A 115343-nucleotide genomic window follows, 5' to 3' on the forward strand; every position below is an offset into this window, starting at 1 on the left:
CCACGCCGATCTCACGGTCGGCCTCTTCGCTCCCGGTTTCGTTACCGTCCGTGGCGGCGGCGCCATGGTGTCCAACACGGCCACCATCGGCGCGAACGCGGATACCCAGGGGGACGTGCTGGTGACGGGGGCGGATTCGGGGTGGCGCGTGACCGGGCTCGCCACGATTGGCGGGGAAGGCACGGGCGCGCTGAACATTGAGGAACTTGGCCTGGTTACCGCCGACGCCCTGGTGGTCGGCACGGGCGACGGCGAGTCCGGCGGCATCATCGTTCGCGGGGCGGCCGCCATACTCGAGCGCTCCACCCTCGAAGTCGAAACGGGGGACCTGGTGTTGGGCGACGGCGGCACGGGAACGCTCGCGCTTCTCGAAGGCGGGACCCTGCGCGCCGCGGGCGACTTCATTGTGGGCGCCAGTGGCCTGCTGGCTTCCTTCCTCGTGGACGGCGCACAGAACGATGTGACTTCGGGCATGGCAATCGCCGGTCACCTGCGCCTGGGTACGGGCGCGGCAGTCTCACAGGGCGTCTTCGAGAATGGCGGCGCCGGCGCCGCGGGCACGGCCACGATCGGCGACGGTGGGCAGGGTCAACTATTCATCAGCAATCTGGGCCGATTCGTGGTCATGGCCAACGAGGAAGAGACGCATTTCGGCGATCTGGTGATTGGGGACGGCAGCCAGGGCAGCGTCACGGTCGAATCGGACGGCGAATTGGAGGCGGGCAGCATTACCGTAAGCCAGGGCGGCGGCGGCGTGGGTTCGCTCACCGTGCGCAACGCCACCGTCGCCTCCACCCGGATCGGGATTACCATCGGCCAGGGCGGCGACTCGGCCATCATGACCGTCGAAGGCGCGGGCAGCGTTCAGAGCGCCACCGGCTTCTTCATCGGCGCGAGCGGCGGCGCGGCCAGCGTGACGTTGGCGGGCGACGCTTCCGACGCTCCCGCGCAGATTAACGTTACCGGACTTCTGGGAATCGGCCTGGCGGCAACCGAATCCTCCCTGACCCTGACCCGCAACGCGGCGGTCACCGCGGGCGAGATTATCGTGGGCGGCAACGCGCCGGGCCTCCTGGCCATCCTGGAGAACTCCGTGGTGACGTCTCCCACGACGACCGTGCGGGCGGAAGGCTTGCTTATCGGCGATGTGAACACGCCGGAGAAGCAGGCCGGTGGCGCGGATGCGCCCAATCTCGAGGGCGACCTCATCGTGGAGGAAGGGGGCCGTGTTCGCGTCAGCGCGGGTGCGACACCCGCCCTTCGCGTCAGCGGCAACGCCACACTCAACGGCACACTCGAAGTTGAGTTCTCGGACGAAGCCGGCCTCGCGGCGGGCAACACGCTCAGTCTGCTCCGCGTGGACGGCGAAACAACAGGCGAATTCACCGAAGTGACGTTCCCCACCCGCAGCGCGGATTTTGACGGCGACCTCTCACTGGTGGACGGCGAACTGGTGCTCGCGGTCAATAACCCCGGCACGCCGCTCGGCGGTGAGGGCGAAGGTGAGGGCGAAGGTGAGGGCGAAGGTGAAGGTGAGGGCGAAGGCGAGGGCGAAGGCGAAGGCGAAGGCGAGCCGCAGCCGTTCAATTGCAGCCTCTCGAAATCCGCGTTGGCCGAGGGCCTGCACCGCGTCTTCGGCGATTTGTTCCTGCTTGGCGCCGCGCTGGCCGGACTCGCCTGCTTCCGGTTCCGGAACGGGGAGGGGATGTAAGCTGAGATAGCCCCGCGCTCTCGGTGAGCCGGGGCAACCGTTACCCGAGTCGCATGCGCCTCGGCGTCAGTGGCCCTGACGCCGGTTGACGGCCCGGAAGAGGAGCCCGCCCGCGAGCACGGTGGCCAGGGCGAGCAGGGATTCCACGGGCCTGCCGCGGAAGGCCCAGATCATGGTCCACAGGGAGACCGCGATGAAGAGCAGGGGCGTGTAGGGGTAGGCCCACACGCGGAACGGCCTGGGCATGTGCGGGGCCTTGATCCGCAGGGCGATCACGCAGGAGACCGCGATGGCCGAGAAGAGCGTGAGCGTAAAGCCGGCGTAGACGAGGATCTGGTCGACGCGGCCGGAGAGGATCACGATGGTGACGATCGCGCCTTGCAGGAGGAGGGCGGTCCAGGGGGAGCCGTTGGGCGAGGTGTGGGCGAGCCCGTGCAGGGGGCGCATGTCCTGGCCGAAGGCGAAGAGCACGCGGGAGCCCGCGACGGTCATGGCGGACGCGGAGGCGAGGATCGACACGCCAAGTATCAGGGTGACGGCGGTCACCCCGGCGGGGCCGAAGAGCTGCTCCGCCGCGAGCGTCCCCACGTTGAGTTGTCCGCTGAGTCCGTCCACCCCGGCGCCATAGAAATAGACGGCGTTCAGGCCCAGGTAGAGGGCGGTCACGATGGCGGTGCCGGCGAGGAGCGATTTCGGCAGGGTCGATTGCGGGTCTTTCATCTCGCTGGCGACGTAGGCCGAGCCGTTCCAGCCGAGGTAGCAGAAGGTAACGAAGATGAGCGAGGTCGCCATGGCGGAGGCGAGGTCCGCGGGCGACTTTTCGCGGTAACCGGCGGCCACCTCGACGATGTTCGCGGCCCGCCCGTCTCCCCAGAGCGCGGCGGCGGCGATGATGGCCACGATGCCGAGGACCTTGAACACGGTCACGGCGTCGCTGAAGCGCATGCCCGACCGGGCGCCCCGGCAGTGCACCGCCACGAGGAACCACACGACGGCGATGGCGCAGAGGTCGACCAGTTCGACGCCGAGCAGGGATGGATTGTCGCGGAGCGGCGCCACGAGGTAGCCCATATAGGCTACGAGGCTCTTGGCGGCGGCGGCGATGGGCGCGGAGAAGCCGGCGGTCAGCGCGACGAAGGCGCTCACGAAAGCGAGGGCCTGCCCGTAGGACTCGCGGATGTAGACGTACTCCGCACCGGCGCGGGGCAGCATGGCGCCGAGCTCGGCGAAGCACAGGGCGCCGCAAAACGCCAGCACGCCCCCGATGACCCAGAGCGCGTAAATCAGGCCGGGATGGCCGAGGTCGGCGGCCTGGTAGCCCGTTGTGGTGAAGATGCCCGCGCCAATCATGTTGGCGACGACCAGCCCCGTGGCCGACTTCAGGGTGATGAAGCGGGTCAGTCCCGTGTCCGCCGGCGCCGGCATGGGCTATTCTTCCGCCGGCTTGGCCTCGGCGGGGCGCTTGACGAACTCGATCACGTACTGCTCCTTCATGCCGGTCGGTGTCTTTCGCACGAAATCGAAACCGGCCTCCTGCAACTCGTCGATGACGCCGCCCATGCCGTTGCGCACGTGATCGAGGGTCCAGTCGGTGCTGAGCCCCTTGATGCGGACGAAGTCCACGATGATTACCCGGCCGTCCGGCCGCAGCGCGTCATGCAGGGATTTCAACGTGTCGACGGGGTACTCGAAATGGTGGTAGGTGTCGCAGATAAAGGCGAGGTCGATGGAATTCTCGGGGAGGCGCGCCGAGCGTTCGTCGCAGACGACGCCCTCGATATTGGTCCGCCCGCTCTCCCGGCTGATCGTGTTGATATGGTCCACGAAGTTCTTCGCGATGTCCACGGCGTACACGCGCCCCTCGGGGCCGACGGCATCGGCAATCATCAGGGAGAAGAAGCCTGTGCCCGCGCCGATATCGCCCACGTCCATGCCGGGTTCCAACGCCAGGGCTTCGAGGATCTCGTGGCGGTGCGCGTAGACTTCGCGGCTTTCGCCTTCAAAACGCACGATGTATTCTTCGACATCCGGGTTCTCAAAGTTCTTGTTGATGCCCGGGGCGACGCTGGTCTCCTGGGCCAGGGCCGGGGCCAGGCCGACCAAGGCGAGGGCGAGGAAGATTCGCTTCATGCAAGTTTGCTCCTGGGGTTGGCGGCCCGGCGGGCCGCAGCTTCCTGAATTGCGCTACGGGCGCATCGTATGCTTTCCGAGGACCGGCTATCAATGCGGTGGCGGTGCGAATTGGTAACTCTTTAGCGGAATGAAGCACCCACCGCCTTTGGGGCGAATCTCGCTCAAGACGGGCGTGAACAGCAGGATCGCGGACATTCCTGTCCGCGGCGGGACGAGCCACCAGACCAAAAGCACCCTCCCCCCTTCACTCTTCGCTCATCTCCCTTCTCCACCCGGAACTCGTTCCCACGGTCCACCGTGGGAATGCATACCGTTCCGCTCAGCGGAACAATCCCCACACAAGAATCCGTAAACCCATTCCGCAAAAAGCAGGCTGAAAGTCCGCCGCAGGTGGAATAGGCATCCTTGCCTGACCCAATACGCGCTCCGTACGCGCAGCCAGCCTGAACTCCAACCACATCACCCAACGCCACAACAGAGGCGCAAACCAATGGGAGCGCGGGCAGCTTCGCCGCCGGGGACAGCCGGGACGGCTATCCTACATTTGCGCCTTGCGGCGCTGAACACAGGCGGGACGCCTGTGCCACTTTCTTTTCCCGGTTGTTTTGGCGGGGCGATCTGCTTCCGTCTGGTCTTGCGCTCCCTCCGCCGCAGACAAGAATGTCCGCGATCCCTTGCCGTGCTTCCTCGTATATCAACGGTCCGTTTGTGCTGTTTCCACACGTTTCTGCTTCAGGCGGCTAAAATCTTCCGCTACTTGCAAATTTCGGGGCGCCGTGCTACCATTGCGGTAACAAGGAGTGTATGGTGCTTCGCTTTTTCCACATAGGGTTTGCCCTGGCGCTGTCGCTGACGGCGCTGGCGGTGCGCCCGTGCCTGTGCTGCGAAATGCGGGCCGAGGCGGAACAGGCGGAGCCCACGGCGTGCCACGCGTGTCCGGAGGAGACCCCGGCGCGCGCACCGGAAAAGGGCCACGATTGCGACAGCGGAAGCGGTTGTTGCTCGCTCTCCGCCCGCCATGACGCGGTTTCTCCGCCGAATCATGCCCTTACCCACACGCTGACCCTCGAAAAGGTTCCGGCAATTGCCGCAATCGCCGATGCGCCTGTGCACAGCGCTTCCTTCCCCGTGGGCCTCACCCCCTCCCCCGCATCCCGAACGACTCTTCACCTGAACTGCGTCTATCGCTGCTGATCCGATCGCGTTCCCCGTTTCCCTTCCGAAGGGGCGCCCTGTATGCGCCCAGATCCTGGAACCGAGAGGCTCAACGCGATGCGCGACTTCCTCAAGTCCATCTTAACACGGACATCCTACCTTCTTGTTCTGACGTCCATTCTGGGCGCATTCGCCGCGGGATTCTACCTGCGCGGCGGGTCGGGCGGCGCGGAACACGCCCCCGATGCGGCGTATTCCGGTCCGGATGCGGCTGAACCGGCGGCCAGCGCTCCCACCACCTGGACGTGCTCCATGCACCCGCAGATCCGCCAGCCCAATCCCGGCAAGTGCCCCATCTGCGCGATGGATCTAATCCCCGCTGGGGATGATGACGGCGGGAACAGCGCGCCGCGCGTGCAGCGATTCAGCGCGGCGGCGGCGGCGATCATGCGCGTGGCGACTGTGCCGGCGTACCGCGCAACCCCGGAAGGCCAGCGGGTGCTGCTCGGGCGCGTTGAGGCCGACGAAACACGTCTGGCGACCATTGCGGCGTGGGTTCCCGGGCGCATCGAAAAGATGCACGTGGCTTTCACCGGCGAGGTGGTGAGCGCGGGCGAGGCGGTGGTGACGTTGTACAGCCCGGAACTGCTTTCGGCGCTGGCGGAGCTGCGCCTCGCGGAAGAAGCGCTATCCCGCGCGGAGGCCGGCGGACCGCTCCGGGGCGCCATGGAGGACAACGCCTCCGCGGCTCGGGCGAAGCTGCGCCGGCTGGGGCTCTCGGACGGGCAGATTGCCCCATTGATCCGGGAGGGCCGGGGCGACCGGATCGTTATCACCGCGCCCGCGGCCGGCACCGTGGTGGAGCGTCTGGGTCAGGAGGGCATGTACGTCGAAATGGGCGAGGCGATCTACCGGCTGGCGGACCTGTCCCGCGTGTGGGTGAACCTGGAGGCCTACGAGAGCGATCTCCCGTCGCTGGCCCTCGGATCCGAGGTCGAATTCACGGCGGAGGCGCTTCCCGGCGAGCGCTTCACCGGGACGGTGGAGTTTATTGACCCGGTTATCGATCCGCAACGCCGGATCGCGCGTGTGCGGCTATCGCTATCGAACCCGAATGGGTTGTTGCGTCCGGGGATGTTCGTGCGGGCGCAGGTGGGTGTCGGCCCGTCGTCCGCGGGGGAACAGGATGCGCCGGACGATGGGATGCTCATGATCCCGGCGACCGCGCCGCTGATTACCGGCAAGCGCGCGCTGGTGTACGTGATGGTGGAGGCGGGCGAGCGGCCGGCCTTCGAGAGCCGGGAGGTGGTGCTCGGTTCGCGCGCGGGAGACGCCTATCCGGTGTTGAGCGGCCTGAAGGAAGGCGAGCTCGTGGTGACGCATGGCAACTTCCAGATCGACAGCGCGGTGCAGATCCTGGCCAAGCCGAGCATGATGAATCCGGAAATCCTCGTGGAGCAGTGGGCCGGCCGGACGGTGGCCGCGCCCGAAGTGTTGAAACAGCAGCTTGAGAAGGCCGTTCTCGCCCATGCCGCGCTCGCGGACGCCGCCGCGCACCCCGAGATGCCCGGGCACGAGGGCGCGCTGGCCGCGTTTCTCGACGCGCTTTCGGGGGTATCCCACGACGACATGCCGGCGGACGCCCACGGATTCTGGAATGAAATGACCATGAAAATGGCCAACGACGCGACGGCGGCGCTGGAGTTGCCGGACGCGGACGCGCGGGCGGAGGCCCTCGACCTGCTGGCGGAACGCGTGGCAATGATCCAATCGGTGTTTGGACTGGCGGATGGACGCGCGGGCGGCCCGGCGCGCTCCGAAGCGCCGGCGCTGGCCCCCGTGTTCGAGGCGTACCTGTCGCTCCAGCAATCCCTGGCTGCCGACGACGGCGCGGAAGGCGCGGCGCGGGCGAACGCCCTCCTTGAGGCGGCGCGGGCGGCTTCGGGCGACGGGCTTCCGGACGCGTGGGAGGGCCACCGGGAAACGCTCGTCGACGCCATCGGCGCGATCGGGTCCGACGCCACCCTGGAATCGATCCGGGAAGCCTTTGCCGGAATCTCCAACGCCATGATCGCGATTGCGCACGACGTGGGGCTCCCGCCCGCGGATTCGCTGTATATCGCGCATTGCCCCATGGCCGAATCGGACGAGGGCGCGGACTGGATCCAGCGCGAGAAGGATATTCTCAATCCCTACTACGGATCGGACATGTTGACCTGCGGTTATGTGACCGAAACGCTGGTTGATCCGGCGGCTGGCGGGGAGCACGACCATGAGTGACCCCACGCGCCCCGATACGCCCGCGCCGCGCGAGGCCGAGCCGGAACGCCGGAACCTGGTGGATCACGTCGCCTGGTTCTGCATCAACAACCGGTTCGTGGTCGCCGTGGTCACGGTGTTCATCTTTTTCTGGGGGCTGGCCGTCGTGCCCTTTGACTGGCCGCTCGACTGGCTCCCGCGCAACCCGGTTCCGGTGGACGCCATTCCGGATATCGGGGAGAACCAGCAGATCGTATTCACGGAGTGGCCCGGCCGATCCCCGCAGGACGTGGAGGATCAGGTCAGCTATCCGCTGACCGTGGCGCTGCTGGGCGTGCCGGGCGTGAAAACGGTGCGCAGCTTCTCCATGTTTGGTTTCTCCAGCATCTACATCATTTTTGACGAAGGCATCGAGTTTTACTGGTCGCGCAGCCGCATACTGGAGAAGCTGAACAGCCTGGCGTCCGGCACGCTGCCGGAGGGGGTGCAACCCGCGCTGGGTCCGGACGCCACCGGGCTGGGCCAGATCTTCTGGTACACGCTGGAGGGCCGGGATCCCGAGGGAAACCCGGCGGGCGGCTGGAACCAGCAGGAGCTGCGGTCCGTTCAGGACTGGATCGTGCGCTACGCGCTGCTTGCGGCGGAGGGCGTGAGCGAGGCGGCGTCCATCGGGGGCTACGTCCAGGAGTACCAGATCGACGTGGACCCCGACGCGATGCGCGCGCACGGGGTCATGCTGGAAGACATCTTCATGGCGGTGCAGCGCTCCAATATCGATGTGGGCGCGCGCGAGCTCGAAGTCAACCAGGTGGAATACCTGATCCGGGGCCGGGGCTTCCTGGAATCCGTGTCGGATATCGAGGAGACGGTGGTCAGGCAGACCGGAAACGTGCCGCTGCGGGTGCGGGACGTGGCGCATGTCAGCACGGGGCCCGCGATGCGGCGCGGCGCGCTCGACAAGGATGGCGCGGAGGCCGTGGGGGGCGTGGTGGTGGCGCGGTACGGGGCCAACCCGCTTCAGGTCATCAAGAACGTGAAGGCGAAAATCGACGAAATCGCCGGGGGGCTGCCCGAGAAGCCGCTGATCGATTTCTCGACGGCGCCGCGGGAGACGGTGGCGGCCTTCGCGGCGTCGGAGGGCTTTGCGGGGTTCGACGGCGCGCTGGTGAACGACGAGGCGTGGCTCGATTGGATGCGCGCTACGGGCCGCGGCGCCTGGCCGGCGTGGCTGACGCTGAGCAAGGTGACGGTTGTCCCCTTCTACGATCGCACGGGCCTGATCTACGAGACGCTGGGCACGCTCAACAGCGCGCTGGTGCTGCAAATCCTGGTGACGATCATCGTGGTGATCGTGATGGTCAGGCATTTGCGCAGTTCGTTGCTCATTGCGTCCGTCCTGCCCCTGGCCGTGTTGCTCACCTTCATGGCGATGAAGCAGTTCGGGGTGGATGCGAATATTGTCGCGCTGTCCGGGATCGCGATTGCCATCGGGACGATGGTGGACATGGGCGTCATCCTCTGCGAGAACATGCTCAAGCACCTGGAGGGCGCGAAACCCGGCGAGAACCGCCTCCACATCATCTACCGCGCCACCAGCGAGGTGGGCAGCGCGGTGGTGACCGCGGTATCCACCACGGTGGTGAGCTTTCTGCCGGTCTTCACGATGATCGGCGCGGAGGGCAAACTGTTTCAGCCGCTGGCGTTCACCAAGACCTTCGCGCTCGCGGCGTCGGTACTGGTCGCGTTGACGATCATTCCCACGCTGGGCTACGTGATCATCGGCAAGCGGATTGGCGTCCGGTCGCTGCGCTTGGCTGCCGATGTGCTGATCGTGATCGCCGGCGCGATTACCTGGATGGCCGGCGTGCCCTGGGCGGGGCCGGTCGCCGTGGCGCTGGGGCTACTCCTGCTTGCGGGCGAGTTCGCGCCGCCGCTGGCGTACCGCGCCGGTTCGTGGTGCGTGAACCTGCTGGCCGCCTTCGCGGTCGGCTGGTTGCTCACCGCCGCGTGGATGCCGTTGGGCGCGGACCACACGCTGCTGGAGAACGGCCTGTTCGTGCTTGGCGCCGTGGGCGGCCTGCTGGTCACCGTGCTGATCTTCCAGCGGATCTATGTTCCGCTGCTGCGCTTCTTCCTGGCCCACAAAATTACCTATCTCGTCCTGCCCGCGACGATCATTCTGCTTGGGCTCAGCGCGTGGCTGGGCGCGGGGCGCACGCTCGCCTTCCTGCCGGAGTCCTGGAAGCAGGGGCCGGTCTACGAGAAGGTCTACCACGCGTTTCCCGGGCTTGGGAAGGAGTTCATGCCGAGCCTGGATGAGGGTTCCTTCCTCTACATGCCGACCACCATGCCGCACGCGGGCATTTCGGCGGCGCTGGACATGATTTCGTACCAGGACCAGGCGATCGCCGCCATCCCGGAAGTGGAGAACGTGGTGGGGAAGATCGGGCGCGTGGAAAGCGCGCTGGACCCCGCGCCGATCGGCATGGTGGAGACGGTGATTAACTACAAGCCGGAGTACGCGCTCGACAGGAACGGATCCCGCGTACGCTACCGTTACGACGCCGAGACGGAGGCCTTCGAGCGGGATGAGCACGGGGCCCTTATCGAGGATCCGCGCGGCCGTCCGTACCGGCAGTGGCGCGCCCACATTAAGTCGCCCGACGACATCTGGAAGGAGATCGTGGACGCCGCGCAGTATCCCGGCGCCACGAGCGCGCCCATGCTCCAGCCGATCGCGGCGCGGCTGGTGATGTTGCAGAGCGGCATGCGCGCGCCCATGGGCGTGAAAGTGAAGGGGCCCGACCTGGAGACGATCGAGCGGGTCGGCCTGGAGATCGAGGCGCTGCTCAAGGAGGTTCCGGGCGTCGCGCCGGCCACGGTCATCGCGGATCGCATCGTGGGCAAGCCCTACCTGGAAATCGATGTGGACCGCGAGGCCACCGCGCGCTACGGGTTGGATGTGCGCGGCGTGCAGGACATGATCGAGATGGCCATTGGCGGCGAGCGGCTGACGACGACGGTGGAAGGCCGCGAGCGCTATCCGGTGCGCGTGCGCTACCAGCGCGAACTGCGCGATTCCATCGAGGCCATCGACGTGCTGCCGGTATCGCTGCCAAATGGCGAGCATATTCCGCTGTCGCAGGTCGCCAGCATCCGCTACGTGCGCGGGCCGGAAACCATCAAGAGCGAGGATACCTTCCTGCTGGGCTATGTGTTGCTCGACAAGGAGCCGGGATACGCCGAGGTGGATGTGGTCGAGAACGCGCAGGCGTTGCTGCGCGAGCGCCTGGCGTCCGGCGCGTGGCGGTTGCCGCCGGGCGTGAGCTATACCTTCGCGGGGTCCTACGAAAACCAGCTCCGCGCCCAGAAGACGCTGTCCTTCGTGCTGCCGCTGTCCCTGTTTGTGATCTTTCTGATCCTGTATCTCCAGTTTCGCGACACCGTGGTGACGGGACTCATATTCAGCGGGATCGCGGTCTGCTGGGCGGGCGGATTCATCCTGATGTGGCTCTACGGCCAGCCGTGGTTCCTCGATTTCGAGGTGGCCGGGGTGCACATGCGCACGCTGTTTCAGATCAATCCCGTCAACCTCAGCGTGGCGGTTTGGGTCGGCTTCCTGGCGCTGTTTGGCATCGCCACGGACGACGGCGTCATGATCGCCACCTACGTCAAGCAGCACCTGGCGGAGGCCGCCCCGAAAAGCGTTGCGGAAATCCGCGAAGCGGTTGTGCGGGCCGGCGAGCGCCGCATCCGGGCGTGCCTGATGACCACCGCGACCACCGTGCTGGCGCTGCTTCCCGTGCTGACGTCAACCGGCCGTGGCTCGGACATCATGGTGCCCATGGCCATTCCCTCCTTCGGCGGAATGGCGCTGGAACTATTCACCCTCTTCCTCGTGCCCGTGTTGTATTGCTGGGTCGAGGAAGCGCGGTTTCACGGGCGGCGCGCGGCGGCGCGCCTGGCCGGGAAAGGAGACGAGCCATGAACTTCGCCGTCTTAATGTTGGCGGCCATCGCGGGGTTGTCCGCGACGGCGGCCCCGGAAATGGCGGCGCCCGAAGCGGCCCCGCCCCTCGACCGCGCGCACCGCGCCGACAACACCGAACTCGCCGGCTATATCGAGGAGGCGGTGGCGCGGAACCCGGAATTGCAGGCGCTGCACGCGCGCTGGCTTGCGGCGCTGCAACGCGTCCCGCAGGCGCGCAGCCTGGACGATCCCATGTTCCGCTTCAGCTACTTTGTGAAGAGCCCGGGCAAGGACTTTCAGCTGGTTCTCGGACAGACCTTTCCCTGGTTTGGCACGCTGCGCGCCCGGGCGGATGAAGCGGCGCACGAGGCGGAGGCGGCCTTTGCGCGCATGCTGGTTGCGCGCAACCGGATTGTGCTGGACACGAAGCTCGCCTACTACGAGCTCGCGGCGCTGGACGCGACCGAGTCCATCCTGGAGGCGGAGAGCGCGTTGCGCGGCGAACTGGAGAAACTGGCGCGCGAACGCTACGCGCTGGGCATGGAGATGCAGGACGACGTCCTCCGCCTGGAGAACGAGCGCGAGAGCCAGTACGATCAGTTACTTTCGCTACGGGAGCGGCGCCCATCGGTGGCCGCGGCGCTCAACGAGGCGGCGGGCCGTGATCTGCTGGCCGAGGTGGCGCCGCCATCCGAAATCGAGGCGCCGCCCGCGCCGCCGGAAGCGCCGGATATCGCCGCGCTGATCCAGCGGATGCACCCGGAACTGCGCGAACTCGAAGCCCTGGCCGACGCCGCGGCGGCCGGTGTAGTCGTGGCGCGGAAAATGGGATATCCCGAGATCGCGCTGGAGACCATGTACGAGTTCGGCAGGAACCCGGGCAGCGCGGGCATGGATCCGCTCGCCCCGGGCCGGATCGGGACCTACCGCCGCCTGGCGGAGACCGCGCTGGGCCGGACGCCCTTTAATCCGGCCGACACCGCGATGGATCTCTATGATCTCGGCTATCGCGAATCGATGAAGGCCGAGGACGAGTGGTCGATCACCCTGGGCCTGAGCCTGCCCATCTGGCGCAAGAAGGTGCGCGCCGGCGTGGCGGAGGCGGAGCAGGAGGTGCGCGCCATTGAGTTCGAACAGGCGGCAGTACGGCGGCGGCTGGAGCGCGAAGTGCACGGCGCGCTCTTCCGTATGCGCGACGCGGAGCGGCAGTACCGGCTAGTGCGGGAGCGCCTGCACCCCACGGCCGCGCGGACCACGGCCATCGTGCGCGAGCGCTACGCCTCGGGAGACCTGGACACCGTGCTCGCCGAAGTGCTGATGGCCACCGGCGACGAGTTTGCTATAGACAGGATGGGCGTCGAATTGCTGCGCGCGTGGCGATCCGCGTCGGCGGAAGTCGAGTTCCTGCTCGGCGGTCCCTGGGAGTAGACGGCGGATGCGCGGAAGAAGCAAGACGGTGGCTGCAACCAACAGTAGTGAACCGCGAATGGACGCGAATGAACGCGAATAGTAATTGTGGTAACACTTTAGCCGTTTGAAGTAGGGCGTTCGCCGATTCGAGATTCCTTACCTACACTGGATGTATTCGTCATTCCCGCGAAGGCGGGAATCCAGAGGGTTTGCGAGGTTAACGTTGCATGGTCTCTGGATCCCCACTTTCGTGGGGATGACGGTTTAACTGGTGCGGACGCCTCAAGAGCTACACGTTAGTGCGGAGGTCCTACAGCGTCATTCCCGCGAAAGCGGGAATCCAGTGGAGTTCGGAGGTTTGTGCGATCGCGTTGCTGGATCCCCGCGTTCGCGGGGATGACGGATCTGGTCGTTCCTTCCATAGTGTAGAGTGAGTTAAGTATATCGACAGGCCATCATACACGAATGACGAATACATCCCGTGTAAATGGGGCGTCTCGTATCGGCGAACGCCCTACTTCAGACGGCTAAAGAATTACCGCGAATAGAACAGACGCCCGCAAAGATTCGCGGCGGTACAGCCACGTCGTGGCGGTATATTGCAGCGTTGCGTGGTCGCGCGCGCTTTCCTCCCCGCGGGGTGGGTTCCCCGGAATAGCCGCCCCGGGGGCCGTGCGGGATTCCGCCCAGACGCAATGAGGTCCGATCCCCCAGGGCAATCGCATTTAGACTCGCTTTCGGTATATGGGCGTAAACTTGAGTCGATTTGGAACCTTGAATCAACGATCGTGAGCGTTTTGGAGCGCCGGCATCTGTGCCGGCAAGGTCCGGGATTCGCCGCAGGCGAAATGCCAGCGCTCCAATATGCGCCCTTTTTAACATTGAAGGTGGTTCATGTGGCGCTCGGCTCGAGTTGGAAGATTAAATGCAATTGCCCTGTCCGATCCCCGTCTGGCGGCGTTTTGGCGGCTTGTGGTATGATTGCGGGCTGGCGCGCGGCGTATGGGCCCCGCCCCTCCTTTTCCACACACGAACCAGAAACGCTACAGGAACGCACCCATGGCCAAGGGCATCACCCCGCGCGCGGAAGACTACGCGCAGTGGTATATCGACGTTGTACGCAAGGCGGAGATGGCGGATCATTCCCCCGTGAAGGGGTGCATGGTCATCAAGCCGACGGGCTACGGGATCTGGGAGAAGATCCAGCAGCGGCTGGACCGGATGTTCAAGGAGACGGGCCACGTCAACGCGTATTTCCCGATGCTGATCCCGGAGAGCTTCCTGAAGAAGGAGGCGGAGCACGTGGAGGGCTTCGCGCCGGAGTGCGCCGTGGTGACGCATGGCGGCGGGAAGAAGCTGGAAGAGCCGCTGGTCATCCGGCCGACTTCGGAGACGATTATCTGGGACTCCTACCGGACGTGGATCAACTCCTACCGGGATCTTCCCATCCTTATCAACCAGTGGGCCAATGTGTGCCGCTGGGAAATGCGGACGCGGCTGTTCCTCCGGACGACGGAGTTCCTCTGGCAGGAAGGGCACACGGCGCACGCCACCCACGAGGAGGCCGAGGAAGAGACCTACAAGATGGTGCAAATCTACCGGGAGTTTGCCGAGGAATACCTGGCGATGCCGGTGCTGGTGGGGAAGAAGACGGAGAAGGAGAAGTTCGCCGGGGCGCTGCACACCTACTGCATCGAGGGCCTCATGCAGGACGGGAAGGCGCTTCAGGCGGGCACATCGCACCACTTGGGACAGAATTTCGCGAAGGCCTTCGACGTGAAGTTCCAGGACAAGGACAAGGAACTGAAGTATGTGTACGCCACGAGCTGGGGCGTGAGCACGCGGCTGATCGGGGCGATGATCATGACGCACAGCGACGACAATGGCCTGGTCATTCCGCCGCGGCTGGCTCCGCTGCCGGTGGTCATTGTGCCGATCTACCGGACCGACGAGGAGCAGGCGCTGGTGCTGGAGCAGGCGCGGGCCATGACGGAGGGCTGGGACCCGCTGTTTTACCGGATCGATGATCGCGATCACTACAAGCCGGGCTTCAAGTTTGCGGAGTGGGAGCTCAAGGGCGTACCGCTCCGCATCGAAATCGGCCCGCGCGACGTGGCCAGCGGCAACGTGGTGGCGGCGCGGCGCGACACCGGCGAGAAGGTGACGCTGCCGATGGCGGGCCTGCGCGAGAAGCTGGAGGGGCTGCTGGAGGATATCCAGGCGAGCCTGTTTACTCGGGCGCGGGAACGGACCGCCGCAAACACCCATACCGTGGACAGTTACGACGAGTACCAGGCGCGGATCAAGGAGGGCGGTTTCTTCCGGGTATTCCTCGATCACGAGAATCCGGAGGTGGAGAACCGCCTGCAGGAGGACACGAAGTCCACCATTCGCTGCATCCCCTTCGACGCGGAGCGGGAAGAGGGCGAGTGCATGATTACGGGCAAGCCCTGCCACTACCGGGTGGTGGCCGCTCAATCGTATTGACATGGGGCGCGCTTTATTGGTACACTGACAGACCGTGCGGAAACCACGGTTAGCCGAAACACAACCCATCGCCGGCCCTCCCCGGGCTCGCGCGAAATCCAATTGCGAGGGGAGGTTGAAAATTCGTGACGAAAGTTCGCGTTAAGTCCGACGAACCATTCGAAAAGGCGTTGCGCCGCTTCAAGAAGAAGTGCAACAAAGAGGGCCTGATGCAGCGCATCAAGGAAATCAAGCACTTCGAGAAGCCGAGTGAACGCCGCCGCCGCCGCCTCGCCAAGGCCATGGCCCGCGCCGTAATGGAACAGAAATAAATCCCCTGACGTTATTCTGGATGACGTATGTGACAGGGCTGGATCGCCAGCCCTGTTTTTTTGTGTCCCCCGGTCCGGGCCGAAACAGGGCCCTGGACGCCTGCTTTCGCGCGCGCATTTCTTGCCCCTTCGCGCCGATTTGACAGACGAATTTCTTTTTTGCTAGTCTGTATTGCTACATTCCACCAAGGGATAGATCTGTCTTTCGCCTCTGGATCGCGCGGGGTTGGCCTCGGCCCCGACCGGCTCTAACGCGTTGACAGTATAAACCTTACAGAAAAGGAGTTTCTGCATGGCCGTAGCTCCCCGCACCGAGCGACCCTCGCTGGGCACCATCCCAGACGTCTACGAGCTTCCCGATCTGATTGAAATCCAGACCAAGTCCTATTCGGATTTTCTTCAGTGGGACGTTCCGCCGGACGAACGCCTTTCCCAGGGCCTGCAGGAAGTTTTCCTGGATGTCTTTCCGATCGAGGCGCCCAATAAACTGACGCGCCTCGAATTCGTGCACTATTCTTTTGCGCCTCCGAAGTATACCATAGCGGAGTGCCAGGAGCGGGGGATGACCTACGCGGCGTCCCTCAAGGCGCTGCTGCGCCTGGTGCGCTATGAAGAGGTGGGGTCCGGCGCGAACCGGGAGCTGCGCGAGAAGCTGATGCTGGAGCAGGAGGTGTTTCTGGGCGAACTGCCCATTATGACGCCGACGGGCACGTTCATCATCAATGGCGCCGAGCGCGTGATTGTGAGCCAGCTCCACAAGTCGCCCGGCGTGTCCTTCGAGCGGAAGATCCACCAGAACGGCAAGCCGCTGCTTTCCGCGCGCATCATCCCCTACCGCGGGGCGTGGCTGGAGTTCGAATACGACATCAGCGACTACCTGTGGCTGACGATTGACCGGCGTTCGAAGCTGCCGGCCACGACCTTCCTGAAGGCCTTCGGCTATATCGAGGCCCAGGAGATTCTGCAGCTGTTCTACCGCTTCGAGACGATGACCTTCGGACGGACCAAGGTGAAGCTGGGTTCGGAATCGCTGGAGCCCGAAGAAGCGGTGGGCCTGTGGGTCGCCGCGGACGTGATCGACCCGGAGACGGGCGAGATTATGGCCGACGCGGCGACCGAGCTGACCCTGACCACGATCGAGCGCGTGATGGCGTCGCAAGTCCAGGAGATCCAGGTCCTGAACAAGGACGACGTGGCGCGCGACGCGACCATCGTGCATACGCTTTCCCAGGACAAGACGCAGACGCAGGAAGACGCGCTCCGCGACGTGTACGCGCGCATCCGCCCGGGCGATCCGGCCACGGACGCGACCTGCCGCACCTTCTTTCAGCGGCTGTTTTTCGATCCCAGCCGCTACGACTTCGCGCCGGTTGGCCGCTACAAGATCAACCGGAAGCTGGGCCTCCAGATCGAGCAGGACATCAAGATCCTGACCAAGGAAGACGTCGTCGCGACGCTGCAGTATCTGGTGAAGCTGCGCTCGGGCGAGGGCGTGCTCGACGACATCGACCACCTCGGCAACCGCCGCGTGCGCGCCGTGGGCGAGCTGCTGTCGAACCAGGTCCGCATCGGTCTGGTTCGCATGGAGCGGACCGTGCGCGAGCGGATGAACTTCCAGGAGGAAGATCAGCTCTCGCCGCAGACGCTGGTGAACCCCAAGCCGGTCAGCGCCGTCATCAAGGATTTCTTCGGCCGCAGCCAGCTTTCGCACTTCATGGACCAGATCAACCCGCTTGCCGAGTTGACGCACAAGCGCCGCCTGAGCGCCCTGGGGCCGGGCGGCCTGAGCCGCGAGCGCGCGGGCTTCGAGGTGCGCGACGTGCACCCGACGCACTACGGCCGCATTTGCCCGATCGAAACGCCCGAAGGCCCGAACATCGGCCTGATGGCGTCGCTTTCGACGTACTCGCGCATCAACCAGTACGGTTTCCTGGAGACGCCCTACCGAAAGGTGGACAGCGGCAAGGTCCTCGAGGACGTGGAGATGCTCTCCGCCTACGACGAGGACAACTACGTTATCGCGCAGGCGAACGCGCCGCTGGACAAGCGCAGCAAGTTCGTCAACCGCCAGGTGCTCTGCCGTCACCGGGGCGACTTCCCCCAGGCCGCGCCCGAGGGCGTGGACTACATGGACATTTCCACGAAGCAGCTCGTGAGCGTGGCGGCGGCCCTGATCCCGTTCCTGGAGCACGACGACGCGAACCGCGCGCTGATGGGTTCGAACATGCAGCGCCAGGCCGTGCCCCTGCTCAAGACCGATTCCCCGCTGGTGGGCACGGGCCTGGAGCACGTGACCGCGCGCAACTCGGGCACCGTGGTGCGCGCCGAGCGCGACGGCACGGTGGAGTACGCGGACAGCGAAGTGATCCGCATCCGCAGCAAGAAGTCGAAGAACGACAACCCCTTCCGCTCGGAAGAGGACGTGTATGTGCTGAAGAAGTACGTGCGCTCCAACCAGAACACGTGCATCACGCAGCGCCCGATCGTCTATAAGGGCGACAAGGTGCATGCGGGCGACATCATCGCGGACGGTCCGGCGACGGACAACGGCGAGCTCGCGCTTGGCCGCAACGTGCTGGTGGCGTTCCTGCCGTGGGAGGGCTACAACTTCGAGGACGCCATCATCCTGAGCGAGGAACTGGTGAAGGAAGACGTGTTCACGTCGATCCACATCCAGGTGTACGAGCTTGAGGCGCGTGACACGAAGCTGGGCCCCGAGGAAATCACGCGGGACATTCCGAACGTCAGCGAGGAGGCCCTGAAGAACCTCGACGAGAGCGGCATTGTCTGCATCGGATCGAAGGTGGGCCCGGGCGACATTCTGGTGGGCAAGGTCACGCCGAAGGGCGAGACCGAACTCGCGCCGGAAGAAAAGCTGCTCCGCGCCATCTTCGGCGAGAAGGCCGAGGATGTGCGGGACGCCTCCCTCACGATGCCGCCGGGATCCAGCGGCGTTGTGGTGGATGTAAAGGTCTGCAGCCGCAAGGACAAGGCGGCGGACGCGCAGTCGAAAAAGACGCTGCTGGCCGACGTGGCCAAGGTGAAGCGGCAGTACGACGAGCGGATCCAGGAAATCCGGACCACCTTCGTGGAGATGGTGCGCGATGACCTGGTGGGCCTGAAGATCCTCGAGGACGTGTACGACCACAAGACCGAGGAGCTGGTGCTGGAGAAGGGCAAGCGCATCCGCGTGGCGCACCTGGACAAGGGCGACTACAGCGTGCTGGCGCGCCTGCGCATTGAAGACAAAAAGACCCAGCAGCAGCTTACGCGGCTGGTGAACATGGCGGCGATGGAGGAGGCCAAGCTCATCGCCTTCCGCGACAGCCAGATCGAGCGGATGCGCAAGGGCGACGAACTGCCCCCGGGCGTCATCAAGCTGGTGAAGGTGTTCGTCGCGAAGAAGCGCCGCATGTCGGTGGGCGACAAGATGGCCGGCCGCCACGGGAACAAGGGCGTGATTGCCAAGATCGTTCCGGTGGAGGACATGCCCTTCCTGCCGGACGGCACGCCGATCCAGATCCTGCTGAACCCGCTGGGCGTGCCCTCGCGCATGAACGTGGGGCAGCTGCTGGAAACGCACCTGGGCTGGGCCGCGAAGGCGCTCGGCCTCAAGGTCGCCACCCCCGTGTTCAACGGGGCCTCGGAGGAGAAAATCCGCGAGATGCTCCGCGAGGCGGGCCTGCCGGAAACCGGCAAGATCCGGCTGCGCGACGGGCGCTCGGGCCTCGAGCTGCACCAGGACACCTGCGTGGGCCAGATTTACATGTTGAAGCTGAACCACCTGGTGGACGACAAGATCCACGCGCGCGCCATCGGGCCGTACTCGCTGGTGACGCAGCAGCCGCTGGGCGGCAAGGCGCAGTTCGGCGGCCAGCGTTTCGGTGAAATGGAAGTGTGGGCGCTCCAGGCCTATGGCGCCGCCTACACGCTTCAGGAACTGCTGACCTTCAAGTCCGACGACATCCAGGGCCGCACGAAGGCGTACGAGGCCATCGTGAAGGGCGAGCGCGAAGTGGATCCGGGGACGCCGGAGTCCTTCAACGTGCTTGTGCGCGAGATCCAGAGCCTGTGCCTTGATGTGATCAAGCTGGTGAAGGTGGACGGCACGGCGGAAATCGAAGAAGAAGACGAAGAAACGCTGGAGGACTAAGTCTTGGCCAAGTATATACCTACGACTGGTGAGCGGTTTGACGCGCTGTCAATTCGGATGGCCTCCCCCGAGGAAATCCTGAAGTGGTCCCGCGGCGAGGTCAAGAAGCCCGAAACGATCAACTACCGCACCTTCAAACCCGAGAAGGACGGCCTGTTCTGCGAGCGCATCTTCGGCCCGGTAAAGGACTGGGAGTGCGGTTGCGGGAAGTACAAGAAAGTGAAGCACCGCGGCATCACGTGCGACCGCTGCGGCGTGGAGATTACGGAGTCGAAGGTGCGCCGCGAGCGCATGGGCTGCATCAAGCTGGCCGTGCCCGTCACGCACATCTGGTTCTTCAAGACGACCCCGAGCTGCATCGGCAACCTGTTGGACCTCTCCATCCGCGCGCTCGAGCGCGTGATCTATTTTGAGAACTACATCGTCATCGATCCCGGCGACACCGGCCTCTCGAAGATGCAGACACTCAACGAGGACCAGTACCAGGACGCCCGCACCGAATACGGCGATCGATTCGTGGCGAAGATGGGCGCCGAAGGCGTACAGCAGCTGCTCGAAGAGATCGACATCGACGTGCTGAGCGAAGAGCTGCACGCGCAGTTCGCCAGCACCACGTCGGCCCAGGGCCGCGCCAAGGCGATCAAGCGCCTCAAGGTGGTGGAAGCCCTGCGCAAGTCCGGTAACAACCCGGCGTGGATGGTGCTGGACGTGATCCCCGTGATCCCGCCGGACCTGCGCCCGCTCGTGCCGCTGGAAGGCGGCCGCTACGCCACCAGCGACCTGAACGACCTGTACCGCCGCGTGATCAACCGCAACAACCGCCTGAAGCGCCTCATCGACCTGCGCGCGCCGGAAGTGATCCTGCGCAACGAAAAGCGCATGCTCCAGGAGGCGGTGGACGCGCTGTTCGACAACGGGCGCCACGGGCGCACCGTCCTCGGCGCGGGCAACCGCCCGCTCAAGTCCCTGAGCGACATGCTCAAGGGCAAGCAGGGCCGCTTCCGGCAGAACCTGCTGGGCAAGCGCGTGGACTATTCGGGCCGCTCGGTGATCGTGGTGGGCCCGGAGCTCAAGCTGCACCAGTGCGGCCTGCCGAAGTACATGGTGCTGGAGCTCTTCGAGCCCTTCATCATCCACCAGCTCAAGGAGCGGGGCATCTCCTCGACGATCAAGGCGGCGAAGCGCGCGATCGCCCAGGGACGCACCGAGGTGTGGGATATCCTCGAAGACGTGATCCGGGATCACCCCGTGCTGCTTAACCGCGCCCCCACGCTCCACCGCCTCGGCATTCAGGCGTTCCAGCCCGTGCTGATCGAAGGCAAGGCCATCCGCATTCACCCGCTGGTCTGCCGCGCGTTCAACGCGGACTTCGACGGCGACCAGATGGCCGTGCACGTGCCGCTCATGCCGGCCGCGCAGCTGGAAGCCCACCTCCTGATGATGTCCTCCTCCAACATCTTCTCGCCGTCCGACGGTTCGCCGATCGTGACGCCGTCGCAGGACATCGTCCTCGGCATCGCGTGGATGACGCGCATCCGCCCGGGCGCGAAGGGCGAGTGGAAGGATTCGTGGACGAAGGATGGCGTCATCGTGAAGCCCGGCAAGGTGTTCACGGATCCGGCCTCCGTCATCATGGCCTATGAAATGGGCGAGGCGGACATCCACGCCGCCATTAAAGTGCACACGCCCGAGGGCATCGTCGATACCTCCGTGGGCCGCGTTCTGCTGAGTGAGGGCCTGCCCGAAGAAATCACGATCCAGGATGTGAACCGCGAACACGACCAGGCCAGCATCGGCGAGGTCATCGCGAAGTGCTACAACCGGCACGGCCACAAGAAGACCTTCGAGCTGCTCGACGACCTCAAACGCACCGGGTTCAAATACGCCACGATTTCGGGCGTGTCCGTGGCCATCGGCGACATGGTCATCCCGGTGGAGAAGAAGGAGCTGATCGAGCAGGCGCAGGCCGAGGTCGAGCGTATCGACGACATGTACCAGAACGGTCTCATCACCGAGGGCGAGCGGTACAACAAGATCATCGACCAGTGGACGACGACCACCGAGCAGATCGCGTCGGTCATGTTGAAGCAGATCGAAGAGAACGAGCAGGGCTTCAGCGGCATCCACCTGATGTACCGCTCCAAGGCGCGCGGCAGCAAGTCGCAGATCCGCCAGCTGTCCGCCATGCGCGGCCTGATGGCGAAGCCGTCGGGCGACATCATCGAATCGCCGATCACGTCGAACTTCCGCGAAGGCCTCACCGTGGTGGAGTACTTCATCTCCTCGCACGGCGCCCGCAAGGGTCTGGCCGACACGGCGCTGAAAACCGCCGACGCCGGTTACCTGACCCGCCGTCTCGTGGACGTCGCGCAGGACGTCAACATCGAAGAGATGGACTGCGGCACCCTGAGCGGCGTGTGGATGGAGCCCCTCATGGACGGCTCCGATGTTATCGCATCGCTCGACGAACGCATTGTGGGCCGCTTCCCGCTCGACGACGTCCGCATTCCGGGCCAGAGCGAGCCGCTGGTGAGCGCCGACGAGGAGATCACGCAGGAGAGGGCCGAGGCCATTATGGCGGCGGGCCTTCCGGGCATCATGATCCGCTCGGTGCTTACGTGCCAGTCCAAGCGCGGCGTGTGCGCGATGTGCTACGGGCGCAACCTGGCGACGGGCAAGGTGGTGGAGCTCGGCGAAGCGGTGGGCATCATCGCGGCCCAGTCGATCGGCGAGCCGGGCACGCAGCTTACGATGCGCACGTTCCACATCGGCGGCGCGGCGAGCCGGCAGGTCGAGAGCAACGAGATCAAGATGCTCGACAACGGCACGGTGGAGTTCAACAACGTCCGCACGGCGAAAAACCGCCAGGGCGAAGAGGTGGTGGTAAACCGCGGCGGCGAAATCCGCATCATCAGCGGAGAGAAGAAAGAGCTGCACCGGTACGCGGTGCCCGCGGGCTGCGCGCTCTACGCGACCGACGGGCAGAAGCTGCGCAAGGGCCAGATCCTGTACAAGTGGGACCCCTACAACATCTCCATCATGGCCGAGCAGTCCGGTACGGTACGGCTCGAGGGCATGGTGGAAGGCGTGACGATGCGCGTGGACATCAACCCGGACACGGGCCTCGAAGAGCGCGTCATCACCGAGCACAAGCAGGACCTGCACCCCCAGATCACAATTCACGGCGCGGACGGCGAAGTGCTCTCGTTCGCGACGATCCCGGCGGAAACACACGTGGTGGTCGCCGACGGCGCCAAGGTGCTCGCGGGCGACCTGCTCGCGAAGACGCCGCGCCAGTTCAGCAAGACCAAGGACATCACCGGCGGCCTGCCGCGCGTGGCGGAGCTTTTTGAAGCGCGCCAGCCGAAGGACCCGGCCATCATCAGCCACATCGACGGCCTGGTGGAATTGGGCGGCGCCTCAAAGGGCATGCGCAAGGTCAAGGTGATCCCGCCGGTCGGCAAGGAGCGCGAGTACACGATCCCGCCGGGCAAGCACCTGAACGTGCAAACGGGCGACCGCGTGTACGCGGGCCAGCGCCTGACGGACGGCCCGATCATCCCGCAGGACATCCTGGCGGTTCAGGGCGAGGACGCGCTGCGCCGCTACCTGCTGGACGAGGTGCAGCAGGTGTACCGCCTGCAGGGCGTGCGCACCAACGACAAGCACATCGAAGTGATCATCCGCCAGATGCTGCGCAAGGTGCGCATCAAGGACGACCCGGGCGACACGAACTTCCTGGCGCACCAGGAAGTGGACAAGATCCGCTTCGCGGAAGTGAACGAGCAGACGCAGAAGCGCGACGGGCGCCCGGCGGAAGCCGAGCCGGTGCTGCAGGGTATTACCAAGGCGGCGCTGAGCACGGAAAGCTTTATCGCGGCGGCGTCGTTCCAGCAGACCACGCGCGTGCTGACGGAAGCCGCGCTCAGCGGGAAGCGCGACGACCTGTCCGGCCTCAAGGAGAACGTGATCATCGGTCACCTGATCCCGGCCGGTACGGGCAGCCCGCACTACCAGGACACGCACCCGCAGCTGAAGGACAAGGCGCTGGGCGATTTCTCCGACGAACTGGAAATCGGCGGCGTGGCGCCGGAAGACGGTGATTCCGACGAGGAAGAAGCGATCCTCTAAGGCGTTTCGCGCGCGGGTTACAATGAATGGCGCCAGGGCGGCCCGGGTTTCGGGCCGCCCCGCCGGCGCCGCGCGGACCATCCGACGGTTTGAGCGCTTTCCCGGGGTGTGTTATGCTCTTCCCCACGCGAAAGCAGGTCTTAACACAGGTGTAGATCCATGCCTCCAGCTAAACGAATGGTGCTTCTGCTCGCCGCGGCCGCTTGCATTGCCGCCGGCGCCGCGGCCGAACTGATCGACGCGGTTGTGGCCACCGTCGACCGGGAAGTCATCCTCCATAGCGATGTGCTCGTGGAGGTTGGACCGGCCGTTGAAGGGCTCCCGCCCGACAGCGACGAGTTCCGTTCCCTCTATGACGCGGCCCTCGAGCAGGCCATCGAGCAGAAGATCCTCTACCGCGAGGGTGTGCTCAACAACATCAGCATTACCGACGAGCAGGTAAACGCCCAGATCAAGCGTTACCGCGACCAATACCCCAGTGAAAAGGACTTCATGGACGCGCTCGCGAACGCGGGCGAGACCATGAGCGATTTCCGCGAGCGCATCCGCAAGCAGACCGTCGCGCTGTCGATGGGAATGAGCAAGCGCTTCGCGCTGGAGCGTGAAATCGTGGTGTCCGAGGCGGAACTCGCGCAGTACTACCAGGACAATGTCCGCGAGTTCAACAAGCCGGAGCGGGTGAAGCTTTACCGCATATTCCTTCCCGCGCCCCGCGAGGGCGAAGCGCGGGCCCGGGCCATCGCGCGCGCGGAGGCCTTGCGCGAGGAACTGGGCCTCGGCGCGGATTTCAGCGAGCTCGCCCGCACGCACTCCGAGGGGCCCGGCGCGGAGCAGGGCGGTTTCGTGGGCTGGATCGAGCGCGGAGAACTCATACCGGAGCTCGAGAACGTGGCGTTCGCCCTGAGCCCCGGGGATGTCAGCCCCATTATCGAGACCGAGTTCGGCGTCATGCTGTTGAAGTCCGAGGAGAAGGTGGAGGCGGGCCTGGCCTCCTTCGACGAAGTCCGCACCGAGATTGAGCCGGAATTGCGCCGCGCCCAGGCGGCCGACCGGTACGCCAAGTGGATGTCGGAACTCCGGAAGCGGAGCCGTGTGCGGAAGTTTGAGTGACGCCTTCCCGGAGGCGCGCGGCCAGTTCGAAGGCCACGCCATCCGGGACCGCGCGGCGCGGCAGCGGCGGATGCTCCCGTGGCGCGCCCACCGCATGGCTTTCTGGATACTCTATGACTACGCGGGCGGCCTGATCGCCCTGAATATCGTGACCCTGGCGGCGGTCCTGCTGCCGGTTTGGCTGGCCGCGCGGGCCCTGCCCGGCGCGCCGGCCCTCCCCGCCGCGCTGGCGGTTGCGCTGGCGGCGCTTGCCGCGGCGGGCCACGCCAGCCTGGCGGTGTCACTGGTTGCCGGAGAGCCGTTTTCCGCGCGCCTGGTCTGGCGCGGGGCGCGCCGCCTGGCGGCCGGCGCGTTGGTGATGGCGGCGCTCTTTGGCGCCGCGATGGCCACCGCCGCCATCGGGATCTGGTTTTACACGTACGAACTGGCCCCGCGGCATCCGGTCGCCGGCCTCCTCGCGGCGGGCGTCTGCTGGGGCGCGGGCGCGCTGGTGGCCATGGTGGCCGTGTACGCGCCGCCCGCCCTCGTGCATGAAAAAGGCGCGCCGCTCCGGGCGGTGCGCGGCAGTTTTCGGCTGGTGGCCCGGCATCCGGTCCTGTCGGCGGCCGGGCTCCTGACGGGGCTGGCCAATGCCGCGCTGATGCTGACGCCGCCGGGACTGCTGCTCTTTTCGGGGCTGCCGGCGCTGGTGTCCGGCTGCTGCGCGTATGAACTCGCCGCCCGCGCGGACGCGCTGGACGCGGCAATCGCGTCGGGCGCGGAGATCCCGCCCGGCGCGCTGGACGAAGACGATCTGTACTTGAACCGTGGAATCTGTGACTTGCTGTTTCCCTGGAAGGTGTGAGCCGGCGCTCGGCCGCCCTCCGTGGAAGCCCAGGTATTAACGAATAGAAAGATCCAATCATGACACGCATCACAGGCATTCAGGCACGCGAAATTCTGGACTCCCGGGGCAACCCGACGGTGGAAGTGGATGTGTACCTCACCTCCGGCCACCGCGGCCGCGCGGCCGTACCCTCCGGCGCCTCCACGGGCGAGCACGAGGCCGTGGAGCTTCGCGACGGCGAAAAGGCGCGCTATCTGGGTAAGGGCGTTTCGAAGGCGGTGGAAAACGTCAACAACGTGATCGCCGAGGAGCTGATGGGCCTGGACGCCCTGAACCAGCGCGAAATCGACCAGACCATGATCGCGCTGGACGGCACGAAGAACAAGAGCAAGCTCGGTGCGAACGCGATTCTCGGCGTTTCGCTCGCCACGGCGAAGGCGGCGGCGGAGGCCCTGGAAATCCCGCTCTACCGGTATATCGGCGGCGCCAACGCGCACACGCTTCCCCTGCCCATGATGAATATCCTGAACGGCGGATCGCACGCGGACAACAACGTCGACATCCAGGAATTCATGGTCATGCCGGCCGGCGCGACCAGCTTCAAGGAGTCGCTCCGGATGGGCACGGAAGTCTTCCACGCCCTCAAGAAAGTGTTGAAGGACAAGGGGTTGAACACGTCGGTCGGCGACGAGGGCGGCTTTGCGCCGAACCTGGGTTCCAATGTGGAGGCGGTTGAAGTCATTCTGGAGGCCATCAAGGCGGCGGGCTACAAGGCCGGCACGGACATCTGGCTGGCGATCGACGCGGCCGCCAGCGAGTTTCACAAGAACGGGACCTACACGCTGGGCGCCGAGGCGAAACCGGAAAAAAGCGCCGACGGCATGATAGAATTCTGGAGTGAGATGACGGCCAAGTACCCGATCATCTCGATCGAGGACGGCCTCGACGAAAACGACTGGGACGGCTGGAAAAAGCTCTCGGACAAGCTCGGCAAGAAGACCCAGCTCGTGGGCGATGACCTCTTCGTGACCAACACCGAGTACCTCGGCCGCGGGATCAAAGAGGGCGTCGGAAATGCTATACTGGTTAAAGTCAACCAGATCGGATCGCTGACCGAGACCCTGGAAGCGTGCCAGATGGCGCATCGGGCCGGCTACACGACGGTCATTTCGCACCGGAGTGGCGAGACGGAAGACGCGACGATCGCGGATATCGCGGTGGCGCTGAACGCCGGCCAGATCAAGACCGGTTCCGCGTCGCGCAGCGACCGCATCGCGAAGTACAATCAATTGTTGCGCATCGAAGAGGAACTCGGCGGCCAGGCGGCCTTTCTCGGGATGGATGCGTTCTACAACCTCCGCTAAACGGCGCCTCGGGCGCCCGGGAGCGTATGAAAAAAACGGATTACACGTGGTATTGGCTGGCGCTGGCGCTCGTATGTGCGCTGGCGCTGGCCTATATTGACCGCCACGATCTCAAGGGCCGCTACGAGGACTACCGCGAAACCATGCAGGTCGTCTCGGAGCAGGAGGCCCAGGTGGAGGCCCTCAAGGCCCAGTTGGAAGAGGCCCAACACCGGCTGAACGATATGGACACCGATCCGGTGGAACAGGAGGCCACTATCCGGCGCGTCCGGCGCCTCGTCCGGGAAGGCGAAATCGTCTACCGGGTCGAAGCGCTCAAGTGATCCCGCGCCGTTCCCGGGCGATGAGAGGACAATCCTGAACTGAGCCACGAGATTCAATTAGAAAGCCAGGAAGAGGCCATCAAGCTGCTGGGCCAGAATGGCGAGTTGCGCAAGCACCTGCAGGATGCCCGGCAGGTGCGCATCGTCGACCGCGGCGCCAACGTGGCCGTCATCGGAGACGACGAGAACGCGAGCTTCATCGCCGAGCTTCTCGGCGAGATGCTTGAACTCGTGCGGCAGGGCCACACCCCGACGCTGCACGACATCCGGCCCGTGCTGGCCGCCGCCGGCGACGCAACCGCCCGCCCGCGCCTGCGCAAGCCGGTCCCGGGCGCGACGCCGGCCCTGATCCGGCCCGACTTGCGGGTCCGCCCGCGAACCGAGGGCCAGCAGGAATACCTGGACACCATCGGCCGTTGCGAGATGACCTTCGCCATTGGCCCCGCCGGCACGGGGAAGACCTACCTCGCCATGGCGGTGGCCGTGTCGTCGCTGCTGAACAAGCAGGTTCGCCGCCTGATCCTGACGCGGCCCGCCGTCGAGGCGGGCGAAAACCTCGGCTTCTTGCCGGGAGATTTGGAAGAGAAGGTGAATCCCTATCTGCGCCCGCTGTACGACGCGCTGTATTCCATGGTGGATATGACGCGGGTACGGCGGCTCATAGAGGAACAACGGATTGAGGTGGCGCCGCTGGCGTTCATGCGCGGGCGCACCCTCGATCAGGCCTTTGTCCTCCTGGATGAGGCCCAGAACACCACCACCGAACAAATGAAGATGTTTCTGACCCGCCTGGGGCAGGGCTCCCGGGCGATAATCACCGGCGACGTCACCCAGTGCGACCTGCCGCGGGGCGCCCGATCGGGCCTGGCGGAGGCCGCGCGCATCCTCAAACACGTGCCGGAAATCGGCATGGTTCACCTGACGCGCCGGGACGTCGTGCGCAACCCGCTCGTCGAGCGTATTATCAACGCCTACGAGATGGAGCGGGCCGCGCACGAAGGGGATCCAAGCGCCTGATGGCTGGCCCGTCACCCACGAAAAAGAAGGTGAAGAAGAAGCGCCTTTCGAAGAAGCGGGGCAAGGCGCCGATCTCCGCCCGCGCGCGCTGGATCAACCGATTCATCGTCGCGGCGGCCTTTGTCGCGATGGTGGCGTCGATGACCAAGTTCTCCCACCGCGACCCGATCATCGAGGTGCTCGAAAGCGAGATCGACACGCAGCTTTCGAGCCGGGAAATCCGCGCCGCCTTCGATTTTGAGACCATCGACCTGGAGCCAACCCAGCGCGCCCAGGACGAGGCGATGGCGAAGGTTCCCGAATACTACCGGATCAACGAGCCCCGCGTCTCCAGCCAGGTCGAAGCGCTCCGCACACAGATCGCCTGGATGAAGGAGCAGCGCCCGAATGTCCGCCGGGCCATTGCCCAGGCCCTCGAGGCGGCGCCCCCGGGATCGGGCGCCGAGGATCTCGTTACCAAGGCCGTGCACCAGCACGCGCGCGAATTGATCGGGCGCGCCGAAGTCAAGTTGCCCTTCGGCGATCATGTGCTCGCACTCTGGCTGATGCCGGACAAGGACTCGATGCCCTCCCTTCCCGAATCCGCGCCACCGGCGCCGGAATCCCCCGAAGAGGCCGCCGAGGACACCTCCCCGCCCGATCCATTCCGGCCCGAGACCCTGACGTTCAGAACCAGCGATCAAATGGCGCGCCTCGCGGAGGAAGGCCTCGGCACGGTCCTGCGGCTGGGCATCCGGCTGCCGAACCTGCTCCCGCGGGATCAGAACAAGCAAGTGGCCGTTTTGCGCGACACCCCCGGGGCCGATGGCCAGATCAGCACGGACACCCCCTACGCCGAGATCATGGACCCCGCCGCGGCGACGGAATACCTGGAGGCGCATCTCTCGCAGCTCGCGAAAAACCTGGCCGGCGAGGACGATTGGGAGGTCCTTCCCGACGCGGCGGCGCCCGTGGCCGCGGCGTACATCACCGACACGCTGCGCTTCGATTCCGTATACACCGACGGCGCGCGCGAACGGGCGCGCAAATCGGTTGAGCCGGTGATGAAAAAGATCCTCGCCTCGGAAAAGATCCAGGACGGCGGCAGCCGCTGGACGGCGCAGACGCGGTCCGACGCGCGGGTCTACCTCGATCTCCTGCGGGGAGACACGCACCCGCTGGCGCAATTCACCAGCACGCTCTTCGCCCACGCGATCCTGGTGGCGCTGGCCCTGGCCTGCCTCTACCGCTCCATCCAGCTTTTTCGCGGGGACGCCGGCGCGAGCGAGCAGACCCTCTTCCGGCTCGCGCTGCTGCTCATCGCGGGCCTGCTGGTCCTGAGCCGCGTTGCGTTCTACTTCGAGCCCACCGGTTTCATGGTTCCCGTGGCCGCGTGCGGAATCCTTTACGCGATCCTGGCCAATGCCGGTTTGGCCTCCCTGGTCGGCCTCATCGCCGCCGCCTTGGTGTCCGCGCAATACGGCTACGACTGGCGCGTGCTCGTCGTCGGCGCCGCCATGACGCTGGCCGGCGCCTTCAGCATCTTCCGGGTGCGCCGCCGCAGCGACATGGCCTCCGCCTCCATCGCCGCGACACTGGCGGGCGGGCTCGCGATTCTGGCGGCCATACTGGCCATGGACAAGATCCTGGACGAAGCCACGCTCCGCCGCCTGTTCCTGATCGGGTTGAATGGCGGCATCTGCCTGCTCGCCGTGCCCGCCGTACTGTCGCCGCTGGAGCGCCTCTTCGGCATTACGACGGACATCACGCTGCTCGAATACTCCGACTTCAACAACGAGCTGCTGGGCCGCCTCGCCGTCGAGGCGCCGGGCACGAGCGCCCACAGCCGCATGCTCGGCGATCTGGCCGAGGCCGCGGCCGACGCGATCGGGGCGAACGGGCTCATGGCGCGGGTCTGCGCGCTCTACCACGACATCGGTAAGATGCGGCGCTCGGAGTACTTCTCCGAGAACCAGAACGGGTACAACATCCACGACGATCTTTCGCCCCGAATGAGCGCGCGGGCGATCGCGGCCCACGTGATCCAGGGGGCGGAACTGGCGCGCGAGTACCACCTCCCCAAGCCGATCATCAACGGGATCCTGGAGCACCACGGCACCTGCCTGATCGGCTATTTCTACCAGCAGGCGGTCAGCCAGCAGAAACACGGGGACGTGTCGGAGGACGACTTCCGCTACCCGGGCCCCAAGCCGCAACGGCCGGAGACCGCCATCCTCATGATCTGCGACGCCGTCGAGTCGGGCGTGCGCTCCATCAAGAACCCGAACGAAGAGCGGGTCCGCGATTTCGTGGACAAAATCATCGCGGCGCGCTCGGCGGACCGCCAGTTCGACGACTGCAACCTGACCCTGAAGCAACTGGACATCATCGCGGAGGTCGTGTCGCAAAGGATCCTGTCGAACCTCCACACGCGGGTGGCGTATCCGCCGGCGCGGGAAGAGGAGCGCAAAATGGACAATGTGATCCCCATGTCGGGTAAGATGGAATGACCGCGCGGGTGGCGGTGCGGAACGAGTCGTCGCGCAAGGGCCTCTTCCGGCGGGACGTGCTCGAACGGCTGGCCGGGCGGATCTGCGCGGGCGAAGGCCTCGAGGGCGATGCGGTCGAAGTCAGCGTTCTGTTTTGCGACGACGCGGGCATTCAGGCCCTGAACAAGGCCTACCGGAAAAAGAACGCGCCCACCGACGTGCTCTCATTCGAGCAGGAGCCGGGCCTGATACCGGGCGTGCGGGTTTTGGGCGATATCGTGATATCCCTGGAGACGGTGGAGCGCCGCGGAGACGGCGACCGCGCCGCGATGCGCGCGGATGTGCGCCTGCTCTTTTGCCACGGGATGCTGCATTTGTTGGGTTACGATCATGCGACGGCCGCGGAACGGCGCCGCATGGTGGAGAATCAGGCCGGCTATTTGGGCCTGAACGAGGAAACCGCGTGGCGCACGGATCCGTGACCGGGAAACCGGGCGGAACTTTTCGTGGCCGCGAGGTGGAGCGCCGAAGCGCAGTGGACGAGTGCAGTAGGAGCGCGGGCTCCTGGAAAAAAAGTTTCCTGGTGGCGGCCCTCTGGGTGTCGGTGGCCCTGTTTCTGGCGGGGGCGAACGAAGGCGCGCATACACCGGACCCGCCCGCCGCGGCCCAGGCGGCGGATGCCGCCCCCGGCGCATCGGCCCCCGCCGCCCCGCCGCTGACCGGTCCCGTGCTGGCGGCCATTCTCGGGCTCCTGTCGCTCTCCGCGTTCTTCTCCGCCTGCGAAGTGGCGTACTTCTCGCTCGGGCCCCTGCGGGTTCGCGCCATGGGCAACAGCGAGGCCTTCCTGGACCACCAGGTGGCGCGCCTGATGCGGCAGCCCGGCGAACTGCTCACTTCCATTCTCATGGGCAACTCCATCGTAAACGTGCTGCTGAGCGTCGTGCTCGCCTTTCCCGTGGAGACCCTCTTCGAGCGCTACCTGCCCGAACCGTTCGCCTACCTCGGCGCGGTTTTCTTCTGCGCGGCGCTGCTGGTGTTTATTGGCGAGATCATCCCCAAGCTGCTTGTGGTGCGGAACAACGAGAACTTCGCCCGCGTAGCCGCACTGCCCTTGATGCTCGCAAACGCGCTGCTCCAGCCCCTCCGGCATGCGGTTATCTTCTTCATTGGCTACCTTTTCCGGGTCACGCGCTTCAGCCAGGTTCGCCCCGCCCCCTTCATGACCGATGACGAGTTCGTTTCGCTGCTGAGCGAGGGCGAGGCCACCGGCGCCATCGAAAAAGACGAGCGCGAAATGATCCAGGGCATCCTGAAGGTAAACGACGTGATGGTCCGGGACATCCTCGTGCCGCGGCCCGACATGATCGCGATTAGCGAGGAAGCGACCGCTGAGGAAGCGCTGTCGCTCACCTGCGAGCACGCCTATTCCCGGATACCCGTGTACCGGGAGAACCTCGACCAGATTGCGGGTGTCCTCTACGCCAAGGACCTGCTCGCTTTCGCGGATCAGAACGCACTGGAAGCGCCGATCAAACCCCTGATCCGCAAGGTGAACTACGTTCCGGAAACAATGACCGTGCTGGAGTTCATGAAATCCGTGCAGCGCCTCCGCACGCACCTCGCCATCGTGGTCGACGAGTTCGGCGGCACCGAGGGCCTGATCACCCTGCACGACGCCCTGCGGGAAATCGTGGGCGACATTGAAGCGGAAGACCGCGAGGACGTGTATTTCGTCAAGGAACTGGACAAACATACCTACGAAGTCGACGGCAGCTTTCCCTTGGACGAACTGGAGACGATTACCGGATTTCCCGTGGAAGACGAGGAGCACACGACCGTTGCCGGCTTCCTCATGGAGCAGAGCGACAAGGTGCTGGAGGTGGGCGACCGGATCGATCACGAGGGCGTGCTCTACACCGTGGAGGCCATGGACGGCAAGCGCGTGTCGCGCCTGCTCGTGCAGACGCCGGAGCCCGCGCCCGAGCTGACGAATGGGGAGGCGCGCGAATGACCACCGCCCTGACACTATTCGCGGCCGGCATCCTGCTGAATGCCTTCTTCGCGGGCTACGAGACCGGCTTCGTCGCAATCAACCGGATCCGTATCCGGCACCTGGCGGAGGAGGAGAAGAACCGAAACGCCCAGGTCCTGCTGCGCTACATCAACGACCCCGCCCGAATGATTACGGTCGTGCTCGTCGGAACGAACCTGGCCCTGGTCATGGGCACGATAGCGCTTACGCGAGAGCTCGGCCCGCTATGGAGCACCATAGTCGCCACGCCGCTCTTCCTGATTTTCGGCGAAGTGGCCCCGAAAAGTATCTTCCGGATCCATCCCACCCGGCTTTCGCTCCGCCTCCTGCCGGCCATCCAGGCCTTTGACGTCTTGCTCGCCCCCATCGTCGCCCCCGTGTCCTGGCTCTGCCGCCGGCTCGTGGCCATGGTGGAGGGAGAGCGCCGGAACGACGAGCCCATCATGAGCAGCGTGGAGGACATGCGCGTGCTCGTGGACGAGAGCGCGGACCAGGGCGCGATCGAGGAGGAGGAGAAGGAAATGATCCACTCCGTGATGGACCTGCAAACGCGGCAGGCGAACGAGGTCATGGCGCCGCGGATCAATATCGTGGCCGTGCCGGAGACCGCGACGCGATCGGAATTGATTGCGAAGTTCGTGGACAGCGGCTATACGCGCCTCCCGGTTTACCGGGAATCGATCGACCATATCACCGGCGTCGTGAACGCGTTCGACGTGCTCCGCTCGCGCGACTACCGCGGCGACTCGATCGAGGGGTTTGTGCGGGAGATTCTGCACGTCCCGGACACCATGAAGCTGGACGACCTGCTGGAGAAAATGCGCGGGAGCAGGCAGCCGATCGCCGTCGTCACCGACGAATACGGCGGCACGGACGGCATCATCACGCAGGAGGACGTGCTGGAGGAAATCTTCGGCGAGTTCCACGACGAGTACGACAAGGCCGAGACGCGGATCCGCGAAGTCGGCCCCGGGGCGTACGTGGTGGACGCCCAAATGGAGCTGGCCGAGGCCGCGGAGAGAATGGGCGTGGAAATCGAAGACGCCGAAGTCGAAACCGTGGGCGGCTGGGTAATGCACGTCGCCGGGCGCATCCCCGGGATTGGTGAGGCCGTCGAGTGCCCGCCATTCAAGATTACCGTGCTGGAGGGGACGCCCAACCGCGTCTCGCGGCTCCGTATCGACGTGCGCCGGGATACGTAGCGCGCCCCCGAGGGGCTCCGGGCGCGCGCAATTGGCCGGCGGACCAGCCCCCGTGTATACTCCGGGCTTCAGCCCGAACTGGAACGAGCGAATGCGCCTGCAATGAAGATCGAGCCCGAATACAACAACCTGTCCAGCTTCATGCGCGTCTACTTCAAGCAGTTGCAGCGCTACATCATGACCGGCGTGATGGTCTGGGTGCCCCTGTTCATCACGATGTGGATCTCGTGGTGGTTCATCTCAAAAATCGGCGGACTCATCAAGTTCGCGATGGATTACGTCGAGGAAAATGTGAAGCGCGCCGGGGCGCGCGTGCCCGCCCTGAACTTCCTGGAGCACTTCCGCTTCGACTCGCCCATCGCCTCCCTCGGGACCGGCTTCCTGCTCTGCATCCTGCTGTTCCTCTGCACGGGCTTCCTCACGCGCTACATCGTCGGGCGGAAGATAATCGCGACCGGCGAAATGGTGGTGGGCAAGATTCCCTTCATCAGCCGCGTCTACCTGGCGGTCCAGCAAATTCGAGATGTGTTCGTGAACCGCGAGGGCGCGGTCTTCCAACAGGTCGTCCTGCTGGAGTATCCCCGGAAGGGTATCGTCGTCGTCGGTTTCGTCACATCCGCGGATCAGGGAATCGTGCAGGAAACCATGGAACGTAAGCTGCACGCCGTGTTCGTGCCGACCACGCCCAACCCCACCTCCGGCTTTCTGCTGTACCTGTCGCCCGATGAGTTGTACCCGCTGGACATGAGCGTCGAGGACGCGATGAAGCTGATCGTCTCGGGCGGCGCCTACATTCCCGGGAAGCATCCGCTTCCCGAATTGGAAAAAAAACCGGCCAGGGGTTGAGCCGCGCCGCGCCCTCTCAGGGCGTTCCCGCCGCCATCGCGCCATGATCGGGGACGCCCGGGCGTTCGTACCAGCGCGCGAAGAATTGCGCCGCGGGCCCGGGGTACATCCCGCGCTTCACATCCATCCACGTGCGCTGGTCGCCGACCGCGTAGTAGACCCACGTCTTCCCCTCGAACTCGATGAGCGCGGGATCCGACGCGTTGATGCCCTCGTCGAGCCCGCGCGGGGACAGCACCGGGTTCGCGGCGCTCAACTCCCAATGCTTCAGGTCCTTCGAGCGGGTGATGTAGGTCTCGAAGTAGTGCCTGGGCTTGCGGTTCTCCAGGTAGAGCACATAGTAATAACCGTCCGCGTAATGGATCTCGGGACACGCGGTGTAGCGGTTCGTTCCGAATGTCGCATCGGGGCGCTTCTCCCACGTTTGCAGGTCCTGTGACACGGCGAATTTCGTGGTGAAGGCCGGGTAGTCCGGCGTATTGGATTCGTAGGCCAGCACGTAGCCGTCCGGCCCCTTACAGAGGCTGCTGTTGAACAGGTGCTCGTTTTCCTGCGCGATGATCACCCGCTTCTCCCACGTTTCGAGATCCTTCGACGAGAACAGCGTCACGTCGTTCCAGTTCGCGTCCTCGTAGCGCGAGGCGACGGCGTAGAACGTGTCGCCGTCGACGAAGGGGCTGGCGAGGCCGTAGCCCTCGGCGAAACGAGCGACGGGGGTATTGGTCCGCGCGTCGCGCAGTTCGAGCCAGTAATCCTCCCGCGTACCGCCGCTCCCCGGGCGCACGGCGGCCATATGCATCAGCTTGCCCCGCCAGACGAAGGGCGACATCTCGCACATGTCCTTCTGCACGAGCGCGACGTCCTGAAGGCCGTGATCCGGCGCGGGGATTTCCGGCGGCGCGATGCGGGCGAAGAGATCGGCGGGCCACTGCTGGAGGCGGTAGAAGCCCTCGGGCGCCTCCTGCTGGAACTGCACATAGGCCTGGACGTTGCCGGTCGTGGTGTATTGGATATCCCCCTCGGTTTCCTTGTTCACGCGCACGCCGAAAACCTTGTAGCCCATGACCACGCTATCTTCAAGATCCACGTGCAGCAGTTTGCCCTGCTCCACGCTCTGTATCGCCCCGTCGATCGGCGTGCCGTGCGGTTGCGAAAAGTTCAACGCGACCAGCGTGCAGTTCTTGAGCTGGATGCGCATACTCGTGTCGAAGCCGAAGTTGCCCGCCTTCACCGCGCACTGCGGGCTGGCCATGGTGCAGTCTTCAAAAATAATGTCCGGGCGGTCTGGCATGGTCTCGTTCTCGACGCGCACGTACGCCGCGGCGGTGTCACCCCACCAGTCGAGCGCCCAGAGCTGCGTGCGGCGGAACGTGATCGGCTCGCCATCGCGCGAGAGGCAGCTCGCCACGCCGCCACCGAACGCGCGGCCGATCCCCACGGAATCCTCGACGATAATGCTGAACGGCTCCACCCGGTTCGTGTTGTCCCAGAAGAGCCCGCCGTCCCCGCCCGTGGCGTAGAGGTGGCGCAGTTTCCACCGGTCCCAGATCACCGCCGAAAAGGTCGGGTCCTTGTGCTCTTCCGACCAGCCCTCCTGGTTCGATCGGATGTTGCCGTGCCAGTCGTAGCTCTTGAAGCCCTTGTTCGGGTCGCCCGCGTCCAGGATCACCCAGCCGGCGCGCCCGCCTCCATGCGACCCGTCAAAATCCCCGATGATCTCGTTGTAGGCGCCTTCCGCGCCGCGGTGCGCCGGCGAAAGCATGGATTCCATATACGTATCGGGCCGCACGATGATCCGGTGGCCGCCCCGGTCGTCCGGGATGGCGTCCAGCGCCGCCTGGACAGTCGTGAACGCCGTTGCCCACGTCGTGCCCCCCGCGTCGTTGCCGAGCTTGGAAACATAGAACGTTTCGGCGGGCGCGGGGGCCGCAATCAGCGGAGCGGCGAACAGCAGGGCGACGAAAAACGGGGCGCGTGGCAACATGGAAGGCTCCTGTCGGTGTTGTTTTCCCGACGCCATGATAGCGCATTCGGCGCCCTGATTGTAGAACGCGGAAATAGGCGCGGCGCTCCGGCAGCGTGTACAATAAGGGGCAGCGTGTCCCGACGATTCAAAACCCCGGTACGAACCGTGTCCATCTCTACCATCGATAGCCGCCTGGCGGAACAGGTCCGCCTGAGCGAGATTTACTTCAGCGTCCAGGGCGAGAGCACCTGGGCCGGGCTGCCGTGCGTTTTCGTGCGCCTGGCGCGGTGCAATCTGCGCTGCCGCTGGTGCGACACGGCGTTCAGCTTCTACGGCGGTGAGAAGCGGCCAATCGCGGAGGTGCTTGCGGCGGTGGCGTCCTATGGTGCGCCGCTGGTGGAGATCACAGGCGGTGAACCGCTCGCGCAGAAGACCTGCGTCCCGCTGGCGGAGCTGCTGGTGGAGGCGGGGTATACGGTGCTTGTGGAGACGAGCGGATCCCTGCCCATCAACACCCTGCCGGATGCGGCGATCCGCATTATGGACCTGAAATGCCCCGACAGCGACATGAGCGCGCACAACGACTGGTCCAATATTGAGTACCTGAGGGCGGATCGCGACGAAGTGAAGTTCGTTATCGCGAGCCGTCGGGATTACGAATGGAGCCGGGATGCCGTCAGGCGGTATAATCTCGAAAAGCGTTGCAGGGCCGTGCTGTTCTCGCCGGTCTTCGGGGACATCGAACCAAAAGACATCGTGGCGTGGATGCTGGAAGACGGCCTGAACGCGGTGCGGTTCCAGTTGCAGATGCACAAGTTCATCTGGCCGCCCGACGCCCGGGGCGTCTGATTCCGAATCCAGCCCGTTGAGGAACCCCTGTGGAAGCCCATCTGACGAAAATCGCGTATGTAGAGGCGGCGCACCGCAACCCCCGCGGCGGGGAAAAGCAGCAGCGGCTTCACGGCCACAGCTACAAGGTGGAGATCCTGGCGCGCGGCGGGCTCAACCCCGAAATCGGGTGGATCGTGGACTACGCGGAGCTGAAAAACCTGTTTCGCCCGCTCTATGACACGCTCGATCACGCGTGCCTGAACGACGTGCCGGGCCTGGAGAACGACACGACGGTTTCCGCGCTGGAACGGTGGATTGACGAGCGGATCGATCCGAAGCCGCCCTGGTACGCCGGGGTGCGTGTGTCGATCGACGGCGATCTGGCCTTTGCGCCGGTGCGCCTGCCCGCCAATCCCTTCGAGAAACTGCCCGAGCGGATCCAGTTCAGCTTCGAGGCCGCCCAGGCGCTGCCCCAGCTGCCCGCCGCGCACCCCTGCCACTGTGTCCACGGGCACAGCTACCGTTTCGAGGTCGGCGCGGCGGACCTGGACGCGCTCGAACCGCACCTGCGCGCCATGTACGACCTCCTGGATCACACGTACCTCAACGAAATTCCCGGGCTCGAATGCGCCACCTGCGAGCGCATCTGCGGCTGGGTCTGGCGGCGGCTGGAGGAGGCGGGCCAGCGCCCGGCGGCGGTGGTCGTTCAGGAGACCTACACGGCGCGCTGCGTCTACTTTGGCGAATAAGCGCGATACGGAGTTCATACCATGGCGCAACCCACGCCCGCGAAAGAACAGTTCAAGGCGGAAGACAAGATGCTCCCCTTCAAGGGGCCGGAGGCGATCGAATCGCACCTGCTGGAGTGTTTTCCGTATGAATACGCGGATAAGCCCTACGGCCAGGCGATGGAGATCGAGACGGCCACGGACGAGTTCACGTCGGTGTGCCCGTTTTCCGGGCTGCCGGATTTCGCGGTGGTGAACATCACGTACGTGCCCGACCGGCTCTGCCTGGAACTGCGCGCCTTGAAATACTACCTGCTCTCCTACCGCGACGTGGGCATCTGGTACGAACACCTGGTGAACCGCATGCTCGAGGATCTCGTGCGGGCGTGCCAGCCGCGTTCGATGCGCATCGAGATCGCCTGCAACCCGCGCGGCGGCCTTTCCAGCACCGTCACGGCCGCCTACGACAAGGCCGGCATGGGCGAGATCTAGGAACGGGCTGTCAGCCGTAGGGCAGCGGGTCCGTCGCGCCGCAATCGCGGAACGCGTTCAACCGCTCCACGCAGGTGGGGCAGGTCCCGCAGGCGCTTCCGCCGCCGCGGTAGCAGCTCCACGTTTCGCTGAAATCGACCCCGAGCCGCCGCCCGAGTTCGACGATTTCCCGCTTGGACTTTTCCACGAACGGCGCGTGGATCCGCACCGGCTTCTTCCGGTTGAGCGCGAGCACGTCATTAATCCGGCGTAGAAAGTCGCGCGTGCAATCCCAGTACCCGTATTCGTCCTGGGCCTGCGCGCCGTAGTATACGTCGGCCATGCCGTGCGCCTCGGCGAAGGCGGCGGCCATGGAGAGAAGCATCATGTTGCGATTGGGCACGTAGGTCGGCGGCTGGGAACGATCATCCTCGGACAGATCCGCCAGGTCCGGTACGGCCGCGCCCCCTTCGATGAGCGCGGAACCGGCCTGGATCAGCGCGCCCATGAAGGTGATATCCATGACGCGGTGTCCCGCGGCGCCCGCCAGGCGCGCCTGCACGGCCGCGCAGGCGAGCTCGCGGCTGTGGCGCTGGCCATAGTTGAAGCTGAGCGCGTGCGCCGCCGGGCACTCCAGATTGCGGACGACATGGTGCAGCAGAACCGAGGAATCAAGGCCGCCGCTCAGCAGCACGACGACCGGCCGTGTTTGCAACATGGAAATCCTCTCGTGCGCGCCGCCGGCCCGCCGGCATCGATTTGAGGGTGCGGCGTTATCAGGCTGCGGCCCGTTTGGGGTATACTCGTGCGAAATGTGGCCCGGCGGGACGTGGACCGGCCCGCGCCGGATGAATTCCGCCCGCACGTGGCCGCCCGGCAAGCATAGCAGAGACACGGGCCCAAACCCCATCCGGGTCTCCCCGGCCCCGCAACCAACCAGTGGAGCGATCTTAATGAACGCACGAACTCCCGGATACTTCTTTGCCGCGGCCGCCTTGGCCGGGCTGTTTCTTCACGTGCTGGCGCCCCCGGCGCACGCGGACGCGAGCAAGCCCTGGGCGTTGCGGAACCTCTACAAGATCCCGATCGAGCGCGGCGTGCTGGTATACGCGGAAGACAACGCCGAGTGGCGCGTGCTGATGGACGATGGCCAGGTCCTGGCCGACCGCATCGGTTTCTCGGTCGAGTTGGCCGATGGCGCGGCCTTCAAGGGCATCGAGCTGGAGGATGGCGTTTCCGGACGCGAGCGCTTTTCCAGCCCGCTCGGCGACGGCATCGTCTATTCGGTGACTTTCCCCCCGCGCGACGGCCTGCGCGTGGTGCATGAACTCCGCACCTTCAATGCCCGCCCCTTTGTCTTTGTCGAAATCAAGGTCGAGAATGTGGGCATGGCCGACAAGCAAATCGCCGCGATCCGCCCCGTTATCGCCCAGACTTCCGTCATGCAGGCCCTGAGCCCGCAGGCGAGCGTGCGGCATCGCCGCATGCTGTCGGTGGCCGGCCATCCGGTCGCCGCCCCCCGGCAGGACGCGACCATGGCCGTGATCCACGATCCCGCCAAGCCCATTTCCTTCGGCGTGGGGCTGATTCCCCGCGGCGCGGCGCGGGGCGTCGTACAGTTTCAGGAAAGCGGCGGCGAATGGCATGGCGACATCAGCTGCCACTTCGAGCCCTACAAGACGATCAAGCCGGGCGAATCCGTTAGCTCCGATCCCCTCTGGATATCCCATGGCGTCGCCGAGCCACGGCGCGTCGATCTGAACTACTCGTGGGTCTACAGCACCATGGTGAGCGCCCCGGACCGCAAGTTCGCCGCGCGCGGATGGTACACCCTCGAGGACAGCGCCGGCCTGGACGCCTATGTGGGCGCGGCCGGGGACTGGAAGGCCGCCGGCGTGGACCACGTCTTGCTCGGCCGCGGATGGGAAGGCCGACCGGGCTCCTTGGAGGGCGCCGCCGGCCGCTTCCCGAAGAGCATGAAACAGGCCGTGGGCGCGCTGTCCCAGGCCGGACTGACCCCGGGCGTCACCATCGACCCGCTCGCCATAAGCAAGGGCGACGCGGCCTGGAGCGCGACGTCATCGGACGGGCTGGTGTGGCTCAACCCCCAGAAACTGGAAGGGCTGCAGGCGCTTGCCCAGAAAGTGCAGGATGTCAAGGCCTGGGGCGTCGGCTTCGTCGTGGTCGACTTCACGGCGGCGCCGGATGAGGTGCTCGGCGCCTTCGGGCTGACGCGCGCGGAGGCGCAGAACCTCGCCTTTACCGCATTGCGCGAAGCGGCGTCGCCCGTACCGGTGTTCCCGTCGTCGATCTCCACGGTGAGCGACGAACTGGATCAATGGCTGGACGCCAGCAGCGCGGTGGCGTGCATGGCCGTCTACGGGATGGATCCGGGCCCGCTCAATTACACGGTGAACGGAAATTCGCGCATCACGCCGGACCTCCTGGCGGCCGCCCAGTTCTGGCCGGGCCCCATCGAATTTCGCGGCGTGCCCGCGCGCAAGCTGCAGGGCGACCTCCTTGGCCTGGTGCGGCAGGAGGTGGTGGCCGGCCAGCCCGTCGACGCCGAGAAGGACGCGCCCCGCACCTGGCTGGTCCAGAAACACGACGCGGCGGGCGCCCTGCTCGAAGAGCGGACCGTTGCGGTCGGCGGCGGCGCGGAAGCCTCGCCGGCGGCGCGCGCGGAAGCGGAAGGCACGGGCGAAAGCGCCTCCTGATCGGACGCCCCCCGCGGGAGGCGGCCCCACTTGAAAGGCAGCGCTTGTATTACTCCAGGCTTGGAAAGCATACGGTGAACGCGGTCCGGCTTGCGGAAGTGCTCCAGGTATTCGTGAAGCACGGATTCGCGGACCTGCTCCAGCGGGCCGGTTTTCACCGCAGCCTGCCGGCCAAGCTGCTGCGCGGACTGAAGCTCATGGAAGCGCAGGCGGGGCCGCCGCATACCTTCGGCCACCGCCTGCGATCGGCCCTGGTCGAGCTCGGCCCGACCTTCGTGAAGCTCGGCCAGGTGCTGAGCACGCGCCCCGACCTGATCCGGCACGACCTCGCAACCGAGTTGAGCAAACTCCAGGACCGTGTCGACGCGCTGCCCTTCGCAACCATGGAAGCGGTCATGCGCGAGGCGCTCGGCGGCGGGGCCACCGACCTTTTCGCCGGTTTTGATCGCGAGCCCATCGCGTCCGCCTCGCTCAGCCAGGTCTACCGGGCCACGCTGAAGTCGGGCCACCCCGTGGCGGTGAAGATCCAGCGGCCCGGCGTGGCGAAGGTCATCGAGTCGGACCTCAGCCTCCTGCAGCAGGTGGCGGAGTGGAGCGCGGCGCACGTCAGCGATATCAACTGGCTCGACCCGCCGGGGATCGTGGATGAATTCGCGCGATCGATCCGGCGCGAGCTCGACCTGAGCATCGAGGCGCAGATTATCGAGCAATTCCTGAAGAATTTCGAGCACGATCCCGCGGTCATCGTCCCTGGCGTATATCACGAATACACCGCGCGCACCATCCTTACGATGGACTGGATCGACGGCGTGCGCGTGGATTGCCTCGAAGCCTACCCGGAGCGCAACTGCGACCCCGCCGCCATCGCCATAAACGGCTGCGACGCCCTGTGCCGCATGGTCTTCGAGCACCAGCTCTTTCACGCCGACCCGCACCCGGGCAACATTTTCGTCACGCGCGACAACCGGCTGGCCTTCCTCGACCTGGGCATGGCCGGCCACCTGGAAAGCGCGGATGTCGCGGCGATCGGCGATGTGTTCCTGGCCATCTTCTCGCAGGACAGCCGCGCCTGCGTGGATTCGATCCTGGTGCTCACCGATGGCGGGGACCCGGCCGATGTGGAGGTGCTGGAGCGGGAGCTGACGGAGTTCATCGCCTTTGAGGCCCGCGCGATTCTGGCCAGGGGCCAGGTGGCCAAGGGCCTGGAGCGCGCCACGCAGATCCTCCAGCGCGCGAACATGGAGCTGGCGCCCCGGTTCTCGCTGCTTATCAAAGCCCTGGCCACGATCGAGATGGTGGGCCGCACGCTCGACCCGAAGCTCGATATGGTGCCGATCATGCGCCCCTACGTGGACCGCCTCATCAAGAAGCGTTTCGCGCCCCGCCAGGTGCTGCGGGACCTCCAGCACAACGCGCGCGTGCTGCTGCGGCTGGGACACCAGATCCCGCAGGATGTCGCCTATCTCCTCCAGCAGGTGCGCAATGGAAAGCTCAAGTTCTCCATTCACCACGAGCACCTGGAGGACCTGGCCGCGACCATCGACCGCGCCAGCAGCCGCAACACCGTGGGTTTGATTGTCGCCGCCCTGATCGTGGGCTCCAGCCTGCTGATTACCGTCGAGACCTCCATCAGCCGGCTCGGCGTCGCGGGCTTTGTTTTCGCCGGCCTCCTTGGCAGCGTGCTGGTCATTTCGATTCTCTGGACCCGGAAATTCTAGGCCGGGAGAGCGCGGCGAGGAGATGACCATGACGCAACCCGGCAACGAGACCGCGACGTACCGATCCCGCGCCAAAATCAACCTGTACCTCGACGTGCTGGACCGGCGCCCGGACGGGTTTACGAATATCGAGACCATTTTCCAGTCGATCGACCTCTGGGACGAACTGCGTTTTTCTCCCGCGCCGGACAGAACGCGGTTTACCTGTAATTTGACCGCGCTGGCGGATCCGGGGGGCAACCTGGCCGTCCGCGCGGCGGAGCTGCTCCGGCGGCACACGGGCGAGGGCCGCGGAATCGCGATTCATCTGGAAAAGCGCATACCCGTCGCGGCCGGCCTGGCGGGCGGGTCCGGCAACGCCGCCGCGACCCTGATCGCGCTGAACGAAAGCTGGGAGCTCGGCCTCGCGCCGGAGACGCTCGCGGATCTTGCGGCGGAACTCGGATCGGACGTGCCCTTCTGCCTGGCCGGCGGCACCGTCGCCGCGACGGGCCGGGGCGAGGTGCTGGAAACGCTTCCGCCGCTGCCCCCGCAATGGCTGGTGCTGGCGCACCCGCCGTTGGCGATCACCGCGGGCCACGCCTACGGCCACCCGCGCCTCACGCGCAATCTGACCCCGCCCGAGAACGGCAAGACGCCGCAATTCCGCGCCGCGCTTGATGCGCTGGGCCGGGGCGATGTGGCGGGCCTCGTGTTTAACCGCATGGAGAGCGGCGTATTTCACGATCATCCGGAGCTGGCGTCCCTCAAGGACGCGCTGCTGGAAGCCGGCTGCGCGGCGAGCGCCATGAGCGGGAGCGGCCCGACGGTATTCGGGCTTTGCGACAGCGAGGCGGCGGCCCGGCGGGCGGCGGCGCGTATCACGGCCTGCGCCACCTCCGTGGTGGCGACCGCCGGTTGCGGCGTGGAGCGCGTGGCGTGACCGCGCGCCCGAATTAACCCTGTAAGGACGACAAGACCATGAGCACAACACGTTGCCGCGGGTGCGGGACGCCGCTGGAGAATCCAGACGCCCCCTGCCCCACCTGCGGGTTCAGAAAGATTCCCGATTTCCGCAAGAAGGTGCTGCAATTCGCCGCGCTGTTTGCTATATTGGGCCTCATTTGGCTCCTCTTTCTCACCAAGAGCCTCTGGCTCGGGTGATCGGCCCCACCCCACACCGGTTGCGCCCGTATTGACATGGACGATGCATTGAGCGAAAACCTCCAGGATCTCGACGCCGCGATCCACGAACTGGAACGCGCGGTCGCGGGACAGCCCGCCCTGAGCGCGGCCCTGTTCGACGATACGCGCGAATGGCGAAAGCTCCTAACCTTCAAGCTGCTCCCGCAGCTCGCCGGGAAGGATGTGCTCGTGGCGGCGGTCGCCGGGGGCACGAACACCGGCAAGTCGACGGTATTCAACCTGCTCGTGGGCGCGCCCATGAGCCCCGTGCGCGCCACGGCCGCCGCCACCTGCCGCCCCCTGCTCGCCGGGAGCCCGCTCCGCTTCGAACAGGGGCTCACGGGCAACCTCGTGCCGGGCCTGCGGGCGCGCCTCCTCGCGCACGACGACGACCCCGTCGACCGAAGCGCCCCGCCCGACGTGCTCTTCATGAAGGCCTGTGAAAGCCTGCCCGATTTCCTCGTGCTGCTCGACGTGCCCGACGTGGACTCCATCGACTTCATCAACTGGGACGTGGCCGAGAATATTCAAGCCGTGTGCGACGTGCTCATCGCCGTGCTCACCGGCGAGAAGTACCAGGATGACAAGGTCATCGCCTACTTCCGGCAGGCCGCCGGGTCCGGGCGCATAATACTGCCGCTGATGAATAAGGCCGACCCCGCCGAGGACTACCGGGTGGCGCGGGCGCAACTGGCCGATTTCTGCGAGGCGGTCGGCATCGAGTCCTCCGCGCGTTTTGCCGTGCCCCACGATTTCGGCCTGATGGACGCCTGCGATCAGCCCATTCTCCCGCTGGGCGGCGCGGAGCCCCTGCGCAATCACCTGGAACAGCTCGACGTGGTGCAGACCAAGGCGCAGGTCTACCGCGACTCCCTCACGCACTTCTGCCTCCAGACGGAGGATTTCCTGGCGCGGATGGACGGCGCGCTCAAGCGATTCGACGCGATCGAGGCCCTCTTCGCGCACCGGGCCGAGGCCATCGCCGCGACCTATGATCCCGAGCCCGACGCCAAAGTGGGCAGGTTGCTCCACGAGTACATCAAGGCGCGCCGCGGAACCTTCAGCCGGACCATGGGCAACGTGGGATCGGCGATGTACAATCAGATCGCGCCCGTGAGCCGCGCCGTGGGCAGAATGATACAGCGGCGGCTTTCGCTCTCCAGCGTGCCCGCGCCCCCGACCGCCTCGGAGGTGCGCGCGCACCATGTCCGCGAGCTGGATAATCGCGTCCGCGACTTCATCCGCGAGTGCACGGAGATGGCGCGGAGCCTCGAATCGCCCGCCCGAGAGATGCTCGAAGGCGCCTTCGAACGGCTTGAAGTCGCCGAAGTCGTGAACGCGGTCGAGAAGACGACGCTGGTGGACGACAACATCTCCGAGGCCTTCCGCAAACACGCCGAGAAGACGCTGGAGGCCTGGTGGGAAGACCACGCCGTGCGCCGCCGCGTCCTCGTGGAGCTGGACGCGCTGCTCATGTTCGCGCCGACCGCCGTGGCCGTGCCCCTCGCCCTCTACACCGGCGGCGTGGGTGTGCCCGAGGTCATCGCGGCGGCGGGTCCGGTCGCCGGGGACTTCTTCTCCCGCGTCATGGAGCACCAGTTCGCGGACAAGTGGTTTGATTTCATCGCGCCGTGGCACGCCGAGCAGCAGGCCCGCTTCCGCGACGCCCTGGCCGCGCATGTGCTCGACGCCGCACTCGCCCCCCTGGCCGAGGGCCGCGACGCCCTCCGCGGCGACGCCGCCCAGACCATCCGGAGGATTCACGAACAGTGTCTGAAAGTATCCTGAGCGTTCTGAACCACCTGGAGACCCTGGCGGCCTACGAGGGCCCGTGGAAGGGCCTGCGCAACGAGACCGCACTCCTCCAGGAGCGGGTGGCCGAGCTGCGCGCGCGCGAATCCCGCCTGGACGACGTCCTCGTGGTGGCGCTCGTGGGCGGCTCGGGTGTGGGCAAGTCCACGCTGTTGAACGCCATCGCCGGCGACCAGATCGCGCTCACCTCCGCCATGCGCCCCTGCACCACGCGCCCGACCGTCTACCACCCGCCGGGCACAGAGCTCCCCTTTGAAGAGTGGGACAGCGTGCCCCGGTCGGCGCTGGAAAACCTGGTGCTGATCGACACGCCGGACTCCGACAGCATCGTGCACGCGCACCGCGAGATCACCCTGGAAGTGCTCAGGCAGTGTGACCTGATTCTGCTGTGCGCGAGCATGGAAAAATACCTCGACGAGGCCACCTGGTCGCTCCTGCGACCCCTGCGCGGGCTGCGCGCCATGGTCTGTGTCGAGACGAAGGCCAGCGATCGCGCCTCGGCCCGGGATCACTGGATGGCGCGGCTGGAGGAGCAGGGATTCCAGATTTCGGAGTACTTCCGCGTCAACGCCCTGCGCACGCTCGACCGCAAGCTCTCCGGCGCGCCCGAAAGCACCGAGGAGTTCGACTTTCCCGCGTTGGACCAGTTTCTTGCGCGCGAGCTGAGCCGGGAGCGCATCGCGCGAATCAAGCGCTCGAACGTGGCGGGGCTCCTGCGCAAGGCCGCCCAGCGGCTCGACGAAATCGCCGCGCGCGTCCGCCCGGAGCTCGAACGGCTCGAGAAGGAAGTCGCCGAGGCCGACAAATCCCTCGCGCGCGCAAGCCTGGCCCTCGCCAGCGGCCACCTCTTTGCGGAGTCCCACCTGTGGGCCTACGCCGTGGGCCGCGAAACCAGCATCCGGTCCAAGGGCGTGATCGGCATGCTCTACCGCCTCGTGGAGGCGGCCCGCAGCCTGCCCGTGCGCCTGCCGGGCGTTCTCTCCTGGTATGGCCTGAAGGACGCCGGCGGACGCCGCGCCGCGGAGCTGCTCACCAGCCAGGAACTCGTCCGCCACGGGGACCGGCTCGTGCCCGATCGCGTGCTGGATCATTACCACACCGAACAAAGCGAGCTCGCGCTGGCCTTCGTGCGCGCGGGATTCGCCGCGCCCGACGCCTCGGGTGGACAGGCCGAGTTTCAGCAGGAACTGGAGCGGCGCCTCGCCGGGGTGATCCAGGGGCCCGCCCGCGAGCGCGTCCAGAGCGGCGCGCGCGTCCTCAGCCGCTGGCTTACGGCGATCATGCTCGACGCGCCGCCGCTGGCCTTCCTCGGCTACACCGGCTACCTCGTCGTGTCGAAGTACCTGTCCGCCGAGCTGCTCGGGGCCGGGTTCCTGATCCATTCCGCCACGGTCTTCGCGATTATCGCCGGTGTGGAGCTGGTGGGCTTGTCCTTCGCCGTGCGGTTCTACGCGTGGCTCGCCCGCCAGGGAAGCCTCATGGACCTGCGCGCCGCCCTCCTCGCGCCGCAGCTCGCCTTCCGCGCGGAAAAGCAAACCATTCAGGAGACCCGGGCGCTGCTGGAGCGGATCGATCGCGTGAAGGCGCTCGTGCTCGACTGATCGCCGTGCGCTTCGGCGGGCGCCTTCCGTTGCGCGCCTACTGCATCACCGCGATGATGATGATGCTGCCGAAAATCGTCAGCAGGATCGCCGCCGTGATCGCCACCACCATCACATTGCCCTTCGACATCGCCGGCGCGCTCCCGCCGATGTGGCTGGACGAGGGCCGCGAACGCGCGTGGTCGGGCTCCGGACCCACCCGGTGCCGGGCCTCTGCCGGCGGGGCCTGCGTCAGCGTCTTCAGCGCCTCGTGCAGCTCCGCCTTCAGCGCGACCGCCTCCGGGTGCTCGAAGTGCGTGGTGATCTCGTCGAGCACGTCGAGCGCCTCGTTCGTCTCGCCGATTTCCACCAGGCACCGCGCGCGCGGATACATCACGTTGGGGGAATTGGGGAAGGCCTGATCCAGCTCGTCCAGCAGGGCGAGCGACTCATCAAAACGGCCCTGCTGAAACAGCATGTCCGCCTGGCCAAATTTGTTCTGTGCAATGTGCCGTTGCATAAAGGACACCTAATCGTAGACCTGTATAGATCATACGTGAGGATCGGTGGATAAGCAACTCGAACAGGCCCTGCGTGCGCGCCCGGAATGCGTAATTCGCCACAACAAATAAACCCGTGAAAGCCGCCAAATAGGGAAAAGGCGCGGGCCGCGGGCCCCGGACGCCCTGCCGTCCGGAGCAGGCCATCATTTTCCCGCCGTGCCGCGCGATCCCGCATGGGCGCTCCAGCGGCCATGCGAGTTCGTGCGAATACCCGCGATAGTCGCCACCCGTGTTCGCCGGGTTGTGCTCCCGCGCCGCATCGAGGCCCGTCGCGATCGTCAAGCCCGCGAAAGGGGCTGCTGGTTTAGTGTCTGTGAGGCACGCAGAACCTGCGATGGTGTGTTATTGACCCGGGGCGTCATTCCCGCGCACGCGGGAATCCACGCCTTCACGCCACCGCCACCACCTGCTGGATTCCCACTTTCGTGGGAATGACGGGCTACTCGCCACCGCCGCCACGTTCGTCATCCCCGCCGTTTTCGTCATCCTCGCGAACGCGGGGATCCATGCCTTCACCGCGCCGCCGCCACCACCTGCTGGATTCCCACTTTCGTGGGAATGACGGGCTCCTCGCCGCCGCCGGCACGTTCGTCATCCTCGCGAACGCGGGGATCCACGTCCTCACCGCGCGACCACCACCACCACCACCTGGATTCCCACTTTCGTGGGAATGACGGGCTACTCGCCACCGCCACCACGTTCGTCATCCTCGCGAACGCGGGGATCCAGTCCACTGCGTCACCACAATTCCTCCGCCAGGTCGCGCCACTCGGGATTCTGTTTCTCAATCAGCTCAATCTTCCAGGCCCTGTTCCACTTCTTGATCTGCTTCTCCCGAATAATGGCGGATCGCATGTCCGATAAGAACTCACAGTACACCAGCCTGTGAACGCCATACCGCCTCGTGAAACCGGGCCGAACATCCTCTTTGTGTTCCCGAACACGTTGCGCCAAATTGCTTGTCACGCCTGTGTAAAGGGTGCCATTCCGTTTACTGGCCATAATGTAAACCGCCGGACGCTTATCCTGCATGCCACACTCCTGGATTCCCACTTTCGCGGGAATGACGGGCGACTCGCCCACCACGTTCGTCATCTCCGCCACGTTCGTCATCCCCGTGAAAACGGGGATCCACGCCTTCACCGCGCCACCTCCACCGCTACCTGCTGGATTCCCACTTTCGTGGGAATGACGGGCGACTCGCCACCGCCACTTTCGTCATCCTCGCGAACGGGGCTGTCGGTTTAACTGGTGCGAACGCCTCAAAACCTGCAAGTTTGTGCTGCTGTCCTGAGCGTCATTCCCGCGAACGCGGGAATCCAGTGGAATTCCGAGGTTTGTGGGATCGTGTTCCTGGATCCCCCCGTTCGCGGGGATGACGGATCTGCTCAATCCTTCCATAGTGTAGAGTGAATTGAGTAAACCGACAACCCCGAACGCGGGGATCCACGACTTCACCGCGCCACCACCACCGCCACCTGCTGGATTCCCACTTTCGTGGGAATGACGGGCGACTCGCTACCACCGCGCCACCACCACCGCCACCTGCTGGATTCCCACTTTCGTGGGAATGACGGTACTGGGTGAAAAACCAAACATCCCTCGGGCCTCGCCCCAGACCCCATCAACTTCTATCCCTTGCGAGCCAATGCCACCACTACAAGTTCCCGCGCCTGAGCTATCGCTATTTTAAGCGGTAAAGCAGTAAAGCAACCAGATAATCACTACCTGGCGAGGCAAAACCCGATGATGCTGTAATCTGTAAGTGATCGACAGCGTGCAACTACCGCGGTTCAAGGAACGGCACGCGCCCCGGCCCCCATCGATATCCGTAGGCAGACCATATCTTCCATCGTGCTTGGGCATGTTGATTCGCCCCGGAACCTGTCGAAGGATGGAGGTAAGCTCATATCTATGTACTACACACGTACTATGCTCGGACTTTCCAGCCATCCAGATCTCCCGGCAGTTTAAGCTCCCATTTGAGATAGTACTCAGCAGCGGCAACTGCCGAATCAAACACACGCGAACATCGGTGTGCCACCAATGTCGGGTCAATTGGGTTCGTATGGGCAGAAAAGGATCTAAACCTACCTTGGGCCTCCCGGTGAATTAAGACCCCCTCCATTGGATTCTCTCCGCTTTCTTCTTGTGGAGCGGCAGGAAACCGTTCAACGCTTTCAAGAACTCTAGCCAGGTGCTCCAAAACTTCTGAATAGAGAAGCCCTTCATTTATGGAAAGTCCATGTCTTAATCTTTCTTCCATATCGATATGCTCTCCCCTTAGTAGACGTGTCATTATGTGTGCTCTCAATTCTTGTGTCTCCCTTAGGGCATATAGAACGAATCAATTATTACAGAATTTGGAATCTCGCGTTATACTGTACTTTCATGCCGTATTCATTGGTCCGGAGGGTGCTCCTCTTAGAATAGTCTCCCACGTTGAGCAAGTCCAAGCGTTCTTCTCTAATGAGGGTCCGCAAGCAAAGCGACACCCCGTCGCCGATGTTCACATCGTCCACAAGGCAGGCGTTCGACGCTTCCAGGACGAAGCGGTCCGTGCCCTGAACGGGCGCATTGTCCGCGCGCAAGACCGCCGCCAGCGCCTGCCCCAACGGCCCGCGCCGGATCACGACCTGGCCCCGGAAGACGGGGGCTTGGATGACGTGCGGCGTGCCGTCCGCCGTGGCGACGGGGGCGGGTCTTACGTCCCTCAAACGTATTGATGGTCTCCGTCAATTGGTGTACGATCAAGAAGTCGGATACCGCGCCGGTCCGCGCGTGGACTGGCCTACGGGGGAACCGTTTGACGGAAGGGAGTGCGCCCATGTCCCGATTCTTGTTCACCGTTTCCTTGATGTGTCTCATTCTCGCGTTCGCCTGTGGCGAGGCGTGGGCGCACAAGCCGGTCGTCATTGATGGCGGTCCGACCGACGCCCAAACGGCGCATGACGTGCCCGACCCCGGGGTGTCCTACGTGGGGTATCATGAGGCGACGCCCGGGGCGCCGGCGCTCTGGTTCACCTTCGAGGCCCGTCAGGGGACCCCGCTGTACCTGCAGCCGGGCGTGCCCAAGATCGACCGTTTCGGGGCGCTCCGGCCCGCGATGGCGTTGCTTGGGCCGGGTCTTCCGGCGGTGGAGGTTCCCTTCGCCGTGCCCGAGGGCTATGGCGGGCAGGTTTTCTTCACGGATGACCAGGCGCCTGTTGTGTTCGAGGAGGAATTCACGGGCACAACGTCGTGGCAGTTTCCCGCGGTGGAGCTGGCCGCGCCCGTCACCGGTCGCTATTACCTGGTGGGTTATCTGCCCGGCGGCGAATCGGGCAAGTTCTGGATGGCTATCGGGGAAGAGGAAGCCTTCGGGCTCGCGGACCTGTTCACCTTGCCCCAGACGCTCGTTCAGGTGCGCCTCTTCCACGAGATCTTCCCCTTTGGCGGGATTCTCGGGTGGGCGCTGGTCTTCATGCTGCTGGCGGTATCCGGTTTCATCTTCTGGTTTCTTTAGCGGGCGAATTCGTCCGTGCCTTGCAGTGCATCCGCCTTGTCTTTTCACGGGACGCCGTTCTGGCGGCCCGGGCCCGGAGTTGTGAGCGTGCGTATGGGTATTCGAGCCATCAAGAACGTGGGCGCCTTTGTGCTGGCCCAGGCGCTGTGTTTTGGCGCGGCGGGCATTGGGAGCGCCTTCACCGCCTCCTCCGTCGGGACGTGGTATCGGGAAATTGCGAAGCCCGACTGGACCCCGCCCTCCTGGGTGTTTGGCCCGGTATGGACGGTGTTGTACGCGCTGATGGGGGTTGCGGCGTTTCTGGTCTGGCGGACGGGCCGCTGGTCCGAGACGCGCGGGGCGTTGCTCACCTTTCTGGCGCAGCTGGCGCTCAACACGGCTTGGTCCATTATCTTCTTTGGCGCCCGGAATCCGGGCTTTGCGTTCCTGGAGATCCTGCTGCTCTGGATCGCCATCGTGGCGACGATGGTCCTCTTCTGGCGGCGCTCGAAGATCGCGTCTCTACTGTTGGCGCCCTATCTCGCGTGGAGCTCTTTCGCCGCGTTCCTGAATTTCACCATCTGGCAAATGAACTGAGGGTATCGTTGAGGAAAACAGGCCTGGATGGACCGGGTGCATGCGTATGCGGCTGTGCCGCCGCCGGGCAGACCCGGAATACGCCTCCACGTTCCGGGACGAATTTCTTTACACGACCCGCTTGTACTGTCGGCGCCCGCTTGCGATAATCCGCGGAGCCGTCCAATGCGGCGTCTGGCTGCACTTGCGGAAAGTACTGTTCCCGACTATGGCCCAAACCTCAGCGAAGGTCCCTGCCTGATGATGCGTCCCTCCACCACTCGAATCGTACTGGCGACGCTTGTGGCCCTCGCTGTAAGCGGGCCGCTTCACGGCGAAACGGCTTTGGAGGCGCCAGCGGAGCAGGTATGTGTGATATCGGATGAACGGATCCTCGAATCCAGCGGCCTGGCGCTTTCCCGGCGGGAACCCGACGCGGTCTGGATCCATAACGATTCCGGCGATACGGCAAGGCTTTTTCTTGTCGGTATGGAGGGGAACACCCGCGGTGTTTTCCATCTGGCGGATGTCCCCATGCCGTTGGATTGGGAGGACATGTGCAGCTTCACCCTCGAAGGCGAGCCCTGGCTGCTGGTCGGCGACGTGGGGGACAACGCGAGCCACCGGCGTTTGGGCGCGCCGGAAAGCGGGCCCGAACGCGCCTGTCGCCTGCTGCTGCTCCATGAGCCCGCGCTAAAAGTCGGAAGCGAGCAGGACGCCGTCCCCGTGCACGCCACCATTCTTTTCGAGTATGAAGATGGCCCGCGCAATTGTGAGAGCGTGGCGGTGGACACGGAACGCCGAGAGATTCTCCTGGTTTCGAAGTCGAAATCCACGCCCCTCGATTGCGGCGTGTACACGATTCCCTTGACCCTGGAAGCGGGAACGACATCGGCCGTTGCACGGCGGATCGGCGAACTGGATACACCCTACGCGACCGCCATGGATATCGCGCCCGACAACCATCGTCTCGTGCTCATATCCGCGCGGGGGGCGCTGGTGGTGGACCGAGACCCGGACCAGGAATGGGGGGAGGCGCTGAAAGGGGCGTCAACGTTGCTGACATTGCCCAGGCGAGAGAACGGCGAGACGGTCTGTTTCGGGCGAAACCGGGATGAACTGCTCCTGAACAGCGAGCGCATCGGGCAGCCCCTCTGGCGCGTCACAATTCCCGCCCCGCCAGGCGCCCGAGCAGGCGATGAATAAATGGTGGGCGATAGAGGATTCGAACCTCTGACCCCCTGTGTGTAAGACAGGTGCTCTAACCAGCTGAGCTAATCGCCCGGGGGAGAAGCGCGGGGCTTCTGGTGCGGGGCGCGTAGTATAGCACCCGCTTGCGCGTGTATCAAACGAAACGCGGCCCGCGGGGCAATCGCACTTAAACCCGCTCTCGGCATATCGGCGTGAACTTGAGTCGATCCGGAGCCTCGAATCAACAAAAGTGAGCGTGTTGGAGCGCCGGCATCTCCGCCGGCAAGGTCAGGGATTCGCCGCAGGCAAAATACCAGCGCTCCTTCACGCGCCCGCGGGCGTTTGTCGGTTGTTCAGGTGATGAGGTTCATGGGCTCGAAGCTGTCCTTGAGCACGGCTTTGGGGTCGGCGTGGAGCCAGGATTCGAGGACGGTGGCGTAGACGCGGCGGAAGTCGGTGTTGAACTTGAGGTCGCCGCGGTCGAGGTCGGCGAGGTCGGGGGTCTGGCCGTGGAGGCCGCCGCGGACGTTCCTGCCGAGGAGGAACATGGGGGCCGCGGTGCCGTGGTCGGTGCCGCCGCTGCCGTTTTCGTTGACGCGGCGCCCGAACTCGGAGAAGACCATGGTGGTGACGCGGTCGGCGGTCCCGTCGCGCTCGAGTTGCTGCTGGAACCGGGCGAGGGCATTGGCGACGTCGCCGAGGAGCTGTTCGTGCCGCCCGCCCTGGCCGGCGTGGGTGTCGAAGCCGCTGGTGGACACGTAGTAGATGCGGGTGGCGAGGCCGCCGCGGATGAGCCCGGCGACGGTGTCGAGCTGGTTGACGCGGGCGGCGCGGCCGCGGCCTCCGTCCATCTGGACCTTGCCGCGTTTTGCGGCGGCGCGCACTTCGCCCGAGCTTTGGACGGCGGCGGTGGTGGTGTGCCGGAGGAAATCGAGCGTCGGGTTGCCGGTGGCCCCGGTGTTGAGCGCTTCAAAGGCCGCCGTGGAGTCCGCGCCCTGGCCGGCGTTCCAGCCAAACTTTCCGGGGTCGGTCGTGGAGACGCCGTAGCCCAGGGCGCTGCCGAAGGCCTGGGGGCGCTCGGCGTCGAGCGCGAGGCCCACCTGGGGTTGGGCGGAGCCGCTGCAGTTGTTGTCGAAGTAGCGCCCGATCCACCCGTCGCCCAGGTATTCGTCCGAGTCGCTCGCGGTGTGCCAGATTTCCATGGACCGGAAGTGCGAGCGATCGGGGTTGGGATAACCGACGCCCTGGATGACGGCGAGCTGGCCCTGGTCGTACAGGGGCATGATCGGCTTGAGCGCGTCGTTGAGCCCGAGCTGATCGTTCAGTTTCAGCAGGCGCCCGGGCCGGAGGCCGAGGTTCGGGCGCGCATTGTAGTAGAGGTCGTTCTCGAAGGGCACAACGGTGTTGAGGCCGTCGTTGCCGCCGCCGAGCTGCACCACCACGAGGACGCGGCCGTCGTTGAAGCCCTGGATGGCCTGGGCCGTGTCGGCGTAGACGTCGGTCAGGAACTTGGGCGCGAGGCCGAGGCCCGAAAAAACGGCCAGGCCCTTCATAAAATCGCGGCGTGTCAGAGGCATGTGTCTATTCTCCCCGGTCGCTGGGACCGCGTATTGGCGTCAGCAGAGCTGGTATTCGGCCAGGCTCGTCATGAGGTGAAGCAATTCGTTGCGCTTTTGATCGGGCAGGTTTTCCGGCGTCACGGGCATCCCGGCGTCGGGAACGCCGAGGGCCTGGAGCAACGTCTGACGCTGATCGTGCGCGAGCGGCGCGCCGATGAGGCGTTCGGCCAGTTGCGCAATGCACTCGCCCGCCGTGGTGAAGGTCATGCCCTCGAACATATCGCTCAGCGGGTCGTACTCGGCGGGCGCCTCCAGGCCCAGCTCCTTGAGCAGGGCGCGGCGTTGGGCGGGATTGCCCGTGCGCAGGATCTTGAGTTTGAACTGGCGTTCTTCCCGCGGGAGGCCCTTGAGTTTCTCGCGGATCTGCTCGCGGAGCGCCGCGCGCGGGTCCTCGGCGGCTTTTTTCTCGGCGGGCGTCATGGTCATCGCCGGCGGCGCCAGTTCGGGGTCGGCCCCGGCGGGCGCCATCATCATCGCGTCGCCGCCGCCCGCCATCCTCTGGTTGTGGCCGCGCGTGGCGGCGGAAGCCAGATCGGCGGGCAGGTTGTAGCGGATCAGCAGGGTATTCGCGTTGATCCAGGCACGGTTGCCGTCCCACCCTTTCACATTCGGCGGGTGGAGCAGGTCCTGCCCGAGGCGCGCGGTGGCCTGCACCATGGCCACCGGGGGCACGGTGTCGAGGGCGAGGTCGTGCGTGAGCTTGACCACGAACTGGGCCGGGCTCTTAATCTGAGAACCCACCACTTCGGGCGCGTGGAAGGCCTCCGACAGGAAGATTTGCCGCAGCACGGGCTTCAATTCAAAGCTGGATTCACGAAACGTGCTGGCAAGCGCCGCGACCACGTCGGGATCCGGATTCTCGCTGGCAAAGAATTTCCAGAGCTTGCCGCAGATGAAGGGGGCGAGGGCTTCCTGCTCGAACAGGATATCGATCATGTCGGCGCCGTCGAAATTGCCCGTCCGCCCGAAGACCGTCTTGGCGCCCGAATCGTGGGCCTGGCGCCGGAACTGGAACGAACGCCCGTCGCTGCTCCAGCCGGTGAAGGCGCGCGCCGCTTCCTTGATATCCTCCTCCGTGTATTGCCCCTGGCCCAGCGTGAAGAGCTCCATCAGCTCGCGCGCCCAGTTCTCATTCGGCTTCTGCTTCGTGCTTCGGTCGTTGTCGAGATACCGCAGCATGCAGGGCGACTGCCCCACGTGGGTGACCAGCGTCCTGAAATTGCCCGTGGCGTTCCGGCGGAAGACCTCCAGCAGTTCGTAGTTGTGCTGGGAAGCGCGCACCTTCTGGGCCGAGGTGGCGAAGTGCCCGTGCCAGAAGAGGGCCATCTTCTCCTCAAGCGGGCGCGGGCTGACGCGCATGCGCTGGATCCACCAGGCCTGGAGCCTCCGAAGGGCCTCCCGTTCCTTCCGCTGCTCCTCCTGCTGGAGGGCGCGCCGCTCTTCCTCGCCCAGGCCCCGGCGTTTCGCCCGGCGCTCCTGCTGGGTGAGCGCGGGAATAAGAAAATCCGGCTCGGGGTACGCGAAGGGCACGTTCTCGTAGCCCAGGAGGTGGTCTACGGCGGCTTCGGGCGCCATTTCCGACAGGCGTACCGCCAGCGAATGGGGCACACCGAAACCCGCGCGGTTCAGCAGGTGCCGGGCGCTTGCCAGGGACCACGATTCGGGGCCGATGGGGTGCAGACTGGCCATGGGTAACTCCTCCAGCGGCTCCGCGCCGCGGGCGTTTCACTGCGTTACGGTGATTGAAACACCAGAATCGCGCGGCGGTTCCCAATGCCGGCCATCAGCCCGACCGGCATTCAGGCCTGGAGGTCCAGGCGGCGCGTTTGCGGGCCGGGAGGCGCCTCCGGGGCCGGCGCCTCGGTCGGCGCGGGAGCGGAACCGGGCGTGGCTGCCGCATCATTCGGGCGGTCCGGCGCGTCATTGCTAAGGCCCGCCACGAATTCCCGGGCCGAAGGGTTGGGCTCGGGGCGCACAAACTCCGGTTGGCGCGGTTCCGCGTCCGGGGGGCGTTCGGCGCGCGGATCGATGGCGTCCGGCCGCTGCGCCTGGTTGAGGCGGGCGCGTTCGCGGAGTTCCTGCACGGTGGGCACCAGTTCGCTGGCGGCTTCCAGGTTGCGGTCGAGCGTCCGGAGCGCCGCGCCGGAAGGGGAGAGGGTGTTTTCGCCGAAACCGACCCGCACCGGGGGGGCTTCGGGTTCCTCAATGAGCCGGGGGGCATTCTCGCCGCCGCGATCGCCGGGTGTGGCGGGGCGATCCGGCCGGTACCCGCCAGCCGGTGGCAGCGCCGCTATCGCGCTGGCTATGCCGCCGATGTCCAGGCTCATGCTGCTGCGAATCTCCCAAGTCGGGCCGCCACGGGAGTTTAGGCCCGGAGGCAACCATACACCTTAATTCTCACACAGTCCGGTCGGGGTGTCAAGGCATTTGCCGCCGAATTGGCTCGGAAAATAGTTGACACGTGCGGGTTGGAACCGTACTATGAATGTCGAACCTAAAACTTCGTGGGGAATTGCCAACCGGGTTACTTGATCGAGAAGGAGTCGACCATGCTTTCGAACTATTTCCGCGCCGCCGCGCTGCTGGCCACCGGCCTGGCCGTCGCCGGCTGCACCACCATGGGAAACAAGACCGTCGCCACGGCCCCCGTGACCGTCCCCGGGGAGGGGGAACGCGTATCGCTGCACGAGGTGATGGTTGTGGTGGATGCGTCGGGCTCGATGTTTCCGGGCACGTCCTTCGCCTACGCCAAGGCGCTGACCCAGTCCATGGTGCGCGCCTTCCCCGATGGAACGTACCGGGCCGGCCTGCTTTCCTTTGGCGGCGAATGGACCTTTGAATGGCTGGACTACGGCGCGCGGCCGCTGGACCGCCCCGCGCTGGAGGGGGCCTCGGATGATCTGAAATTCATCGCGGGCTCGACGCCGCTCAACGAAGCGATCGCCTACGCCGGCGACAAATACTTCTCGCGAACGGCCAACCGCGCGCTCATTGTCGTGTCCGACGGCAAGACCGCGCCACAGCCCCTGCTGGACACGGCGGTCGAAATGGCGTACGGCGGAAACCTCTGCATCCACACGGTGCAGGTGGGGAATGACGCGGACGGCGGCAAGCTGTTGCTGGATCTGGCAAGCATCACGCCCTGCGGCTCCTACCGGCATGGCGATTCCATCGCATCCGTGGGCGGCATGGACCAGTTCATCCGCGACGTGTTTTTCCAGGATCTCGCGATCATCGAGGTGGTGACGCCGGAAGGCGTGCGGGGCGTGCTGGGCATCGTCTACTTCGATACGGACAAATCGAACGTCAAGCCCATATACAACGACCTGCTGGATCGCGTCGCCGGCCAGGTGAAGTCCACGCCGGGCATCCTCCTGAGCGTCCAGGGGCACACGGATTCCACGGGCGCCGCCGCCTACAACATGGGCCTTTCACAGCGCCGCGCGGATGCCGTGCGCGCCGCGCTGCTTTCCCGCGGGGTAAGCCAGGACCGCGTGTCCACGAAGGCGTACGGGGAGGAGATGCCCGCCGCGCCCAACACCACGCGGGACGGACGCCAGCAGAACCGCCGCGCCGAAATCGCCGTGATCGAGTAATCGCGGCGCAATGATCACATAGCTTGCGCGCCCCCAACGGGCCAAACCCGCTGGGGGCGCGCCCTTTTTCACCGGCGCCCCCATTGGGTGGGCATCGCATGGCCGAAACGGTATAATGCCGGAATGCCCGGGGCGGGGCGGGCCGGACGACCGGCGGCACGCACGACATGGGACCCGGGCAGCGAGGAAACGGCGCCAGTATCCGATGAGTAGCGAGGAAACCTATACCGCCCTGGTCGTGGATGACAGCCCCGATGTGTGCCGCCTGCTGAAGCGCGCACTGAAAGGCGAAGGCGTCGAGTGCGACACCGTGCCCGACGGCGTGGCCGCGATGGAGCGCCTGGAGGCCTCCCGGTACGACATCGTCATTTCGGACCTGCGCATGCCGCGTATGCACGGGCACAAGCTCATGATGGAACTCAAGGGCGCCGGGCGGGACATCCCCTTTGTGGTCATCACCGGCGTGACCGACGCTCGGGTGATCAAGGATCTATACAACCGGGGCGCGATCGACGTCATCACCAAACCCTTCAATTTCGTGCTCCTCGCGGTGCGCATCCGGCACCTGCTCCGCAAGCGCGGCGAGCTTTCGGAATCCACCGGCGCGCCGGGGGACATGCGCCAGCAGCTCTCCGAACAGCTCACCGGGACCGCGAACCTGCTCCAGGAAAAACTGGCGGAGGTCACCCGCAGTTTCGAAACCACCATTTCCGATCTGAACAAGCAGCGGGACATCCTCGAAAGCGGCTATCTCGGGTCCGTGCGCATCCTCGCCAACCTTATCGAGCAGGTGGGCCACTCCGGCCGTAGCCACGCCACGCGCGTCGAAAGCGCGGCCAACGGAATCGCGCAGCTTGCCGATTACCCGCCGCACGCCCTGTTGAACTTGAAGATCGGGGCGCTGCTCCACGAAATCGGGGCCTTCGGCATGCCGGACGCCATCCGGCACAAGCCCCCGTGGTCGCTGGACGCCGAAGAGCGGAAGTTCTACGACCGCTACCCTGATATCGGCGCCGTGTTCCTTTCCGAGCTGAAGGACGGCAAGCCCGTAGTCGAACTGGTCGAAAACCACGCCGAAAACTTCGACGGCACGGGCATCCCGGCGCGAAAGAAAGGGGAGCAGATCCCCCTCGGCGCGCGGATCCTCCGGGTTGCCGATGGGTGCGACACCTTTCTAATGCACAACCCGGACGGTGACCGGGTCCAGGCGCTCCACAACCACCTCCTCCAGGAGCGCGGGCGCATGTACGATCCCGCGCTGGTCCCCCTGGCCGTGGAATACTTCGACGAGCGGCTCCGATCCGAGTCCACGGCTTTTCCGGTGTCCGTCGCGGAATTGCGGGAAGGGCTCGTCACCGCCGAAAACGTGTACGACGACGAGGGGCGCTTCCTGGCCCGGGAAGGCGTCGAGCTCTCGGGGACCTTGATCCAGCGCATCAAGAGCCTGATCCGCCATTCCGAAATCCGGGTGCGCGAGCAGGAGTGACGGCGACCGTGCAGGGCAATCGCATTTAAACGCGATCTTGGTATATGGACGTAAACTTGAGTCGATTTGGAACCTTGAATCAACGATAGTGAGCGTTTTGGAGCGCCGGCATCTGTGCCGGCAAGGTCAGGGATTCGCCGCAGGCGAAATGCCAGCGCTCAAACACGCGCCCTTTTTTACATTAAAGATGGTTCATGGGGCGCTCGGCTCAAGTTGGAAGTTTAAACGCGATTACCCTGGGCGACCGGTTTTTCCCTTGAAGCCTGGCCAAAACCTGCTACAATAAAGACAAGCGCACGATACGCCCCGCGGCGCCGCTGGCGCGGCCCGGGGAACAAGGCGCCGTGTGCGGGGGGCGGGCGCGGCCAAACGCCGCCCGCAGGGGTTGGCGGGCGCGCCCGCGTTCGGGTTGTTTCGAAAGGAGGAGGCGTGTACCTCGTTTCGAAAACCAGCCTCGACCAATTCCTGGCCTGGGCGTGCGGAAGCTACCGCGTCTTCGTTCCGGTGAACCGTAACGGTGCCCTCCACTTCACGCGCTACGAACCCGGAGCGCCCATTGCCGCCGACCTGGGCGTCTGCCGGGCCAGCGAATCCGCCCGGGACTTCTTCTTTCCCCCGCGGAAGCGCGTCGCCCTCGGCCTCGGGGGCGATGATGCGGAATCCTCCGAGAAACCCGTATGCCTGGTCGGCGTGAAGGCCTGCGACGTGCACGGGCTCGCCGTGCTGGACGCGGCCTTTCTCGGCCAAGCCCCCCACGAGCCCCTGTACGCGCGGGAGCGGGCGCGCGGCCTGATCATCGCCTCGGACTGCACCGCGCCGCGGGAAACCTGCTTCTGCACGGCGATCGGCGAGCATCCCCACGCGTGGGTGGATTTCGATCTGAACCTGACGCCCGTGCCGCGCGGGTATGTCGCGGTGTCGGCCTCGGAAAAGGGGGACCGCCTGATCGCCGAACATCCGGAATGGTTCGCGCTCGCCGCCGACGAGGATATCGTCGCGCGGGAGACGCTGCGAAGCCGGATCGAGCGCCAGGTGCGCGCGCAGTGCGCCGCCGCCGGCGTGCCGGACCGTGCGGCGCTTGACGGCGTAATGGACGGCGCGTACGACAGCGGGTTCTGGCGCGATCTGGCGTCGGCCTGTGTCGAATGCGGCGCGTGCAATACCGTCTGCCCCACGTGCCATTGTTTTTTGCTGCACGACACCCTCGATGCCGGAGAAAACGCGCGCTTCCGGACCTGGGACGCATGCCTCCTGAAGGATTTCGCACGCTGCGCGGGCGGGGGAAATCCCCGGGCGAAGCTCTGGATGCGCCTGCGCAACCGCTTTGACAAGAAATTTTCCTACTTTCCTGAAACGGCGGGGATCATCGCCTGCACCGGGTGCGGGCGCTGTGTCACCGCCTGTCCCGCCCGGATTGATATTCGGTCCGTGCTGCGGAAGATGGTGGATCATGGCCGTCGCGATCAATCCATACCGGCCGTTATCGGCCCGGGTGCTTGAGGTCCGCGCCGAAACTCCGTCGATCAAGACCTTCCGGCTGGAGCCGGCGGAGCCGCTCGTCTTTGCGCCGGGACAATTCATCGAGGTGACGGTTCCCGGCGTGGGGGAGGCCCCCTTCACGCCCTCGTCCAGCGCGTCGGACAGGAAGACGCTGGAAGTCACGATCATGCGCGTCGGGCGGGTGACGGAGCGGATTCACGCGCTCCAGCCCGGGGATAGGGTGGGTGTGCGCGGCCCGCTGGGGAACGGGTACCCGCTGGAGGATTTCGACGGGCGCGAGGTGGTGGTGGTCGGCGGCGGGTGCGGTTTCGCGCCGCTCCGGAGCCTGATGTACGCGTTCTTCGAACGATCCGATCGGCTGGCGCGCCTCATTTTCCGGGGCGGCTGCCGGAATGATCGCGAACTGCTCTTTCGCGAGGAACTTGAATCGTGGACCGCGCGTGCGGATGTGGATGTGAAGCTCACCGTTGACGAGGCCAGCCCCGACTGGCCGGGCCATGTAGGCGTGGTGACCACGATACTGGAGGACCTGCCCGTGGACGCGGCTGAGGCGCGTGCGGTGGTCTGTGGGCCGCCGCTCATGATGCGATTTGCCGTGAAGAAACTGGCCGCCCTGGGTTTTCAGGACCGCCACATCTATCTCTCGCTGGAGGAGAATATGTCCTGCGGGATCGGGCTTTGCGGCAACTGCCGGATCGGCCCCTGGTACATCTGCCGCGACGGCCCGGTCTTCACGTGTGACCAGATAAGGAAAATACCGGGGATGGCCATTTGACCCCCCGCCGGGCGACGACCCATGAACCTGTTTGCGGAACAACAGCAGCCGGTAGCCATCGCCACGCGGCGGCTCTATATCGATCTCGACATCTGCGCGGAGGCGGGCTGCCCCGTCTGCACGGCGCAGTGCAGCTATTTCTACCACCCGGAAAACAACGGGGTGCGGAGCATTGCGGAGATGGCGGCGTACCAGGTGGTGTGCCGCCGCTGCGAATCGCCCCACTGCGTCGCGGCCTGCCCCACCGGCGCGCTGGAGCAGCAGCCGGGGCGCGGTCGCTTGCTCGTGCGCCACGCCATGCGCTGCATCAGCTGCCACTCCTGCGCGCACGCCTGCCCCTACGGCACGATATACCCGGAGTGCGTGCCGATTCTGCACCACATTTGCGATGGTTGCCTCGATCGTCGGGCGGAGGGCAGCGAGCCGCGTTGCGTGGAAACCTGCCCGCACTGGGCGCTGCGCCTGGCGCCGCCGGAACTGGAAGAGGACGAGCACACGGTATTTGTCGGGCCGTATCTTGCGGTCCACGTAACCCACTGGAAACGGGATTGAACATGGCCAGCACGCTTTTCATAGCGATCTTCGGCTTTTTCTTAGCGCGCTGATTGGCCTGGCGGCCAGCGGTCTGGACCGCGTCGTGACGGCGCGGGTGCAGTACCGCACCGGGCCGCCCCTGGCGCAGCCGTTCCGCGACCTGGTCAAGCTGCGCCACAAGGAGACGTTGATTCCCGACGGGGCCGCGCCCGCTGTATTCCTCGGCGCGCCGCTGGTCGGGCTTGCCGGGGTGACCGTGGCGGGGTCCATCCTCTGGAGCGCGATCTTTCTTCCCGGGGACGGCGACCTCGGCGACCTCATTGTCGTTCTCTACCTGCTCACACTGCCGTCCCTCGCCATCATGCTGGGCGGTTTTGCCTCGGCCAATCCGCTGGCGAGCCTGGGCGGCGCGCGCGAGATGAAGCTGCTGCTCGCCTGCGAACTGCCCTTCCTGATCGCGCTGCTGGTTCCGGTTATTCACGCCGGGTACGAAATCCGCCTGGGCGCGATCCTTTCGGCGCAGGCGGAAGGCGGGGCCGTGGCCGTGCATCTCTCCGGTGCGCTGGCGCTCGTGGTGGGCGTCCTGTGGATGCAGGCAAAGCTGGGGCTGGTTCCCTTCGACCTCGCCGAAGCCGAAACGGAGATCGGCGGCGGCGCACTGATCGACTATGGCGGCCCGCCGCTGGCCGTCTACCGCCTGAGCCACGCCATGCTGCTGGCCGTGGCGCCGCTGTTCCTGATGGCGCTGTTTCTCGGGGGCGCGCCGCCGACCCTGGTGGGGTTTGCCGGGGGCTTGGTGAAATTCGCGGCGATCATCGCGCTGTCCACGGTGATCCGGAATACGAACCCGCGACTCCGCATCGACCAGGCCCTGCGCCTGTTCTGGGGGCCCATAACCGCGCTGGCGGTCGCCGCTGTGCTGCTGGCGCTGGGAGGCTGGTGATATGTCGGCCGCGGCATTGAAAGCCGTCTGCAACGCGCCGTGGGTGTTCCACTGCTCGACGGGAAGCTGCAACAACTGCGACATCGAAGTGCTCGACTGCCTGTGTCCGCGTTTCGACGTGGAGCGCTTCGGGATGCTGCTGGCCGGCAGCGTCAAACAGGCCGACGTGCTCCTGGTCACGGGATCCTGCAACCGGAAATCCGCCGCGCGCCTCAAGCGCCTCTACGAGCAGATTCCCAAGCCCTGTCTCGTCGTCGCCATCGGGGAGTGCGCGATGTCGCGCGGGATTTTCATCGAGAGCTACAACTGCCCGGTTCCGCTCGACCACATCATCCCGGTGGACCTCTACATACCGGGCTGCCCCCCGAAGCCGGAGGCCGTCCTCGCGGGCATCGTGCGGCTGGTGGGCCGCGTTACGGCGAAAGGAGACCGCGCCCCGTGAACCGCGAATCGATACTCAACACGCTGCGCGCCCGCGCGGGGGAGGATTGGGTGGCGCTGGAGGACAAGGCGCCCGCGCGGGCCTATGCCGAGATCCGGGCCGCGGCGCTGCCCCGGCTTGCCCGCTGGCTGGTTTCGGAGGCCGGCGCGCGCTTCAACATTGCCTCGGGGGTCGACGGCCGTGACGCGCTGGAGGTCCTCTACCACTTTACCGTGGAGGACATCGACCTCGTGCTGACCCTGCGCGTGCGCGTCCCGAAATCGGATCCCGTGCTGCCCTCCCTGGCGGAGGCGATGCCCGCCGCGAACTGGATCGAGCGCGAGATCAGCGAAATGCTCGGCATCACGTTCACCGGGCATCCCGGCATGAAACGGCTGTTGCTTCCCGATGACTGGCCGGCGGATTCCTACCCGCTGCGCCAGGATTACGCGGAGTGGGACGCGGGGGCGATCCGGAATCGAGGTGTGTAATGGCGACGCAGGTCATACCGATAGGGCCCTATCATCCGCTCCAGGAGGAGCCGGAATTCTTCCGGCTTACGATCGAGGGCGAACGCGTGGTCGCCGCCGACCTCGAGCTCGGCTATAACCACCGGGGCATTGAGAAGCTGTCGGAGCGGAAGACTTTCGATCAGTCCACCTTCGTGGTCGAACGGATCTGCGGCATCTGCTCCACGAGCCACCCCTACGCGTACACGCTCGCGGTTGAGGATATCGAGGGGATTCAGGCGCCGCCGCGCGCGCAGTACATCCGCACCATTATCGCCGAGGGCGAGCGCATTCACTCGCACCTGCTCTGGCTCGGGCTGGCGGGCCATTTTCTGGGCTACAACACCGTGTTCATGTGGGGCTGGAAGCTGCGGGAAGAAATCCTCGACGTCATGGAGATCCTCTCCGGCAACCGGAACAACTACGCGATGTTCAAGCCGGGCGGCGTGCGCCGGGATATCCGTCCGCAGGACATCCCGGTCGTTTTGACGAAGATCGAGGGCATAGTTCCCACGCTCCAGATGCTGTTGGACGCGGTGCGGGACGATCCGGTGATTCACGCGCGGACCGCCGGCGTGGGCATGCTCTCGAAGGCGGGCGCGCTCGCCTGGGGCGCGCTCGGGCCGACCGCGCGGGCCTCGGGGGTGCGCCGCGACGTCCGGAAGGATTCCCCCTACGGCGCCTACGGGGATATGGAGTGGGACCTGATCGCGGCCGAGAACGGCGATGTGTACGACAAGCTCGTCATCCGGCTCCGCGAGATGTTGGAGTCCGTGAAAATACTCCGCTACTGCCTCAAATCGCTCCCGGACGGCCCCATCGACCTGAACGTGAAGCACATTCCGCCGGGCGAGGGCATCGGCCATGTCGAGGCGCCGCGCGGCGAGTGTTTCCATTACGTGCGGAGCGACGGGACCAACCTCCCCGTGCGCCACAAGGTGCGCGCGCCGACCTACATGAACCTGCCCACCTTCCAGGAGACGGTGGTGGGATCGATGATCTCCGACGCGGCCATCATTCTGGCGGCCATCGACCCGTGTTACTGCTGCACCGAGCGCATGGGGGTGTACGACCCCGGCGGGAAACGCCGCTACACCGGCGCGGAGCTCGTGCGCCTGTGCCAGGAAAAAACCGAACGGTTGAGGAAAGGATGACCGCACCATGCCCGATACCGGCGCCCATATCGTCATCGACCGGCTTTCCGGGCTGGCCGCCGGCGGGCTCGGCGTATTCTTCGTCCTGATCGCCGTGTACGCCGCTGGCTACCTGCGCGGGCGGGGCGGCCGGGTCCGGTTCTACGCCGCGCTGTCGGCCACGGCGCTGCTGTCCGTGGGCGCGGTGCTGGCCAACCATCTTATAGTGCTGGCGGTGTGCTGGGGCGCGACCGGCCTCTTCATGTACCTGCTGATCGGCATGCCCCGAACCGAGGGCGCGGCCGCCGCCGCAAAAAAAACCTTCATCATCCTCGGCGCGACAGACGCATTCATGCTTTTGGGCCTGGCGTTCCTCTGGAGGCTGGACAGCCCGCTGTACCTGGACCAGGTACACCTGGCGCTCGACACGCCCGAAGCGATCTGGGCGTACCTCCTCCTGGCCGCGGCCGCGCTGGCCAAGGCGGGCGCCATGCCCTTCCATTCCTGGGTCGCGGACACCGCCGAGCACGCGCCCGTCCCGGTGACGGCCTTTCTCCCCGCCTCCGCCGACAAGCTGCTGGGCATCTACCTGCTGTTGCGCCTGAACACCGGCCCCTTCGTGCTGCCGCCGTGGGCGCACGCTGTTCTGCTGGCGATCGGAAGCGTCACCATCGTTGGCGCGGTGCTGATGGCGCTGGTGCAGCACGATCTTAAACGCCTGCTCGGCTATCACGCTGTGAGCCAGGTGGGCTACATGGTGGTTGGAATTGGCGCGGGTAACCCGATCGGGATCGCGGGCGGGCTCTTTCACATGCTCAACAACGCCCTCTACAAGACCGCCCTGTTTCTGTGCGCCGGCAACGTGGAACGGCAGGCGGGCACGACCGACCTCAACCGGCTCGGCGGGCTCGCGCGGACCATGCCCTGGACATTCGCCATCTTCTGCACGGCGAGCCTGGCGATTGCGGGCATTCCCCCGCTCAATGGGTTCACTTCGAAGTGGATGATCTACCAGGGTCTGCTCGAACGGGGACGGGACGGCGATCCGTGGTGGGCGGTATGGATTATTTGCGCGCTGTTCGGCAGCGTGCTCACCCTGGCGAGCTTTGTGAAGCTCGCGCACGCCGTGTTCCTCGGGCAGCCCAGCGCGGATCCGCCAAGGCAAGTGGCCGGCGAGGCCAGCCCGATCATGTGGGCGCCCGCGGCCCTGCTGGCGTTGGTGTGCGTTGTGTTTGGACTTTTCGCCTGGGCCGTACCGCTCCACCTCCTGGTCTATCCCGCCGTGCCGGACGTTCCGGTGTTCGCCGGGCTGTGGCAGCCGCTGCGGGTATCCCTGGCGCTCCTGTTGGCCCTCGGCGGCGGCGCCCTATTCTACGCGGCGGCTGTTCGTGGCCATGTGCGGATCGTGGAGCCTTTTGTGGGGGGCGAGCGGCTCGCATCCCATCCCGAAATGCGCCTCTCCGGGACCGATTTCTACGACACCATCGAAAACCTGCCCGTTCTGCGCGGTGTGTACCGCGCCGCGCGCAACGGGCATCTGGACGTTTACGAATGGGGCAAACGCCTCGCGCTCGGGCTGAACCGCGCGCTCGCGGGATTGCACAACGGGCTGCTGCCCCGCTATCTCGCGTGGATGATCGCGGCGGCATTGCTGCTGCTCTGCGTGCTCTGGAGGTAACCCAACATGGCCGCCATCTACCTGCTGCTGATCCTGGCCATCGCCGGCGCGGTCATTGCGCTGGAAGCGCGGGAAATCCTTTCGTCGGTCATCGCTGTGGGGGCGTCCGGCCTGGCGCTGTCGCTGGCCTTTCTCCTGCTTCAGGCGCCGGACGTGGCCATCACCCAGTACGTCGTCGAGATTGTGAGCGTGGTCATCCTCATTCGCGCGGCGGGCGTTGCGGGCGGTGGCGAGAGGGACGCCAACGCGCGCGGCGGGCGGGCCAACGCCGTTGTCGCGGGTCTGTTTATCGCGGTCCTGTTTGCGGTGGTGTGGCGCGCCCCGCCGGAGCTGCCGCCCTTTGGCGCGCCCGCTATGGTCGTGTCGCAGGCCTATGTGGACCGGGGGCTGGCCGAAACGGGCGCCGCCAACGTGGTTTCCTCGGTCATCCTGGATTACCGCGCCTATGACACGTTGGGCGAGGCCACCGTACTGGTGACCGCCGCGCTCGGCGTAATCGCCGTCGCCCGGAAGCGGGGGCGCCGCGGGGAACCTTCGGAGGAGGCGCCATGAACGGCCCGGAACACGGCATGTCCCTGATTGTGAAGACGGTCGCGCGCCTCACGACCGGCCTGATCCTGATCTACGGCCTGCACATCATCGCGCACGGGCACCTCACCCCCGGCGGCGGTTTCGCGGGCGGCGTAATCCTCGCCCTGGCGGCGATCCAGCTGCTGCTGGCCTATGGCGCGGGCGCGTTTCGGTTGCGGCGATCGCTGCGCCTTGCGGAAATCGCGGAGGGGCTGGGCGCGCTGCTGTTCGTGGGCATTGCGCTGGCCGGTATCGCGGCCGGCGCCTTCTTCCTGAACTTCCCGGGGCCGGGAACGCCCTTCCGGCTGGCCAGCGCGGGCACGATACCGCTGTCGAATCTGGCAATCGGAATCAAGGTGGGCGCGGGCCTGACGGCGATCGTGCTGGCGCTGGTCCTGTTCCAGCCGGATCCGGAGGACACGCCATGACACCGTATCTGCTGTGTCTCGTCCTGTTCGCCATCGGCCTCTACGGGGTGCTGTGCAAGCGCAACCTGATCAAGATGATCCTCGGCGTCATCATCATGGAGTACGCGGTTAACCTGTTCTTCGTTCTTGCGGCGTATCGCACCGGCGGCCAACCGCCGATCCAGATTGAGGGCGTGGCCGCGCTCCCCATGAGCGACCCCTTGCCCCACGCGCTCGTGCTGACGTCGATTGTGATCGGACTCGCCACAACGGCGCTTCTGGTCACCATGGCCGTCCGCCTGCGCGAACAGTACGGCGGGTCCGACGCCGCCGATATACAGGAATTAAAAGGATGATCGCGGATCACATCGCCCCGCTCTTTGTCGCCATTCCGCTTGCGGGCGCCTTTCTCGTGGCCGTCGCGGGGCCGGGCTCGCGCCGCCTGCCCGAATGGGCCGCCGGCGTCTGCACCCTCTCCGCGCTGCTGCTCGTGGCGCCCGCCTGGCTCCAGGTGCGCGCGGGCGGGACGGTGGTCTACGCCGCGGGCGGCTGGGCGCCGCCCCTCGGCATCAGTTTCGTGCTCGACGGGCTCTCGGTGTTTGTGCTCTTGACCATCAACCTGGTGGCGTTCGTGGTGGCGCTTTACGCGCCGGCCTATATCGCCCGCTTCACCGGCCGCTGGATCTTCCAGGCGCTCTTCCTCCTGATGGTCGCCGGGATGAACGGCGTGGCGGCCACCGGCGACCTCTTCAACCTCTTCGTGTTTCTCGAAATCGCCTCCGTGGCCAGCTATGCGCTCGTCGCCTTCGGCACGGAACGCCAGGAACTGGAGGCCGCCTTCAAATATGCGATCATGGGATCGGTCGCTTCGCTGTTCATCCTGCTGGGCATCGCGCTGATCTACAGCCGGGCCGCCACGCTCAACATGGCGGACCTGGCCCGGACTCTTGAGGGGCGGCGGGAAGACCACACGTCCGCGCTGGTCGCCGTGCTGTTCCTCACCGGGTTCGGCCTGAAGGCCGCCCTGGCCCCGTTCCACGCCTGGCTCCCCGACGCGCACCCCTCGGCGCCCGCGCCCATTTCCGCCATGCTCTCTGGCGTCCTCATCAAGGCGCTGGGCATCTACGCGAATGCCCGGATATTCTTCAACGTGCTCGGCAACCTGGACGCCACCCTGCCGGTTTTGCGTGCACTCGGCGCGATCTCGATGGTCGCCGGCGTGTTGCTTGCGGTCGGGCAGTGGGACTTCAAGCGCCTGCTCGCCTACCACTCAATCAGCCAGGTCGGCTACATCGTGCTGGGCATCGGCCTGGGCACCCCGCTCGGCCTGCTCGGCGGCCTCTTCCACCTGCTGAACCACGCGCTGTTCAAGTCGCTGCTCTTCCTTGACGCCGGTGCGGTCGCCTATGCAACCGGCACGCGCGACCTGCGGCGCCTGGGCGGGCTGTCCCAGCGCATGCCGTTCACCAGCGCGACGACCCTGACCGCCTCACTCTCCATTTCCGGGATTCCACCCTTCAACGGCTTCTGGAGCAAGCTCATCATCATTGTGGCCGCGGTAGAGGCGGGATACTACAGCTACGCGGTCTGGGCCGTGATCGCGAGCATACTGACGCTCGCGTCGTTCATGAAAGTCATGAAATACGGCTTCCTCGGGCCGTTGAATCCCGAACTGGCCGAAGTCCGCGAGGTTCCCTGGACCATGCGGGCGCCCATGGTGCTACTGGCGGCGCTCTGCGCGCTCGGCGGCCTCCTGTTGCTCGATGGGCCGCGCGAAATGTTGCTCGAACCCGCGGTCTCCGCGCTGGCCCAGGGGCTCGCCTACGCGGACACGGCCCTGATGGAGGGAAAATGATGGCTACCCGGCTACTACTCTTTCTCGCCGCGTTTGCGACCTGGTGCCTCCTGAATTGGCCGCCCGACCCGGCGCACCTCGTGGTCGGCGTTGCGGTGGCGGCGGTCGCGGCCGGCGCCGCGGGCCACTTCTTCCTGACGCGCCCGCACCTGCTGCGGCATCCCCGCCGCTATCTTTACTTCTTTGCGGGCTACCTTCCCGTGCTGGCGTGGGAATGCCTGCGGGCGAATTTTGACGTGGCCCGCCGCGTGCTGCACCCGGCCCTGCCCATTCATCCGGGGATCGTCACCGTGCGCACGCGCCTGCGGAGCGACGCGGGACTGACCTTTCTCGCCAACTCGATCACCCTGACCCCCGGCACGATGACGGTCGACATCGACCGGGAGGCGGGGCTGCTGTATATCCACTGGCTGGATGTGACAACCCGCGATCCCGCCGAGGCGACCGAGCGCATTGCGCGGCGTTTTGAGCGGATACTGGAAGAAATCTTCGAATAGGAGAGGCTATCGTGAAGACCTTGCGCTGGACCCTGGGCTTGATTGTCCTGGCGGCTGTGCTCGGCGCGCTGCTGCTGGCGCCGCCCACGCTGCCCCTGGTGCTGGACGATGGCGTGGCCGCTCACGCGTCGCGCGCCATCCATGTGCTCCTGATCGGCGCGGTGCTGGGATTGCTGCGGGTGCTTGCGGGACCCACGGTCGCCGACCGGATCATGGCGATCGATATACTCGGCGTGCTGATCGTGGGCATCTGCGCGGTGCTGGGCATCGCCAGCGGCCACAGCTGGTATCTGGACATCGCCATCGCCTGGGCGCTCCAGAGCTTCATTGGCGTGCTCGCGCTCGCGAAACACCTGGAAGGGAGGCGCTATGATGCGTGAGGGGATCGGCATCGCGCTCATCGCGCTCGGCGTCGCCTTCGACCTGCTGGGCTGCCTGGGACTGGTCCGCCTGCCTGATGTCTATTGCCGCCTCCAGGCGGCCACGAAATGCGTCACCCTCGGTACCTGCGGCATTCTCCTGGGCGTCTTCGCGATCGCGGGACTGTCCGCCACCGGCTTCAAGGCCCTGCTCTGCGCCCTCTTCATTCTGCTCACCGCGCCCGTCGCCGCGCACGCCCTCGCGCGGGGGGCCTGCCGCGCGGGCATTCCGCTGGCGCCGGGTTCGGTCTGCGACGACTACGCGGCGGCCCGGGATGGGCAACCGGAGGTCCCGCCCGCCGCTGCGGGAAAAGGAACGGATCATGAAGTATCCCAAGGTGCGTGAGATCCGCGAAGCCGTGCGCGTGGTGTTCGCCGGCCCGTACACGTCCGCCTTTCCGGCCGCGCCCCACACGCCGCCCGCTGCATTTCGGGGCCAGCCGGTGTTTGACGCCGAGGCGTGTCTGGGCTGCCTGGCCTGCGAGGCGGTCTGCCCGGCCGGCGCGATCGCGCACGAGGATGTGCTGGAGGGCGATCGCGGGCCGCGCCGGATCATGATTCACTATACCGACACCTGCATATTCTGCGGCGAATGCGAGGCGCACTGCATCGCGGGCGGGCGTGGCATTCGCCTGACCAACGCCTGGGACCTGGCCTGCTTCGAGCGCCGGACCGCGCGCGAGAGCATCGAGAAGCCGCTGGCGTGCTGCGAATGCTGCGGCGCCGCGATCGCCACCTGGGATCACCTGCGCTGGCTGGCGTCCCGGCTGGGAGAACTGACCTACGCGAGCCCGACGCTGTACCTGGCGCAACTCCGTGAGCTCGGCCTGGTCGACGCCTATCCCGGCGGTCCCACGAAGGAGGGCTGGCGGCCCGATCGCTTCAAGATCCTGTGCGCGCGTTGCCGGCGCGAAACGGCGCTGGACCACGATACGCGCGCCGGGCGGTCTTCCCCGTGAGCCCCGAGGTTTCCATCGCCTTGCGGGCCCTGCTGGCCCACCGTTGCGCGATCGTGGGCGTGGGTAATCCCCTGCGCGGGGACGATGGGCTGGGCCCGGCGCTGGTGTCGGCGTTGCCGCCCCGGGAGGCCTGGCTCAAGATCGACGCCGGCGCCGCACCGGAGAATTACATGGGCAAGATCGTGGCCTTTCGCCCGGAAACGGTCGTGCTGGTTGATGCGGTCGAGTTCGGCGCGGACCCAGGCAGTTGTGCGCTGCTGCATGCGGACGATCTGGGTGCCGGCGGCCTGACGACGCACGACATGACGCTCCACCTGGCGATCCGCTATGTGGAGGCGGAGACCCGCGCGCGCATCGCCGTGCTGGCGGTGCAGCCGGAAAGCACGGCGCTGGGCGAAGGCCTCTCCGGCCCTGTGCGCGCCGCGATCCGCGAGATCGCGGCGCTGTTCGGGGCAGAATAAGCGGGCGCCCTATCCCGTGGTGCGCTCGCCGCTCGCGATGGCGTTCACCGAGAGCAGCAATGCGGGCACCAGGGCCTCGGCCTCGCGCGTGCGCCGGCGCGCCCGCAGTTCGCGCCACTCGCGGAGCAGTGCGATCTGGATGGCGTGAAGCCGCCGCAGCCCTTCCGCGCGCATCGCCAGGGTGCGCGTGAGCCGGGGACGCCGCTCCGCGCGCGGCGCGCCGAAGAAGTCCTCCAGCATCCGGTTGGTGCGCAGGTATTCGCCCTCGATCCGCTTGAACTGGGCCTTGCGCAGCGTGGCGTCGGGCACGAGCGCGGCGTACTGCTTCATGATGCCCAGATCCGCCGAGGCCAGGCTGGTTTCGGCGTTGTAGAGCACATAGCGCACGAAGGGCCACGCGCCGCCCTCGCGTTTGAGAAACGCGTAGTCGTCCGGGTGCTCGTCGCGCAGGCGCTCCAGGGCGGACCCCACGCCGAACCAGCCCGGCAGATAATAGCGCGCCTGGGTCCAGCTGAAAACCCACGGGATCGCCCGGAGATCTTCGATCGTGCGCTTGCCGCTCCGCCGCGACGGGCGCGATCCAATAAAGCTGCGCTCGAGCGCATCGATCGGCGTGGCGGCGGACCAGAATTTGATGAATCCGGGCGATTCGAGCTGTTCCTGGTAGGCCTCCCGGCTGTACGCGCTCAGCAGTTCGCCGATGCGGTGGAACCGCGGATCGAGATTGGCCGCGCGGCTGTTTTTCAGCGTGGCCACGGTGACGCCCGCCGCGAGCAGTTCCAGGTTGTACACCGCCGTGGGGAGGTTGCCGAACTTCTGCCCGATCACCTCGCCCTGCTCGGTGAGGCGCACCCGGCCCTGGAGCGTGCCCTCGGGCAGCGCTTCGAGAAACTGGTTGGTCGGGCCCGCGCCCCGGCTGAAGGTGCCGCCGCGACCGTGGAAGAAGTAGCAGGCCCGCCCGTGCGCGCGGCAGACCTCCGCCAGCGCGCGCTGGGCCTTGTTCAGGTTCCACTGGCTCGCCAGCATGCCGCCGCTCTTGTTGCTGTCGCTGTAGCCCACCATGACCTGTTGCGGGCTGGCGACCCGGCGCCGCGAAATGGGGTGCTGGAGGAAGGCGTCCAGAATCGCCGGGCTGCCCTCCAGGTCGTCCAGCGTCTCAAACAGCGGCACGACCTCGAGATCGCAGCGGATGCCATCGTCGTCCTGTTGCATCAGGCCCACTTCGCGCGCGAACAGATACACCACGAGCAAATCCGTGTCGTCGCGCGTCATGCTCACAATGAAGCTTCCGATGCCCGCCGCGCCATAGTGCGCGATATAGTCCGCGACGGCCTGGTACGCGTCCAGCACCGCCGCCGCCTGCGGGCCCAGCGCGCCACACCGGGGCGCGATCGGGCGGAGCGAGGTCAGCTCGCGATCGAGGAAGGCGCGCCGCGTGGCGTAGTCCCATTTCGCGTAGTCCCAGTCGGCGAAACCGGCCGCCTGAAGCAACTGGGACACGGCGGCGGCGTGAAAGTCGCTGTTCTGCCGGATGTCCAGGGCCGCCAGGTGAAAGCCGAAGGTGTCCAGGTGCAGGAGCAGGGGCTCGACCTCGGCCCGGGCCAGCCGCCCGGCCCCCACCGCCTCCAGCGACTCGATCAGGGTGACCAGGCCCGCGCGGAGCGCGCCGGGCCGGGCATAGGGGTGTTCCGGACAGGCCCGCGCATCGTCGAGCAGGCCGCGAAGCGCCTGGGTGAACGCGCGCCACGGCTCGCGCGCGAGCGGCGCCAGATTCTCCCGGGCGGCCGGTGAGAGCAGCGCCTCGGCTTCGGCCAGCGCCACCGCCAGCGGCGCCGGAACCGGTTGGAAGAGGTCGGAAAGCGTCAGATTATCGGCCAGCGCGTTCAGCAGCGCGCGCATGCGGTCCAGGGCCTCGTTGCGGAGGCGCGCCAGGGCCTCGCGGGTCACGTCGCCGGTAACCAGCGGGTGCCCGTCGCGATCGCCGCCCACCCAGTTGCCGAACAGGAGGCGCGGCGCGGTGGCGGTGTTTCGCAGGGCCCCGGGACGGAGGCCCGCCTCGCGCCAGGCGTTGTGCAGCCGCTGGCGCACCTGGATGACCGCGCGGGGGAAGACCATGCCCAGGTAATCGCGCATATCATCGAGTTCCGAGAGCACGCCGGGTTTTTCCAGGTACATCTCCCCGGTGCGCCAGAGCCGCTCCAGCTGCGCCTTGATGCGGTCCCGGATCGCGTCCCGCTCGTACGCCGTCCAGTCGGCGCCTTCCAGCTTCGTGTACTCGTCATAGAGCGCGCGGTGTTGTCGCAGGACCACGGGGCGCTTGGCCTCGGTCGGGTGCGCGGTCAGCACCACCTCCACCCGCACCCGATCAAGGGCGTCCAGCAGGTCCGCCTCGCTGAATCCCGCCTCCCGCAGGCGCTTGAGGGCGTGGCCCCACAGGCCCGGCTCGTGCAAAAGCCCCAGATGCCGCTCGCGCTCGCGCCGCCCCAGCGCCGCCGCGTTCTCCTCCACGATGTTGAGGAGGTGGTAGGCGATGGAAATCACCTGCAACTGCCGGTTCACCTGGCCGGTGTCGATGTGGCCCGCCACCGTGCGGGGCGCCTTGCCGGATCGCCACGGCAGAAAGCGGACCAGGCTCTTTTCACCCAGCTCCTCCAGCACTTCCGCGAGGCACTGGGTCAGAAAATCGCGATCGCGCGCCACCTTCTCCGACCATTCGGGCATTAAATCTTTATCGGGCATAGCGGTCTTTCCGGGGGAATTACAGTGCGGCGGCTGGTCGCGCGCTGCCCGCGCGACGCAATATTTCCGCGTATTTTATCAAACCAGCGCCGCACGGGCACGCCGGGGGCAGTCTTGGAACGTGTACCGTAACGCTTCGCGCCTGGGGCCCCATTCCCACGCTTCAAGGCCGCCCAGGCCGACGCCAGGCCCCGCCGCAGAGCAGCCGATGGCCGCAACCGGGAAGTAAACCACGAATTCACACGAATAAACACGAATGAAGAATCGACTCTTCCTCCTTCTCCCGCACTAGTTCCCCGCTTATTCCCGCAGCCGAATCAAATCCAATATAACCACACGTCCTCATCGCCCGCCAACGTGGCTCAGGCTTCAAACCCGAGACTATGTGGTCGGTGGTCCGAACGGCGCATTGAACCCATAAACACAGCCCCCGGATTCCCGGGACGGATCAATCATTTTGTTTTTTCATAAACTCCAGTGAGTGTTTTCGGGCCGTTCCGAGAATTCTGAGGTCGGTGCTTTTTACCACGGATTACACCGATGACACGGATTGCAGCGACGTTCGAACCAAACGCGAAGGACCCGCCCGCCGCCCAATCAGCCCCTCCAAGAACCTGAATAACTCAACTCGGAAATCGCACGCTGGCGCTGACAAAACCCAACGACCGTCATCTTTTGCTATCCGTGTCATCCGTGTAATCCGTGGTCACAAATCCGGATCGCGGTCAGCCGCTGCTCCCGGCGCATTCGTGGTGCATTGGTGTTCATTCGTGGTTAGAAAACACGCCACCATTCAACCGTCCCGGTCCGTCCGCGTACAAAGACCACTCTCTGCGCTCTCTGCGTTCTTTGCGGTTAAAGCTCTTCTCTGTTCTTCTTGGTGCCCTTCGTGGTGATCCCTTCTTTGGGCGCGCCCAGAGGCTGCCCTGTGCACGTTCGTGGTTCAGGCCCGCCGCTATGGCGTCCCGGCATTCCACGGGGTCGTGAACCGGTAACGGCCCGGCGCCACCGCCAGAACAAGCCGGTCGCCGGAACGTTCGCGCACCTGGATGTGCTCCGAGTTCTCCACGGGCGCGCCGCCCTCCAGGACGGTATCCGCCCCCTGGACAGGCGCGTGCAGCGTTGCGCGGGTGTTCGGCGGAACGGTCACATCCCAGACAAACTGGTTCCCGGCAATCCGCCACCCACTTCGAATTTCCCCATACATGCTCCGGTGCGTTGCCGAGGCGTGGGTCAGATCGCCCAGGACGTGTGGTTTCATAACGATGTGTTTGAAGCCGGGTAGATCCGGATCCGGCCGGATGCCCGCCAGGTACTCGTGGAACCAGATGCAGAGATCGCCCACCAGCATCACGTGGTTGTGCGAGTTCATCGCCGGGTCCGCCGTATTGCCGTTCCAGAGTTCCCAGATGGTGGTGGCGCCCTGGGCGATCATGTAGCCCCAGCTCGGGTAGCCGGTTTGCGTCGCGATCATATAGGCCACGTCCGCCCGGCCCCGATCCGAGAGCGTGCGCATGAGCCACTGCCCGCCCACGAGTCCCGTGCCGATGTGGCCATTCCCCTCGACCAGGATCTTGTTCACCAGGTGATCGAAGGCCGGGCCCTGCGCCGGTTCCGGGGCGATGCCGAAATACAGCGGAAGCACCTGCGCGGTCTGCGCGCCGTTGGCGTAGTACCCCTGCTCGGCGTTCCAGTATTTCGCGTTGAAGGCGTCCGTCATCTCGCGCGCCAGCGCGCGGTATTCCTCCGCGTCCGCCGGTTTTTCCAGCATCGTGGCGTATTCGGCCATCAGGTTCAGATCGTGGATGAAGTAGGTGGTTCCCAGCACCTCGCCGGGCGTCTTCCTGCTTTCATCCTTCGAGTGAATCAGGTGCTCTTCCTCCGGCGGCACGCACCAGTCGCCGTAGTTGTCGCGCGGCATCAGCCCATCCCGCAGATACTGGCGCATGTGCGCGATCCACCGCTGCATGCCCGGGTAATGCCGCTCAATGGCGCGCGTGTCGGCGTACTGCGTGCGCAGCATCTTCGGCGCGATCAGGAAGGTGCTCGGCCAGGTCACGTTGTCGTTGTACAGCGGCCAGTAGGAGGGGCACACGTCGGATACGCTGCCGTCCTCCCGCTGCGCGTCCTCCATGTCGGCTACCCATTTGGCGTAGAACGCCGCCACGTCGTAAAGGTAACTCTCCCCGGTGGATTCGGCCGACCGGTCGCCCAGCCAGCCCTGGCGTTCATCGCGCTGCGGGCAGTCCGTGGGGACGCTGCGGTAATTGCCGCGCACGCCCCAGCGGATGTTGCGGTAGATCTGATTCAGCAGGGGATTCGAGCACTCAAAGGCGCCCGCGACCGCCAGATCGTCGTGCACCACCTGGCCTTCCAGCGTATCGAGATCCGGTTCGCCGGGATAGCCCGTCAGTTCCACATAGCGGAAGCCGTGGAAGACGAACTCGGGCTCCCACACTTCCACGCCGTCCCCCCGCAGGGTGTAGACATCGGTCACCTGCGCGCCCCGGATGTTCGCCAGGTAGAGCGTGCCGTCGTCCTGCAGAATTTCCGCGAAGCGCATCTGGACCGCGGTACCCACGGGGCCTTGCACCTTCAGGCGGCACCAGCCCACCATGTTCTGGCCCATGTCGTAGATATACATCCCGGGGCGCGGCTGCGTGATGGCGATCGGGCGGATCGATTCCGTGATCCGGATGGGTTCCGCCATTTGCGCGGCCAGCACGCCCCCGGGCGGCGGCATCGTGTCGGCGGGCTTCCACATGCTGTCGTCAAAGCCCGGTTTTCCCCAGCCGGGCATCTCCCGGCGGGCGTCGTAGCGTTCGCCGTCGTATTCGTTGTTCTCCGTGATCGGACCCGCGTCCGTGACGCGCCAGGACGTATCGGAGACAATACGATCGACCTGGCCGTCTTCCCGCGTGATCTCCAACTGGAAGCGAAGGGACGGCAGGCCGTACGTGCGCGTCCGGGTGGGAACCAGCCCGCGCGGGGCGAAATAGCGGCCATTACCAAGAAGCACGCCAACGGCGTTCTCGCCCGATCGGATCGCCTCGGTGACATCGAAGGTGCGGTAGAAAACCCGCTTGTTGTACTCCGTCAGGCCCGGCGCCAGGACCTCGTCGCCGATGCGCTGGCCGTTGACGTTCAGCACGAAGTGCCCGAGGCCCGCGATCCAGGCGGTGGCCTTTACGGGGGCCGCGTCGACCGTGAACTCGCGGCGCAGCATCCGCGCAGGAAGCTGGCGGTTGTCGGCGTAGCCCACGCCCGGCCACGGTTCCGCGCCCAGCGGGCCAAGCACCGCCGCGGCGGGCCATCCGCGGTCGTCGAAGTCCGCCGCCATCCAACCCGCCTCCGCCTCCGCCGCCCCGCGCCAGGTCGCCCCGCTGCCGTTCACGATCGACCCGCCATCCCGCAAGCGCACTTCGACTGCGGCCAGGAGCCCGGCTGGATTGTGGACCGCGCCCGCGTTGGAGGCGGCGATGGCGATCGCGTTGCTCCCGGCGACCAGGCGCGCCGTGATGTCCACCTCGCGCACCTCGTTGTAGGTTTCGATGGAGGCAACCGCTTCGCCATTCACGTACAGGTCGGCGCGGTTGTCCGCCGTGAACCAGGCCGTTGCGCGCTCGATCGCGGCGGGGTTCGGCGCGTCGAGGGTGGTTCGGAAGTAGCGCGTTCCGGGCGGCGGCGCCGCAATCGGATCGTCGCCCGCAAACCAGATCCAGTGGGCGGCTTCGAGGGTGGGCGTGATGGGGCGCGGCGCCTCCACCTCGCTGTCCAGCCCGATCCACGCGCCCTTCCAGTCGTCCTCCCGCAGGAGGCCCATACTCCAGAACGCCGGCGCGCTCCAGGCGGAGGGTTCGCCCTCCGCGTCCCACACGCGCACCTTCCAGTGGCAGGCGTCCCGCGATGCGAGCGGGCGCCCGACGTATGCGACGTGCACGGATAGATCGGAGGCCACCTTGCCGCTGTCCCAGCGGTCACCCATGTCCTGTGCGAGGCTTTCCGGATCGGAGGCCACGAGTATCTGGTAGGCCGTTTGCCGGGCGCCGCGTTCGCCGGATTCGAGTACCCACGACAGGCGCGGCGCGATGGCGTCGATACCCGGGGGATTGTCGAGGTATTCACAGCGCAATGCGCCGATGGACAATGGTGCGGCCAGGACGACCGAACAGGACAGGATCCCCACAAGGAACAGTGAAAAGGCGCGCATGGCGAAAACTCCCCGAGGTACGCGGCGGCATCCGGGGGCGGTCCCGGGCGTGAGTACGCGACAGGGGGACGGGATCGGCCCCGCGGACGGCGCCAACAACAATTAGACCAGGGAAATCGCCGGCCGGTTGCCGCGATTCGGCGGGACTTTCCAGTTGCCAGCCCGCGCGGATTTCTGCATAATGGTGGGGGGAGACGGGGAACCATGGAACCGAATCCGCTCATGGGGGTACTCTTGCACGCCGCCGGTGGCATTGCCGCGGCCAGTTTCTACATTCCCTACACGCGCGTGCGCAACTGGCGCTGGGAGTCCTACTGGATTGTCGGCGGAGTCTTCAGCTGGCTGGTGGCCCCGCTGGCGGGCGCGGCAATCCTCACCCCCGCCGGTTTCGGCGCCTTACTGGCCTCGCCGCCGATGGCGCTCGCCGGAACCTATCTCTTCGGCGTGCTCTGGGGCATCGGCGGGCTCACCTTCGGCCTGTCGGTCCGCTATCTCGGCCTATCCCTTGGCTATGCCGTCGCGCTCGGCTTCTGCGCCGCCTTCGGCACCGTTATCCCGCCGCTTTTTATGGGGACGATTTTCGATCTGCTAGCCACGCAATCCGGCCTGACCATACTGGGCGGCATTGTGGTGTGTCTCGGGGGCATCGCGGTCTGCGGCTGGGCCGGTATGCGCCGTGAGCGGGAGACGGATGCGACTGAGAAGGCCGAAGGCGCCGTCACATTCAACTTCGCGCGCGGGCTCTGGGTCGCCGTCTTCGCCGGCGTCATGAGCGCCTGCATGGCCTTCGCCTTCGCCGCCGGCAAGCCCATCACGGAAGCGGCGCTGGCGGCGGGGGTATCGCCCACGTTCGTGAACCTGCCTGTGCTTATCGTCGCGCTCGGCGGCGGCCTCACCACCAACCTGATCTGGTGCCTCTATCTGAATCGAAAAAATCAGAGTTTTCACGACTACGTCCACGCCGGAGACGCCTCGCTCGGCTGGAACTACCTGTTCTCCGCGCTGGCCGGCGTCACGTGGTACCTGCAATTTTTCTTCTACGGCATCGCCACCACCAAAATGGGCGCCTACGACTTTTCGAGCTGGACCATTCACATGGCCTTCATCATCGCCTTCAGCAACGTGTGGGGCCTGTGGTTCGGGGAGTGGAAAGGTTCCAGCCGCGGCACCGTGCAAACCGTGGCGGCGGGTATCGCCGTTCTGGTCCTCTCCACGATCGTCGTTGGCGTGGGTAATTACCTCGCGGGCTGACGCGGGAAGGGACGGATAGCGCATGAAAATCGGGCTGTACGGCATCGGCCTCGACACCTACTGGGCGCAGTTCGAAGGGCTTTACGAACGCCTTCAGGGATACCAGCAGGGCATCGCGGACCGGCTTCAGGCCGAGGACCCGGCGCTGGAGCTCGTCAACACGGGCGTGGTGGACAACCCTGAAAAGGCCCGCGAAGTCGGTGATATGCTCGCCCGCGAAGGGGTGGACCTGATCCTCCTCTACGTGTCCACCTACGCGCTCAGTTCGACCGTGCTGCCCGTGGTCCAGCGCGCGAAGGCCCCCGTGCTCGTGCTGAACCTCCAGCCCGTCCGCGCCATCGACTACGCCGCGTTCAACGCGCTCGGCGATCGCGGAAAAATGACCGGCGAGTGGCTGGCGCACTGCCAGGCCTGCGCCGCGCCGGAGATCGCGGCGGTATTCAACCGCGCCGGCATCGACTACCACCTCGTCACCGGCACGCTGGACGACCCGGAAGCGTGGGCGGAGATCCTCGACTGGGTGGCGGCCGCGCGGGTGGCCGCGCGACTCCGCAATGCGCGCGTGGGGGTACTGGGCCATTACTACTGCGGCATGCTGGACGTTTACGCGGACATGACCGGGCTCGCCGTGGACTTCGGCGTTCATTTCGAATTGCTGGAGATGTGCGAACTGCACCGGCTCCGGGAAGCCGCGACGGCGCAGGCGGTCCGCGAGAAGCGCGGACAGTTCGGACGCGATTTCGACGTGGACCCGGCCTGCGCGGACGAGGAACTGGATCGCGCGGCCCGCACGTCGGTCGCGCTGGACGCGCTGGTGGCGGCGCGGCGCCTCGACGCGATGGCCTACTACTACGAGGGCCAGCCCGGCAACGAATACGAGAACATCGTCACCTCCGTGATCGCGGGCAACACGCTCCTCACCATGCACGGCGTACCGGTGGCGGGCGAATGCGAGATCAAGAACGCCCTGGCGATGAAGATCATGGACCTGTTCGGCGCGGGCGGCAGCTTTTCCGAATTCTACGCGATGGATTTCGACGACGATATCGTGCTGCTCGGCCACGACGGACCGGCCCACCCGGCCATCGCCGAGGGCCGCGTCGCGCTCGTCCCGTTGCCGGTGTACCACGGGAAACCCGGCACGGGCCTCTCCATCCAGATGACGGTGAAGCACGGACCGGTTACGTTGTTGTCCGTCGTGCAGGGGCGCGATGGACAGGCGCGTCTGCTTCTCGCCGAGGGCGAGAGTGTGCCCGGGCCGGTATTGCACATCGGCAACACCAACAGCCGGTACCGCTTCCGCATCGGCGCAAAAGAGTTTGTGAATTCCTGGGCGGCGCAGGGCCCCGCCCACCACATGGCCATTGGCGCTGGCCATATCGCCTCCCGGCTCCGGAAGCTGGCGGGGCTCCTTAACCTTTCCTGGCATCAGGTTTGTTGAGGTTGGGCATCGGAGTGGATCATGAAGGAAATGAAGGCTTTCACCGCCGCCACGCTCGTGGCGGCCGTTCTGGCGCTGTCCGCCGGAGCGCGGTCTGCTCACAAGCCACGACAACTGGGGGCGCAACACGATCTACAAGCCGACCGAGGGCGACATCGACTACTTTCGGACACAGCGCTGGTTTTCCGCGCCGGGCTACAATGGGCCGGACTACAATAGCTACATGGCGAAGTCGCGCGCGGTGGTCGACGCAGGCATCGACAGTGACATCATCGACGACGACTCGATTCTCGGCATCCCCGTCAGTTTTCGTCCGGCGCTTCCTTCGGCGGGAGGACGATAGATACGTCGTCTCCCGGTTGGACTACCTGTTGCCATCGGCCATGGCTGCGATCGCCGGAGAGACGATACACACCGGGCTCCAGGTTTTCAAAGCGAAAGCGGCCTCCCCTGTCCGTAGTGCATTCCGAATAGAGCGGTTTGAAGCCAACACCGTCACCGCTTCCCCTGGCCAATTGGACCCGGTATGCGTGCACCGTCGCATTGTTCTGGTCGTAGACGACGCCGCTGATGGTCAGGCCGCTGGTGCGGTATACGAGCCGTAGATTCTCCAGCCGGCGGCCCGCCTGAATATTGGCGGATCCAGCTTCCACGTCCGGTCCGTCCGTGTCCATTCCGGTGTTGCGCAAGGTGAAATCATAGGCCCCGGGAAGGATGTCCGTCAGCAGGAAATGGCCCTCCATGTCGGTCTGGGCCTGATCCGTAATTGGGTCCGGGCCGCGCCGGTGGGCGGACACCTGGGCGACGACCGGCGCGCCGCGTTCGTCCACCACATGGCCGGCAACGGTGGTGGTTTCCGGCGGCGGCGGCAGGACGACTTCGATGTGTTGGGCAGCGGGACTGTCCGACGGGATCGGCCCCACCACTGGGCTCTTGTTGGTGCGGAGCCACGCTTCGACATGGACCGGCTTGTTTTCCGGTGGCCGGGCAATCACAAATGCGCCATTGCTATCCGTGTATCCGCGCTCGACCCAGATCGGCGCTTGTTCTCCCGCCGTGGGGTGGTACACATGGGCCTGTACCGTGGCGCCGCCAGCCGGGGCGCCGTCCTCGTAGACTACATGTCCCGACAGTACCAGGCCGGGCGTGATTTCAAAGACGACATCATCGCGTTCGCCTCCGGCATCGACATGAACATCCTGAAAATTCGAGATGCTACCGCGGCTACCGCCGTACCTGGCCGGGAGGTTCAACAGGCCGATCTGGTGTGTGCCGCTTTTCAATCCCGTGAGTAAAAAACCGCCCGTGGGGTCCGAAGTTGCCCGGATAGTCAGCGTGGACGCCTCGCCGGTGGGAAAAGCCCACACCTCAACCCCGGGAACGCCGGCTTCCGTGACCGCATCAACCACACGGCCGGCGATGGCTGCCGCATCGGTCGCAAGCAGTTCCAGCCGGGTCTCCAGACCCGATTGCACTTCCACTCGCGTCATGAATGGATCCAGGACGTATTTCTCGCCTTTCGCGGTTACCGTGTAGGAAGCCGGCGTAAGGCCTTCCAGATTGATAATACCCGTGGCGTCGGAGACCCCTTCAAAACTTTGCCCGCGAACGTCGGGTCTCGTTGCGCTCACCTGGACACCCGGCAAAGGACGGCCGTCGGCTTTCCGGCGCACCGAAATAACCACTCTTGCCCCGCGGCTCATCACGAGATCCACGTCATCCCCCGGCCGAACAAGTTCTGAAATCGTTGGGACGTAACCCGGGGCCTCGCCTCTCAGTAAGTATCCCTTACTGATCGAATCATAGGGAAGGTCGGTGAACTCGAACACGCCGTCCGGGCCTGATTCCACGGATGCGACTTTCCCACTACGCTCCAGAGAACAGTGCACCGTCACTTCCGGCACCGGTTTTCCCAGGGCGTCCACTGTACGCCCCTTGAGCGCCGCCGGTGGCCGCAGCACCAAATCGAGGTGGTTCACGGGATGGCCCCCAAAACGCACGTTGCCCGCCGCCAGCAGGCCGTCGCGCTCACAACGCGCCCAATATGAGGTGCTCTCGCCGCCGAAGTCTTGCACGGCGCGCCCGTCCGCACCAGTGCGGAAACGGTAGACGATAGGCTCTTCACCGTCCGCCACGATCTTTTCGGTGTTGGTGGGAGTGCACACAATCTCCGCATCCGGTACAGGTTCGCCCGACCGGGTCCACACCCGCGCAATCAACTGGTAGGGCGCCGCCCCGGCCAGGGTGTCGATCACTTCCACTGCTGGCTGTACGGTGGGTGTTTCGATTGGCGGCGCGGGGGGCGCTTCGGAAACGTCAGCCGTCTCGGCGGCATTCGACGTCGCTACGGCCTCCGGCGCCGGTTCATTTCCCGGAAAGAGAAACGCCAGCAGCAGAACCGCAACGGCCAGCAGCAGAATGGCCGCGACGGCAATAGTGGGGGGCTTCTTACGGCGCATTCCGGGCGTCTCCCATTGGTTCAGTGGACTCCTCTAAATCGCTGGTAACGTACGCATAGATGGTCACGGGAACCGTAACTGAGTCCTGCCCCGCTACCTCAAAAACGAACGGAATAGTCTCCTCGAAGACGCCCTTATCCAGCGGAGGAAGCAGATCAAACTGGATTTGTCTGCCGTCATCCTCCAGCTTTGTCAATCTGATGGAGGATGATCGTTTGGTGGTACAACGCCCTCCGTAGGGGCGCCCATTGTGTCTTTTCAGATTTCGGAGGCATGTCGGGAAAGCTCTTTTTCGCCGCATTTTAGAGTCCCTCGTTACCACTCCCCCACGATATTGTGGGAAGCTGATATAGATCACACAGCAGCCCGCCTGGCTAAGCCCAAAATAAAGCATCTTATCTCATTTGTCAATCCCTGAAATTCCATACCAGAATACTCTCTTGCCAGCATTCTTCGTTCCATAGAAATAAAGGGTACGTCCATTTGCTATTTAGAAACACCATGAATCAAAAGACTTAGGCTCAGTGATCTTTGCCAAGCCTGTCGTCTTCAACGGACCGAACTCCAAGTCCGCCAGGGTCTATGTAGCGAAGTCACGATTGCTAATTACGACGGGCCGCCGCAGTTCACGAAATTCACAGGGCAGCCTCTGGCCGCGATCAGGATTTGTGACCACGGATGACACGGATGACACGGATAGCAATTGGTTCCGGTCGTTGAGGCGTGCCGACGGCTGCGTGCGATTTTCGGCGCAGCCTGTTCGGATAGTTCAGCATCGGAATCGTGGCGGGGTGGAACGGGCGGCGGGCTGCCCGGTCTCATCTTATTCGAGCGTCGCGGCAATCCGTGTCATCGGTGTAATCCGTGGTCAATAGAAGAATACCGGCCACGATATTCATGGGACGGCCCGGAAATTCTTCTTGGAGTTTCCAATTCGCAAATGCTATTACAGCAGATTGTTATGGAGGCTTTGCGCGCAAGAACTTGCAGAAAAAACAAGAAAATGACGGATAGTAGTACCGATGACACGGATTGAAGCGACACGCGAACCAGATGAGAAGGACCCGCCCGCCGCCCGCTCAACGCCACGACACTCCAGATGATGAAATATCCGAACAGGCTGCCTCGGAAATCACACGCAGCCGACGGCAGGCCGCAACGACCGGAACGATTTGCTATCCGTGTCATCCGTGTCATCCGTGGTCGCAAATCCTGATCGCGGCCAGCCGCTGCTCCCGGCGCATTCGTGTGCATTCGTGTCCTTCGTGCCCTTCGTGGTGATCATTTCTTTGGTTGCGCCCAGCGGCTGCCGCATCTAGATTCATGGCCCACACCCTCACCCGTCGCCCATCCGTAGTGTCACGATTGCCCCACGGTCGCGGGCTGGCCGCATTCCCGCAATTCCTGCTATAGTGCGCCCATGAGTCGTATAAGTATGCAGCGAAATCGGTCGTTACTCTTCCTGTTCCCGTGCACCGCCCTGCTGGCCGCGGGCGCGCTGGCGTTCGGCGGGTGCCAGAGCGTGTCGAAAACCGGCCCGGCGGCGGATGCCCCGAAGACGGCCCCGCCCGAGATGGCGGGCTTCTTCGCGACCTACTGCTTCGACTGCCACGACGCGGACATGAGCCAGGCGGAGATCGATTTCGCCACCATGCTCGAAACCGAGGGCCACATCACCGGCGGCGACGTGCTGGATCGCGTCATCCGCGTGCTGGCCGCCGGCGAGATGCCGCCGAAGCGGAAGAAGCAACCGGCGCCCGAGGAGCTCTCCGCCCTGCTGGATCTCCTCCGCGAAGAACGGGAAGCGCGCCTCGCCGCCATCCCGCCGGATCCGGGCCGCGTCACCGTGCGCCGGCTCAACCGGGTGGAATACAACAACACCGTCCGCGACCTGCTCGGCGTGGAATCCGCCCCCTCGGACGCCTTCCCGCCGGACGACACTGGCTACGGCTACGACAACATCGGCGATGTGCTCACGCTGTCCCCGCTCCTCGCGGAGAAGTACCTGGACGCCGCCGAGCAGGTGGCCCGGGATGCGGTGGCGAAGGAAATCGCGGACTACACCCGCACCCTGCCGCATCAGCGGAAGATCCTCGTCTGCAACCACGCGCGCCCCGAGCATGGCGACGGCTGCGCGATGCGCGCGATCCGCTACATGACGCCGCGCGCCTACCGCCGCCCCGCGGCGCGCGAGGAAATCGACAAGATCGCCGGGTTCTACCAGCTCGCGCGCGAAAGTGGCGATTCCTTCGAGGCGGGCGTCGAGCTTGCCGTCCAGGCCTTGCTCGTTTCTCCGCATTTCCTCTTCCGCGCGGAGGAAGAAAAGGCGCCGGACAACCCGGATCGCGAGTACTACGTCAACAACTACGAGTTCGCCTCGCGGCTCTCCTATTTCCTCTGGAGCAGCATGCCCGACGACGAACTCCTCGCCTGCGCGCAGGACGGCACGATCTGGAATCCGCGCACCTTGCGCGCGCAGGTCCGCCGCATGCTCCGCGATCCGCGCGCGCGGGCCCTGGCCGAGAATTTTGGCGGGCAGTGGCTCGAAACGCGGAATCTGGCCCATGCCGACCCCGACCCCGACCTGTTCCCCGAGTTCACCGAGGATCTCCGCCTCGCGATGGCCGAAGAGACCACGCTCTTCTTCGATTCCATCGTGACGGAGGATCGCAGCGTGCTGGATTTCATCGGCGCGGATTATACCTTCGTCAACGGCCCGCTCGCCGCGCATTATGGCCTCGACGGCATCGCCGGTCCCGCGTTCCAGCGCGTGGAAGTGGACCCCGCGGTGCGTGGCGGCATCCTCGGCCAGGCCAGCATCCTGACCCTGACCTCGCACCCCACGCGCACATCGCCCGTGCTGCGCGGCGTCTGGATTCTCGAGAAGGTCCTCGCCGCGCCCACGCCGGACCCGCCCCCGGGCATTCCCCCGCTGGACGCGGCCCCCGCCGGGGACGGTGCGTCGCTCCGGGAGAAACTGGAGGCCCACCGCGCGGATCCCAGCTGCGCGAGCTGCCATGATCGCATCGATCCGCTGGGCTTCGGCCTCGAGAATTACAGCCCGATCGGGGCGTGGCGCGCCGAGGAGAGCGGGCGTCCAGTCGACAACACGGGCATCCTCCCCGACGGCCAGGAATTCGCGGGGCCCGGCGAACTGAAAAAAGTGCTATTGGCGAAGAAGGACGATTTTACTCGCGCACTCGCCGAAAACATGTTAACCTATGCCCTGGGCCGCGGCCTGGAGGCGTATGACCGCCCCGCCGTGGAAACCATTGTCGGCAACGTCGCGCAGCAGGACTACAGGTTTTCCGCGCTCGTCTACGAGATCGTGCGGAGTCTGCCGTTCAAAAAACAACGAGGCGAAACGGACGCATCATGAGCTCTTATCTTACCCGCAAACACCTCAATCGCAGAACCTTCCTGCGCGGCATGGGCGCGGCGCTGTCGCTGCCCGTGCTCGACGCGATGATCCCGGCGTCGGCCTCCGCGGCTAAACTGCGCACCGTGGCGCCCATCCGCCTGGGCTTTGTCTACGTGCCCAACGGCATCATCATGGAAGACTGGACCCCGGCGAACGAAGGCGCGGGGTACGACCTCCCGTTCATTCTGGAGCCGCTCGCCGGCGTGCGGGACGACGTCCTCGTGGCCACGGAACTGGCCCACCTCAACGCGCGCGCGCTGGGGAATGGCGGGGGCGATCACGCGCGGGCGTCCGCCGTGTTCCTTACCGGCGTCCACCCGAACAAGACCGATGGCGCGAACATCCGCGCGGGCATCTCCGCCGATCAGATTGCCGCCCAGCACCTGGGCAGGCAGACGCGCTTTCCGTCGCTGGAGCTGACGGTGGAGCCGGGCAAGCTCACGGGCAACTGCGACTCCGGCTACAGCTGCGCCTATTCCAACAGCATCTCCTGGCGCACGGAAACGACGCCCAATCCGCCTGAGGGCAACCCGCGCGCGGTGTTCGAGCGCTTGTTCGGCGCGCGCAACGCCGATCTGACTCCGGAGCAACAGGACCGGCAGCGCCGGTACCGCGGCAGCCTGCTCGACTTCGTGATGGACGACGCCCGCGCGCTGCAAGCCTCGCTGGGCCCGTCCGATCGCCGCAAAATCGACGAATACCTGTACGCCGTGCGGATGGTGGAGCGACAGATCGAGCACAATGAAAACGAGGTGGCGGCCGGCCTCGAAAAGCCCGATGTGCCCGAGAGCGCGCCGGACGACTACTCCGCCTATGCCCGGCTCATGTATGAACTCCAGATTCTGGCCTACCAGACCGATCAGACCCGCGTGGTGACCTACATGATGGCGCGCGAGGGCAGCGGGCGCGCCTACCGCGAAGTGGGCGTGAAGGGGGGCCACCACGAACTCAGCCACCACCTGGGCGACGCCGAAAAGATCACGAACCTGCGCGACATCAACCGCTACCACCTCGAACAGTTCGCGTGGTTCCTCCAGCGCATGAAGGAGACCGAGGACGGCGACGGCTCCCTGCTCGATCACAGCCTGATCGTTTACGGTAGCGGCATCAGCGACGGCAACCGGCACAACCACGACAACCTGCCCGTGCTCATCGCCGGGCGCGGCAGCGGCAACGTCAAACCCGGCCGGCACGTTAAGTACCCCAAGAACACCCCAATGGCCAACCTCTATCTCAACATGCTCGAATTCGCCGGCTGTCCCACGGAAAACCTCGGCGACAGCGAAGGCCACCTGAACTACCTGGGCGGCATGGACGCGTAGGCCGCACGCGGGAGGGGCGCGCCTCTCCCGGTATAGAAAGAGTGATCCATGGATCGCCGCAGTTTCCTGAAGGCCGGCGCGATGACAGCCGGAGGCGCGGTTGCCGGTTCCGCGCCGCGCGCCGCCGCCATTGAAGTCTCCGCGCCTGGCGCCGCCACCGCCGGGCAATTCTCCCTGCCGCGGGACTACACCGCCGCCGATCACCGCCGCCGCCTGCAAAACATCGCCCGCTGTAACCGCGCCATCCGCGGCTGTATGCGTTCGCACCTGATCACCGATTACCTGCCCGGCCAGTGCTGCTACAACCTCGGCGAATACCCGAGCACGAAGCCCTGGTTTGTGGACGAATACGACGAACAGGAGCTGGACCGGCTCCGCGCCGAGGGCATTCAGGTCATCCAGGTCTTCGACGACTGGAACGACTCCCTGCGCCTTTTCGGCGGCGACAAATACTCCGCGGTCAACCCCGGGGGCTACCGCCGCTTCATCGAACTGGCCCACGCGCGCGGCATGAAGGTGCTCACCTACACCTCCACGTGCTTCATCCAGCGGACCGATCCGGATTTCCGGCAGGAATGGAGCCGCGAGGGTGATTTCCTGGAGGTGGGCTACTGGAATATGGCGCGCTGTTCGCCCGCAAGCCCCGGCTGGCGCGCGTTTGTGCTTCAGAAGTTCGCGCAAATCCTCGACGAGTACGGATCCGACGGCATCTACGTCGACGGCGGCTACCTCGCCAACCGCCACGCCTACAAGGCCACCATGCCGGTCGCGCCGGACGAGATTGTGGCCTTCGAGGAGACCCCGGAGCACGATGGCGCCTTCGCGGACCTGCTCGCTCTCATCTACGCGGACGTCAAGCGCCGCGGCGGCATTCTGAAGCTTCACGTCAACGCCGCCGAGGCCCCGCAGGCCGGCGTCCTGAAAACCTACGATTACCTCTGGGTGGGCGAGGGCGTCGCGCAGGCCGATCCCCTGCGCGAGGCCGTAAAGAACCACGCCCCCTACGTCGTGCCCTGCCTCGACATGGGATTCACCAGCATCGATACGGAAGACGAGCCCTACCTGCACGCGATCCCCTACATGCAGTTCCCCGTCAGCATGGGCGGGCGCATATTCACCGGCGAGCGCGGTTTCGTCCCCGGCATCAAATACCAGGACGACTTCTGGATGCAGCGCTGCCGGGACGCCTGGAAGCAATACCAGGAAGACCCGTCGAAGTTGCACACCTACAGCGCCTGGGACGCCGTGCCGGGAAACCCAAACACCCGCGTGGTCCACGCGAAATGGCTGAAACGCTATCGGCCCATGGTGGAAGAGGGGACCCGAGCCTGGATCGAGATCAACGACTCCGATCTCTTCACCGCGCCCCTGCCCGCGGGGACGGTAGCCACGGCCTTCGCCAACCGCGATCTCTACCTGGTGCTCGCGAACTACGGGCATTCCGCCGCGAGCATCGCCACCACCGATCCCTGGATCGCCGAGGGCCACGACACGCCCGCCAGAGACTGGCCGATCCCCCCGCGATCCCTCCGCATCCTCCGCCAGCCCGTGACAGCCTGAGCGGCGCCCGCACTGCCGCCCCGGCGGTGTGCGAGGGAACTCACTCCCGACCCCAAGCGGGACAGACCCGCCCGTTGCGGTGACGGGCGCGTATCAGTCCCGGGGGGGCGTCCCCGCCAGTATCCCAACTCCACCAGAATGGCCCCGAAAGAAGTGTGCTACAGCCTTTCATGACGCGCAGCGTCACCCGTTAAGGATGAAAATGGACGGCGGCTTCGCCGCCCGGCAGGCGGGGACGCCTGCGCTCCCAGCCTTTGCCGTTTCCTTGGGGGAGAGGCTGCAATCTGGTTTGTATGAGGCAGTTGTGGTGATGCCGAGGCTTTTTTTCAGAGCAGGCGTCCCGCCGGTCACTCAGCCGCAAGGCGCATGGGGGAAGAGGCGGCTCATGACGGATAGACCAGAAGCGGTCAACGTTTTGATTGCAGAGATAGACCATTTATGGTAGATTAACGAAACGACTTATTGGTGGGGTAGTTGCAAGGTGCTGCGGGTGGAGTGGCAAGTAAGCGTGCAGGTGGCGTGAGGATCAAGCGGGTGATTCAAAACCGAAGGCTGGTCTACTATCCCGATGTCATAAAGACCATAGAGCGCTTTCCGGCAGATACGTGTGAAGTCATCTATCATGCCCTCGAAGAAGCGCGATTGGGCGGAAAACACCTTCAAGTAAAGCCGCTTGCGGGTTTCAAGGGCGCCAGCACACTTGAAATACGGGACTCCTCCGGTGGCCGCGCGTTTCGGGTTGTGTACACAACGGAACTGAAAGACAAGATCGTCGTGCTTCTGGCGTTCGAAAAGAAGTCGAAAAGCGGAATCAGCACGCCCAGGCATCAGATCGACCTCGTTCATAAACGCCTCAAGGAAGCGCGAAGCCGCTTTGGAGACAAATAGACTCCAGGCAAATGTTGGAAAGTATAAACCCGGCAAGATCGACAATTGCCGGGAGAAGCTTCACCTGATTCATTGAAATCAGGAAACATAACATGCAGAAGGAACTACACCATGCGCGGTGGAAGTGAAAAGATACGAAAGACACGAGCGTCTCGGTCGCAAGAGGTGGAGTGGGTAGAAAGCTCCGGAAATGTATTCGCAGACTTTGGAGTTCCGAACCCGGAGCTGGCCCTGCTCAAGGCCCATATTGCGATTGCTATTAAGAAGGCCATCGATAGAAAGGGCATCACACAGAAAGAAGCAGGCGTGTTGATGGGGATTCCCGCGGTCAAGGTAAGCAACATCATTTGTGGACGCCTGAAGGGATACACACTTGATCGGCTGTTTACCTACCTGGTTCGGCTGGACGTCGATGTGCAAGTCAGAATGAAGCCAAAACGCCGGAACCAGGAACACGCACGAATTCAGGGCGTATCACTGTAGAGAAATGGTAACACTTTAGCGGAATGAAGCACCCACCGTTTTGTAGGCGAATATCCGTCAAGACGGGCGTGAATAGCAGGATCGCGGACATTCCGCGGCAAAGTGAGCCCGGGAAATAAAGTGACGTACGTGGTTTGGAATAGAATTCCGGCGTCCCCGGGAGCGGAAAGCATTGTGAACCCGCGCCTCTTCACATACACATCGAGCACGATATGTCTTGCGCTCGTCCTGCCGCGGACACGAATGTCCGCGATCCTTTGCCGCGCTTCCTCGTTATTAACGGTCCGTTCGTGCTGTTTACGCGCCTTGCTGCTTCAGGCGGCTAAAATGTTACGATAAATGAAAGCGCGCTTGCTCCCCCGGCGCTCCCCCCGCTCGCCGGGGCGTCTTTTTGAACGCTTCGCCATACCCCACGCGCCCCCGCGCCTTTGCCCGGATCGGCGCGCCGGTGCTATCATGGGGGTTTGCTGGAGATTGTTCCATGACCCCCGCTGATCTGTACCGGTCGGCGCTGGAGGACGCGATGGCGTACCTGCGGCGCGCGGCGTCCGGTCCCCGGAAAACCATAACCCTGTCGCCCGAGGTGAGCGCCCTGCTGGAGGCCATCGCGCCGGTGGCGGGGGCCGCCATGCCCGAGGCGGACATGGGGGATTCCGCCGTTTCGGCCCCGGCGTCCGGGGATGCGAAGGCGGCGCTGGAGGCGCTGGCGGAGACGGTCCGGGGTTGCGAGAAGTGCGGCCTCTGCAAGACCCGCATCCAGACGGTGTTTGGCGTGGGCAACATCAACGCGGAGCTGGTGTTCGTGGGCGAGGCGCCCGGGGCGGACGAGGATCGCCAGGGCGAGCCCTTTGTCGGCCAGGCCGGCCAGTTGCTGACCGATATCATCGTCAAGGGCATGAAGATGCGGCGCGAGGACGTCTACATCTGCAATGTGCTCAAGTGCCGCCCGCCGGGAAACCGCACGCCGAATCCGGAGGAAATGGCCCTCTGCGAGCCCTACCTCATCGAGCAGTTGAACCAGATCCGGCCGCGGGTGATCTGCGCGCTCGGCGCCACCGCCGCCCACTGCCTGCTGCGCACCGAGGAGAATGTCGGGCGTCTGCGCGGGCGCTGGCACACGTATCAGGGCATCCCGCTGCGCGTCACGTACCACCCGGCTTACCTGCTGCGGCGGCCGGAAGAAAAGCGCAAGGCCTGGGACGATATCCAGGAAGTCATGAAACTGCTCGCGGGCGACGCCCCGCCGCCGGTGTAGGGCGCCATGCCGGATTCGTCCCCGCACCAGAACGGCAGCGCCCGCTTCGGGCTTTCGCCGGTCAAGTGGCGGCACTCGATGTATTTCCGGGTGATCCTCCTGTGCTGCGTCCTGCTGCTGTGTCTCTTCGCGTCGATTTTCATTATCGTCCGCTACACCATCCGCGAGGCCGTTCGCGAAGTGGAGAGCAAGTCCTACGAAATCGCCGACGAGGTGTACAAGCTGCTCGAAACCTACCCCCTGCTGGAAACCGAGGAAGTCGCGGGCAGGATCATGCAGGACCGCTCCGACGCCTTTGTGAAAATCGAGCCGCTGCACGGCCGCGGCGATATGCCTTCCCGGCGCATCTACCAGGAGTATGGCGAAGACGGCGCCATGCAACGCTTCGCGGTGATACCCCTGGAGCGGCTCGACATGGTGCTGACCGCGCGCTTCACCGCCCAGGCGACCACCGATGTCCTGCGCGCGTTCAAGAATCGCTACATCCTGCTCGTGACGTTCGTGTTTATCGTCACCCTCTGGATCATGGTCTACTACATCCATAAAACCCTCCGCCCGCTTCTCGACCTGTCCGACACCTGCGCCGCCATTACCGAGGGCAACCTCCAGACCGTCCAGATCGCCAGTTCCACCGGCGAGGTGCAGCTCCTCGAACGAAAATTCAACGACATGGTGGAGTCCCTGCGCGAGAAGGAAGTGATGGAGGTGAAGCTACGCCAGGCGCAGCGCCTTTCCGCGCTCGGCAACCTGGCGGCCGGCGTCGCGCACGACGTTCGCAATCCGCTCAACGCGATCAAGCTCCTCTCCAGCCACGCCATCGATTCCATGGGCGGCGGCGATGAATCCCCCGCCGTAAAACCGCTGATGACCATTCGCGACGAGGTGGACCGGCTGGAGGAGATCGTCTCGGGCTTCCTCTCGCTGGCCCGCGAGCGCGAACTCGATCCCCAGCCAAACAGGGTCGATACGCTGCTGGCCGATTGCGTGCGCCTGTTCCGAAAGGACGCCGAGGAGCGCGGCGTCGAGCTGATTGCGGACTTGAAGGCCGGCGACACGTTGCTCATGCTCGACGCGAAGCAGTGGAACCGCGCCATCCTCAACATCCTGCTCAACTCCCTTGAAGCCTGCCCGCGCGGCGGCCACGTGCGCCTCAGTTCCGCCATCCGTGACGGCGCCTGCCGCATCCTGGTGGAGGACGACGGGCCCGGCCTCCCGCGCGAGGCCCTGGAACGCGTTTTTGATCCCTATTACACCACGAAGCCCGGCGGCACGGGCCTCGGCCTGTCGATCACGCGCGGGATTATCGAGGAACACGGCGGCGCCATCGAGATCGTCAGCCAGGAAGGCCGGGGCTGCCGCGTCCGCATCACCGTTCCGCTGGAACAGCGGGTATCCCGGCCAAACAAGGGCGCCGGGGCGCCCGCGCCCTGAAACGAGATCATTCATGGGACAATCAATTCTTATAACCGAAGACGACCGCGTCCAGCGCGAGATCATTCGCGACATTCTCGCGCAGTCCGGGTTCGACGTGACCGCAAGCGACTCCGCAGAGACCACGTTGGGCATCCTCAAGGATCAAACCTTCGAACTGATGGTCACCGATCTGCGCATGCCCGGCATGGACGGCCTGGAGCTCCTGCGCCAGTCCAAGCGCCTGCGGCCGGAGCTGGAGGTCGTCGTCATGACCGCGCACGCCACCATCCGCACCGCCGTGACCGCGATGAAGGAAGGCGCAATCGACTACCTGGAGAAGCCCTTCGACAAGGACGAGCTGCTCCACGTCATCAACCGCGCCCTGGAGCGCGCGAACCTGCAAAAGGAGAACCGGCGCCTCCGCGAGATGGTCGGGCAGACGCTCTCGCTCGGCAACCTGATCGGCGAGAGCCCCGCGATGCAGGCCGTCTTCGAGCGAACCGCGAAGGCCGCCCGCGTCAACAGCACCGTACTCATTCTCGGCGAATCCGGCACGGGCAAGGAGATGATCGCGCGGCACATCCACTTTGAGGGCGCGCGGCAGAAGAAACCCTTTGTGGTCGTCAATTGCGCGGCCATACCCGAGAACCTCGTGGAATCCGAGCTGTTCGGCCATGAGAAGGGCGCCTTTACCGGCGCGGACGCGAGCCGCCCCGGAAAATTTGAGGACGCCAACACCGGAACGCTCTTCCTCGATGAGATCGGCGACATGCACCTGGAATCCCAGGCGAAACTCCTCCGCGTGCTGCAGGACGGCGTCGTCGAGCGCGTCGGCAGCAGCAAAACCCGCCAGGTGGATGTGCGCGTAGTCGCCGCGACCAACCGCGACCTGCGCGAGCGCGTGGATCGCGGCGAATTCCGCGAGGACCTGTATTTCCGCCTCGAGGTGCTCCCGGTCTACCTGCCGCCGCTCCGCGAGCGCATCGAGGATCTGCCGCTCCTGATAAAACACTTCCGCGAAAAGCTCGGCAAGAAGATCGGGATCGACGTCCCGCACGTCTCCCCGGAGGTCGTGGAAGCCTTCCGCCGCTACCGCTGGCCCGGCAATGTCCGCGAGCTCGAGCACACCCTGGAGCAGCTCTTCATTCTGGCCAACGGCGACACCATCACGCTGCGCGACCTGCCGCCCAAGTTCAACGAGGCCCCCGTGGAATCAAGCGAATTCCTGCTGCCCCCGGGCGGGCTCTCGCTGGAGGAGCTGGAGCAGGAGTTGATCCGCCAGGCGCTGGATCGGAGCGGTGGCCGGATCAAGGAGGCGGCGGAATTGCTCGGCCTCACCTACAAGACGCTCCAGTACCGCCTTAAAAAACACGAGATCGACCGGAAATCCGTCGAAAACTGACCGCCCCGCGCGCCCGCGTTGGACTTGCGCACCCGCTATCGGTTCCAATAGGCCCCATTGAACCGATGCCCTGGAGAGAAGCCGTTCAACCGGGAGGAGTGCGCCGGTGCGCCCAGCCAAATCTGTTTTTCGTGCGATTGTTCCACTAATTCTGGCCCTTCCGCTGTCATTCGCGGGCGCGGCCCGCGCCGAACTCGCGTGGACCGACCTCCCCGAGCTGCCCGTGCCCATGTCCGGCCACTTCGTCGGCCAGCACAACGGCGCGCTCATTGTGGCCGGGGGCTCCAACTTCCCCGTCTCCCCGTTTCAGGGCGGCGAAAAGCAATGGCTCGACCGCATCTGGGTGCTGGAGCCCGGCGCCGGGGCGTGGATTGACGCCGGCGCGCTGCCGGAACCGCGCGCGTACGGCGGAACCGTCTCCCTGCCGGACGGCGTGTGGCTGATCGGCGGCACGGACGGCGTCACCTGCTTCGATTCCGTTATCCGGCTTGCCTGGACGGGTGAATTGGTTGCCGTGGAGGCGCTCGAAGGCCCCGCCGGAACGCTGCCCGGACCCGCGGCGTTCAATGGCGCGGCGGTCTCCGGCAGCCACGTCTACGCCGCCGGCGGCCAGGCGGATCCGATGGCCACCGAAGCGATTGGGGCAGTCTGGGCGCTGGATCTTACCGCGCCGGCCGCGGGCTGGGTCGAGATCGCCGCGATGCCGGGCCCGGCGCGCATGCTCCCGGTGGTCGTGGGCCGCGCGGAGGGCCTTTACGTCATCAGCGGCGCCTCGGTCCACGCGCGCGACGATGGAACGGCGGGCCGGACCTTCCTGAGCGACGCCTACCGCTACGATCCGAAACGCGGCTGGCAGACCCTGACATCTCCGCCCAGACCCTTGCTTGCGGCGCCCGCCGTGCCCTGGGGCGCGGCGCACATTTTCGTGGCGAGCGGCGACGACGGGAGCCTATTCGAGCAGACCCCCGCCCTGGGCGACAGCCACCCCGGCTTTCCCGACGCCCTGATGGCCTACCATACCATCACGGATTCCTGGGTCCAGCTCGGATCCGCGCCCGCCGCCTATGTCACCACGCAGGCCGTGGTCTGGAATGGAGGCATGGTGATCCCCGGCGGGGAAGACCGGCCCGGACACCGGGGCGCGCGCGTCATCTCCGGCGTGCCGCTCGGCGTTGAGAAGAAGTTCTCGGCCATCGACTACGGGACCATCGCGATTTATTTCGCGCTGCTCGTGGCCATGGGCGTATATTTTTCCCGCCGCGAGAACAACACCGAGGCCTTCTTCCTGGGCGGCCGCCGCATCCCCTGGTGGGCGGTGGGCATCAGCATCTTTGGCACCTCGCTCAGCTCCATCACCTACCTGGCGATCCCCGCGAACGCCTACGCCGGCGACTGGGTCGGCATGCTGAGCAACCTCGGCATCGTGCTCGTGGCCCCCTTCGTGGTCTACTACTACATCCCCCACTTCCGCAAAGAACCCATTTCCACCGCCTACGAATACCTGGAGCGCCGGTTCAATGTCGCCGTGCGCGTTTACGGCAGCCTGGCCTTCATTCTCTTCCAGCTCGGGCGCATGGCCATCGTCCTGTACCTGCCCGCCATCGCGCTGTCCGCCGCCACGGGGCTGGCCATGTCCCACTGCATCCTGGCCATGGGCGTGCTCGCCACGATCTACACCGTGCTCGGCGGAATCGAGGCCGTCATCTGGACCGATGTCATCCAGGCCGTGGTCCTGCTCTTCGGCGCGCTCCTTGCCCTCTACCTCGTCTCCTCGGGAATCGACGGCGGCCTCGGCGCCGCCATCGGCGCGGCCCGCGACTACGACAAGTTCCACATGTTCAACTGGAGCTGGGACATGACCTCCACCGCCGTTTGGGTCTGTGTCGTCGGCCAGTTCTTCAACATGCTCTACCCCTATACCGCCGATCAGACTATGGTCCAGCGCTACCTGAGCACCGCCAGCCTGCGTGACGCGCGCCGCGCCGTCTGGACCAACGCGGCCTTCACCATTCCGGTTTCCATCATCTTCTTCGGCTTGGGAACCGCACTCTGGGCCTTCTTCAAGACCCACCCGGGCGACCTCGATCCCAACCTGCAGAACGACGCCATTCTCCCCCTCTTCATCATGGCCGAATTCCCCACCGGCCTGAAGGGGATTATTATCGCGGGCGTGTTCGCCGCCGCCATGTCCACGCTGGACAGCAGCATGAACAGCCTGGCCTCCGTGCTCGTGAACGACTACTACCGCCGCTTCAGGCGCGGCGTGACCGAGGCGCAGGCCCTCCGGCTCGGACGCATCCTCACCGTGCTGCTCGGGGCCTTCGGCACCGGCGCCGCGCTCTACCTGGCGACCCACGAGACCCGATCGCTGTTCGACGACTACCTGAAGTTTCTCGGCATGGCCGGCGCCGGCCTCTCGGCCGTCGTCGCGCTCGGCATGCTCACCCGCCGCGCGCACAGCTGGCCCGTACTCGCCGGCGCCCTCGCGGGGACCGGCGTCATGCTCTACGTGGACGCCCACAAAATAACGCACTTTTTTCTCTACCCGGCGGCTGGATTTCTCGTCGCCTTCGCCGCCGGTTACGCCCTGAGCGTGCTGATACCCGCGCCCGCGAAGGACAACGCCTGACGCGGTGGGCGCCCGGGAAACAGCCGCCCGAGCCGCCCCGGGCCCTTCCCGGATCGCCGATGTCCGGTATAGAATTCCACATCGGCCCGCCAGTTTCGCTATACTGTGCGGAAACCCGAGATAGAAAGAACCTATGAAATTCGAGGAATTTGAAGATCTTGATCCGCGCTGTCTGCGCGTATTACAGCAAATGGGCATCGAGACCCCCACACCCGTGCAGGAACAGTCGATTCCCGTGGCGCTGGCGGGACATGATCTAATCGCCACCGCCCAGACCGGAACCGGCAAGACCCTGGCCTTCGCGCTGCCCGCCCTGACCCGGCTCGCCCGGGAAAAGGAGCGCCGCAACCGCATGCTGGTCCTTGTGCCGACGCGCGAGCTCGCCATCCAGGTCGAGACCGTGATGCAGGAGCTCTGCAAGGCCCTGCACCTGCACAGCGCATTGATCTACGGCGGCGTCGGCTTCACGAAGCAGAACGCCGACCTGAAGCGGGGCTCCGATGTCATCGTGGCGACGCCCGGGCGCCTGCTCGATCACATGCACCGCGGCGCGGTGAAGTTTAATGACCTGGAGATCCTCGTGTTCGACGAGGCGGACCGCATGCTGGACATGGGCTTCCTGCCGGACATCAAGCGCATTCTGGCGAAACTGCCCGCCGACCGGCAGACCCTGATGTTCTCCGCCACCTTCGCCCCCGAACTCCAGCGCCTGACCCGCAATATGATGCGGGATCCGCAGCGCATTGAGGTCGGCGCGGTTTCCAAGCCGGTCGACGCCGTGCGGCAGTTGCTGATCCCCGTCCGGCAGGAAGACAAGTCCAAGATACTCATCGAAATCCTCGAAGAAGAGGAGATCGACACCGCCATTATCTTCCTGCGCACCAAGATCCGCACCGAACGCGTGACCAAGCTCCTCCGCAAGCACGGGTACAAAGCCACCGCGATTCACGGCGACCTGTCCCAACAACTGCGCCAGAAATCGTTAGATGGATTCCGGCAGGGCAAGTACAACCTGCTGGTGGCGACGGATGTGGCCGCGCGCGGGCTCGATATCGACGATATCAGCCACGTGATCAATTACGATATCCCGGAAAACGCCGACGATTACGTGCACCGGATTGGGCGCACCGCGCGGGCGACCCGCGAAGGCGACGCGATTACGTTCGCGACGCCCACGGATCACTCTTCGCTGGCCGAAATTGAACAGACTATTGGAAAGAACCTGCCCCGGAAGGAGTACGAGGGCGCGCCCAACGTGCTGACCCTGTGGCATCCGCCGGGATCGAAGCGCCCGGCGCCCCGCGCGGGCGTGCGCCGGGGCCGAAGCCTCATGCGGCGGCGGTAGGGGCCCGCGTATGCGGGCCGGAACCGGGAGGCGCCGGTGCGGGATAGTACTCGCGGTCGAGGGGTGCGCCGCCCGTCCCGGCTGGATTGGATTTATGGGGCGGTTCTGTTATAATGGATACGGTGAGACGTGCCCATTTCTAAGTCCCTTTCTTATATGCGCTTAGGAATGCGGGCGTCTTTGATCTTCGCGACCGCGGCGCCCCCCGGAATGACACGCGCTTGAACGAGAGGGATTGAATTGTTCGGATTTCTCCGCAGGATTCCCGGCCTGTTTTCCCACGACATGGCCATCGACCTGGGCACTGCGAATACCCTGGTCTACGTTAAGGGCCAGGGCATTGTCTTGTGTGAGCCGTCCGTGGTCGCCATCAACACCAAGACCGGTAAACCACGGGCGGTGGGCAACGAAGCCAAGAACATGATCGGGCGCACGCCGGGCAACATCATCGCCATTCGCCCCATGAAAGACGGCGTCATCGCCGATTTCGAGATTACCCAGGAAATGTTGCGGCACTTCATTCAGAAGGTGCACAACCGCAACCGCCTGGTGTGGCCCCGCGTCGCCATCAGCGTGCCCTCCGGCATCACTGAAGTGGAAAAACGCGCCGTAATCGACAGCGCCATGAAGGCCGGCGCGAAAAAGGTCTACATCATTGAAGAGCCCATGGCGGCGGCGATTGGCGCGGGCCTGCCCGTCCACGAGCCCCAGGGCTGCATGGTCGTCGACATCGGCGGCGGAACCACCGAGGTCGCCGTGATCTCCCTCGGCGGCATCGTGTTCGCAAAGTCCGTGCGCGTGGCCGGCGACGATATGGACCAGGCCATCATCCAGCACCTGAAGCGCACCTACAACATGGTCGTGGGCGAGCGCACCGCCGAAGACATCAAAATCGCCATCGGATCCGCGTTCCCCCTGAAAGACGAGTTGGAAATGCAGGTCAAGGGCCGCGACCAGGTCATGGGCCTGCCGAAAATCATTACCATAACCTCCGAAGAGATCCGGGAATCCCTCAGAGAGCCCGTCAGCGCCATGGTGGACGCCGTCCGGGTTACCCTCGAGCGGACTCCGCCCGAGCTCTCCGCCGATATCGTCGATCGCGGCGTGGTGCTCGCCGGCGGCGGCGCCAACCTCCGGGGGCTCGACCAGCTCCTGGCGAAGGAAACCGGGCTGCACGTCACCGTTTCCGAAGACCCGCTCACCGCCGTCGTATTGGGCACGGGCAAGTTCCTCGAAGAGCTGAAGAATTACCCGGACGAGGAGATGTGACGGAGTCGAATTCTTGAATCTCGCCCGAACCATCTCGGCGCACCGCCCCGAAGTCATCCTGGCCGTGCTGAGCGTACTCTCGCTCGCCTCGCTGGCCAGCGGCGCCTCCTCCACCATCATCCACAATGCGCTGACGCGCGCCGTCAGTATTACCGGCTACCCCATTCTTGCCGCGCGCACCGCCGTCGAGGAGGGGATCGCCTACACCTTCGACTTCATCTGGAATTACAACGCGCTCCGGCGCGAAAACGCGAAATTCCGGCAGGTCCAGGCCGAGCTCGAAGTGGCCCGGTCACGCCAGGAGGAACTGGCGGCGGAAAACCGCCGCCTCCGGAGTATGCTCGGATTCGCGCGCTCCGAACCCCGCTACACCCTCATGCCCGCACGCGTGATCGAGAACCTGCGCGGCATGATTACCATCGACCGCGGGCGCGTCCACGGCATCGAGCCCCGCATGGGCGTCATCACCAGCGACGGCGTCGTCGGCATGGTGACCGAAGTCCACGACTTCACCGCCGGCGTGGCCACACTGCACCACCGGGACTGCCACGTCGCCGCCATGGTCTACCGCAACCGCGTCCGCGCCTACGACGGGGTAGTCAAGGCCAACGGAACCGACTATAATTACATCTGCACCATGGACTTCATCGATATGAAGAACGAAGTGCGCAAGGGCGATATCCTCGTGACCAATCCCGAGAGCCTGTTTCCCGCCGGCCTGCCGGTGGGCACGGTCAGCGTTGTCCACGAGACCGGCGGCGCCCTCTGGCGATGGGCCGAGGTGGAGCCCGCCGTAAACCCCTACGTGCTCGACGAAGTGTTCGTGGTCACCCGATACGTGCCCGCCGAACCGTATTTCACGGGCTCCGGACAGCAAGACACCTACCGAACGGCCAGGTCGCTGGCGCCGGCCCTGCCCGATGATCGCAGCATACAGGAACGATTCGCACCATGAGGCCCATCGCCCCGAACAATTCAGGATCCCATGCTCTATAATCTCATGTGGATAGTCACCGTGGTGGTCATGGCCCTGCTGCACACCACTTGGCCCGACTTTCTGACCCTTCAGAACGTCAAGCCGGATCTCTCGCTCATCCTCGTCGTGTATTTCGCGATCGCCGAGGGCGAGGAGCGCGCCATGTTCACCGGCGCCATCGGCGGGATCTACCAGGACGTCGCCAGCAAGGCCGTACTCGGCCACAACGTCCTCTGCCTGGTGATCGCGGGCTACGCCGCCGGCCGCCTCTCCACGCGCCTCGTCACCGCGCACCCCGCCGTGAAGGCCGGCCTCGTCTTCCTCGCGGGCCTCGCCCAGGGCTTCCTCTTCACCTGCATCCGCTACGTCCAGTACCCGGACACCCCGGTGGTTGAATCGCTGCTGGCCGTGGTCGTGCCGGCCTCCTTCTACACCGCCCTCATCACCCCGTTCGTCTTTTTCGCGCTGGACCGCGCATTCGGAAACCGCGCGGCGCAACAGGGGGCCGCGCCATGATCGGCATCCAGAACGAGCCCAGGCGCTACGAAGGCGTCGAGTTCCGTGTCCAGTTCCTGGCCCTCGGCCTCGTGCTCGTCTTCCTGGCGCCCCTCCACAAGCTCTGGCAGCTGCAGGTCGTCAACCAGAGCGAATACCAGGGCAAAGCCGACAGCCAGCGCATCTGGGAAACCACCCTCGAGTCGGATCGCGGCATCATATACGGCAAGGACGACGTCATCCTCGCGGACAACCGCGCGAGCGTCAATGTCGTCTTCGTCCCCGGCGAATGCCCGGAAGTCCGGCGCGAGGAAGTCTGCATTCGGCTCGCGAAAATCCTCGGCCTGAACCCGAACAATGTCCTCGAAAAAGTGAAGAACAACGCCGGAAACCCCTTTGAACAGGTGCTGATAAAGAACGACGTCACCAAGACCGAGCTCTTCCACATCGAGGAAAACAGCTTCGACCTGCCCGGCGTGCTCACCCTCGTGCGCCCACAGCGCCGCTACCTGTACCGGGAAACTGGCGGCCAGCTGCTCGGATACCTGGGCGAAATCAGCCGCAACCAGCTCAACGACCCCTACTGGCGCGATCGGGGCTACCGCCAGGGCGATGTCATCGGCCTGGGCGGGATCGAGTCCTACTACGAGCACCAGTTGCAGGGGCAGGATGGCTTCCTACTGGTCACCAAGTACGCCGCGGGCCGCCCGCAATTGCGCACCGACCGCGGCGGCATGCCCGTACTCGCCAAGCGGGACAGCGCCGGCAACGTCTCCACGATCGAAGGGCAGGGCGCGGACCCGCGCGCGGGCGATCCGCTCCATCTGACCCTGGACATCGACCTCCAGGCCAAGTGCGAGGAACTGCTCGCGGGCGAGGTGGGCGCCATCGTGGTGCTGGACGCCGAAACCGGCGCCGTGCTCGCCATGGCCAGCGTGCCGAGTTACGACCCCAACGTGTTTGTGTCCCACGATCCGACCGGCGAGCGCATGCGCCTGCTGAACCCGCAGGGCAGCCGCAGCCCCAAACCCATGGTCCACCGCGCCTACCGCGAGCAGTACCCGCCAGGCTCGATATACAAAGTGGCGCTGGCCGCCGCCGCCCTGGAGGAGAAGGCCGTAACCCCCGCCACCTCCTACTTCTGCGGCGGGCGCTACCGCGTCCCCAACAGCAGCCGCATCGCGCACTGCTGGAAGCGCTCGGGCCACGGGCGCGTGGCCATGCGCGAGGCCCTGGCCTATTCCTGCGACGTCTACTTCTACCAGGTCGGGCTCGATCTGGGCGTGGACAAAATCGTGGAGTGGTCGCACCGCATGGGCCTGGGCCAAAAGACCGGTATCGACCTCCCGAGCGAAGTGCCGGGCCTTATTCCGGATCGCGAATGGAAAGCGGCGGAGAATATAGACAAGCCCGTGTGGGACCAGCGCTGGTATCCCGGCGACACCGTCAACCTCAGCATCGGCCAGGGCAGCGCGTCGACCACTCCCCTGCAAAACGCCGTCATGATGGCGACGGTCGTCAACGGCGGCCACCTCGTGACCCCGCATCTGAACCGGAACGGCGCCCATCCGCGCGGAGAGCGCATGTTCAGCGAAACGACCCTCGCCCAGGTATGGGGCGGCCTCCGCATGTGCGTGGACAAGGCCCCCCCGAACTACCCGACCGGTACGGGCTGGCGCGCCGGCGTGCCCGGCGTCGCCGTGCTCGGCAAGACGGGGACCGCGCAGATCATGAGCCTGTCCCACCATGAAAAGTATGCGACGGAGGAAGACATCCCCTACCACATGCGGGATCACGCCTGGTTTGTCGCGGGTGTCGTCGATCGGGAACCCAAAGTCGCCATTTGCATTCTCGTGGAGCACGGCCACCACGGGAGCACCGCGGCGTCCGTGCTCGCGAAGCCCCTGATCGAATACATTTACCGCGACCGGCTCGCGCCGGATGTCCAGCTGGCCGGGCGGGAGGATATCCGCTAGATGGCCCGAAGCGCACACGATTACCAGGCCGAAGACGCGATCATGCGCGTGGTGAACGCCCGCAACCTCCTGCGCGTCGATTGGCTGCTGCCCATTCTCGTGCTAAGCCTCGCCGCCATCGGCTGGGTCACCATGTTCAGCGCGAGCGCGAACTCCGAAAATCCCTACTTTGAGAAGCAGGTCGGTTTCTTTTTCGCGGGCGCCGCGCTCGCCGCCGCCATCGTCTGCGTCGACTACCGCATGGTCGTGGCCCTGGCCCCACTCATGTATATCATCGCGCTCCTCCTCCTCGTCGGTGTGCAGGTCGCGGGAACCGAGGTGAACGGCGCGCGGCGCTGGCTCGATTTCGGGCTCTTTCGAATCCAGCCGTCCGAAATCACCAAGATCGTCATGATCTATTTCCTCGCCTGGTATTTCCACGCCCTCGGGCCGCGCATACGGAAGTTGCACTGGTTCGTCCTCTCCTTCATCCTCACCGCGATTCCGATGCTGTTCATCCTCAAGCAGCCGGACCTCGGCACCGCCGCATGCCTCGGCCCCCTCGTCGTCGTCATGCTTTTCGTGGCGGGGTGCCGCCTGTGGCACCTGGGCGTCGTCGTGCTGCTTGGGCTCTCGATTATCCCCCTGGCCTGGTACCAGGTGCGCGATTTCACGCCCAGCGCCAACCAGCGCGAGCAGGACATCCAGGCGGCCATCTACCGGGCCTGGCGCCCGCCCGGCGAGCTGCACTGGCACCAGAAAATGCGTATCTACACGTTCCTGAACCCCGATTTCGCGCCCCGGATCAACAGCTGGCAGGCCTACCAGAGCTTTATCACGGTCGGCAGCGGCGGGCTCTCCGGAAAAGGCTTCATGAACGGCACCCAGACCAAACTCAACTACCTCCCCGAACACCGCACCGACTTCATCTTCTCCCATTACGCGGAGGAGCGGGGCTTCATCGGGGGCGTCGTTATCATTGGCCTCTTTGTGGCCTTTTTGCTTCGCGGGCTCATGTATGCCCGCGATTGTCCCGAAATGATGGGAACCCTGCTGGCGGCCGGCGTGGTCACCGTGCTGGGGTTCCATATATTCTTCAATATTGCCATCACCATCGGACTGATGCCGGTCACCGGCATGCCCCTGCCCTTCCTGAGCTATGGCGGTACCTTCTACCTGAGCACCATGGCTTGCGTCGGCATCCTGCTGAACGTGCCGCTACGGCGGAAAATGTTCCTGGACGAGAGCATGTTCGCCTGACCCGCGGCCCCCGGCGGCGGCGCAGAGAAAGACTTTTTATGCGAGAACTGGTTATCAATGCGGGCTCGCACGAGACCCGTATTGCCGAATTGGAAAACAAGCGCCTGGTCGAACTCCAGGTCGAACGGCACGAAAACCCCAGCATCGTGGGGAACATCTACAAGGGGCGCATCGACTCCGTCGTGCCCGGCATCCAGGCCGCCTTCATCGATATCGGCCAGGAGAAGAACGGCTTCCTGTATGTCTCCGACATCGCGGGCGCCGAAGGCACCGGCGACATGATGCTGGAGGAGGGCAAGCCCCGCGCCCGCACCCGCGCGCGCCGCGCAAAGCAACAGCCCATCGAGACCATGCTCAAGAAGGGCCAGCACATCATGGTGCAGGTGGTCAAGGACCGGCTGGGCAACAAGGGCGCGCGCCTGACCAACTTCATCACCATCCCCGGCCGCTACACCGTACTCATGCCCACGGTGAGCACGCTCGGCGTCTCCCGGAAAATCGGCACCGAGGAGGAGCGCGACCGGCTCAAGAAAGTGCTTCGCCAGATCCGGCCCAAGGGCATGGGCCTCATCACCCGCACCGCCGGCGAGGGCCGCCCCCGGGAGGATTTCCAGGCCGACGCCAAGTACCACTCCAACGTGTGGGAAAATATAAAGACCAAGTACGAGCGCATGAACGGGCCCGGCCTCATCCGCGAAGACCTCAGCCCCATCCTCCGCGCCGTCCGAGACCGATTCACCCACGAATTCGACCGGCTCACCGTCGACGACGAGGAACAGCGCGATCGCATCGTGGCCTTCCTCGACAGCCTGGATCCCGACCTGAAAGGGCGCGTCCGCCTCTACAAGCACCGGCGCCCCCTCTTCGACAAGATGGGAATCGAGGACGAGATCACGAAGGCCCTCCGCCGGCAGGTCTACCTGCCCAGCGGCGGCCACATCTGCATCGACCAGACCGAGGCCCTCATCGCGATCGACGTGAACACCGGCAAGTTCACCGGTAAAAAACAGCTGGAGGACACCGTCTTCCAGACGAATATCGAGGCCGCAAGCGAAATCGCCCGCCAGATGCGCCTGCGCGACATGGGCGGAATCATCGTCATCGATTTCATCGACATGGACCAGATGCGCAACCGGAAAAAGCTGCTCAAGGCCCTGTACGACGCGCTGAAGGCCGATCGCGCCAAGACCACCGTCTCCGAGATAAACGAGCTCGGCATGATCGAGATGACGCGCAAGCGGGTCAAGCACAACCTCGTCAAGGCGCTGTCGCAGCCCTGCCCCTACTGCGAGGGCAGCGGCCAGGTGCGCTCCGTCACCACGATGACCTTCGACACGCTCCGCAAGCTCCAGAGCCTCTTCGTGACGTCCAAGGAAAAGCACATCGTCCTGCAGGTCCACCCGGACGTGGCCCGCAGGCTGCGACAGGAAAACAAGGGCATGCTGGACGAAATCGCGGAGCGCTTCGGGCGCGAGATCAGCGTCGAGTCCGTCTCCGATTTTCATATCCACGACACCAAGGTCCTGCGCGCGCGGAACCGGGACGAAATCACCGCGCACTCCGACTGACCGGGGGCGCCCCGGTGGCGCGGCAAGCGCATTTGATCCCGGCGGTGGAGCATGGGCGAAACCTGGAGTCGAATTGGAATCACAAATCAACGAAAGTGAGCGTGGTGGAGCGCCGGCATCTTTGCCGGCAAGGCCGGAGATTCGCCGCGGGCGAAATGCCAGCGCTCCAACGCGAGCCCTTTCCGGAGTTCTCGGTGGCTTGTATGGCGGCGGGCTCGTATACGAAACGTAAATGCAATTGCACTGGCGCCGCGCGCTGGAAAAGCCGCCGGTGTTGTGGTACAAGTAGGGCTGGTTCAAATCAGCGGAACAGCGAGGAGGAGTGCGGTGGCAATGTCGGATACCGAGCGGGCCCCGGCGCGGCCGGAGAGCAAGGGCTACCTGCCCGTGCTCATCGAATCGATCCGCCTCGACACCGAGCCGCCCTTCGCCCTCTACATCCGCCCCACCGCAAGCCAGGCCTGCGTACTGTACTGCGAGCGGCAGACCCCCTTCACGCGCGACGCGCGGCGCCGTCTCCTCCAGAACCGGATCAGCGAGCTCTACATCTCCGAGGCCGACCGGGCCGCCTACAGCCGCTATATCGCCGAACACCTGGCCGATGTCCTGCGCGACCCGCGCCTCACCGCCCGCGACAAGTCCCACATCCTCTACGACTCGGCCCAGGCCGTCGTGGAGGACGTGTTGCGCGAGCCCGCCCGCCGCGCCAACATCGAGCGCGGAAAAGCCATCGTCAAGCGGACCGTCGCCTTCATGCGATCGCCCGATTTCATGCTGGAACATTTGCTCCGCACCATCTCGTGCGATTACTACCTCTACACCCACAGCATCAACGTTACCGCCTATTCCATCGCCCTGGCCATGCGCTGCGGATTCGTCGACCCCGCCACCCTGCGCGAGATCGCCAATGGCGCACTCCTGCACGACGTGGGGGAGAGCGTGCTCGACAGCGCCATCAAGAACAAGCCCGGCCCCCTCAGCGACGGCGAATGGGCTGAAATGAGACGCCACCCGGAAGAGGGGCTCAAGCTGCTCGAAAAGACCGGGTGCCTGGGCGAGATCGCGCAGGATATCGTCCTCTCGCACCACGAAAAGCTGGACGGATCCGGCTATCCGAACCAGCGGAGCGGCGAGGATATCTCCCCCTTTGTGCGCATCGTGACCATCGCCGACATCTTCGACGCCCTCACAACCGATCGCCACCACCAGAAGCGTATGCGCAGCTTCGAGGCCCTCAAGCTCATGGGCGAGACCATGCGCGATCAGATCGACATGCCGTACTTCCGGAATTTCGTCGGCATGATGGGCCTCTCCAAGGTCTAGCCGCGCGCTACGGAAGCCGCTTCCACTTCCCCAGGATGTCGTACACCACAATCCCGAACGCCGTCGCCACATTGATGCTGTTCTTGTAGCCGTGCATCGGGATCTGGACGGCCCCGTCGCACCGCGCCAGATTCCGCGGATGGATCCCGTTCACTTCATTCCCAAGCACCACCGCGACCGGGCGCGGCCAGTCCACCTCGTGCAGGTCGCGCGCCCCCTCCGCCACTTCCACCGCGAAAACCGGGATCGCCCGCTCGCGGAGCGCCGCGATGCAGTCCTTCGTGCGCTCGTAGTAGGTCCAGGGAACATAGGCGAACGCGCCCAGCGCCGTCTTCTCCAGCTTCGGGTGGGGCGGGTGCGCCGCCATGCCGCAAAGGTGGATATGCGCCACCGCCCCCGCGTCGCCCGTGCGGAAAATGGACCCCACGTTGTACGCGCTCCGGATATTGTCCACCACCACGTGGATCGGGTTGCGTTCGCGCGGCGCCAGCGCGTCGATGGGCGCGCCCGCATAGTGCGGTTCAAGTTCAGCCATGGCGGTGTCCGGTCGCTTTCGTTTCGCCGCGCGCGGCGGCACGCCAATAGAAACGCCGGCAATCCCCGACAGGGGAAAGCCGGCGTGAATCACATTTCCAATCGGATCAGGATTCGCCCTCGGCCGGGGTCTCCGCCGCGGCGTCCGCCCCGGAGCTCTCCGCACCCTCCACCGCCGGTATCTCGATCTCCAGCGGCGTGGCGGCCTCGTCCGGCCGGATGCCCACAACACTGTTGTACACGTTGATGTTGATATCCCACTTAATGCGGTTAAGCTCCCGCTCCCGCAGGAATTCCAGATAATCCTGCAGCATCTGCATCTGGGCCATCTGCGTGCGCTGTTCGCGAAGCCGCTTGCCCTCTTCGTCCCAATTCGCCTTGTCTTCCTCGGTGGGCTCCTGCCGGTTCGTCAGCGCGATCAGGTACGTGCCCCCCAGAAAATCCGTCAGCGGGCCCAGAACCTGGCCCTCCGGTTTGCCCTCGATCGCGGCATAGACATCGGAGGTCTGGAGATAAAGCTGCTCCTGGAACAGGAAGTCCGCCTTGGTAAAGGGGCGCGTTTCCTTTATCTCCGCCGTCGCATCCGGAAACTTCGCCTTCGCCTCATCCAGCGTCGCGGCCTCCACCTTGATGCGCTCCGCGAGCGCCGCCGCTTCCTCGCGGTAGGCTTCCTCATTCTTCTTCTTCTGTCTGACGTCGTCCGCGACCTGGTCCCGCACCTCGGCAAGCTCCGGGATGATCCCCTCCTCGGTGGAAACCAGCTCGGCGACGTACAGCGTGTCCTTGCCGGTCACGACCGGGTAGGTGAGCGCCTCCTCCGATTTCTTGCGGCCCGCCTCCGCCACCACCGCGCTGCGGAATGCCGGCGCGTCCGCCAGCGCGACGCCTTCGATCTCGGGATCGCTGGTGCTGATTCCCGCGGCGCGCCGTACGGCCAGGTTGCCCGCGCCCTCCACCTCGCCAAGCGCGGCCGGCAAGCCCTTCAGCTCCGCCGCCTTCGCCGAGATGGCCTGCGCGAGCTCGATGCGCGCCGTGCGCTCTTCCTCGCTCAGGTCCACCTGCACGTAAATGTGCCGCGCCTTGCGCTCGGTCTGGCCGGTGTCTTCGTTCTCCCGAACGTCCTCCACCTTGTAGATGTAGAACCCGTTCGGCCCGCGCACCGGATCGCTAATCTCCCCGGCGCCCAGTGCAAACAGCGGCTTGCGGTAGTCCAGCTCGACTTCCCGCTCGGCGACCCAGTCCAGATCGCCCCCGTTCTTGGTGATCAGGTCGGAGTGCGCGTCGGCCAGCGCGGCGAAGTCCTCGCCCGCCCGCGCGCGCGAAACGATATCCAGCACTTCCTCGGAAGGTTCCGGCAGCAGCGAAATCGCCACATAATCCGCCGTGTGCTTCGCCGGCTTGCGGTAGGCTTCCTTGTTTTCGTCGTATTCCTGCTGGATCTCCTCGTCCGTCGGCGTCACGGCGGGCTCCACCTTCAGATACTCAATCTGAATCTTCGTGGACCGATCGATCAGCTCCCGCTCGATCTCCCGATCCAGCACGCGGTTCGCCGGGGCCAGCACCGTCGTCATGTATACCTCGCGCGCCACGCCCTCCTGGATGCTCTTGTAGATCGGCGTCCAGTCCCGGCCTTCCTGGGCGCTTACCCACGCGTTATAGCGCGACGGGATGAAATTCCCCGCGTCGTCCTTGAAGCTGGCGTCGTCCCGCAGGCGCTCCTCCACCAACGACCGATCCACACGGAAACCGCGCTTCTGCTCTTCCCGGCGGATCAGCGCGGAAGAGATCATCTCGTCCAGCACATTGCCCGCAACGCCCTGCTCGTGCAGCTCCTTGAAGGTCGGCGATTCGTCGCCCCGCGTCATGCGCTGCCGCGCCGCATCCAGGTTGCGGTAGAACTCCGACGCCATCACCGGTACGCCGCCAACCCGCGCAAGCTCCACGTCGCCCGCGTTAAAGCCCTGATCCCCCCACGGGATGCCGAAGAACAGCATCGGGACGCCAATGGCGAAAAACATGAAAACGAGCAGCGCGCGCTTGTGATCTCGAAAGATATGCACCGAATAGAACCTCCACGATAGGGCGGCCCGCGGCCGCCCGGAAACCCGGCCTGGATAGTGCGGTGGGACCCGCGATAATTGCGCAATGGTAAACCCGCTGAATCTAGCATACGGCGCCCGATCCTTGCAAATAACCCCTTGCTATCGTGGCCCTTAGATGCCCCGGACCGCCCGCCTGTGGTACACTCCCGAATACGTACCCATTACCCTCGAAATCTGGCTGGCGGCGGCGCCCGCGCCCCAAATGCTGCGCGCGCGGGAGCCCCCTCAATCGCCCGCCGGGAGGTCTGCACTTGAAAAAACACGGACTCGGCGAACTGCTCGACATCGCCGTCGTGGGCGCGGGGCCCGCCGCCCTCGTTACCCTCCACGAAGCCCGGGCGAAGGGACTGCGCGCCGTCGCCATCGACAAAGGGCCCGTGTGCGGCGCGCTGCTCAAGCACCCCACCTACATGCGCTGGTTTTCGACCTATGACAAGCTCGAACTCGCCGGTTTTCCCCTCCTGATCGACGAAAAGAACCCCACCCGGCGCGAGTACCTGCGCTATTGCCGCGCCTTTGTCCGGTATTTCGGCCTCGAAATCGTCACCTACCACGAGGTCACGCGGATTTCGGACGCCGGCGGGCATTTCGAGGTGGCCGCACGTGATATGTACGGACGCGAATTCGTCTGGTCGGCCCGGAACGTCGTCTTCGCTACCGGCTTCTACGACAGCCCCCGCCCCCTGGGCGTGCCCGGCGGCGGCCTGCCGAAGGTCTCGCACCGCTTTCAGGAGTCGCACGGCTACGCGGACCACGACGTGCTGATCATCGGCGCCGGATCCTCCGCGGCCGAGGTCGCCCTGGAGCTCTACCGCGACCACGCCCGGGTGACCGTCGTCATGCGCGGCGATCGCTTCCAGACCAAGTACTGGGTCGAGCCGGATATTGAAAACCGCATCAAGGAAGGTTCGATCCGGTGTTACCGCAACAGTGAGGTGCTCGAAATCCGACCGGACGACGTCCTCATACGGCGCGAAAACGGCGACACCGACGCCATCCCCAACGATTTCGTGCTCGCCATGACCGGATACGAGCCCGACACCAGCCTGCTCGAAAGCACCGGCGCCGCCGTGGACCGGGCAACCGGCAAACCCGTGCTGACGCCGGCCCACGAGACCACCGTGCCCGGCATCTATGTCGCCGGGACCCTCTGCGCGGGCTGCGAATCCAACGTCGTATTTGTGGAAAACAGCCGCGAGCACGGACCGGCGATTGTCGGCCACATCCTTGAGCGGCAGGCGGTCGCGGCCCACTAGCGCCCGCGACGCCCAAACCCCCGGAATGTACTCATGAAATGGCACATCATCGAAGGCGAGGCTGGTTGCGCTTTCGCCGTGGAACATAACCTGACCGCGGTCATCGTGGATGCGCTGCGCGCCAGCGCCACGGCCGCCATGCTCTGTGATGCCGGCGCGCGCTCCATTCTCGCCGTGCGCGAGGTGGAAGAGGCCCGGCGCGCGCGGCGGGAAATGCCCGAGGCGCTCCTGTTCGGCGAGCGCGGGGGATTGCCGCCCGAGGGCTTCGACTACGGCAACAGCCCCCGGGACGCCGGCCACGCGAAGGGCCGTGACGTCATCTTCACCACCACCACCGGCGCCGGCCGCCTGATCTCCGCCTGGCAGGCGCACACCGTGCTCATGGGCTCCACCGTGAACGCCTCCGCCACCGCACGCGCCGCCGCCGGCGCCGGCCGCGACGTGGTGCTCATTCCGGCGGGCCTGACGGGAGACCCGAATTTCGACGCCCAGGAAGACCGCTGCGCCGCCGTGGCCATCGCCATGAAGGCCGGGGTCGCCATCGGCGAGGGCCGCGATCTCTTCGAGCACTGGCGCGATCGGATTGACGCCGAAGGCTTCGACGCGCTCTTCGCCGGCGCCCCGCACGCCGCGAAACTCCGCCGGATCGGCCTGGAGGAGGACATCGCCTGGTGCGCCCAGGTTGATGTCACGGCGTCGGTCCCCCGGGCGGCCGCGCGCACGGAGCTGGGCGTGATCCTGAAATGCTCGTGACGGCCCTCCCAGGGCAATCGCATTGAAACCCGATCTCGGTATATGGGCATAAGCTTCAGTCGATTTGGAACCTGGAATCAACGAAAGTGAGCGTCTTGGAGCGCCGGCATCTGTGCCGGCAAGGTCGGGGATTCGACGCAGGCGAAATGCCAGCGCTCCAACACGCGCCCTTTTTGAGGGTGCAGTTTTGATATTACCGATGAATTACGGGCGCTGTGGACCGGGCCTTCAGCCCGCATCACCTGTTGGATCCCTTTGCCTGGGCCGATGGCCCAGGCTGGTTTGATGCAGGCCTTCGGACCCGAATTTCGAAGTATCATTTCTTCTGCGCCGAAGGCGCCCGATCATACCAGCCTGGGCCGCAGGCCCAGGAAAAATGACGACGATTTCGGCCAGGGCTGAAAGCCCGTATCATAACGGGGTTCCTACTGTCGAGGCGCGGTAATACCAGAGCCGCACCCCTCTTTAACATTCAAGGTCGATCAGAGGGCGCCCGGCTCAAGTTGGAAGTTTGAATGCGAGTAACACTTTAGCCGCCTGAAGTTGAATAGCAGTTTAACCACGAATGGACACGAATAGACACGAATAAGCAACGGAGACTCGGTTCATGAAGCCGGCCTTTACCCAGGCCCGCATCCAGGCAGCGAGAAATCTGATTGGCCGCGGAGAACATAGATCAACCCTTTCGCCCAACGAAGGAGTCTTCTCAAGGTTGCGCGCGGATCCGCACAGTTAGATAATACCAATGCATTCGTGTGCATTGGAGTTCATTCGTGGTTAAAAAAACGCGCCGTCACTCAACCACCTACACCATCTGCGAACAAAAATCACCCTATGCGCTCTTTGCGTTCTCTGCGGTTAAAGCTCTTCGCAGTTCTTCTTCGTGCCCCTCGTGATGACCAATTTCTTGGTTGCGGCCAGAGGCTGCCCTGTGTTCATTCGTGGTTGAAAATCTTCTTTGCTT

87 protein-coding genes and 1 tRNA gene (1 of these 88 only partly in view) are annotated in these 115343 nt (G+C 65.3%); 71 read left to right on the forward strand and 17 right to left on the reverse strand.

Annotation, left to right across the window (positions count from 1 at the left end; all coding sequences use genetic code 11):
* Positions 1 to 1711 carry the 3' portion of a hypothetical protein gene (locus KF886_00225; GenBank protein ID MBX3175761.1) on the forward strand. It extends 1430 nt beyond the left edge of the window, so 1711 of the gene's 3141 nt are visible here — the last part of the coding sequence; the start codon falls outside the window, past its left edge; the stop codon is at positions 1709 to 1711.
* Positions 1712 to 1777: 66 nt separating this feature from the next.
* On the opposite strand, the gene KF886_00230 is transcribed toward KF886_00225, so the two are convergent.
* Together KF886_00230 and KF886_00235 are read right to left on the reverse strand one after the other, a co-directional pair.
* Positions 1778 to 3136 carry an amino acid permease gene (locus KF886_00230; protein MBX3175762.1) on the reverse strand — a complete coding sequence of 453 codons (1359 nt, stop codon included), beginning with the start codon at positions 3134 to 3136 and terminating at the stop codon, positions 1778 to 1780.
* Between the two features lie 3 nt (positions 3137 to 3139).
* Positions 3140 to 3841, reverse strand: coding sequence for a methyltransferase domain-containing protein (locus KF886_00235; protein ID MBX3175763.1), 702 nt, complete (start codon positions 3839 to 3841; stop codon positions 3140 to 3142).
* Positions 3842 to 4648: 807 nt separating this feature from the next.
* Here KF886_00235 and KF886_00240 point away from each other — a divergent pair.
* From KF886_00240 to KF886_00325, 18 genes are all read left to right on the forward strand, one after another.
* Positions 4649 to 5038 (forward strand): hypothetical protein, encoded by a 390-nt coding sequence (locus KF886_00240; protein MBX3175764.1) that lies wholly within the window; start codon positions 4649 to 4651, stop codon positions 5036 to 5038.
* Positions 5039 to 5080: 42 nt separating this feature from the next.
* Positions 5081 to 7279 (forward strand): efflux RND transporter periplasmic adaptor subunit, encoded by a 2199-nt coding sequence (locus tag KF886_00245; GenBank protein ID MBX3175765.1) that lies wholly within the window; start codon positions 5081 to 5083, stop codon positions 7277 to 7279.
* Entirely contained in the window at positions 7272 to 11246 is a 3975-nt protein-coding gene (locus KF886_00250; GenBank protein ID MBX3175766.1) for an efflux RND transporter permease subunit, read from the forward strand. The genes KF886_00245 and KF886_00250 overlap by 8 nt, the downstream gene beginning before the upstream one ends.
* Complete coding sequence (locus tag KF886_00255) at positions 11243 to 12655, forward strand: TolC family protein (GenBank protein MBX3175767.1); 1413 nt, start codon at positions 11243 to 11245, stop codon at positions 12653 to 12655. The genes KF886_00250 and KF886_00255 overlap by 4 nt, the downstream gene beginning before the upstream one ends.
* 1041 nt (positions 12656 to 13696) lie before the next feature.
* Positions 13697 to 15124, forward strand: coding sequence for a proline--tRNA ligase (gene proS / locus KF886_00260; protein MBX3175768.1), 1428 nt, complete (start codon positions 13697 to 13699; stop codon positions 15122 to 15124).
* A 125-nt stretch (positions 15125 to 15249) separates the two neighbouring features.
* Positions 15250 to 15435: a 30S ribosomal protein S21 gene (gene rpsU / locus KF886_00265; protein MBX3175769.1), complete on the forward strand. Its 186-nt coding sequence runs from the start codon at positions 15250 to 15252 to the stop codon at positions 15433 to 15435.
* A gap of 292 nt (positions 15436 to 15727) precedes the next feature.
* The gene (gene rpoB / locus KF886_00270; GenBank protein ID MBX3175770.1) at positions 15728 to 19588 is read left to right on the forward strand and encodes a DNA-directed RNA polymerase subunit beta; all 3861 of its coding nucleotides are present in this window, start codon (positions 15728 to 15730) and stop codon (positions 19586 to 19588) included.
* Between the two features lie 57 nt (positions 19589 to 19645).
* Positions 19646 to 23719: a DNA-directed RNA polymerase subunit beta' gene (gene rpoC / locus KF886_00275; GenBank protein ID MBX3175771.1), complete on the forward strand. Its 4074-nt coding sequence runs from the start codon at positions 19646 to 19648 to the stop codon at positions 23717 to 23719.
* A 159-nt stretch (positions 23720 to 23878) separates the two neighbouring features.
* The gene (locus tag KF886_00280; GenBank protein MBX3175772.1) at positions 23879 to 24829 is read left to right on the forward strand and encodes a peptidylprolyl isomerase; all 951 of its coding nucleotides are present in this window, start codon (positions 23879 to 23881) and stop codon (positions 24827 to 24829) included.
* On the forward strand, positions 24822 to 25673 hold the full coding sequence (locus tag KF886_00285) for a hypothetical protein (GenBank protein MBX3175773.1): 852 nt from the start codon (positions 24822 to 24824) through the stop codon (positions 25671 to 25673). Before KF886_00280 ends, KF886_00285 begins: the two co-directional genes overlap by 8 nt.
* 59 nt (positions 25674 to 25732) lie before the next feature.
* The gene (gene eno / locus KF886_00290; GenBank protein ID MBX3175774.1) at positions 25733 to 27019 is read left to right on the forward strand and encodes a phosphopyruvate hydratase; all 1287 of its coding nucleotides are present in this window, start codon (positions 25733 to 25735) and stop codon (positions 27017 to 27019) included.
* 26 nt (positions 27020 to 27045) lie between these two features.
* Entirely contained in the window at positions 27046 to 27342 is a 297-nt protein-coding gene (locus tag KF886_00295) for a hypothetical protein (protein MBX3175775.1), read from the forward strand.
* Positions 27343 to 27381: 39 nt separating this feature from the next.
* Complete coding sequence (locus KF886_00300) at positions 27382 to 28359, forward strand: PhoH family protein (GenBank protein ID MBX3175776.1); 978 nt, start codon at positions 27382 to 27384, stop codon at positions 28357 to 28359.
* The gene (locus KF886_00305) at positions 28359 to 30848 is read left to right on the forward strand and encodes an HDIG domain-containing protein (GenBank protein ID MBX3175777.1); all 2490 of its coding nucleotides are present in this window, start codon (positions 28359 to 28361) and stop codon (positions 30846 to 30848) included. Before KF886_00300 ends, KF886_00305 begins: the two co-directional genes overlap by 1 nt.
* Positions 30845 to 31309: an rRNA maturation RNase YbeY gene (gene ybeY / locus KF886_00310; GenBank protein ID MBX3175778.1), complete on the forward strand. Its 465-nt coding sequence runs from the start codon at positions 30845 to 30847 to the stop codon at positions 31307 to 31309. The genes KF886_00305 and ybeY overlap by 4 nt, the downstream gene beginning before the upstream one ends.
* On the forward strand, positions 31291 to 32838 hold the full coding sequence (locus tag KF886_00315) for an HlyC/CorC family transporter (protein ID MBX3175779.1): 1548 nt from the start codon (positions 31291 to 31293) through the stop codon (positions 32836 to 32838). The genes ybeY and KF886_00315 overlap by 19 nt, the downstream gene beginning before the upstream one ends.
* Positions 32835 to 34061 carry an HlyC/CorC family transporter gene (locus KF886_00320; protein ID MBX3175780.1) on the forward strand — a complete coding sequence of 409 codons (1227 nt, stop codon included), beginning with the start codon at positions 32835 to 32837 and terminating at the stop codon, positions 34059 to 34061. The genes KF886_00315 and KF886_00320 overlap by 4 nt, the downstream gene beginning before the upstream one ends.
* A 102-nt stretch (positions 34062 to 34163) precedes the next feature.
* The gene (locus KF886_00325; protein MBX3175781.1) at positions 34164 to 34907 is read left to right on the forward strand and encodes a DUF502 domain-containing protein; all 744 of its coding nucleotides are present in this window, start codon (positions 34164 to 34166) and stop codon (positions 34905 to 34907) included.
* A 16-nt stretch (positions 34908 to 34923) separates the two neighbouring features.
* Here the strand turns inward: KF886_00325 and KF886_00330 are convergent, their stop codons facing one another.
* Positions 34924 to 36669 (reverse strand): hypothetical protein, encoded by a 1746-nt coding sequence (locus tag KF886_00330; GenBank protein MBX3175782.1) that lies wholly within the window; start codon positions 36667 to 36669, stop codon positions 34924 to 34926.
* Between KF886_00330 and KF886_00335 the strand changes: the two genes are divergently transcribed.
* Genes KF886_00335 through queF form a run of 3 tightly spaced genes read left to right on the forward strand, consistent with a single transcriptional unit; the run spans position 36598 to position 38924 of the window.
* Positions 36598 to 37722, forward strand: coding sequence for a radical SAM protein (locus KF886_00335; GenBank protein MBX3175783.1), 1125 nt, complete (start codon positions 36598 to 36600; stop codon positions 37720 to 37722). The genes KF886_00330 and KF886_00335 overlap by 72 nt on opposite strands.
* A 29-nt stretch (positions 37723 to 37751) precedes the next feature.
* On the forward strand, positions 37752 to 38453 hold the full coding sequence (locus tag KF886_00340; GenBank protein MBX3175784.1) for a 6-carboxytetrahydropterin synthase: 702 nt from the start codon (positions 37752 to 37754) through the stop codon (positions 38451 to 38453).
* A gap of 21 nt (positions 38454 to 38474) precedes the next feature.
* Complete coding sequence (gene queF / locus KF886_00345; GenBank protein MBX3175785.1) at positions 38475 to 38924, forward strand: preQ(1) synthase; 450 nt, start codon at positions 38475 to 38477, stop codon at positions 38922 to 38924.
* Positions 38925 to 38934: 10 nt separating this feature from the next.
* On the opposite strand, the gene queC is transcribed toward queF, so the two are convergent.
* Entirely contained in the window at positions 38935 to 39621 is a 687-nt protein-coding gene (queC, locus tag KF886_00350; protein ID MBX3175786.1) for a 7-cyano-7-deazaguanine synthase QueC, read from the reverse strand.
* A 235-nt stretch (positions 39622 to 39856) separates the two neighbouring features.
* Between queC and KF886_00355 the strand changes: the two genes are divergently transcribed.
* From KF886_00355 to KF886_00380, 6 genes are all read left to right on the forward strand, one after another.
* Complete coding sequence (locus tag KF886_00355) at positions 39857 to 41620, forward strand: hypothetical protein (protein MBX3175787.1); 1764 nt, start codon at positions 39857 to 39859, stop codon at positions 41618 to 41620.
* A 74-nt stretch (positions 41621 to 41694) separates the two neighbouring features.
* Positions 41695 to 43338, forward strand: coding sequence for an AarF/ABC1/UbiB kinase family protein (locus KF886_00360; protein ID MBX3175788.1), 1644 nt, complete (start codon positions 41695 to 41697; stop codon positions 43336 to 43338).
* A 28-nt stretch (positions 43339 to 43366) separates the two neighbouring features.
* Entirely contained in the window at positions 43367 to 44260 is an 894-nt protein-coding gene (gene ispE, locus KF886_00365) for a 4-(cytidine 5'-diphospho)-2-C-methyl-D-erythritol kinase (GenBank protein ID MBX3175789.1), read from the forward strand.
* A gap of 38 nt (positions 44261 to 44298) precedes the next feature.
* A complete protein-coding gene (locus KF886_00370; protein ID MBX3175790.1) occupies positions 44299 to 44481 on the forward strand; it encodes a hypothetical protein in 183 nt (60 codons plus the stop codon).
* Between the two features lie 36 nt (positions 44482 to 44517).
* Complete coding sequence (locus KF886_00375; GenBank protein ID MBX3175791.1) at positions 44518 to 46290, forward strand: 50S ribosome-binding GTPase; 1773 nt, start codon at positions 44518 to 44520, stop codon at positions 46288 to 46290.
* Complete coding sequence (locus tag KF886_00380; GenBank protein ID MBX3175792.1) at positions 46272 to 47915, forward strand: 50S ribosome-binding GTPase; 1644 nt, start codon at positions 46272 to 46274, stop codon at positions 47913 to 47915. The genes KF886_00375 and KF886_00380 overlap by 19 nt, the downstream gene beginning before the upstream one ends.
* A 37-nt stretch (positions 47916 to 47952) precedes the next feature.
* Here the strand turns inward: KF886_00380 and KF886_00385 are convergent, their stop codons facing one another.
* From KF886_00385 to KF886_00400, 4 genes are all read right to left on the reverse strand, one after another.
* Positions 47953 to 48414 carry a tetratricopeptide repeat protein gene (locus KF886_00385; protein ID MBX3175793.1) on the reverse strand — a complete coding sequence of 154 codons (462 nt, stop codon included), beginning with the start codon at positions 48412 to 48414 and terminating at the stop codon, positions 47953 to 47955.
* A 781-nt stretch (positions 48415 to 49195) separates the two neighbouring features.
* On the reverse strand, positions 49196 to 49489 hold the full coding sequence (locus KF886_00390) for a GIY-YIG nuclease family protein (GenBank protein ID MBX3175794.1): 294 nt from the start codon (positions 49487 to 49489) through the stop codon (positions 49196 to 49198).
* 898 nt (positions 49490 to 50387) lie between these two features.
* Positions 50388 to 50771 (reverse strand): hypothetical protein, encoded by a 384-nt coding sequence (locus KF886_00395; GenBank protein ID MBX3175795.1) that lies wholly within the window; start codon positions 50769 to 50771, stop codon positions 50388 to 50390.
* A 40-nt stretch (positions 50772 to 50811) separates the two neighbouring features.
* Positions 50812 to 51174 carry a hypothetical protein gene (locus KF886_00400; GenBank protein ID MBX3175796.1) on the reverse strand — a complete coding sequence of 121 codons (363 nt, stop codon included), beginning with the start codon at positions 51172 to 51174 and terminating at the stop codon, positions 50812 to 50814.
* A gap of 110 nt (positions 51175 to 51284) precedes the next feature.
* Here KF886_00400 and KF886_00405 point away from each other — a divergent pair, with 110 nt between their 5' ends.
* The 3 genes from KF886_00405 (at position 51285) to KF886_00415 (ending at position 53723) form a co-directional block, all read left to right on the forward strand.
* A complete protein-coding gene (locus KF886_00405; GenBank protein ID MBX3175797.1) occupies positions 51285 to 51962 on the forward strand; it encodes a hypothetical protein in 678 nt (225 codons plus the stop codon).
* A 93-nt stretch (positions 51963 to 52055) separates the two neighbouring features.
* Positions 52056 to 52538: a tryptophan-rich sensory protein gene (locus KF886_00410; GenBank protein ID MBX3175798.1), complete on the forward strand. Its 483-nt coding sequence runs from the start codon at positions 52056 to 52058 to the stop codon at positions 52536 to 52538.
* Positions 52539 to 52889: 351 nt separating this feature from the next.
* The gene (locus tag KF886_00415) at positions 52890 to 53723 is read left to right on the forward strand and encodes a hypothetical protein (protein ID MBX3175799.1); all 834 of its coding nucleotides are present in this window, start codon (positions 52890 to 52892) and stop codon (positions 53721 to 53723) included.
* Between the two features lies 1 nt (position 53724).
* Here KF886_00415 and KF886_00420 read toward each other — a convergent pair.
* The 4 genes from KF886_00420 to KF886_00435 form a co-directional block, all read right to left on the reverse strand.
* Positions 53725 to 53801, reverse strand: a tRNA-Val gene (locus KF886_00420).
* Between the two features lie 260 nt (positions 53802 to 54061).
* Positions 54062 to 55285: a DUF1501 domain-containing protein gene (locus KF886_00425; GenBank protein MBX3175800.1), complete on the reverse strand. Its 1224-nt coding sequence runs from the start codon at positions 55283 to 55285 to the stop codon at positions 54062 to 54064.
* Between the two features lie 39 nt (positions 55286 to 55324).
* The gene (locus tag KF886_00430; protein MBX3175801.1) at positions 55325 to 57016 is read right to left on the reverse strand and encodes a DUF1800 domain-containing protein; all 1692 of its coding nucleotides are present in this window, start codon (positions 57014 to 57016) and stop codon (positions 55325 to 55327) included.
* Positions 57017 to 57126: 110 nt separating this feature from the next.
* On the reverse strand, positions 57127 to 57654 hold the full coding sequence (locus KF886_00435) for a hypothetical protein (protein ID MBX3175802.1): 528 nt from the start codon (positions 57652 to 57654) through the stop codon (positions 57127 to 57129).
* Positions 57655 to 57876: 222 nt separating this feature from the next.
* Between KF886_00435 and KF886_00440 the strand changes: the two genes are divergently transcribed.
* The 19 genes from KF886_00440 to KF886_00530 all read left to right on the forward strand — a co-directional run bounded on the left by KF886_00440 (position 57877) and on the right by KF886_00530 (position 73070).
* Complete coding sequence (locus KF886_00440; GenBank protein MBX3175803.1) at positions 57877 to 58923, forward strand: OmpA family protein; 1047 nt, start codon at positions 57877 to 57879, stop codon at positions 58921 to 58923.
* 205 nt (positions 58924 to 59128) lie between these two features.
* The gene (locus KF886_00445; protein ID MBX3175804.1) at positions 59129 to 60409 is read left to right on the forward strand and encodes a response regulator; all 1281 of its coding nucleotides are present in this window, start codon (positions 59129 to 59131) and stop codon (positions 60407 to 60409) included.
* A gap of 429 nt (positions 60410 to 60838) precedes the next feature.
* Positions 60839 to 61909 carry a 4Fe-4S dicluster domain-containing protein gene (locus tag KF886_00450; GenBank protein MBX3175805.1) on the forward strand — a complete coding sequence of 357 codons (1071 nt, stop codon included), beginning with the start codon at positions 60839 to 60841 and terminating at the stop codon, positions 61907 to 61909.
* Positions 61860 to 62684: an FAD/NAD(P)-binding protein gene (locus KF886_00455; GenBank protein ID MBX3175806.1), complete on the forward strand. Its 825-nt coding sequence runs from the start codon at positions 61860 to 61862 to the stop codon at positions 62682 to 62684. The genes KF886_00450 and KF886_00455 overlap by 50 nt, the downstream gene beginning before the upstream one ends.
* A 21-nt stretch (positions 62685 to 62705) precedes the next feature.
* Positions 62706 to 63236, forward strand: a complete 531-nt coding sequence (locus tag KF886_00460; GenBank protein MBX3175807.1) for a 4Fe-4S binding protein — start codon at positions 62706 to 62708, stop codon at positions 63234 to 63236.
* Positions 63232 to 64161 (forward strand): NADH-quinone oxidoreductase subunit H, encoded by a 930-nt coding sequence (locus KF886_00465; protein ID MBX3175808.1) that lies wholly within the window; start codon positions 63232 to 63234, stop codon positions 64159 to 64161. Before KF886_00460 ends, KF886_00465 begins: the two co-directional genes overlap by 5 nt.
* Before the next feature lies 1 nt (position 64162).
* The gene (gene nuoB / locus KF886_00470) at positions 64163 to 64603 is read left to right on the forward strand and encodes an NADH-quinone oxidoreductase subunit NuoB (GenBank protein MBX3175809.1); all 441 of its coding nucleotides are present in this window, start codon (positions 64163 to 64165) and stop codon (positions 64601 to 64603) included.
* Positions 64600 to 65073, forward strand: a complete 474-nt coding sequence (locus KF886_00475; GenBank protein MBX3175810.1) for an NADH-quinone oxidoreductase subunit C — start codon at positions 64600 to 64602, stop codon at positions 65071 to 65073. Before nuoB ends, KF886_00475 begins: the two co-directional genes overlap by 4 nt.
* Positions 65073 to 66245 carry a nickel-dependent hydrogenase large subunit gene (locus KF886_00480; protein ID MBX3175811.1) on the forward strand — a complete coding sequence of 391 codons (1173 nt, stop codon included), beginning with the start codon at positions 65073 to 65075 and terminating at the stop codon, positions 66243 to 66245. The genes KF886_00475 and KF886_00480 overlap by 1 nt, the downstream gene beginning before the upstream one ends.
* A gap of 7 nt (positions 66246 to 66252) precedes the next feature.
* On the forward strand, positions 66253 to 67902 hold the full coding sequence (locus KF886_00485; protein MBX3175812.1) for an NADH dehydrogenase: 1650 nt from the start codon (positions 66253 to 66255) through the stop codon (positions 67900 to 67902).
* A 6-nt stretch (positions 67903 to 67908) separates the two neighbouring features.
* Positions 67909 to 68454 (forward strand): DUF4040 domain-containing protein, encoded by a 546-nt coding sequence (locus KF886_00490; protein MBX3175813.1) that lies wholly within the window; start codon positions 67909 to 67911, stop codon positions 68452 to 68454.
* The gene (locus tag KF886_00495) at positions 68451 to 68900 is read left to right on the forward strand and encodes a hypothetical protein (GenBank protein MBX3175814.1); all 450 of its coding nucleotides are present in this window, start codon (positions 68451 to 68453) and stop codon (positions 68898 to 68900) included. Before KF886_00490 ends, KF886_00495 begins: the two co-directional genes overlap by 4 nt.
* A complete protein-coding gene (locus KF886_00500; GenBank protein ID MBX3175815.1) occupies positions 68897 to 69235 on the forward strand; it encodes a cation:proton antiporter subunit C in 339 nt (112 codons plus the stop codon). The genes KF886_00495 and KF886_00500 overlap by 4 nt, the downstream gene beginning before the upstream one ends.
* Positions 69232 to 70734, forward strand: a complete 1503-nt coding sequence (locus KF886_00505) for an NADH/ubiquinone/plastoquinone (complex I) (protein ID MBX3175816.1) — start codon at positions 69232 to 69234, stop codon at positions 70732 to 70734. Before KF886_00500 ends, KF886_00505 begins: the two co-directional genes overlap by 4 nt.
* The gene (locus tag KF886_00510) at positions 70731 to 71231 is read left to right on the forward strand and encodes a Na+/H+ antiporter subunit E (GenBank protein ID MBX3175817.1); all 501 of its coding nucleotides are present in this window, start codon (positions 70731 to 70733) and stop codon (positions 71229 to 71231) included. Before KF886_00505 ends, KF886_00510 begins: the two co-directional genes overlap by 4 nt.
* Before the next feature lie 11 nt (positions 71232 to 71242).
* Positions 71243 to 71611, forward strand: coding sequence for a multiple resistance and pH regulation protein F (locus KF886_00515; protein ID MBX3175818.1), 369 nt, complete (start codon positions 71243 to 71245; stop codon positions 71609 to 71611).
* A complete protein-coding gene (gene mnhG, locus KF886_00520; GenBank protein MBX3175819.1) occupies positions 71601 to 71996 on the forward strand; it encodes a monovalent cation/H(+) antiporter subunit G in 396 nt (131 codons plus the stop codon). Before KF886_00515 ends, mnhG begins: the two co-directional genes overlap by 11 nt.
* A complete protein-coding gene (locus KF886_00525) occupies positions 71974 to 72609 on the forward strand; it encodes a 4Fe-4S dicluster domain-containing protein (protein MBX3175820.1) in 636 nt (211 codons plus the stop codon). The genes mnhG and KF886_00525 overlap by 23 nt, the downstream gene beginning before the upstream one ends.
* Complete coding sequence (locus tag KF886_00530) at positions 72606 to 73070, forward strand: hydrogenase 3 maturation endopeptidase HyCI (GenBank protein ID MBX3175821.1); 465 nt, start codon at positions 72606 to 72608, stop codon at positions 73068 to 73070. Before KF886_00525 ends, KF886_00530 begins: the two co-directional genes overlap by 4 nt.
* A gap of 9 nt (positions 73071 to 73079) precedes the next feature.
* Here KF886_00530 and KF886_00535 read toward each other — a convergent pair whose 3' ends face one another.
* Together KF886_00535 and KF886_00540 are read right to left on the reverse strand one after the other, a co-directional pair.
* Positions 73080 to 75809 carry a phosphoenolpyruvate carboxylase gene (locus tag KF886_00535; protein MBX3175822.1) on the reverse strand — a complete coding sequence of 910 codons (2730 nt, stop codon included), beginning with the start codon at positions 75807 to 75809 and terminating at the stop codon, positions 73080 to 73082.
* Between the two features lie 955 nt (positions 75810 to 76764).
* Positions 76765 to 80019 (reverse strand): glycoside hydrolase family 78 protein, encoded by a 3255-nt coding sequence (locus tag KF886_00540; GenBank protein MBX3175823.1) that lies wholly within the window; start codon positions 80017 to 80019, stop codon positions 76765 to 76767.
* 204 nt (positions 80020 to 80223) lie between these two features.
* Between KF886_00540 and KF886_00545 the strand changes: the two genes are divergently transcribed.
* Both KF886_00545 and KF886_00550 read left to right on the forward strand, forming a co-directional pair.
* Positions 80224 to 81270 carry an L-rhamnose/proton symporter RhaT gene (locus tag KF886_00545; protein MBX3175824.1) on the forward strand — a complete coding sequence of 349 codons (1047 nt, stop codon included), beginning with the start codon at positions 80224 to 80226 and terminating at the stop codon, positions 81268 to 81270.
* Between the two features lie 22 nt (positions 81271 to 81292).
* Entirely contained in the window at positions 81293 to 82711 is a 1419-nt protein-coding gene (locus KF886_00550; GenBank protein ID MBX3175825.1) for an L-fucose/L-arabinose isomerase family protein, read from the forward strand.
* Positions 82712 to 83013: 302 nt separating this feature from the next.
* Here the strand turns inward: KF886_00550 and KF886_00555 are convergent, their stop codons facing one another.
* Entirely contained in the window at positions 83014 to 84966 is a 1953-nt protein-coding gene (locus KF886_00555; protein MBX3175826.1) for a carboxypeptidase regulatory-like domain-containing protein, read from the reverse strand.
* 1624 nt (positions 84967 to 86590) lie between these two features.
* Here KF886_00555 and KF886_00560 point away from each other — a divergent pair.
* From KF886_00560 to KF886_00640, 17 genes are all read left to right on the forward strand, one after another.
* Complete coding sequence (locus tag KF886_00560; protein MBX3175827.1) at positions 86591 to 88549, forward strand: DUF1592 domain-containing protein; 1959 nt, start codon at positions 86591 to 86593, stop codon at positions 88547 to 88549.
* Positions 88546 to 89913, forward strand: a complete 1368-nt coding sequence (locus tag KF886_00565; protein ID MBX3175828.1) for a DUF1552 domain-containing protein — start codon at positions 88546 to 88548, stop codon at positions 89911 to 89913. Before KF886_00560 ends, KF886_00565 begins: the two co-directional genes overlap by 4 nt.
* A gap of 48 nt (positions 89914 to 89961) precedes the next feature.
* On the forward strand, positions 89962 to 91473 hold the full coding sequence (locus tag KF886_00570; protein MBX3175829.1) for a hypothetical protein: 1512 nt from the start codon (positions 89962 to 89964) through the stop codon (positions 91471 to 91473).
* A 534-nt stretch (positions 91474 to 92007) separates the two neighbouring features.
* Positions 92008 to 92361, forward strand: coding sequence for a type II toxin-antitoxin system RelE/ParE family toxin (locus tag KF886_00575; protein ID MBX3175830.1), 354 nt, complete (start codon positions 92008 to 92010; stop codon positions 92359 to 92361).
* A gap of 111 nt (positions 92362 to 92472) precedes the next feature.
* A complete protein-coding gene (locus KF886_00580; protein MBX3175831.1) occupies positions 92473 to 92844 on the forward strand; it encodes an XRE family transcriptional regulator in 372 nt (123 codons plus the stop codon).
* Positions 92845 to 93367: 523 nt separating this feature from the next.
* Positions 93368 to 94099 carry a uracil-DNA glycosylase gene (locus KF886_00585; GenBank protein ID MBX3175832.1) on the forward strand — a complete coding sequence of 244 codons (732 nt, stop codon included), beginning with the start codon at positions 93368 to 93370 and terminating at the stop codon, positions 94097 to 94099.
* A 6-nt stretch (positions 94100 to 94105) separates the two neighbouring features.
* On the forward strand, positions 94106 to 95530 hold the full coding sequence (locus tag KF886_00590; GenBank protein ID MBX3175833.1) for a HAMP domain-containing protein: 1425 nt from the start codon (positions 94106 to 94108) through the stop codon (positions 95528 to 95530).
* 13 nt (positions 95531 to 95543) lie between these two features.
* Positions 95544 to 96914 carry a sigma-54-dependent Fis family transcriptional regulator gene (locus KF886_00595; GenBank protein MBX3175834.1) on the forward strand — a complete coding sequence of 457 codons (1371 nt, stop codon included), beginning with the start codon at positions 95544 to 95546 and terminating at the stop codon, positions 96912 to 96914.
* A gap of 106 nt (positions 96915 to 97020) precedes the next feature.
* Entirely contained in the window at positions 97021 to 99543 is a 2523-nt protein-coding gene (locus tag KF886_00600; protein ID MBX3175835.1) for a sodium/solute symporter, read from the forward strand.
* Between the two features lie 133 nt (positions 99544 to 99676).
* Positions 99677 to 100888 carry a DEAD/DEAH box helicase gene (locus KF886_00605; protein ID MBX3175836.1) on the forward strand — a complete coding sequence of 404 codons (1212 nt, stop codon included), beginning with the start codon at positions 99677 to 99679 and terminating at the stop codon, positions 100886 to 100888.
* Positions 100889 to 101158: 270 nt separating this feature from the next.
* Entirely contained in the window at positions 101159 to 102157 is a 999-nt protein-coding gene (locus tag KF886_00610; GenBank protein MBX3175837.1) for a rod shape-determining protein, read from the forward strand.
* Between the two features lie 13 nt (positions 102158 to 102170).
* A complete protein-coding gene (gene mreC / locus KF886_00615) occupies positions 102171 to 103112 on the forward strand; it encodes a rod shape-determining protein MreC (protein MBX3175838.1) in 942 nt (313 codons plus the stop codon).
* A gap of 30 nt (positions 103113 to 103142) precedes the next feature.
* Positions 103143 to 103649: a rod shape-determining protein MreD gene (mreD, locus tag KF886_00620; protein MBX3175839.1), complete on the forward strand. Its 507-nt coding sequence runs from the start codon at positions 103143 to 103145 to the stop codon at positions 103647 to 103649.
* Positions 103646 to 105604 (forward strand): penicillin-binding protein 2, encoded by a 1959-nt coding sequence (mrdA, locus tag KF886_00625; protein MBX3175840.1) that lies wholly within the window; start codon positions 103646 to 103648, stop codon positions 105602 to 105604. Before mreD ends, mrdA begins: the two co-directional genes overlap by 4 nt.
* Positions 105605 to 106843, forward strand: a complete 1239-nt coding sequence (rodA, locus tag KF886_00630; GenBank protein ID MBX3175841.1) for a rod shape-determining protein RodA — start codon at positions 105605 to 105607, stop codon at positions 106841 to 106843.
* A gap of 38 nt (positions 106844 to 106881) precedes the next feature.
* Positions 106882 to 108411 carry an Rne/Rng family ribonuclease gene (locus KF886_00635; GenBank protein MBX3175842.1) on the forward strand — a complete coding sequence of 510 codons (1530 nt, stop codon included), beginning with the start codon at positions 106882 to 106884 and terminating at the stop codon, positions 108409 to 108411.
* Between the two features lie 333 nt (positions 108412 to 108744).
* Positions 108745 to 109734: an HD domain-containing protein gene (locus KF886_00640; GenBank protein MBX3175843.1), complete on the forward strand. Its 990-nt coding sequence runs from the start codon at positions 108745 to 108747 to the stop codon at positions 109732 to 109734.
* A gap of 7 nt (positions 109735 to 109741) precedes the next feature.
* Here KF886_00640 and KF886_00645 read toward each other — a convergent pair whose 3' ends face one another.
* Both KF886_00645 and KF886_00650 read right to left on the reverse strand, forming a co-directional pair.
* A complete protein-coding gene (locus KF886_00645) occupies positions 109742 to 110269 on the reverse strand; it encodes an RNA methyltransferase (GenBank protein ID MBX3175844.1) in 528 nt (175 codons plus the stop codon).
* A 106-nt stretch (positions 110270 to 110375) separates the two neighbouring features.
* A complete protein-coding gene (locus KF886_00650; protein MBX3175845.1) occupies positions 110376 to 112328 on the reverse strand; it encodes a SurA N-terminal domain-containing protein in 1953 nt (650 codons plus the stop codon).
* A gap of 293 nt (positions 112329 to 112621) precedes the next feature.
* Here KF886_00650 and KF886_00655 point away from each other — a divergent pair, with 293 nt between their 5' ends.
* Together KF886_00655 and KF886_00660 are read left to right on the forward strand one after the other, a co-directional pair.
* Positions 112622 to 113626, forward strand: coding sequence for an NAD(P)-binding domain-containing protein (locus KF886_00655; GenBank protein ID MBX3175846.1), 1005 nt, complete (start codon positions 112622 to 112624; stop codon positions 113624 to 113626).
* 33 nt (positions 113627 to 113659) lie between these two features.
* Complete coding sequence (locus tag KF886_00660; GenBank protein MBX3175847.1) at positions 113660 to 114379, forward strand: 2-phosphosulfolactate phosphatase; 720 nt, start codon at positions 113660 to 113662, stop codon at positions 114377 to 114379.
* Positions 114380 to 115343 lie beyond the last annotated feature (964 nt).

This window comes from Candidatus Hydrogenedentota bacterium (assembly GCA_019637335.1).
Classification (GTDB): domain Bacteria; phylum Hydrogenedentota; class Hydrogenedentia; order Hydrogenedentales; family JAEUWI01; genus JAEUWI01.

Coding starts and splice junctions, on each gene's coding strand:
- KF886_00230 (MBX3175762.1), bottom strand. CDS start 3,136: ATGCCGGCGCCGGCGGACACGGGACTGACCCGCTTCATCACCCTGAAG.
- KF886_00320 (MBX3175780.1), top strand. CDS start 32,835: ATGACCACCGCCCTGACACTATTCGCGGCCGGCATCCTGCTGAATGCC.
- ispE (MBX3175789.1), top strand. CDS start 43,367: ATGACGCAACCCGGCAACGAGACCGCGACGTACCGATCCCGCGCCAAA.
- KF886_00460 (MBX3175807.1), top strand. CDS start 62,706: ATGAACCTGTTTGCGGAACAACAGCAGCCGGTAGCCATCGCCACGCGG.
- rpoB (MBX3175770.1), top strand. CDS start 15,728: ATGGCCGTAGCTCCCCGCACCGAGCGACCCTCGCTGGGCACCATCCCA.
- KF886_00545 (MBX3175824.1), top strand. CDS start 80,224: ATGGAACCGAATCCGCTCATGGGGGTACTCTTGCACGCCGCCGGTGGC.
- KF886_00335 (MBX3175783.1), top strand. CDS start 36,598: ATGCGACCCGTCAAAATCCCCGATGATCTCGTTGTAGGCGCCTTCCGC.
- KF886_00495 (MBX3175814.1), top strand. CDS start 68,451: ATGAACGGCCCGGAACACGGCATGTCCCTGATTGTGAAGACGGTCGCG.
- mnhG (MBX3175819.1), top strand. CDS start 71,601: ATGATGCGTGAGGGGATCGGCATCGCGCTCATCGCGCTCGGCGTCGCC.
- proS (MBX3175768.1), top strand. CDS start 13,697: ATGGCCAAGGGCATCACCCCGCGCGCGGAAGACTACGCGCAGTGGTAT.
- ybeY (MBX3175778.1), top strand. CDS start 30,845: ATGACCGCGCGGGTGGCGGTGCGGAACGAGTCGTCGCGCAAGGGCCTC.
- KF886_00500 (MBX3175815.1), top strand. CDS start 68,897: ATGACACCGTATCTGCTGTGTCTCGTCCTGTTCGCCATCGGCCTCTAC.
- KF886_00485 (MBX3175812.1), top strand. CDS start 66,253: ATGCCCGATACCGGCGCCCATATCGTCATCGACCGGCTTTCCGGGCTG.
- KF886_00565 (MBX3175828.1), top strand. CDS start 88,546: ATGAGCTCTTATCTTACCCGCAAACACCTCAATCGCAGAACCTTCCTG.
- KF886_00535 (MBX3175822.1), bottom strand. CDS start 75,809: ATGCCCGATAAAGATTTAATGCCCGAATGGTCGGAGAAGGTGGCGCGC.
- rodA (MBX3175841.1), top strand. CDS start 105,605: ATGGCCCGAAGCGCACACGATTACCAGGCCGAAGACGCGATCATGCGC.
- KF886_00330 (MBX3175782.1), bottom strand. CDS start 36,669: ATGCTTTCGCCGGCGCACCGCGGCGCGGAAGGCGCCTACAACGAGATC.
- KF886_00250 (MBX3175766.1), top strand. CDS start 7,272: ATGAGTGACCCCACGCGCCCCGATACGCCCGCGCCGCGCGAGGCCGAG.
- KF886_00590 (MBX3175833.1), top strand. CDS start 94,106: ATGCCGGATTCGTCCCCGCACCAGAACGGCAGCGCCCGCTTCGGGCTT.
- KF886_00645 (MBX3175844.1), bottom strand. CDS start 110,269: ATGGCTGAACTTGAACCGCACTATGCGGGCGCGCCCATCGACGCGCTG.
- KF886_00405 (MBX3175797.1), top strand. CDS start 51,285: ATGTCCCGATTCTTGTTCACCGTTTCCTTGATGTGTCTCATTCTCGCG.
- KF886_00570 (MBX3175829.1), top strand. CDS start 89,962: ATGGATCGCCGCAGTTTCCTGAAGGCCGGCGCGATGACAGCCGGAGGC.
- KF886_00540 (MBX3175823.1), bottom strand. CDS start 80,019: ATGCGCGCCTTTTCACTGTTCCTTGTGGGGATCCTGTCCTGTTCGGTC.
- KF886_00325 (MBX3175781.1), top strand. CDS start 34,164: ATGAAGATCGAGCCCGAATACAACAACCTGTCCAGCTTCATGCGCGTC.
- KF886_00370 (MBX3175790.1), top strand. CDS start 44,299: ATGAGCACAACACGTTGCCGCGGGTGCGGGACGCCGCTGGAGAATCCA.
- KF886_00280 (MBX3175772.1), top strand. CDS start 23,879: ATGCCTCCAGCTAAACGAATGGTGCTTCTGCTCGCCGCGGCCGCTTGC.
- KF886_00480 (MBX3175811.1), top strand. CDS start 65,073: ATGGCGACGCAGGTCATACCGATAGGGCCCTATCATCCGCTCCAGGAG.
- KF886_00440 (MBX3175803.1), top strand. CDS start 57,877: ATGCTTTCGAACTATTTCCGCGCCGCCGCGCTGCTGGCCACCGGCCTG.
- KF886_00255 (MBX3175767.1), top strand. CDS start 11,243: ATGAACTTCGCCGTCTTAATGTTGGCGGCCATCGCGGGGTTGTCCGCG.
- KF886_00585 (MBX3175832.1), top strand. CDS start 93,368: ATGGCGTACCTGCGGCGCGCGGCGTCCGGTCCCCGGAAAACCATAACC.
- KF886_00235 (MBX3175763.1), bottom strand. CDS start 3,841: ATGAAGCGAATCTTCCTCGCCCTCGCCTTGGTCGGCCTGGCCCCGGCC.
- KF886_00490 (MBX3175813.1), top strand. CDS start 67,909: ATGGCCGCCATCTACCTGCTGCTGATCCTGGCCATCGCCGGCGCGGTC.
- KF886_00240 (MBX3175764.1), top strand. CDS start 4,649: ATGGTGCTTCGCTTTTTCCACATAGGGTTTGCCCTGGCGCTGTCGCTG.
- KF886_00385 (MBX3175793.1), bottom strand. CDS start 48,414: ATGCAACGGCACATTGCACAGAACAAATTTGGCCAGGCGGACATGCTG.
- KF886_00455 (MBX3175806.1), top strand. CDS start 61,860: ATGGCCGTCGCGATCAATCCATACCGGCCGTTATCGGCCCGGGTGCTT.
- KF886_00305 (MBX3175777.1), top strand. CDS start 28,359: ATGGCTGGCCCGTCACCCACGAAAAAGAAGGTGAAGAAGAAGCGCCTT.
- KF886_00430 (MBX3175801.1), bottom strand. CDS start 57,016: ATGGCCAGTCTGCACCCCATCGGCCCCGAATCGTGGTCCCTGGCAAGC.
- rpoC (MBX3175771.1), top strand. CDS start 19,646: ATGGCCTCCCCCGAGGAAATCCTGAAGTGGTCCCGCGGCGAGGTCAAG.
- KF886_00635 (MBX3175842.1), top strand. CDS start 106,882: ATGCGAGAACTGGTTATCAATGCGGGCTCGCACGAGACCCGTATTGCC.
- queF (MBX3175785.1), top strand. CDS start 38,475: ATGGCGCAACCCACGCCCGCGAAAGAACAGTTCAAGGCGGAAGACAAG.
- KF886_00605 (MBX3175836.1), top strand. CDS start 99,677: ATGAAATTCGAGGAATTTGAAGATCTTGATCCGCGCTGTCTGCGCGTA.
- KF886_00510 (MBX3175817.1), top strand. CDS start 70,731: ATGATGGCTACCCGGCTACTACTCTTTCTCGCCGCGTTTGCGACCTGG.
- KF886_00375 (MBX3175791.1), top strand. CDS start 44,518: ATGGACGATGCATTGAGCGAAAACCTCCAGGATCTCGACGCCGCGATC.
- KF886_00595 (MBX3175834.1), top strand. CDS start 95,544: ATGGGACAATCAATTCTTATAACCGAAGACGACCGCGTCCAGCGCGAG.
- KF886_00245 (MBX3175765.1), top strand. CDS start 5,081: ATGCGCCCAGATCCTGGAACCGAGAGGCTCAACGCGATGCGCGACTTC.
- KF886_00390 (MBX3175794.1), bottom strand. CDS start 49,489: ATGCAGGATAAGCGTCCGGCGGTTTACATTATGGCCAGTAAACGGAAT.
- eno (MBX3175774.1), top strand. CDS start 25,733: ATGACACGCATCACAGGCATTCAGGCACGCGAAATTCTGGACTCCCGG.
- mrdA (MBX3175840.1), top strand. CDS start 103,646: ATGATCGGCATCCAGAACGAGCCCAGGCGCTACGAAGGCGTCGAGTTC.
- nuoB (MBX3175809.1), top strand. CDS start 64,163: ATGTCGGCCGCGGCATTGAAAGCCGTCTGCAACGCGCCGTGGGTGTTC.
- KF886_00525 (MBX3175820.1), top strand. CDS start 71,974: ATGAAGTATCCCAAGGTGCGTGAGATCCGCGAAGCCGTGCGCGTGGTG.
- KF886_00505 (MBX3175816.1), top strand. CDS start 69,232: ATGATCGCGGATCACATCGCCCCGCTCTTTGTCGCCATTCCGCTTGCG.
- KF886_00560 (MBX3175827.1), top strand. CDS start 86,591: ATGAGTCGTATAAGTATGCAGCGAAATCGGTCGTTACTCTTCCTGTTC.
- KF886_00640 (MBX3175843.1), top strand. CDS start 108,745: ATGTCGGATACCGAGCGGGCCCCGGCGCGGCCGGAGAGCAAGGGCTAC.
- KF886_00295 (MBX3175775.1), top strand. CDS start 27,046: ATGAAAAAAACGGATTACACGTGGTATTGGCTGGCGCTGGCGCTCGTA.
- KF886_00580 (MBX3175831.1), top strand. CDS start 92,473: ATGCGCGGTGGAAGTGAAAAGATACGAAAGACACGAGCGTCTCGGTCG.
- mreD (MBX3175839.1), top strand. CDS start 103,143: ATGCTCTATAATCTCATGTGGATAGTCACCGTGGTGGTCATGGCCCTG.
- KF886_00435 (MBX3175802.1), bottom strand. CDS start 57,654: ATGAGCCTGGACATCGGCGGCATAGCCAGCGCGATAGCGGCGCTGCCA.
- KF886_00660 (MBX3175847.1), top strand. CDS start 113,660: ATGAAATGGCACATCATCGAAGGCGAGGCTGGTTGCGCTTTCGCCGTG.
- KF886_00445 (MBX3175804.1), top strand. CDS start 59,129: ATGAGTAGCGAGGAAACCTATACCGCCCTGGTCGTGGATGACAGCCCC.
- queC (MBX3175786.1), bottom strand. CDS start 39,621: ATGTTGCAAACACGGCCGGTCGTCGTGCTGCTGAGCGGCGGCCTTGAT.
- KF886_00410 (MBX3175798.1), top strand. CDS start 52,056: ATGGGTATTCGAGCCATCAAGAACGTGGGCGCCTTTGTGCTGGCCCAG.
- KF886_00550 (MBX3175825.1), top strand. CDS start 81,293: ATGAAAATCGGGCTGTACGGCATCGGCCTCGACACCTACTGGGCGCAG.
- KF886_00425 (MBX3175800.1), bottom strand. CDS start 55,285: ATGCCTCTGACACGCCGCGATTTTATGAAGGGCCTGGCCGTTTTTTCG.
- KF886_00355 (MBX3175787.1), top strand. CDS start 39,857: ATGAACGCACGAACTCCCGGATACTTCTTTGCCGCGGCCGCCTTGGCC.